91 protein-coding genes, 2 pseudogenes and 2 riboswitches (1 of these 95 cut by a window edge) are annotated in these 115343 nt (G+C 33.3%); of the genes and pseudogenes, 68 read left to right on the top strand and 25 right to left on the bottom strand.

The genetic code is table 11. The annotated features are described in order from the left end of the window. Positions 1 to 444: 444 nt before the first annotated feature. From ABEY15_RS00810 to ABEY15_RS00835, 6 genes are all read left to right on the top strand, one after another. Positions 445 to 2097 carry a S53 family peptidase gene (locus ABEY15_RS00810; protein WP_429888227.1) on the top strand — a complete coding sequence of 551 codons (1653 nt, stop codon included), beginning with the start codon at positions 445 to 447 and terminating at the stop codon, positions 2095 to 2097. A 483-nt stretch (positions 2098 to 2580) separates the two neighbouring features. Continuing rightward, complete coding sequence (locus ABEY15_RS00815) at positions 2581 to 3306, top strand: GntR family transcriptional regulator (protein ID WP_429887799.1); 726 nt, start codon at positions 2581 to 2583, stop codon at positions 3304 to 3306. Further along, positions 3306 to 4850, top strand: coding sequence for a gluconokinase (gntK, locus tag ABEY15_RS00820; RefSeq protein WP_429887801.1), 1545 nt, complete (start codon positions 3306 to 3308; stop codon positions 4848 to 4850). Before ABEY15_RS00815 ends, gntK begins: the two co-directional genes overlap by 1 nt. 19 nt (positions 4851 to 4869) lie before the next feature. Next, complete coding sequence (locus ABEY15_RS00825) at positions 4870 to 6216, top strand: GntP family permease (RefSeq protein ID WP_429887803.1); 1347 nt, start codon at positions 4870 to 4872, stop codon at positions 6214 to 6216. A gap of 521 nt (positions 6217 to 6737) precedes the next feature. Then, a complete protein-coding gene (locus ABEY15_RS00830) occupies positions 6738 to 7166 on the top strand; it encodes a MarR family winged helix-turn-helix transcriptional regulator (RefSeq protein WP_429887804.1) in 429 nt (142 codons plus the stop codon). 144 nt (positions 7167 to 7310) lie between these two features. Next, positions 7311 to 8672: an MATE family efflux transporter gene (locus tag ABEY15_RS00835; protein WP_429888229.1), complete on the top strand. Its 1362-nt coding sequence runs from the start codon at positions 7311 to 7313 to the stop codon at positions 8670 to 8672. Between the two features lie 180 nt (positions 8673 to 8852). On the opposite strand, the gene ABEY15_RS00840 is transcribed toward ABEY15_RS00835, so the two are convergent. Further along, on the bottom strand, positions 8853 to 9635 hold the full coding sequence (locus ABEY15_RS00840) for a TrmB family transcriptional regulator (protein WP_429887805.1): 783 nt from the start codon (positions 9633 to 9635) through the stop codon (positions 8853 to 8855). Positions 9636 to 9745: 110 nt separating this feature from the next. Here ABEY15_RS00840 and ABEY15_RS00845 point away from each other — a divergent pair, with 110 nt between their 5' ends. The 6 genes from ABEY15_RS00845 to abc-f all read left to right on the top strand — a co-directional run bounded on the left by ABEY15_RS00845 (position 9746) and on the right by abc-f (position 19901). Beyond that, complete coding sequence (locus tag ABEY15_RS00845; protein WP_429888231.1) at positions 9746 to 10507, top strand: TSUP family transporter; 762 nt, start codon at positions 9746 to 9748, stop codon at positions 10505 to 10507. 865 nt (positions 10508 to 11372) lie between these two features. Next, complete coding sequence (gene brnQ / locus ABEY15_RS00850) at positions 11373 to 12728, top strand: branched-chain amino acid transport system II carrier protein (protein ID WP_429887806.1); 1356 nt, start codon at positions 11373 to 11375, stop codon at positions 12726 to 12728. A 129-nt stretch (positions 12729 to 12857) separates the two neighbouring features. Then, the gene (locus ABEY15_RS00855) at positions 12858 to 14246 is read left to right on the top strand and encodes an amino acid permease (RefSeq protein WP_429887807.1); all 1389 of its coding nucleotides are present in this window, start codon (positions 12858 to 12860) and stop codon (positions 14244 to 14246) included. Between the two features lie 256 nt (positions 14247 to 14502). Further along, positions 14503 to 14701, top strand: a riboswitch (cobalamin riboswitch). Positions 14702 to 14848: 147 nt separating this feature from the next. Beyond that, positions 14849 to 17137, top strand: a complete 2289-nt coding sequence (gene metE, locus ABEY15_RS00860) for a 5-methyltetrahydropteroyltriglutamate--homocysteine S-methyltransferase (RefSeq protein ID WP_429887808.1) — start codon at positions 14849 to 14851, stop codon at positions 17135 to 17137. A gap of 16 nt (positions 17138 to 17153) precedes the next feature. Continuing rightward, positions 17154 to 17648 (top strand): acyl-CoA thioesterase, encoded by a 495-nt coding sequence (locus tag ABEY15_RS00865; protein WP_429887810.1) that lies wholly within the window; start codon positions 17154 to 17156, stop codon positions 17646 to 17648. A gap of 420 nt (positions 17649 to 18068) precedes the next feature. After that, positions 18069 to 19901 (top strand): ribosomal protection-like ABC-F family protein, encoded by a 1833-nt coding sequence (gene abc-f, locus ABEY15_RS00870; protein ID WP_429887812.1) that lies wholly within the window; start codon positions 18069 to 18071, stop codon positions 19899 to 19901. Positions 19902 to 20015: 114 nt separating this feature from the next. Here the strand turns inward: abc-f and ABEY15_RS00875 are convergent, their stop codons facing one another. Beyond that, the gene (locus ABEY15_RS00875; RefSeq protein WP_097978678.1) at positions 20016 to 20834 is read right to left on the bottom strand and encodes a YitT family protein; all 819 of its coding nucleotides are present in this window, start codon (positions 20832 to 20834) and stop codon (positions 20016 to 20018) included. A 165-nt stretch (positions 20835 to 20999) separates the two neighbouring features. On the opposite strand from ABEY15_RS00875, the gene adh reads away from it, so the two are divergent. Together adh and ABEY15_RS00885 are read left to right on the top strand one after the other, a co-directional pair. Further along, complete coding sequence (gene adh, locus ABEY15_RS00880) at positions 21000 to 22517, top strand: aldehyde dehydrogenase (RefSeq protein ID WP_429887814.1); 1518 nt, start codon at positions 21000 to 21002, stop codon at positions 22515 to 22517. Positions 22518 to 22666: 149 nt separating this feature from the next. Further along, positions 22667 to 22939, top strand: a complete 273-nt coding sequence (locus ABEY15_RS00885) for a hypothetical protein (RefSeq protein WP_429887816.1) — start codon at positions 22667 to 22669, stop codon at positions 22937 to 22939. A gap of 197 nt (positions 22940 to 23136) precedes the next feature. On the opposite strand, the gene ABEY15_RS00890 is transcribed toward ABEY15_RS00885, so the two are convergent. Beyond that, complete coding sequence (locus tag ABEY15_RS00890; protein ID WP_429887818.1) at positions 23137 to 23511, bottom strand: FAS1-like dehydratase domain-containing protein; 375 nt, start codon at positions 23509 to 23511, stop codon at positions 23137 to 23139. Between the two features lie 139 nt (positions 23512 to 23650). After that, the gene (locus tag ABEY15_RS00895; RefSeq protein WP_429887820.1) at positions 23651 to 23977 is read right to left on the bottom strand and encodes a YnfA family protein; all 327 of its coding nucleotides are present in this window, start codon (positions 23975 to 23977) and stop codon (positions 23651 to 23653) included. 216 nt (positions 23978 to 24193) lie between these two features. Between ABEY15_RS00895 and ABEY15_RS00900 the strand changes: the two genes are divergently transcribed. Next, a complete protein-coding gene (locus tag ABEY15_RS00900) occupies positions 24194 to 25588 on the top strand; it encodes a PQQ-dependent sugar dehydrogenase (RefSeq protein ID WP_429887822.1) in 1395 nt (464 codons plus the stop codon). A 233-nt stretch (positions 25589 to 25821) separates the two neighbouring features. Here the strand turns inward: ABEY15_RS00900 and ABEY15_RS00905 are convergent, their stop codons facing one another. Next, positions 25822 to 26223 carry a VOC family protein gene (locus tag ABEY15_RS00905; protein ID WP_429887824.1) on the bottom strand — a complete coding sequence of 134 codons (402 nt, stop codon included), beginning with the start codon at positions 26221 to 26223 and terminating at the stop codon, positions 25822 to 25824. Between the two features lie 268 nt (positions 26224 to 26491). On the opposite strand from ABEY15_RS00905, the gene ABEY15_RS00910 reads away from it, so the two are divergent. Further along, positions 26492 to 26944 carry an NUDIX hydrolase gene (locus tag ABEY15_RS00910; RefSeq protein WP_429887825.1) on the top strand — a complete coding sequence of 151 codons (453 nt, stop codon included), beginning with the start codon at positions 26492 to 26494 and terminating at the stop codon, positions 26942 to 26944. A gap of 163 nt (positions 26945 to 27107) precedes the next feature. Here the strand turns inward: ABEY15_RS00910 and ABEY15_RS00915 are convergent, their stop codons facing one another. Both ABEY15_RS00915 and ABEY15_RS00920 read right to left on the bottom strand, forming a co-directional pair. Then, on the bottom strand, positions 27108 to 27233 hold the full coding sequence (locus ABEY15_RS00915; RefSeq protein ID WP_098428711.1) for a GapA-binding peptide SR1P: 126 nt from the start codon (positions 27231 to 27233) through the stop codon (positions 27108 to 27110). A gap of 317 nt (positions 27234 to 27550) precedes the next feature. After that, complete coding sequence (locus ABEY15_RS00920; RefSeq protein ID WP_429887826.1) at positions 27551 to 28591, bottom strand: glycoside hydrolase family 5 protein; 1041 nt, start codon at positions 28589 to 28591, stop codon at positions 27551 to 27553. Positions 28592 to 28795: 204 nt separating this feature from the next. Between ABEY15_RS00920 and ABEY15_RS00925 the strand changes: the two genes are divergently transcribed. Further along, a complete protein-coding gene (locus ABEY15_RS00925) occupies positions 28796 to 29194 on the top strand; it encodes a hypothetical protein (protein ID WP_429887827.1) in 399 nt (132 codons plus the stop codon). A 231-nt stretch (positions 29195 to 29425) separates the two neighbouring features. Here ABEY15_RS00925 and ABEY15_RS00930 read toward each other — a convergent pair whose 3' ends face one another. Continuing rightward, positions 29426 to 30622: an FAD-dependent monooxygenase gene (locus ABEY15_RS00930; protein WP_429887828.1), complete on the bottom strand. Its 1197-nt coding sequence runs from the start codon at positions 30620 to 30622 to the stop codon at positions 29426 to 29428. Between the two features lie 297 nt (positions 30623 to 30919). Between ABEY15_RS00930 and ABEY15_RS00935 the strand changes: the two genes are divergently transcribed. Both ABEY15_RS00935 and ABEY15_RS00940 read left to right on the top strand, forming a co-directional pair. After that, positions 30920 to 31318: an RDD family protein gene (locus tag ABEY15_RS00935; RefSeq protein WP_429887829.1), complete on the top strand. Its 399-nt coding sequence runs from the start codon at positions 30920 to 30922 to the stop codon at positions 31316 to 31318. A 172-nt stretch (positions 31319 to 31490) separates the two neighbouring features. Then, positions 31491 to 31958, top strand: coding sequence for a UPF0158 family protein (locus tag ABEY15_RS00940; RefSeq protein ID WP_429887831.1), 468 nt, complete (start codon positions 31491 to 31493; stop codon positions 31956 to 31958). A 114-nt stretch (positions 31959 to 32072) separates the two neighbouring features. Here ABEY15_RS00940 and ABEY15_RS00945 read toward each other — a convergent pair whose 3' ends face one another. After that, positions 32073 to 32630, bottom strand: a complete 558-nt coding sequence (locus ABEY15_RS00945) for a hypothetical protein (protein ID WP_429887833.1) — start codon at positions 32628 to 32630, stop codon at positions 32073 to 32075. 167 nt (positions 32631 to 32797) lie between these two features. Between ABEY15_RS00945 and ABEY15_RS00950 the strand changes: the two genes are divergently transcribed. Then, on the top strand, positions 32798 to 33835 hold the full coding sequence (locus ABEY15_RS00950; protein WP_429887834.1) for a M42 family metallopeptidase: 1038 nt from the start codon (positions 32798 to 32800) through the stop codon (positions 33833 to 33835). Positions 33836 to 33876: 41 nt separating this feature from the next. Here the strand turns inward: ABEY15_RS00950 and ABEY15_RS00955 are convergent, their stop codons facing one another. Beyond that, positions 33877 to 34770 carry a L,D-transpeptidase family protein gene (locus ABEY15_RS00955; RefSeq protein ID WP_429887836.1) on the bottom strand — a complete coding sequence of 298 codons (894 nt, stop codon included), beginning with the start codon at positions 34768 to 34770 and terminating at the stop codon, positions 33877 to 33879. Positions 34771 to 35195: 425 nt separating this feature from the next. On the opposite strand from ABEY15_RS00955, the gene ABEY15_RS00960 reads away from it, so the two are divergent. The 7 genes from ABEY15_RS00960 (at position 35196) to ABEY15_RS00990 (ending at position 46824) form a co-directional block, all read left to right on the top strand. Beyond that, positions 35196 to 36824, top strand: coding sequence for a glycoside hydrolase family 13 protein (locus ABEY15_RS00960; protein WP_429887837.1), 1629 nt, complete (start codon positions 35196 to 35198; stop codon positions 36822 to 36824). Between the two features lie 382 nt (positions 36825 to 37206). Then, the gene (locus ABEY15_RS00965; RefSeq protein ID WP_429887838.1) at positions 37207 to 38943 is read left to right on the top strand and encodes an ABC transporter ATP-binding protein; all 1737 of its coding nucleotides are present in this window, start codon (positions 37207 to 37209) and stop codon (positions 38941 to 38943) included. After that, a complete protein-coding gene (locus ABEY15_RS00970) occupies positions 38943 to 40730 on the top strand; it encodes an ABC transporter ATP-binding protein (protein ID WP_429887839.1) in 1788 nt (595 codons plus the stop codon). Before ABEY15_RS00965 ends, ABEY15_RS00970 begins: the two co-directional genes overlap by 1 nt. A gap of 562 nt (positions 40731 to 41292) precedes the next feature. Continuing rightward, complete coding sequence (locus tag ABEY15_RS00975; RefSeq protein WP_429887840.1) at positions 41293 to 41820, top strand: YcxB family protein; 528 nt, start codon at positions 41293 to 41295, stop codon at positions 41818 to 41820. A 124-nt stretch (positions 41821 to 41944) separates the two neighbouring features. Beyond that, positions 41945 to 44218, top strand: a complete 2274-nt coding sequence (locus ABEY15_RS00980; RefSeq protein WP_429887841.1) for an ATP-dependent DNA helicase — start codon at positions 41945 to 41947, stop codon at positions 44216 to 44218. 79 nt (positions 44219 to 44297) lie between these two features. Continuing rightward, positions 44298 to 44401: riboswitch (SAM riboswitch) on the top strand. Between the two features lie 81 nt (positions 44402 to 44482). After that, positions 44483 to 45652 (top strand): trans-sulfuration enzyme family protein, encoded by a 1170-nt coding sequence (locus ABEY15_RS00985; protein ID WP_429887843.1) that lies wholly within the window; start codon positions 44483 to 44485, stop codon positions 45650 to 45652. A gap of 5 nt (positions 45653 to 45657) precedes the next feature. Continuing rightward, on the top strand, positions 45658 to 46824 hold the full coding sequence (locus ABEY15_RS00990) for a trans-sulfuration enzyme family protein (RefSeq protein ID WP_429887844.1): 1167 nt from the start codon (positions 45658 to 45660) through the stop codon (positions 46822 to 46824). A gap of 179 nt (positions 46825 to 47003) precedes the next feature. On the opposite strand, the gene ABEY15_RS00995 is transcribed toward ABEY15_RS00990, so the two are convergent. Then, complete coding sequence (locus tag ABEY15_RS00995) at positions 47004 to 47426, bottom strand: hypothetical protein (protein WP_429887846.1); 423 nt, start codon at positions 47424 to 47426, stop codon at positions 47004 to 47006. A gap of 386 nt (positions 47427 to 47812) precedes the next feature. Between ABEY15_RS00995 and ABEY15_RS01000 the strand changes: the two genes are divergently transcribed. From ABEY15_RS01000 to ABEY15_RS01025, 6 genes are all read left to right on the top strand, one after another. Next, on the top strand, positions 47813 to 49267 hold the full coding sequence (locus ABEY15_RS01000; RefSeq protein WP_429887847.1) for an NAD(P)/FAD-dependent oxidoreductase: 1455 nt from the start codon (positions 47813 to 47815) through the stop codon (positions 49265 to 49267). A 157-nt stretch (positions 49268 to 49424) separates the two neighbouring features. Further along, positions 49425 to 50198 carry a class I SAM-dependent methyltransferase gene (locus tag ABEY15_RS01005; protein ID WP_429888233.1) on the top strand — a complete coding sequence of 258 codons (774 nt, stop codon included), beginning with the start codon at positions 49425 to 49427 and terminating at the stop codon, positions 50196 to 50198. 133 nt (positions 50199 to 50331) lie between these two features. Then, on the top strand, positions 50332 to 50874 hold the full coding sequence (locus ABEY15_RS01010; RefSeq protein ID WP_429887848.1) for a sugar O-acetyltransferase: 543 nt from the start codon (positions 50332 to 50334) through the stop codon (positions 50872 to 50874). A 43-nt stretch (positions 50875 to 50917) separates the two neighbouring features. After that, a complete protein-coding gene (locus tag ABEY15_RS01015; RefSeq protein ID WP_429887849.1) occupies positions 50918 to 51454 on the top strand; it encodes a cysteine hydrolase family protein in 537 nt (178 codons plus the stop codon). A gap of 100 nt (positions 51455 to 51554) precedes the next feature. Further along, complete coding sequence (locus ABEY15_RS01020; protein ID WP_429887851.1) at positions 51555 to 52025, top strand: hypothetical protein; 471 nt, start codon at positions 51555 to 51557, stop codon at positions 52023 to 52025. Positions 52026 to 52156: 131 nt separating this feature from the next. After that, on the top strand, positions 52157 to 52579 hold the full coding sequence (locus ABEY15_RS01025) for a VOC family protein (RefSeq protein WP_429887852.1): 423 nt from the start codon (positions 52157 to 52159) through the stop codon (positions 52577 to 52579). Between the two features lie 144 nt (positions 52580 to 52723). Here the strand turns inward: ABEY15_RS01025 and ABEY15_RS01030 are convergent, their stop codons facing one another. Both ABEY15_RS01030 and ABEY15_RS01035 read right to left on the bottom strand, forming a co-directional pair. Beyond that, on the bottom strand, positions 52724 to 53407 hold the full coding sequence (locus tag ABEY15_RS01030; protein ID WP_429887854.1) for a DUF554 domain-containing protein: 684 nt from the start codon (positions 53405 to 53407) through the stop codon (positions 52724 to 52726). Positions 53408 to 53471: 64 nt separating this feature from the next. Beyond that, a complete protein-coding gene (locus tag ABEY15_RS01035) occupies positions 53472 to 54305 on the bottom strand; it encodes a MerR family transcriptional regulator (protein WP_429887856.1) in 834 nt (277 codons plus the stop codon). A gap of 282 nt (positions 54306 to 54587) precedes the next feature. On the opposite strand from ABEY15_RS01035, the gene ABEY15_RS01040 reads away from it, so the two are divergent. From ABEY15_RS01040 to ABEY15_RS01095, 12 genes and pseudogenes are all read left to right on the top strand, one after another. Further along, complete coding sequence (locus ABEY15_RS01040; RefSeq protein ID WP_429887857.1) at positions 54588 to 55136, top strand: histidine phosphatase family protein; 549 nt, start codon at positions 54588 to 54590, stop codon at positions 55134 to 55136. 247 nt (positions 55137 to 55383) lie between these two features. Beyond that, positions 55384 to 56001: a VanZ family protein gene (locus ABEY15_RS01045; RefSeq protein WP_429887858.1), complete on the top strand. Its 618-nt coding sequence runs from the start codon at positions 55384 to 55386 to the stop codon at positions 55999 to 56001. A gap of 164 nt (positions 56002 to 56165) precedes the next feature. Continuing rightward, positions 56166 to 56582 carry a tetratricopeptide repeat protein gene (locus ABEY15_RS01050; protein ID WP_429887860.1) on the top strand — a complete coding sequence of 139 codons (417 nt, stop codon included), beginning with the start codon at positions 56166 to 56168 and terminating at the stop codon, positions 56580 to 56582. 12 nt (positions 56583 to 56594) lie between these two features. Continuing rightward, entirely contained in the window at positions 56595 to 57014 is a 420-nt protein-coding gene (locus ABEY15_RS01055) for a hypothetical protein (RefSeq protein WP_429887862.1), read from the top strand. A 455-nt stretch (positions 57015 to 57469) separates the two neighbouring features. After that, complete coding sequence (locus ABEY15_RS01060; RefSeq protein ID WP_429887863.1) at positions 57470 to 57922, top strand: hypothetical protein; 453 nt, start codon at positions 57470 to 57472, stop codon at positions 57920 to 57922. 218 nt (positions 57923 to 58140) lie between these two features. After that, positions 58141 to 58722, top strand: a complete 582-nt coding sequence (locus ABEY15_RS01065; RefSeq protein WP_429887864.1) for a hypothetical protein — start codon at positions 58141 to 58143, stop codon at positions 58720 to 58722. A 308-nt stretch (positions 58723 to 59030) separates the two neighbouring features. Then, the gene (locus ABEY15_RS01070; protein ID WP_429887865.1) at positions 59031 to 59390 is read left to right on the top strand and encodes a hypothetical protein; all 360 of its coding nucleotides are present in this window, start codon (positions 59031 to 59033) and stop codon (positions 59388 to 59390) included. 277 nt (positions 59391 to 59667) lie between these two features. Next, positions 59668 to 60278 (top strand): annotated as a pseudogene (locus ABEY15_RS01075) (formylglycine-generating enzyme family protein). 693 nt (positions 60279 to 60971) lie between these two features. Continuing rightward, positions 60972 to 61475, top strand: coding sequence for a HEAT repeat domain-containing protein (locus tag ABEY15_RS01080; protein WP_429887866.1), 504 nt, complete (start codon positions 60972 to 60974; stop codon positions 61473 to 61475). A 126-nt stretch (positions 61476 to 61601) separates the two neighbouring features. Further along, on the top strand, positions 61602 to 63191 hold the full coding sequence (locus tag ABEY15_RS01085; protein WP_429887867.1) for a hypothetical protein: 1590 nt from the start codon (positions 61602 to 61604) through the stop codon (positions 63189 to 63191). A gap of 227 nt (positions 63192 to 63418) precedes the next feature. After that, positions 63419 to 64030, top strand: a complete 612-nt coding sequence (locus ABEY15_RS01090; protein ID WP_429887868.1) for a DUF4304 domain-containing protein — start codon at positions 63419 to 63421, stop codon at positions 64028 to 64030. An 86-nt stretch (positions 64031 to 64116) separates the two neighbouring features. Next, positions 64117 to 64962 (top strand): TetR family transcriptional regulator, encoded by an 846-nt coding sequence (locus tag ABEY15_RS01095; RefSeq protein ID WP_429887870.1) that lies wholly within the window; start codon positions 64117 to 64119, stop codon positions 64960 to 64962. 160 nt (positions 64963 to 65122) lie between these two features. On the opposite strand, the gene ABEY15_RS01100 is transcribed toward ABEY15_RS01095, so the two are convergent. Further along, positions 65123 to 65887, bottom strand: coding sequence for a DUF695 domain-containing protein (locus ABEY15_RS01100; RefSeq protein WP_429887871.1), 765 nt, complete (start codon positions 65885 to 65887; stop codon positions 65123 to 65125). 28 nt (positions 65888 to 65915) lie between these two features. Continuing rightward, entirely contained in the window at positions 65916 to 66797 is an 882-nt protein-coding gene (locus tag ABEY15_RS01105) for a 5'-3' exonuclease (protein WP_429887872.1), read from the bottom strand. A gap of 238 nt (positions 66798 to 67035) precedes the next feature. Between ABEY15_RS01105 and ilvA the strand changes: the two genes are divergently transcribed. The 8 genes from ilvA (at position 67036) to ABEY15_RS01145 (ending at position 76555) form a co-directional block, all read left to right on the top strand. Beyond that, a complete protein-coding gene (ilvA, locus tag ABEY15_RS01110) occupies positions 67036 to 68295 on the top strand; it encodes a threonine ammonia-lyase IlvA (protein ID WP_429887873.1) in 1260 nt (419 codons plus the stop codon). 338 nt (positions 68296 to 68633) lie between these two features. Beyond that, positions 68634 to 68897 (top strand): ArsR/SmtB family transcription factor, encoded by a 264-nt coding sequence (locus tag ABEY15_RS01115; protein ID WP_429887875.1) that lies wholly within the window; start codon positions 68634 to 68636, stop codon positions 68895 to 68897. Positions 68898 to 68970: 73 nt separating this feature from the next. Further along, positions 68971 to 70071 (top strand): alkene reductase, encoded by a 1101-nt coding sequence (locus tag ABEY15_RS01120; protein ID WP_429887876.1) that lies wholly within the window; start codon positions 68971 to 68973, stop codon positions 70069 to 70071. A gap of 112 nt (positions 70072 to 70183) precedes the next feature. Next, positions 70184 to 71374: an MFS transporter gene (locus tag ABEY15_RS01125; protein ID WP_429887878.1), complete on the top strand. Its 1191-nt coding sequence runs from the start codon at positions 70184 to 70186 to the stop codon at positions 71372 to 71374. A 448-nt stretch (positions 71375 to 71822) separates the two neighbouring features. Beyond that, on the top strand, positions 71823 to 73016 hold the full coding sequence (locus ABEY15_RS01130; protein ID WP_429887879.1) for a glycine C-acetyltransferase: 1194 nt from the start codon (positions 71823 to 71825) through the stop codon (positions 73014 to 73016). A 48-nt stretch (positions 73017 to 73064) separates the two neighbouring features. Then, on the top strand, positions 73065 to 74027 hold the full coding sequence (locus tag ABEY15_RS01135) for an L-threonine 3-dehydrogenase (RefSeq protein ID WP_429887880.1): 963 nt from the start codon (positions 73065 to 73067) through the stop codon (positions 74025 to 74027). Positions 74028 to 74179: 152 nt separating this feature from the next. Beyond that, positions 74180 to 75187: a bifunctional threonine ammonia-lyase/L-serine ammonia-lyase TdcB gene (gene tdcB / locus ABEY15_RS01140; protein ID WP_429887882.1), complete on the top strand. Its 1008-nt coding sequence runs from the start codon at positions 74180 to 74182 to the stop codon at positions 75185 to 75187. A 51-nt stretch (positions 75188 to 75238) separates the two neighbouring features. Continuing rightward, a complete protein-coding gene (locus tag ABEY15_RS01145; protein WP_429888235.1) occupies positions 75239 to 76555 on the top strand; it encodes an APC family permease in 1317 nt (438 codons plus the stop codon). Between the two features lie 82 nt (positions 76556 to 76637). On the opposite strand, the gene ABEY15_RS01150 is transcribed toward ABEY15_RS01145, so the two are convergent. The 3 genes from ABEY15_RS01150 to ABEY15_RS01160 form a co-directional block, all read right to left on the bottom strand. Further along, positions 76638 to 77741: a HupE/UreJ family protein gene (locus ABEY15_RS01150; RefSeq protein ID WP_429887884.1), complete on the bottom strand. Its 1104-nt coding sequence runs from the start codon at positions 77739 to 77741 to the stop codon at positions 76638 to 76640. Positions 77742 to 78384: 643 nt separating this feature from the next. Next, positions 78385 to 81426, bottom strand: a complete 3042-nt coding sequence (locus tag ABEY15_RS01155) for a LamG-like jellyroll fold domain-containing protein (RefSeq protein WP_429887885.1) — start codon at positions 81424 to 81426, stop codon at positions 78385 to 78387. 1140 nt (positions 81427 to 82566) lie between these two features. Next, complete coding sequence (locus tag ABEY15_RS01160; RefSeq protein WP_429887887.1) at positions 82567 to 84414, bottom strand: dihydroorotate dehydrogenase; 1848 nt, start codon at positions 84412 to 84414, stop codon at positions 82567 to 82569. 199 nt (positions 84415 to 84613) lie between these two features. Between ABEY15_RS01160 and miaA the strand changes: the two genes are divergently transcribed. The 3 genes from miaA (at position 84614) to ABEY15_RS01175 (ending at position 86556) form a co-directional block, all read left to right on the top strand. Next, complete coding sequence (gene miaA, locus ABEY15_RS01165; RefSeq protein ID WP_429888237.1) at positions 84614 to 85576, top strand: tRNA (adenosine(37)-N6)-dimethylallyltransferase MiaA; 963 nt, start codon at positions 84614 to 84616, stop codon at positions 85574 to 85576. A gap of 23 nt (positions 85577 to 85599) precedes the next feature. Beyond that, positions 85600 to 85821 (top strand): RNA chaperone Hfq, encoded by a 222-nt coding sequence (hfq, locus tag ABEY15_RS01170; protein WP_056470298.1) that lies wholly within the window; start codon positions 85600 to 85602, stop codon positions 85819 to 85821. A 108-nt stretch (positions 85822 to 85929) separates the two neighbouring features. Beyond that, positions 85930 to 86556 carry an FMN-binding negative transcriptional regulator gene (locus tag ABEY15_RS01175; protein ID WP_429887889.1) on the top strand — a complete coding sequence of 209 codons (627 nt, stop codon included), beginning with the start codon at positions 85930 to 85932 and terminating at the stop codon, positions 86554 to 86556. Between the two features lie 55 nt (positions 86557 to 86611). On the opposite strand, the gene ABEY15_RS01180 is transcribed toward ABEY15_RS01175, so the two are convergent. Further along, positions 86612 to 87592 carry a tyrosine-type recombinase/integrase gene (locus tag ABEY15_RS01180; protein WP_429887891.1) on the bottom strand — a complete coding sequence of 327 codons (981 nt, stop codon included), beginning with the start codon at positions 87590 to 87592 and terminating at the stop codon, positions 86612 to 86614. A gap of 258 nt (positions 87593 to 87850) precedes the next feature. Here ABEY15_RS01180 and spoVK point away from each other — a divergent pair, with 258 nt between their 5' ends. Beyond that, on the top strand, positions 87851 to 88798 hold the full coding sequence (gene spoVK, locus ABEY15_RS01185; RefSeq protein WP_429887893.1) for a stage V sporulation protein K: 948 nt from the start codon (positions 87851 to 87853) through the stop codon (positions 88796 to 88798). 8 nt (positions 88799 to 88806) lie between these two features. Here spoVK and ABEY15_RS01190 read toward each other — a convergent pair whose 3' ends face one another. The 5 genes and pseudogenes from ABEY15_RS01190 to ABEY15_RS01210 form a co-directional block, all read right to left on the bottom strand. Beyond that, on the bottom strand, positions 88807 to 89763 hold the full coding sequence (locus ABEY15_RS01190) for a magnesium transporter CorA family protein (RefSeq protein ID WP_429887894.1): 957 nt from the start codon (positions 89761 to 89763) through the stop codon (positions 88807 to 88809). 929 nt (positions 89764 to 90692) lie between these two features. After that, on the bottom strand, positions 90693 to 91844 hold the full coding sequence (locus ABEY15_RS01195) for a spore germination protein (RefSeq protein ID WP_429887895.1): 1152 nt from the start codon (positions 91842 to 91844) through the stop codon (positions 90693 to 90695). Positions 91845 to 92406: 562 nt separating this feature from the next. After that, complete coding sequence (locus ABEY15_RS01200; protein ID WP_429887896.1) at positions 92407 to 92604, bottom strand: hypothetical protein; 198 nt, start codon at positions 92602 to 92604, stop codon at positions 92407 to 92409. A 93-nt stretch (positions 92605 to 92697) separates the two neighbouring features. Beyond that, positions 92698 to 92922: pseudogene (locus ABEY15_RS01205) on the bottom strand (glycoside hydrolase family 3 N-terminal domain-containing protein); the annotation flags it as partial. 128 nt (positions 92923 to 93050) lie between these two features. After that, positions 93051 to 93374 (bottom strand): hypothetical protein, encoded by a 324-nt coding sequence (locus ABEY15_RS01210; RefSeq protein WP_429887897.1) that lies wholly within the window; start codon positions 93372 to 93374, stop codon positions 93051 to 93053. Positions 93375 to 94324: 950 nt separating this feature from the next. Between ABEY15_RS01210 and licT the strand changes: the two genes are divergently transcribed. From licT to ABEY15_RS01230, 4 genes are all read left to right on the top strand, one after another. Beyond that, positions 94325 to 95158: a BglG family transcription antiterminator LicT gene (licT, locus tag ABEY15_RS01215; protein ID WP_429887899.1), complete on the top strand. Its 834-nt coding sequence runs from the start codon at positions 94325 to 94327 to the stop codon at positions 95156 to 95158. 564 nt (positions 95159 to 95722) lie between these two features. Further along, the gene (locus ABEY15_RS01220) at positions 95723 to 97567 is read left to right on the top strand and encodes a beta-glucoside-specific PTS transporter subunit IIABC (protein WP_429887901.1); all 1845 of its coding nucleotides are present in this window, start codon (positions 95723 to 95725) and stop codon (positions 97565 to 97567) included. Positions 97568 to 97642: 75 nt separating this feature from the next. Beyond that, complete coding sequence (locus ABEY15_RS01225) at positions 97643 to 99085, top strand: glycoside hydrolase family 1 protein (RefSeq protein ID WP_429887902.1); 1443 nt, start codon at positions 97643 to 97645, stop codon at positions 99083 to 99085. Positions 99086 to 99472: 387 nt separating this feature from the next. Continuing rightward, a complete protein-coding gene (locus ABEY15_RS01230; protein WP_429887903.1) occupies positions 99473 to 103702 on the top strand; it encodes a S8 family serine peptidase in 4230 nt (1409 codons plus the stop codon). A 331-nt stretch (positions 103703 to 104033) separates the two neighbouring features. Here ABEY15_RS01230 and ABEY15_RS01235 read toward each other — a convergent pair whose 3' ends face one another. Next, positions 104034 to 104918, bottom strand: a complete 885-nt coding sequence (locus ABEY15_RS01235) for a LysR family transcriptional regulator (RefSeq protein ID WP_429887904.1) — start codon at positions 104916 to 104918, stop codon at positions 104034 to 104036. Between the two features lie 359 nt (positions 104919 to 105277). Between ABEY15_RS01235 and ABEY15_RS01240 the strand changes: the two genes are divergently transcribed. The 7 genes from ABEY15_RS01240 to ABEY15_RS01270 form a co-directional block, all read left to right on the top strand. Continuing rightward, positions 105278 to 105529, top strand: coding sequence for a hypothetical protein (locus ABEY15_RS01240; RefSeq protein ID WP_429887906.1), 252 nt, complete (start codon positions 105278 to 105280; stop codon positions 105527 to 105529). A gap of 452 nt (positions 105530 to 105981) precedes the next feature. Then, the gene (locus tag ABEY15_RS01245) at positions 105982 to 110133 is read left to right on the top strand and encodes a S8 family serine peptidase (RefSeq protein ID WP_429887907.1); all 4152 of its coding nucleotides are present in this window, start codon (positions 105982 to 105984) and stop codon (positions 110131 to 110133) included. A gap of 615 nt (positions 110134 to 110748) precedes the next feature. Beyond that, the gene (locus ABEY15_RS01250) at positions 110749 to 111519 is read left to right on the top strand and encodes a 3-hydroxyacyl-CoA dehydrogenase (protein WP_429887908.1); all 771 of its coding nucleotides are present in this window, start codon (positions 110749 to 110751) and stop codon (positions 111517 to 111519) included. Between the two features lie 45 nt (positions 111520 to 111564). Next, complete coding sequence (locus tag ABEY15_RS01255; RefSeq protein WP_429887909.1) at positions 111565 to 112341, top strand: enoyl-CoA hydratase/isomerase family protein; 777 nt, start codon at positions 111565 to 111567, stop codon at positions 112339 to 112341. A 422-nt stretch (positions 112342 to 112763) separates the two neighbouring features. After that, positions 112764 to 113540, top strand: coding sequence for an enoyl-CoA hydratase/isomerase family protein (locus ABEY15_RS01260; RefSeq protein ID WP_429887910.1), 777 nt, complete (start codon positions 112764 to 112766; stop codon positions 113538 to 113540). Between the two features lie 32 nt (positions 113541 to 113572). Further along, positions 113573 to 114742, top strand: coding sequence for a CaiB/BaiF CoA transferase family protein (locus ABEY15_RS01265; RefSeq protein WP_429887911.1), 1170 nt, complete (start codon positions 113573 to 113575; stop codon positions 114740 to 114742). A gap of 27 nt (positions 114743 to 114769) precedes the next feature. After that, a protein-coding gene (locus ABEY15_RS01270) for an enoyl-CoA hydratase/isomerase family protein (protein ID WP_429887913.1) crosses the window boundary here: on the top strand, positions 114770 to 115343 show its 5' portion. Its footprint extends 212 nt past the window's final position; the window shows 574 of its 786 coding nt (coding positions 1–574); it begins with the start codon at positions 114770 to 114772; the stop codon falls past the right edge of the window.

The following is a 115343-nucleotide window of genomic DNA, read 5'->3' on the forward strand; positions in this document are numbered from 1 at the left end:
TCGAAATATATTTCTTACTCATAAGGGATTCATTAGTGAGAAAAAAAGTGAAAAAATTTGAGGTATAGTTGCTAAAAATAACTCTTTTTTTCTTTGTTCTTCAACTATCTGGGAGTTTAGTTGCTTTAAAATTCTTTAAGATTCTTTAGAATTCAATTAAAAAAAATGTATTTTGCAGGAGATTCTGATTTTTACGTCAAACTCAAAAATATATCCCAAATGGAAAGGTGTATTTTTGAAAGAAGGTGATACATAACCGAAAGTCGATAGCCAAAAGGGATGACTGGAAATTTTAATTTCATGGTAGTCGGGTAGCCTCAAATCGTCTTTTGATTTCTAGATTGTTGGTAAGATCTTATTTAGGAACTAAGGAGAGGTGTAAGGATGAAAAAAAGAAACCGAAAATTATTAGTACCGACTGTTGCTTCTTTGTTAACATTATCGATGTATTTCCCTGGAGGCTCAACTTTTGCCGCAGCTTCCAAACATGTACAACTTATTCAGGCAGCTCCAACCGCTGCAAATCACGGCACTTCCATTGGTCACACAAACCGCAACTCCAAAGCTTCTATAACGATTGCCCTTCAGCTACGAAACAGCGATAAACTGGATAATTATATTGCCAGCTTAAAGAACCCTAACTCCATCAACTACCAGAAATACTTAACTCCCGACGAATTTAAAAATCAATATGGACCAACTGATTCAACTGTTGCCAATGTTAAAAGCTATTTGACAAGTCAAGGCTTTAAAGTCGAAAATGTTTCTTCCAATAACGCATTTATTACCTTCAGTGGCACCTTTGGTCAAATGGAGGATACTTTTGGTGTTACCATAAATAACTATAAAAATTCAAATGGCGAAACATATTATGCCAATGAGCAAGCTCCTTCCATTCCGGCTGAATTTTCTGGGGTGATTACGAATGTTGAGGGTCTGAACAATGAACCACATTATACACATTCGAAAATTAGTAGTTCATCTATGCAAGTCTTTCAACAGAATAAAGCGGTGACACCGAAAGTGGGCAGTGGTCCAGCTGGTGGTTATACACCGGGTGAATTAAAAGGTGCTTACGATATTAACCCACTGGCAACTGCTGGATATACTGGATCTGGCCAAACTGTAGCAGTCATGGAGTTGGACGGATATAAAGCAACGAACATTAGTACCTATAACAACTACTATGGTCTAGGGAGCCCTGCACCAACAAATGTATATATTGATGGTTATAGTGGTGCTGCCGGTCAAGGTGCAATCGAAGTTGAACTTGATATTGAGGTAATCAATGCAATTGCGCCAAAAGCACAAGTAATTGTTTACGAAGGGCCAAATAGTGCCCAAGGCTTAATTGATACTTATCAAAAAATTGCCTCTGATAATAAGGCAAAGTCAATTTCTGTTAGCTGGGGAATCGGTGAGCAGCATGAAGCAACTGCGACGATGAATAGCTTACATACCATATTCCAACAATTTGCTGCCCAAGGACAAAGTATTTTTGCTGCTTCTGGAGACAATGGTGCCTACGATTCTGGAGGTAGAACTTTAGAGGTTGATAGTCCTGCAAATGACCCGTATGTGACTGGCGTTGGTGGAACGCACCTGAATTTAAGTGGTACTTCTTACAGTTCAGAATCCGTTTGGAGTAACAAAACAAGCAAATCAGGTGACGGTGGAGGATTATCTAAAGTTTATACTATGCCGTCGTTCCAGTCAGGTCCTGGTGTCCAAAACAGTTATTCGAATGGTAAAAGGGAGGTTCCAGATGTATCGGCAGCTGCGGACCCTAACACCGGATATTCAATCTATACTGGAGGTGCGTGGCATGTAGTCGGTGGAACATCAGCTGCCGCGCCATTATGGGCTGGAATCGCTGCACTCAATAATCAATTTGCACAGGCAAATGGCAAGGGCAACCTTGGTCAAGCAAATCCAACTCTTTATCAAGTCTTTAATACAACTCAAAAATATGCAGCATATCATGATATTACGTCTGGAACAAACTTGTACTATCCGGCTACATCTGGCTATGATATGGCTTCAGGTATTGGGACACCAGATGCGTATAATTTAATTCGCGATATAAATGGGTTTTAAAGTAGTTAATCGGCAGTCTCCAAATATAGGAGGCTGTCGTTTTTGTTCATGTACAAAAACAGTTATTGATAAAACACCACCAACTATATCAAAAGTTGACAAAGTAACTTCAACTCCAACAAAGGTAACTAAAAAAATCGGAAAGCAGCGTTGTTATTTACATATACAGCGGATTTTATTTTCATGTTCTTTTTTTGATTTACAATTCTAATTAGTTAACATAAGCTTTTTCTTGTTCTCTAATTTTTATCCAATTTTTGGAAGTTATAGGAATCCTAAACTCTTAATAGTCACAAATAATTATTAGGAATTCTTAATTGGCAGTAGCGGCGTATTAAACAAACTTATTGTAATAAATTGTACATGATATTCAAAATCTAATACATAGTACTGTAATTTGAAGTAAAAGCGCTTGCATTTTTTAAATTATGTTCTTATAATACTTGTATACAAGTATACTCGTATGGAAATGAAGGTGAACCTATGGCAGAATTAAAGCAATATCTTTATCCGGAAAAATGGCTATCAAAAGCTTCAGCTGGTGATCGTGTAACATATGAATTAAGGATGCAGATAATTTCTGGTCTAATTGAAAGCGGTACCAAGTTATCAGAAAATAAATTGGCTGCCGATTTTAATGTAAGTCGTTCTCCTATTAGAGAGGCATTAAAAACTTTAGCATCTGAAAATCTGATTCGTTTAGAAAGAATGGGTGCAGTTGTCATTGGATTAACTGAAATAGAAATCGAAGAAATATATGATGTGCGATTACTAATTGAAACATTTGTATTTGAGCGGTTGGTAAAATTAGACACTAAAGAATTGGTAATGGAACTGAGTAAAATTCTTGAAATGATGAAAATTGCCATTAAATATCAAGATGCCGATGAGTTTTCATTTCAAGATGTATTATTCCATGAAACGATTATTCGAGCGATTGATCATTCTTACATTTTGATGATTTGGAATAATGCAAAACCAGTTATGGAAGCGTTTATACTTTTATCAATGCGAGTACGGTTTAAGGAAAAATACGAAGACTTTCAGCGAATAGTCGAAAATCATCAATTATATATTGATGCTATTGGTACGAAAAATAGAGACCTTATGATTCAATCTTTGCATCAAAACTTTGATGATGTTCAAGGAAAAGTAGAGGATCTTTGGAGATCTCAACAGATGTTTTCAAAAGGAGTAGAACAAGAATAATGACAAACTATATGTTAGGGTTAGACATCGGTACCACAAGCACAAAAGCCGTTTTATTTACTGAAACAGGTGAAGTCATCCAGCAAGAGAATATCGGATACCCACTCTATACACCTGATATTTCAACAGCTGAACAAGATCCAGAAGAGATCTTTACAGCTTTAGTACAAGCAATTTCTAAAATAATGAAACAACATTCTCAAAAAGAGATATTATTTATTTCTTTTAGTAGTGCAATGCATAGTCTAATTGTCATGGATGAAAATGATCAACCATTAACGCCTTGTATTACATGGGCAGATAATCGAAGTGAGTCTTGGACTCATAAAATTAAAGATGAATTAAATGGTCACGAAATATACAAACGAACAGGAACTCCTATTCATCCAATGTCACCTTTAAGCAAGATTACATGGATTGTAAATGAACGACCAGAGATCGCACAAAAAGCGAAAAAATATATCGGGATTAAAGAATATGTATTTAAAAAATTCTTTGACCAATATGTTGTAGATCATTCGCTTGCTTCAGCCATGGGTATGATGAATCTTAAAACATTAGATTGGGATGAAGAAGCTTTACAGATTGCAGGGATTTCAACTGATCAACTATCTAGACTAGTACCTACTACGGAGATTTTTACAAACTGTAATCCTGATTTGGCTAGACAAATGGGAATTGATCCACAAACTCCATTTGTAATTGGTGCAAGTGATGGCGTACTTTCTAATCTTGGTGTGAATGCGATTCGAAAAGGAGAAATTGCAGTCACAATAGGGACAAGTGGGGCAATTCGAACGATTATTGACAAACCACAAACTGACGAAAAAGGACGAATATTTTGCTACGCATTAACGGAAAAACATTGGGTCATTGGTGGGCCAGTGAACAATGGCGGTATGATTTTTCGCTGGATTCGTGATGAATTTGCGGCTTCAGAAGTTGAAACTGCAAAAAGATTAGGAATTGATCCATATGAAGTATTAACAAAGATTGCCGAAGGAGTAAAACCTGGGGCAGATGGCTTGTTATTCCATCCTTATTTAGCGGGTGAACGTGCACCATTATGGAACCCTGATGTTCGAGGATCCTTTTTCGGCTTAACGATGGCACATAAGAAAGAGCATATGATTCGCTCTGCACTAGAAGGAGTTATATACAACTTATACACTGTATTTTTAGCTCTAATTGAATGTATGGATGGACCAGTATCTAAAATCCAAGCAACTGGTGGGTTCGCAAGATCAAATGTATGGCGTCAGATGATGTCTGATATTTTTGATTTAGATGTAGTCGTACCAGAAAGCTATGAAAGTTCATGTCTTGGTGCTTGTATTTTAGGTCTTTATGCAACAGGAAAAATAGAATCCTTTGAAGTAGTATCTGAAATGGTCGGTAATACTCACAAACATACTCCTAATGAAGATGCAGTAAGAGAATATCGAGAATTATTGCCAATCTTTATTAGCCTATCGAGAGTATTAGAAAAAGATTATACGCGAATTGCTAATTATCAAAGAGGATTGATTAATAAAAATAAATAGATATTCGGAGGGGATTTCCATGCCACTGGTTATAGTAGCAATCGGAATAATAGCATTACTTGTTTTAATTATGAAGTTTAAATTAAATACTTTCCTTTCATTAATTATTGTTTCATTTGGAGTTGCTTTAGCACTTGGAATGAAACCAGACAATATTGGTACAACCATTGAAGCTGGATTAGGTGGAACACTTGGTCATTTAGCATTAATCTTCGGACTTGGTGCAATGCTTGGTAAGTTGATCGCAGATTCTGGTGGCGCACAACGTATTGCGATGACGCTTGTTAACAAATTTGGTGAAAAGAACATTCAATGGGCAGTTGTTGCTGCTTCATTCATTATCGGTGTCGCTCTATTCTTCGAAGTAGGTTTAGTATTATTGATTCCGATTGTATTTGCCATATCAAAACAATTAAAAGTTTCTATTTTATATTTAGGTATTCCAATGGCGGCTGCTTTATCTGTTACACATGGTTTCTTACCGCCACATCCAGGTCCGACTGTAATCGCTGGTGAATATCATGCAAATATAGGTGAAGTATTACTTTACGGATTTATTATTGCGATACCAACTGTTTTTATCGCAGGTCCTTTATTTACTAAGCTTGCTAAAAAGCTAGTACCTGCATCCTTCACAAAAACGGGTAATATTGCATCTTTAGGTGAACAAAAAACATTTAAACTTGAAGAAACTCCTGGTTTTGGAATCAGTGTTTTTACAGCTTTACTTCCTGTTATTTTAATGTCATTTGCAACAATTGTTAATTTACTGCAAAAAACAATTGGATTTGATGATAATAGCCTACTAGTAGCGATTCGCTTTATTGGTAATGCTGGTACTGCAATGGTTATTTCATTATTAGTGGCGATTTATACAATGGGATTGGCTAGAAAAATACCAATTAAAGAAGTTATGAACTCTTGTACAACTGCAATTACACATATTGGGATGATGCTCTTAATCATCGGAGGTGGCGGTGCCTTCAAACAAGTGTTAATTGATGGCGGTGTTGGTGATTACGTAGCCGAGTTATTTAAAGGAACTTCAATGTCACCGATTTTACTTGCTTGGATTATTGCAGCGATCCTACGAATTTCCTTAGGTTCTGCTACTGTTGCAGCTTTAACCACTTCTGGTTTAGTTATTCCAATGTTAGGACATTCTGACGTTAACTTAGCTTTAGTCGTTCTAGCAACTGGAGCTGGTAGTTTAATCGCTTCACACGTTAATGACGCAGGCTTCTGGATGTTTAAAGAATATTTTGGGTTAAGTATGAAAGAAACTTTCTTAACTTGGACATTACTAGAATCAATTATTTCCGTTTGCGGATTGGTCTTTATTCTTTTACTAAGTTTATTCGTATAATGGAAAAAACCAACAGGATGTATTACTTTTCTCTTTCTGTAGGTTAATTAATCATAAAGGGCAGTATCCTCACTATAATACTTAGAAATCCTCTATGTATTATAATAGTGGTTTGCTGCTCTTTATTTTATTATCGTTCAGTCTTTGAGAACTAATCGACATTCAAGAAAGAACGTGACAATTTCAACGTGGTAATCTATTAGGTAATGATACCCTTTACTAATTGAGAGATGTGGTTCTACAAGATTAAAGGTATGAGACTTAGTACATAGTAATGTTTTAGTTAAACAGACCTATATTTAAAGATATAAATAGTAGTTGTTTAATGATTTTGGACTGGCAAAAATACAGGGCAAATGACATGAAAAATCTTTTTGTGAGTTAAAAAACGATTCAATTTGAAATATCACAAATTCCTAAAAGTTTAAAATCTAATTGTTAGAATTCTATCTATTTAATTGACATAGAACTCCTACCGAGTTATATTGGTTTCAGACAGTTAGAATTCTAATTATTCGGAGGTGAACGATTTGATTGATACACCTTATACGAGACTTCTAAGTACCATTATGCATAAGGTACGGGATCAATTGTCGTATCGTACGAAAGAACTTGAAGTAAATCCACAACAAGGTAGGATGATCAGTTATATTGCTGAGCATCAGGATCGAGGATTAATTCAAAAGGATTTAGCAGATGCATTTAATCGAAGAGGTGCAAGTATAACCAGCATGCTTCAAGGACTTGAGAAGAATGGATACATTGGTAGAAAAATCCAAGCTGATAACGAACGTCAGAAACAAATTTTCGTATTAGATAAAGGTAAAGAAATCGTTAATCAGATTGATGATATGTTTTTGGCAATGGAATCACGATTAACAGAGTCATTGACTGAAGAAGAAAAAAATGAATTTTTACGCCTATTGAAAAAAATTGAATCAAACCTTTGAGTGACTACGGCCATTACGGTCGTATCGATAAAATGTTAGAAATCTAAATGTTAGAATTCTAATTGTATCTAAAAAAATTATGTTCTTAAACCAAAATAAAAATGATAAGATTCGGGAGGATGGAATATAATGGAAGAATTTGAAGTGGATCAATCCAATATTTATTATTTAAAAGATGCACCGATACGTAAAGCGTTAGCTCGTTTATGTATTCCAATGATGATTGGGATTTCTGCTGGTACAATATATAACTTAATAAACGTATTTTTTATCGGTTTAGTTCATGATACTGCGATGTTAAGCGCCATTACATTAGGCTTACCGATCTTTACAGTACTAATGGCGATTGGGAATATATTTGGGGTTGGTGCAGGAACTTTTGTTACTCGTCTCTTAGGTGAAGGGAATCTTCAGAGAGGGAAGTCGGTAACTGGCTATGCTTTTTATATGAGCATTATATGTGGATTGATTATTGCAGTACTTGCCTTATTATTTGTTAATCCAATTGTTCATTTGTTAGGAGCGGACGCTACAACATTACTTTATACAAAACAATATACAATCACGCTTTTTATTGGTGGCTTTGCATTTATATTGAACTTTGCATTAGAACAAATTGTGCGTTCTGAAGGTGCAGCAAAAGAATCGATGTATGGGATGTTTATTAGTGTTGTTTTTAGCATTATTTTTGATGTGTTATTCATTTTAGTTTTAAACCTACATGTAATGGGTGCTGCCCTTTCAATGGTTTTAGCAAATATCGCAGCAAGCATATATTACATTTGGTTTTTAGAAAGAAAAAGTGAAACATTAAGAGGTTTCATAAAGCATTGGAAAGTATCAATAACCGATCAATTAGAAATCTATAAAGTCGGTGTTCCAGAGTTATTTAAAATGTCATTTATGATTGTTACAACTTTACTATTAAACAACTACTCCATTAAATACGGTGAGCATGTTGTAGCAAGCTTTGGAATTGCAGTAAGGATTGCACAACTCCCAGAGTTTATAACGATGGGCTTATTTATAGGGGCTATTTCTTTAATTGCTTATAACTTTGGTGGGAAAAATAAACCACGTTTATATGAAACATTAAAAGAGTTAACATTATGGATTGGTGGAATCTCAATTGTATTTGGTGGAATTGTATATATTTTTAAGATTCAAGTACTTGGTTTATTTACAAGCGATTCAGCAGTGCTAAGTATTGGAGCATTAATCTTAACAGCTCAACTTATTTCATCTGTTTTTAACGGATTCACTGGTTTATTCACTAGTATTTTCCAAGCGTCTGGTGAAGGACTTGCAACAGGAATAATGTCAATTACACAAGGTGTTCTTTTCATTCCGGTTGTCATCATCTTGCATCATTTTTATGGATTAAATGGCATAATTTGGTCTTTAACACTTACTGAGGGGATCACGTTCTTTATGGGTGCTATCCTAATGATTCCTTACTTAAGAAAACTTAAGAAATTGCCAGATAGCAGCCTAGCTCATCAATAAACAGTTCTTAATCAAATAAGCATTAAGGTATTGTCAGTATTAAAAATTATAAGATTAAATTCAAGCATTGAAAAAAGTTATTAACCAAATTGTGTGTAACAGACAATAGACTGGAAACAAAGCATAAGTTCATTAAGATCCTTATGCTTTATTTTATTTGTTCGTTGAATTTGCTTATTATTATTCCATGAAAAAGGCTCTTCGCTCAGAAGTAATCCATTGCTCTAAATCGTCTTGGCTACGTCGAACAAGACGATTTACTAGTACATCGTGCCATATATAATCCTCTAATAAGTAAATATGAACTGGATCATTTGTATAAAAAGCAACACTACGCTCCTCAATTGATGGTCCATAAATCATTTCTTTAGAATCAATCGACAAAATAAACCAATGATCCGTAGACTTAGTCTCAGTAAAGGGTGTAATGCGATGACTTTCAATATTTCCTATTGGATTTTCGACGTGTAGTGTAATTCCTTGTATGGTTGCTTTTTCAGTCGCATGAACCAGTTCTTTTTTCAAAACCTCATACATTTCGTCCCACATAGAAATCACAATCCGTTTTTCAGCTTTTTTTATCAGCGTCTCACAATAGTTAATAATCGTTTTATAGTCTTTTAAAGTAATTACACGGTTGTCCACTTTTTCACCAAATGATTCTAGATCTTTTAAAGAGTCACTTATTACAGAATAAGTTGATTGCCACTCTGATTGGGCCTTCTTTAAAAAGATATCTACGGGCAGAGGTGAATATCGTGCCGTATCATTTATTTCCTCTTTCAAGACAATTCCTTTTTCAACAAGATTACCTAACACATCATAAATACGTGCTCTTGGTATACCTGAGTCCTTGCTTACTTGGTAAGCTGTTACAGGACCTTGTTTAACTAGTGATACATAAGATTTAGCTTCGTATTCGTTAAAACCTAATTTTTTGAACTGTTGCACTAGATCTTCCATTTTTTCGCACTCCTATTTTTTGATTATAAAATAAATTTACAATAACTATTTACAGATGGCAATTTGTTAGTTACCATTTCAGTAGTGACTATATGGAAAGGTTGATAGAAATGCATCTAGACTCATCTTTATTAATTATTTTAATTTGTTTTGGATTTTTAGCTTCATTTATTGATTCTGTTGTTGGGGGTGGTGGGTTGATTACACTACCTGCATTATTATTCACTGGACTTAATCCTGCCGCGGCAGTAGCTACCAATAAATTAGCAGCGACAATTGGCTCTCTAACAAGTACATTTATGTTTTATCGTTCTGGTAAACTCGAATTAAAATCAGTGCTTAAATTTTTTCCACTCTCATTTGTTGGCTCGTTATTGGGTGCATACACTGTACATTTGTTAAATCCTGAAATGCTTAAGCCATTAATGTTAATTATGCTCGGAGCAGTAGCAATTTTTACTATTTTCAAGAAAGATTGGGGAAGCATTTCAACACAAAAAAACTTATCCAATTATCAATTCATTATTTTTTTAATGACGATATTTGCCATTGGCTTCTATGATGGGTTCATTGGACCTGGAACAGGCTCATTTTTAATTTTTGCTTTTTTGTTAATTGGTTTTGATTTTTTAAAGTCTGCAGGCAATGCAAAATTTTTAAACTTTAGTAGTAATATTGCTGGATTGTTAATGTTTATGTTTTTAGGACAAGTAAACTACACTTATGGAATAATAATGGGAATTGCACAAATTGCTGGTGCGATTTGTGGATCGAAATTTGCGATAAAAAAGGGAAGCGGTTATGTTCGTGCTTTGTTTATTGCAGTAACCTGTTTATTATTAGTAAAGAATATTTATGATTATATTCAATAACTTTTAAAATACTGTTCTTCCTACAAGGTCACAATATGAAAGTGGATCTTGAAATAACCATTGATTGCTTAAAAAAAGTAGGGAAATAGAACTAGGTATTAAAGGCATACCAGTTTTATCGACAGGGGTACTTGCACAATGTTGAAATATAAAATGGTTAATCGTTATTGAGTGAACCTTATTGATAATATTATTCATTTTTGCATGATTCTAATAATGATTTTAAAGGTTAATATGTTTGAGCAGTTTTAAAAGATCAACAAACTCTAATAATGTTTATACTTGTGAAGTTAAGAATATTTAAGAGCAATTTTTAGAAAACAAGTTCAAATTATTAATACAATGGTCAATCATAATTGACCTATAAACTGATTAAAAAACTGTTACGCTACACTAAGTAAAGGGTATTAAATTAGGTTTTTAGTGTAACCATTGTTTAGATGAAAAAGTTGATTGGAACGAAAGGGATGCTCGACTCCTATGGGATAAGCGGGAAGNNATCCTGTAGTGGAAATCAACATCATTCTACTCCTTTTACGAAAATTTGGTAATAAATAGACACGCTTGTATTTCAACAGCAAAAAAGCAAAGCACCCAAGTTTATCAACTAGGGTGCTTTTTTTGTGACTAATATATCACTTAAATCCAACTTTATTGCACTACAAGCAACAAATCTAAAGAGAATCAATTGAATTGGGTTTTATATATTTGAAAATTTTGTGACAAAATATAATCATGCAAAGAAACAATATCTTATTATAATATAATTTTATTGAATTTGATGAAAATGTGAGGTAAGATTGTTTGGTCTGAAAATTAGTCCAATTATGAACTTTATACAAATTATTAATCGGAGTTGTTGTTTATGTCACCAAGAGTACCTAATACTTTTATAATCATTCTAGGTTTTATGTTATTTGCACTGTTTTTTGGAGCAGGAAATCTAATTTTTCCACCCATACTTGGACAGTTAGCCGGAAAAAACGTATGGATAGCCAATGCAGGCTTTTTAGTTACTGGAGTTGGATTACCATTATTAGGAGTTACAGCTTTTGTTTTTTCAGGTGAAAAAAATTTGCAATCTTTAGCTAGACGTGTACATCCGTTGTTTGGTATTGTATTTACTACGGTTCTTTATCTAGCAATTGGTCCTTTTTTTGCTATCCCTAGATCAGGGAATGTATCGTTTGAAATTGGCGTTAAACCTTTTTTATCAAATGATGCAAGTCCTGGTGCATTAATCATATTTACAATCTTATTTTTCACAGTTACATGCTTGTTATCACTTAATCCTACAAAGATTATTGATGTAGTAGGGAAATTTCTAACTCCTATTAAATTAACGTTTATCGGATTGCTTGTTGTTATCGCTATTGTTCATCCAATTGGGAAATTTCAAGAGCCATTTAAAGGATACACAACAAATGTGTTTTTTAAAGGTTTCCAAGAAGGCTATTTAACAATGGATGCTCTTGTAGCTTTTGTTTTTGGAATTATTATTGTAAACGCAATTAAAGGAAAAGGAGTTACTTCTAAAAAACAGCTTATGATCGTTTGTGGAAAGTCAACAGCAATAGCTGCTTCACTTTTAGCAATAATCTATTCTGCTCTTTCTTATATGGGCGCTTCAAGTGTTGAGAAACTTGGTCGATTAGATAATGGAGCTGAAGTTTTAGCGAAAGTTTCAGATTATTATTTTGGTTCTTATGGGGCAATATTATTAGGTTTAATGATTACAGTTGCGTGTTTGACTACGAGTGTAGGTCTAATCACTGCTTGTTCTACTTTTTTTCATGAATTGTTTCCAGCCATTTCTTACAAAAAAATTGCGATCATTATGACTGTATTTAGTACACTTATAGCAAATATAGGTTTAACACAGCTAATTAAAGTTTCAATCCCTGTATTAATGACACTATATCCTATTGCTATATCCTTAATTTTCTTAACATTCTTACACTATACATTTAAAGGTAGGTCAGAAGTGTATCAAGGCAGTTTGATCTTAACTTTTATTGTCAGTCTTTTTGATGGGTTAAACTCAGCTGGAATACAAATTGAAGTAATTCATCATTTCTTCACTAAGTACCTCCCGTTGTATAGTTTAGGTTTAGGTTGGATATTTCCAGCTATTATTGGTGGTTTTATTGGTTATTTTATTAGTATTTTACGTAAGAAAAATAAGGAGAATATTCCTAGTTCAATTCGAAAGATAAGTTAATTATAGGAAAATAAAGAAGCTTTTTAACTGTAAATATTCTTAATAAGTTAGTAATGGTTTTAGGGGAGAAGTTTTAAAGATTGATTCAAAAAGTGACACTTGTTTCATCAGAAAAGGGGAGGAAATAGAATGGCACAAAAGGAATTGAAAAAAGGATTGAAAGCGCGCCATATTCAGATGATTGCTTTAGGCGGTACAATCGGTGTAGGTTTATTTATGGGTTCGACGAGTACAATTCATTGGACAGGCCCATCAGTAATGCTTGCATATGCAATTTCGGGGATTTTTATTTTCTTCATAATGCGTGCAATGGGGGAAATGCTATACTTAGAGCCAAGTACAGGTTCATTTGCGACATTTGGCCATAAATATATACACCCTTTAGCAGGGTATATGACTGCTTGGAGTAACTGGTTCCAGTGGGTTATTGTTGGGATGTCAGAAATTATAGCAGTTGGGGCATATATGAAGTACTGGTTTCCAGATCTACCTGCTTGGATACCAGGAATTATTGCAATTGTGATTCTAGGTGCAGCTAATTTAATTTCTGTTAAATCATTTGGTGAATTTGAATTTTGGTTTGCAATGATTAAAGTCGTTACAATTTTATTGATGATTGTTGCAGGGTTTGGTCTTATTTTCTTCGGTCTTGGAAACGGAGGAAATGCGATTGGTTTATCTAACCTTTGGAAAAATGGCGGCTTCTTTACTGGTGGTTGGTCAGGTTTCTTCTTTGCACTTTCACTAGTTGTTGGAGCTTATCAAGGCGTTGAATTAATTGGTATTACTGCTGGAGAAGCAGAAAATCCGAAAAAAACATTAAAAGAAGCGATTCAAAGTCTTATTTGGCGTATTTTAATCTTCTATATTGGTGCTATTTTTGTAATTGTAACAGTTTTCCCTTGGGATCAACTAAATTCGATTGGTAGCCCGTTTGTTGTAACTTTTGCCAAATTTGGTATTACAGCTGCAGCTGGAATTATTAACTTTGTAGTAATTACTGCTGCAATGTCTGGTTGTAATAGTGGTATTTATAGTGCTGGACGCATGCTTTATACATTAGGTATAAATGGACAAGCACCAAAATATTTTACAAAAGTCTCAAATAACGGAGTGCCTTTATTCGGTACGATTGGTGTACTAATTGGTTTAATAATTGGCGTTATTTTAAATTTTATTGCACCAAAAAACTTATTCGTGTATGTATACAGTGCAAGTGTACTTCCTGGGATGATCCCGTGGTTTGTCATTTTAATTAGTCATATTCGTTTTAGAAAAGTAAAGGGAGATGAAATAAAAAATCATCCTTTTAAAATGCCTTTTGCACCATTTACTAACTACTTAACATTAGCCTATTTAGTTTTGGTATTAATCGGTATGTGGTTTAATGATGACACACGTATCTCACTTATTGTAGGGATTATTTTCTTGGCAATCCTTGTCATTTGTTTCTATGCCTTTGGTATCGGAAAACGTGAACCACTAGATGCTCAAGCAGATGAAGAAATAGCTAACTAGTACATCACTTAGTTTGATGGTTAGATGTTCATTTGAACATAGCTATACATTAAAAATATAAATTTTATAAACAATCAATGCGTTCGTATGATTAGATCAAACAGTATTTAAACTGGATGAGATTATTATACGAACGCATTTTTTAATTACCTGAATCACTAAATCGACATCCAAAATAAAAAATTTTTTTAAAATAGTACAAAAATAAAAAATAAATATTTTGACTATTTTTGTATTTTATGACAAAATGATGAAAACTAAATAGTAGGGAATAGGTGTAAATGAAGTTCAAAGTTTGAAATCATTTACTTAAAAGGGAAGTTTGGTTTAATTCCAACACGGTCCCGCCACTGTAATAGAGGAGTAAATAAGATGATGCCACTTACTAATATAGGTAAGGCTTTTATTTACAAAGATTCTTAAGTCAGGAGACCTGCCTATTCTAACGACGCTGTTTGACCTACGAGAGATAGGGAGGTGCCTTATGGAAAGAAAGCTTAAGTTTACGTATTCTAATTATTTATGTTTTCCAACTTAAAGGCATTTTTGTCTCTTATGAGATAAAAATGCTTTTTTATTTTAGTTAAAAGGAGAGGGTAAAAGTGGTACACATAAGTAATCTAGGATATCCGAGAATTGGTGAAAATCGTGAATGGAAAAAAACGTTAGAAAGCTTTTGGCAAAAGAAAATTAATCAAGAAGAATTTGAAAAAGAAATGAAATCACTGAGATTAAGTTCAATAAAGAAACAGCACGATTTAGGTGTAGAGCTAGTCCCTGTAAATGATTTTACGTTTTATGATCATGTGTTAGATTTTGCTACTATGTTTGGTTGGATTCCTAGTCGATTTGGTGATCTAAATGAAAGACCAAGTCTAGATACATATTTTGCATTAGCAAGAGGAAGTAAAAACATCGTAGCTTGTGAAATGACGAAATGGTTTAATACAAACTATCATTATATCGTTCCTGAATATCAAAAAGAAAAGCAATCTAGATTATTATTTAATAAGCCATTAGAAGCATACAAAGAGGCATTAATTGAGCTTGGTATAAAAACGAAACCTGTCATTCTAGGAATCTATTCATTTGTACAGTTAGCGAAAGGTTACCAGGAAGAAGAAAAACGAAACATAATAAATAATCTAGTAAACCTTTATATACAAATGCTTAAAGAGCTAGAGAGTGAAGGTGTTGAGTGGGTTCAAATTGATGAACCATGTTTTGTGTTAGAAGAATCAAGCGAAGATATCCGTTTTATGAAAGAAGTTTATGATCAAATCGCAAAAGCTGTACCTACATTATCAATTATGCTTCAAACTTACTTTGAAGCAGTTGAACAATATAGAGAACTAATTTCATTTTCAGTAGCAGGGATTGGTCTTGATTTTGTTCATGGTAAAGATGGAAATTTTCAGTCGATCCTTGAGTACGGATTTCCAAATGACAAGGTACTAGGTGTTGGAATACTTAATGGACGTAATATTTGGAGAAATGATTTAAATGATTCCATTGAATTTTTAAATTCTCTTAAACAAGAAATAAGTCCAAAAGATTGGTGGATTCAACCGTCTTGTAGTTTACTTCACGTACCAGTTACAAAAGTTGAAGAGAATTTATTAAATGATACATTGTTCGAGGCATTATCGTTTGCCGATGAAAAATTAGAAGAGTTAGTGATACTAAAAAGTTTATTAATAAACAAAGCGAGCATGTTTGATAATGAAGTTAAATATGCAAGTAATTGTTTAGTAAATTTAAAACAACTTAGCGAAAAAAATCATTCAACTCGTTATGAATTGGAATCCATTAATGAAGAAGATTTTAAAAGACCAGTACCATTCCAATTAAGATATCCATTACAAAATAAAGTAATGAATTTACCGATTTTACCAACGACTACAATTGGAAGTTTCCCTCAAACGAAGGAAATTAAACAAATAAGACAGCAATGGCGCAAAGGAACAATTGATGATTCAGAATATATGAATCAAATTAAATTGAAAATTAAAGAATGGATTGAAATTCAAGAAAATATTGATATGGATGTATTAGTACATGGTGAGTATGAGCGTACGGATATGGTTGAATATTTTGGTGAGAAACTAGAGGGATTTGCATTTACGAAAAAAGCATGGGTTCAATCTTATGGATCGCGCTGTGTTAAACCGCCAATTATTTTTAGTAAAGTGGAATTTACAAAGCCAATTACTGTAAATGAAACTGAGTATGCACAAAGCTTAACAGCTAAACCAGTCAAAGGGATGTTAACTGGTCCAGTTACAATATTAAATTGGTCGTTTGTTCGTGAGGATCGTACAAGAGAGGAAATAGCAAATGAAATTGCATTAGCTTTACGTAAAGAAGTAAAAGCACTTGAAGCTGCTGGCATTTCAATTATTCAAGTTGATGAACCTGCTATTCGAGAAGGGTTACCTTTGAAGCAAAAAGATTGGGATGAATATTTACATTGGGTAACGAGAGCATTTCGTTTAGCTACATCAAGTGTCCGAAATGAAACGCAAATACATACTCATATGTGTTATAGCAATTTTAGCGATATTATGGACACCATTATTCAATTAGACGCCGATGTAATTTCAATTGAACATGCAAGAAGTCATCAAGAATTTTCTACTTATTTATCTGAGTCCCCATATCCATTTGGAATTGGATTAGGCGTGTATGATATTCATAGTCCGAGGGTACCGTCGGTTGAGGAAATGGAAGAAAATATTATTAGTTCTTTAAAAGTGTGTGATGCAAATAGATTTTGGGTTAATCCAGACTGTGGTTTAAAGACACGTAATGAAACTGAGGTAATAGATGCCTTATCAAATATGGTAAAATCTGCGAAAAAAGTTCGAGAAAAATATTATTCAATTATTTAATGATAGGGTGAAATCGATGAATGGTAGATATGTAAAAGAATCCAGAGTATTTGATAGTAGTAGAATATTTCCAACTGATTTAAATAACCATGGTACATTATTCGGAGGAAAAATGCTTGCCGCAATGGACTTAATTGCCTCCATTTCAGCTACAAAGCATTCAAGAATGGAATGTGTAACCGCATCGATGGATTCAGTAGAATTTTTATGTCCTGTTCGTGAAACTGACTGCATATATTATGAATCGTTCGTGATCTTAACAGGCTCTAGCTCAATGGAAGTATTTGTTCGAGCGACTGCCGAAGACCTACTTTCAGGTGAAAAAAGAGTTGCTGCAACATGTTTTGTAACATTTGTTGCACTAAAAGATGGAAAACCACATAAAGTAGTAGAGGTAATTCCAGAAACTGAGGAAGAAATTAAATTACAGCAATTAGCATTTAAACGATTAGAAAGTCGCCAATTAAGAAAGAAATTGAGTAAGGAATTGGCATTAATTTGGAAAGAATAAAAAGAAAGCATTGAAATCATACTAAAAGTAAGCTAAGATTAAATTAATATTTTTAAGGAGGCATCAAATTTAGACACTATGTACAATATCCGATAACTTTTTAAGCTAACGAATTTTATAGCAAGAAAGTACTCTGCCTGAAATCAGAGAAATTGGATAACTATGTCTATTTATGAGCCTATACTAATATTAAATTAATCCATTGTCTTAAATGCATGGTTTATTTACTATTACGTTTCATTTGAAAAATATTCTAACGTATATATTTTTATATATACACGGCTTATTAAATCACATCCAATTTACACACAGGCAGATACTGCTTGTGTGTTTTTTATTTTCTCTCGTTAAAAAATACTTTCGAAAACAGATTGAATTTTTAAGCAGAGTAATCTTTTAAAATCGGATGGAGTGAAGTATATGTTTATTATAAAAGCATCGAATATAGAAATAGAGTTAAACGGTAAAACAATTTTTAAAAATGGAAACTTAGATATAAAAGAAGGTGAAAGGGTAGCATTAATTGGTGAAAATGGTGTTGGAAAGTCAACATTTATTAATGCCCTTTTAGGTAATATTCCATTGAAAAAAGGAATGCTGCAAATTCACTATTCAAAAGATGAAATTGGATGGCTTTTAACAGATGAAGAGAATCAGGAAGGCTTATCAGCAAGGGAAGTGATCGAATCGTTTGATCATGAGCGATCTTTCATCAAAAAGAATTTAGAAAAGTATTTACTTGATTTGTCAAATGAAGAAAACCTTGCTAAATATAACGAGAGTTTAAGTAAATATTTAGAATTAGATGGCTATGATTGGGAAACAAAAATAGATCAAGTTTTGAAGAAATTTCAATTACCGCAAGAGTTGTGGAATATCCCATTCAGTCATTTAAGTGGTGGACAAAAAACAAAAGTCAAATTAGCAAAAGTAATGATGAAGCAACCAAAGCTATTAATTTTAGATGAACCAACAAATCATTTGGACACTGAGTCAATCCAATGGTTAACGGAATGGTTACAAAACTTTAAAGGTAGTGTACTTTTTATTTCTCATGAACGACAATTCATTGATGATGTTGCGACTGTTACAGTTGAATTAACTGAAAGTGGTACATTTAAGTATAATGGTGGTTATTCAACATACAAAATCCAAAAAGAACATGAGCTAAAAACTCAGCAAGCACAATATGATAAACAAGAAGCGGAAAAGAAAAAGCTTATTGAAACAATTAATCAATATAAACAATGGTTTACAAGCTCGCATAATGCAGCCAGTGAACGTGATCCATTTGCTAAGAAAAAAGCAGCAAAAAACGCATTAAGATTTAAATCAAAAGAAAAGGATTTAGATCGATTAGAAAAAAGAAAAGTAGAAAAACCAAAAGAAGTTAAAACAATTTCAGCGAGCTTTGAAAATGATTCATTTTCAGCAAAACAAATGATTACATTTGAAAAAGTTGATTTTTCATATGAGGAAAAAACGTTATTTAATCAAGTTGATTTTATTTTAAATCGAGAAGATCGATTAGCTGTAATCGGAAAAAATGGTTCTGGAAAATCTACATTTTTAAAATTATTAACAGGATTAATGATTCCTAATAATGGATCTGTAAGACATAATCCTCAATTAAAAATAGGTTATTTTATGCAGGAGCTTGAAGCGTTAAATGAGGATTCAACAATTTTAAATGAAATTTTATCACTTCCAAATATGACTGAAACAGAAGCAAGAACAATTTTAGCATGTTTCCTTTTTAGAAGAGAGGATGTTTACAAAAATATTGCTCAACTAAGTATGGGTGAGAAATGTAGAGTTGCTTTCGTAAAGTTATACTTTTCTGATTCTAATCTACTAGTGCTTGACGAGCCAACAAACTATTTAGATATACACACGAGAGAAAGAATTGAGGAAGCATTAGCTGCATATCCTGGAGCAGTAGTTGTAGTGTCCCATGATCCATATTTACTAAAAAAGGTTTCAAATCGTGTAATTCATATTGAAAATGGAAATCTTTATGAATTCAAAGGATCTTTTGCAGATTGGAACGGAAGACAGAACATCTCAAACGATCAGCAAACTTTATTAAATGAACGAATTAAATTACAACTAGAAATAGCTGCAATGAATGCAGAAGAAAAAGATACGGATGAAGAAAAGAAAGCTCAAATTTCAAAAATCGTCAAGCTACAAAAGGAACTCGATGGAATAAATGAGAGGTTATTGACAGAGAGAAGGGAAAAGAGAGGCTAAGCGCTTAAGAACTTAATACAAAAAGTGTAACGAAAATAAAAAACAAATCACTTAAGTTGGATTACTTATAGTGATTTGTTTTTTAATATTCCGAGTTTTACTTAATAATTTAGTTCAACCAGCCTTTAGTACATCATTTACATCATGTATAACGACAAATGCTTTTGGATCAATTGTGTGAATGATTTTTTTTAGCTCAAATAGTTCTTTATTATTAAGAATAATGTATAAGGACTCTTTTCTTAGGCCAGAGAAATGGCCTTTTGCAGGATAAATCGTTACGCCTCGATTCATTTCATTTGATACGATTTGTGCAATTTCATTTGCTTGATCGGAAATAATCGTAATCGCTTTTTTAGGATTTAATCCTTCCATAATAAAATCCAAAACTTTAATACCGATATAAATAGAAATAACAGTATATAATGTTTTCTCAAAGCCGATTACAAAATAACCACCTAAAACGACAATTAGATCAAATAAAAGTAAAGATTTACTAATACTCCACCCAAAGGATTGATGTACCATTTGAGCAAGAACAGTAGAACCTCCTGTTGTGCCACCCGCACGAAAGACAATTCCTAACCCCAGACCAATTAAAACACCAGCAAAAATAGTGCCTAGTAAAGTTTCGCTTGTAGGTACGCCATAACCGTCGGTAATACGTAAGAAAAATGAAATCGCTACGATGGATATAACTGTATAAATTATTAGTTGTTTCTTTAAATATTTATATCCAATTATTAACAAGGAAGCATTTAAAACAAAATATACGACATCAGGTGACCAGTTAAATAGATAATAAGTAATCATCGTAATGCCGGTAAAGCCACCCTCAGCTAATTTATTCGGTATTGCAAAGAAGTTAACACCGACTGCAAATATAGCTGATCCAACAAGGAGATATAAAATATCTACGAAGTTTTTACGCACAGTTACCCCTCATTTTCTAACAGATTTTTTTCACTTCTATCATTCTACCTAATAATGAGTTCTGAATCAAAAAATTTCTATTAAACAAAATATCTATTATTAGTCATAGTTATAAATACGCATTCATAGGTTTATAAAGAGACAAGCTATTAAGGGGGAATCATTATGGTATTTGCAACACCTGGAAAATCTGGTTCATTAATTACGTTTAAAAATCGTTATGACAATTTTATTGGTGGGGAATGGGTAAGACCAGTAAGAGAACAGTATTTTGGAAATGTATCGCCTGTAACTGGACAAGTCTTTTGTGAGGTGGCTAGATCGACTTCAGAAGATATCGAAAAAGCACTTGATGCAGCACACGGTGCAAAAGGTAAATGGGGGAGAACGTCAGTAACTGAGAGGGCAAATATATTACATAAGATTGCTGATCGTATGGAAGCAAATAAAGAATATCTTGCTGTCGCTGAAACTTGGGAAAACGGTAAACCTGTTCGTGAAACTTTAGCTGCAGATATTCCTTTAGCAATAGATCATTTCCGTTATTTTGCTGGATGTATCAGGTCGCAAGAAGGATCACTCGGTGAACTTGATGGTGATACAGTTGCATATCATTATAAAGAGCCATTAGGAGTTGTCGGACAGATTATTCCATGGAACTTCCCAATATTAATGGCTGTATGGAAGCTTGCACCAGCCCTTGCTGCAGGGAATTGTGTTGTTTTAAAACCTGCTGAGCAAACGCCAACTTCAGTATTAGTTTTAATGGAACTAATTCAAGATTTATTGCCACCTGGAGTTGTTAACGTTGTAAACGGATTTGGACTTGAAGCAGGTAAACCATTAGCTTCAAGTGATCGAATTGCGAAAATTGCATTTACTGGTGAAACTTCTACTGGGCGACTAATTATGGAATATGCTTCAAAGAATTTAATTCCTGTTACATTAGAATTAGGTGGTAAATCTCCTAATATATTCTTTGAAGATGTAGTAGACAATGAAGAATTTTTCGATAAAGCACTTGAAGGCTTTACGATGTTTGCTTTAAATCAGGGAGAAGTATGTACTTGTCCTTCTAGAGTGCTTATTCATGAATCAATTTATGAGGAATTTATGGATAGAGCAGTAAAACGTGTTAAAGCGATTAAACAAGGAAATCCATTGGATCCTCAAACAATGATCGGTTCTCAAGCTTCACACGAGCAATTGAATAAGATTTTATCTTATTTTGAAATTGGAAAGAATGAAGGGGCAGAAGTTTTAGTTGGTGGTAGTCGCAATGTTCTTGATGGAGAATTGAAAGATGGTTTTTATGTAAACCCTACCATTTTTAAAGGGAACAATAAAATGAGAGTATTCCAAGAAGAAATTTTTGGTCCTGTTGTTTCGGTTACCACTTTTAAAACAAAAGAAGAGGCATTGGAAATCGCTAATGATACATTATATGGATTAGGAGCGGGTGTATGGACTCGCGATATGGATACTGCTTATCGATTCGGACGCAATATCGAAGCAGGACGAGTTTGGGTAAACTGCTATCACGCATATCCTGCACATGCAGCATTTGGTGGGTATAAAAATTCAGGAGTAGGTCGTGAAACGCATAAAATGATGTTGGATCACTATCAAAATACAAAGAATTTGCTAGTTAGTTATTCACCGAGTAAACTAGGATTCTTTTAATAACTTTTACACTCCAGTATTCATATACTGGAGTGTTTTTTATTTAAATAGAAAGAATACATTAAAATAATTTTTTTCTAAAATCCATACATAAAAACTAGTAGCTATTTAATATGTTAAATAAAAAGTATAAATTGGAGGGACTAAATATGTTAAATCTAGTAATCTATGTATTTATCATTATAGTACTGTATAGTTTCATTCAATTATATTTAAACCGGAAGTGGAAGTTAATTTATACTACGTATGGTTATCAAAACTATTTTATAATTATTGGTAAATTGAAGAAGAATGGAATTGAGTATAAGACGAAATTACCGATGAATTTTAATGGTAGGAGATTTAATGAGAATACTCAATATGATATATATGTAAAAAAAGATTTAGAACATTTGGCATTACAGTCTTTATATCAAAATTAATACGGGGTCAACTGTTGGATGTTCGCATTCTGAGACTTTGGCCATTGTCAGGTTGGCTGAAATGTGGTCTATGTCTTACCGCCTCTCCTAGAGGAGCCGGGCATCCTTCATTTAGTTGCTAGAAAAGAAGAATGCTAGTTTCCACTACTGTGTACTGGTTTTTATCATTCAAATTAGGACGGTTACGTTTTCCTTGGTTATAATATTACTCCTGCAAAGCTCCCGCTTAATACTTGTTTTTTATTCTGATTAGTACATAAGAAGGATGACATGATCGATATTCTATTCTCTTTTTTTTCAAATTTCTCGATTGTAACTTCACAGGTTATTGTATCTCCTGAGTAAACTGGTCTTAAAAATTCGAAATTTACCGTTCGTGCTAGTACGTTGTGATCTCCACCTATTTTAGTTGGTAAAGTTGCAGTCAACAAACCTTGAATGACAAGTCTTCCTTGTTCATCAGGCGTGATATGATGTTCGCCTGCATCACCAGAAACCTTCGTAAACATTTCAACGTCTTCTACTGTAAAAGTTCGATCAAATGAAATAATATCGCCCACTTGTAATGACAATTTTTTTCCTCCTTATTAATAAAAAATATTAATTCTCTTAATTAAATAGTTCAATTTCTTCTTATACTATCCTTCAAAATCGTTAAAAAAAATCGACTAAATAGTCGATTTGCTGTTTGATATCATTACGCAGGGGGGATTAATTACGAGGTGCCCATAATATGACAGACACACCGATTAAACAAATTGCTGCACCGATCCAATCATATAAATCAGGTGATTTTTTATCAACACCCCAGCCCCATAAGATTGAGAGAACGATAAATACGCCTCCATAGGCAGCATAAACTCTACCAAATGATGGGAAAATTTGGAAGGTTGCAATGATACCGTAAACTGCCAAAATAATCCCTCCGATTAATCCTAAATAAGCAGATTGACCTTCTCTTAGCCATAACCATATAAGGTATCCTCCGCCAATTTCAGCTAAACCGGCTAATAAAAAAATAAATATTGCAGTGATCAATGTTACTTCTTCCTTTCTTTTAAAAGACAAATTGGTGAAAACCTATGTACAGTTATATGCCCCTTATTTTAACAATAAAGACTAAAAGAAACTATCATACTATTTGAATCATTAAGAGTTTTTCATCGTTCTATTCGAAATGAATTTCGGTACTAATAGAACTATTCCCATCATAATTTTATAGAAGAAAATAATATAAAGGAGGTGTATTGTTAGTTGTTAAAAGTTAATTTACGGCCAGTTGTTAGTAAGATTAATTTACCAACCGTTTTGAAAACGACTATTCTTCCAGGTGATTCAGTTGAAAGATTATTTATTGCAACACAGGTAGGAGAGATTTTTTACATAGGAAATGGAGAAATCAGGACTTTTTTAGATATTCGCCCTCGGGTATTAAAATTAGGTGAGTCTGGAGGCTATGATGAACGCGGATTGCTTGGATTAGCATTTCATCCTAATTTTTATCATAACGGGTTGTTTTATCTTCAATATTCAGTAGCTGGTTCAGAGGGGCCAAGTGCTCTTTCTAACCCTTTTAAACCTAATCCATGTGATTCCAAAACATTAAATTTGAAATGGCTAAATAGGGAAACTCAATATAACCATATTGATACAGTTGAAGAATGGGTTCTACAATCAAATGGACAGCCTCAAAAACGACGGACATTATTGAATATCAGAAGACCGTTCTTGAATCATAATGGTCTCAACACCTTAAATTTTTCACCCGAAACAAGTAAACTTGTTTTAACAACAGGAGATGGTGGATCTGGCTATGATCCGTTTAACTTAAGTCAGGATAATTTGGAAATTGCAGGAAAAATAATTGAAATTGATGTAGATAAAAACATAAATGGCAATAATCCTCCTATTGTCACTCGTTTTAATGAACTTCCAACAAGTATTCAAGAAACTCTTACGGTAATAGCTAAAGGGGTTCGTAATATAACAGGTATTTCATATCAAAGATATTATAATCAATATATTAAATATGTTGGACATGTCGGTCAGGATTTGGTCGAGTCACTTTTTTCATTTGTTCATTATAAACCAATTCCCGTTACTCAGTTAATCCATATGAATTCTGAATCTGAGATGGAAGGATTTATTAACTTCGGCTGGAGAGGTTGGGAAGGTGCTTTTCCTACTTCGACAATAAAAGGATGTACCGAAAATCCAGAATTGGATGAAAAAACAATCGCTTATTACGATCAATCAGTGACACTCTCAACGAGCCGTCTTCAACCTTTAACTAGTTATTTTCATAAAGATCCAAGACCGGATAAATTTGAAGGAACTGCACTTACAGGAGTCAAGCCATATATGGGAAATGAAATACCTAGTTTAACTAGTAGCGTTGTGTTTACCGATTTGGTACGAAAAGGATCTCAAGCACAGGTTAAAGGAGTTTTAGCTTATACGAAATTAAGACCAGATGGTAAACAAAGTGATTTCAGTGTAATACAAACAGATTATGACTTTGGATCAAAACCGGCCTATTATGTAGGTTTGGGAACGAATTTAAATCAAACAAAAATCTATTTAGCGGTTTATGGCTCTATGAAAGTGACTGATTTAAACATGGGTACTATTTTTGAAATTGTACCGTGACATTTAGTTAATTTGTCTTATATGAATATATAAACAACCACGGAGGTAATTATACTCCAGTGGTTGCTTTATTAAGCGGACAATTGATGTTTTTCATATGAATAGAGACTTGCTTAAAAATAAAGACAGTTTGCCATTGTTAAGTGTTTTTGTTATTTATTGAGATAAAAATGTATAAATACAAGACCCTATAAGACCTTGGGAAGGAGCTTGTATCTATAGTTAATCATTACTTAGAGTTTTGAATTTTTTTTACCATTTCGATCGTCAAGGCAAGAAACTTCAATCAATAAATTATTAAACGTTGTGAAATAAAAGCCATAACTATTACCTCTCATAGTATAAGGTTCCTTGTCTATTTGGATGCCCCCAGCTATTAAACGTTCATACTGTTGATCGACTTCACTTGGCGTTTCCACTAAAAAACCTACATGAAAAGCTTCAGGGTATTTAATTTCCATTTGCCTCTTAAATGCCTTTGGATCACTTAACACGAGAATAAATCCATGCTCATCACTTAACACTACAAGAGCTTTTCCTTTTTGTTCTAAAAATTTAAAATCAAAAAAAGTTTCAAAGAATTGTCTAGCCTCTGATAAATCATCAACACATAAATTTAAATGATTCAACCTCATTCACTTTTCTCCTTTTAACAAAGATAGATTGATCTAAATCTTCTCTTGTTGTTTAAAGTTAAAACAACTAGACTATATATATGTAATTTAATTGGTAAAATATTCCTTTTATTAATCGTGATTGGCTGGTTATAGGTTATAAAGAGAACAATTATGATTTAAGACTTGCAGCTAGTTTTTTTTGGTAAATGTTGGTTCAGTGGAATAAAATGGAATTGTTTGATAAAGTTGAATTAAACATAATCATAGGATATTGGGGAGAAAATCAATGGGATATATTATGGATTTAAGAAAAGTTGTAGGTAGTCGACCTATCTTAATGGCAGGTGCAAATGTTATTCTACTAGATTCACAAAAGAGAGTATTATTGCAATTAAGAAAAGATAATAAGACTTGGGGATTACCTGGTGGATCATTAGAGTTGGGAGAAAATTTAGAAGAAGTGGCTAAAAGAGAATTGAAGGAAGAAACTGGTCTAACAGCATTAAACCTTGAGTTTTTTAACATTTTTTCTGGAAAAGAATTTTATTATAAGTATCCCCATGGAGATGAGGTATATAATGTAATTACGACTTATATTTGTACTGAATATACAGGGCAATTTGAGAAAGAAGAAAGCGAAGTGCTCGAGTTAGGCTTTTTTAGTTTTGATGAACTTCCATCAAAAATAAATCCACCCGAACTTCCTATTATAAATACGTTTAAGGATTCCAACTATTGAACTTAGAATGTGGAAGTTAGACCATATAAAGATAAAAAAGGATCTTTTTGAGATCCTTTTTTCATTTTTAATAATATATTAATTGATATTTTGTTAAACCTTTAAAAATTAAGTATTTTTTTAATAAGGTCTAATTTACAATATTAGCTTTTTTTGTTCTATGTTATTTTGCAGTTGAAGTTGCTGCTTCGTTTTTGCAGTTTTCGCAAGTTGAATAGATTTTCACAACTTTTTTATACTCCGCGTACTCAATAGTTTCTTCGCATTCTTTACAGATTAAAATTTGCATTAGAAACACCTCCTAAACCCACTATAACACGTTCAAATCACTATTTCTCCAGGGACTTTACCCACCCTGTGGACGTGAGTTGTCCCGGTTGAAAAAACGCTGATATAGCAAGGGTTTCAAGCAGAAATGGACATAAAAAAATTTTTTCCCGGTTTAAAAAAAACGAAAAATAGAACTGTGTGATTAAGTTTCTGGTATCAATTTCTTCCATGAGAAACTAATAACAATTTTTATACTATTGATTTTCTTAAAAAAGACACTTTAATTGAAAATGACCTCCCGACAAGCGTAAAGAGGTCATCTTCATTCGAGCGATTTTAGTGAATAGGCATCCCCCAGGATTCTTGCAATTTTTCAAGACCAGATTGATTTGTTACCTTAAGATTGATTTGTTTGTTAGTGACTTTTTTCTCCATCAAACTATAAGAATCCCCATCTCTCAAGCCCGGCCAATAAACACTTCCAGCACCAATCGTATTAATTTTTTTGCTCATTGCTCGAACATAGTTAATATCATTTTTACTCTTTTTTACCGAATAATCCAAACCGCTTTTCATTGGTGCCCCCCATTCGGTAATAATGGCACGATCGGAGTATTTTCCAATTTCGATCGTTAATATATTAGACCATCCGGTTTCTGTGAGAGAATTAATATGTACATATCCTGCATAAAACGCATAGCAGTGTACAGCAAGCATAGCTCCGTCAAGTCGTTTGTCATCACCTAGGGGATTTATATAAAGAGCTGCCAGTCCGATTCCATCAAGAATCACATTTTTCTTCGGAACATTGAAACTTGTTAGCCAATCATGATAGAGATTACGTAAATCTTTAGTATTATAGCCGTAGGGCTCATTAATAGGTTCAAAATAACAGTTGGGGTTGTTTCCGTATTTTTTGATAACTGTTCTCCACATACTAAAATATTTTTCGAGATCTTCAGGTTTTCCATTTTTCGGAGGCCAATAGCAAAAAATCACTTTGCCCCTCTCTAAAGCAGCATCAATGGCCCCTGTATAAGTAGTCCAAAAATTTGCGACTGTAGCTTCATTAATGGGAAGTCTGACTGTGTTAGCACCAGTCTTGTCGAACATCTGCCCGATAATTTGTCCGCCAATAACTTTGGCAGAATCGTATGTATCATTTTTGCTCAGTCCACTTACATAAATCACTCCATCAACAAAATTGTCGCGCTCATCCGCCCAATTCACACCCCTTATTCCAGCTGACAGTGATGAAGTAGGTTTATTAACGTGGATTTTAACAAGGTTTAAAAAAGCAAAAGAAGAGGCAATCATTAAAATAATGGAACCTAAAATGCCTATTACTATAAAGATTACTCTTTTTACTATTTTCAAAATTTCCCCCCTCATTTAATTAATCTCTGTAAAATTTATTTTTAGAACTTTAATATTATTCTATGATTTACTGAAAAAGTATTAATAAAGTAATAGATTTCCAAAGGTTCACGGTACAAAAAAGAAAGTTTGCAATAAGGAATGTTATAATTTAATGAAATGGAAATGTTAAAAAGTTCTAATTTTAATCAATAGGGGGTAGGAATGAAAAAAATCTTAGTAGTAATAGCCATTTTAATAACAGGGATCGTAGGGATAATAGGTTATTTTCTTTTTCAAAGTGGATTTGATATTAAAATAAAAAATCAAACAAATAGAGATGTAACGGGAATATATTTGACCTATGATCATTTTAAAACCGATATAAAGATACCTACAATTGCTTCACATAAGGACTATAAACTAAACATAAATCCCTCAAAGGATGTTGGTGAGAGTACAATGGAGCTACAGTATAAAGACAATAAAGGTAAATTACATACAGAATCAGTTATTGGGTATTTTGAAGGTGGTTATTCTGGAAATATATTAATTACGATAAAATCTGTTGATGAAGATGGAAAACTTAAATTTAAAATTAAGGAAGATATTTCTTTATATTAAATTGTTTTTCATATTAAAATCTCTTTGTTCAACAAGTTTCATAGAATGTTGCAGTAAAGGGCAGTTAAGTTGAATAAGTTTATGCTTAAATGTTTATCTAAATTAGCATAAACATTTTTATTTAAAGTTAGATTTTTATAATATTCATTAAAAGAAGCGACGCTCAGAATTTACTCTGAGCGTTGTTTGGTTCTATTGTACTAGGCTTATGATTTAGATCCATAAAATAGTTTAATAATCTTTCAGTTCAATTTCGTTGGCAGCTTTAGCGATCATTTTCGTAATCATTTTAAACATGCCATTCATTAAGATGGGAAAACGTAACATTGCATTACGTAATAAAATTTTGAAGTTTGATTTTTCAATCATTCCTCCCGCAGTTAGTAGCCCTATTTTTTGGTTTTTTTCAACAAATTTTCTCATTTCTTTTTCATAGGAAACAAAGGACTTGTTGTAATCACCGTTAGCAGCTTTCAGCTCTCCTGCAAGTACATATGCTCCGACAAGGGCCAGGCTAGTACCTTGACCTGAAAGGGGTGACGGGCAATAAGCCGCATCACCTACTAAAGCAATTCGGCCGTCTGACCAGGTCGGCATGTGAATTTGACAAATTTCATCAAAATAAAAATCTGAAGCTTTTATCAATTTATTGAGCAAGTTCGGTGTTTCCCAACCATTAAGTTCTTCAAAAGCATTTTTAATAAGATTTTTTTGTTCTTCCGTATTATAACGGTCGTACTTTAGTGGCTCGGATTGGAACACTAACATGCCCTTTGCTTCCTTTTTATCATTTGCGCTATACATTCCAACAGTTTTACCCGGAACGGTATAAAGCATTTGAGAGTGGTCGAGGTTAAGATAATTTTCGAATTCGAAAATTGAGATATAACAACCGAGAGTACGTTTAAACTGATCTTCGTCGCCAAATTTCAACGTACGCACATTGGAATGGATTCCATCAGCGCCTATTATTAGATCAAATGTATCTTGTTTCCCATTAGTATATTGAACTTCTACCCCTGAAATTGATTCATGTATAGAGGTAATTGAATCGCCCCAAATATATGTAACTTTATCCTTGGTCAAATCGAACAAAATATTACTAAGGTTCTCACGCATAATTTCTATATCCATGCCTTGCTGATTGCCTATACTTGCTTCACTAATTTTACCTTTAATTTTACCTTTATCATTCACGAAGTAAACTCCAGTCATATGTGTATCTAATGAACGAACATCATCAAGAATACCCATTCGTTCAAGCACAGAAATTGCAGCACCACGGATATCAACAGCGTATCCCCCTTGGCGTAAAGAAGGAGCCCGTTCTACTACAGTCACCTCGAAACCATAGCGATGAAGCCAGTAAGCAAGTGTTGGCCCTGCAATGCTCGCTCCGGAAATTAGAACACGCATTGGTTGCTTCATAATTAGTTAATCACTCCTAATCTAAAAAAATTTAAACAACATAACAACAATATATTCACTGTTTTTTTACTTATGTACTTTCGTGAAATTTCAACAATAATCTAGGGATAAATGGCTGAATGTTTATCTAAATTTGAAGGCTTATTATTGAACAAACGGTCAGTTAAGTTTCATAAGGATTGTTTAAATTTCATTGAAAAAAGGCAAATTACCCCAAGTTACAGAATATGACTACATAGGTATAATAATTTTAATATTAAATACCGATTTCATAGTAATTTTTAGGGGGAGTCAATATTGGAATTTAAATATGCAGGATTTTGGATAAGATTATGCGCATATATAATTGATTTTTGTATCATTATTTTATTAGGTTTCATTCTAAGTCCGTTGCTACTCAGTTTCTTTACTAACACAAATATTACATATAACCTACTTATTGATCTCATCGGTATTATTTACTTAATGCTTTTGCCAGCTACAACATTGCAGGGGACAATTGGAAAGGTTACTGTTGGTATTAAAGTAATCAATAAAGATGGAAGTAAGTTATCTGTAGTTGATGCAATTAGCCGTTGGTTAGCTCAAGTTGTTTCCAGTTTCATTTTGTTTATTGGTTATCTAATGATTGCTTTTTCAAATAGGAAAACAGCATTACATGATAAATTAGCCAATACTTATGTCGTGTATAAATAATAATATTAATTGATTAACTTATGTCATCTAATTGGAGCTTTTTACAGTTCCAATTTTCTTTTAGTGAATTTTTTAAAGAAGGAAAGTACATTCATTAATAGAACTATCAAGTATAATAATCTGAGTAACACAATCGACTTGACTAATATAAAAAATAAGAAGGTGATTCTTTATGACAAATAAAGCAAAGATAAAAGATATTATTGAAGAAATGGAAATGCAAATTGATGGTTATCGTTCATTTATTAAGATAAGAACTGGAGAAGTTTTTTCGGTTGCTGAAGATGATCTTATTGATGCAGAAGATGAAAAACCTATGGATGATTTACAAGATTGGCAGTTAGAAAATTTAGAAATCGCAAATGAAATTGTGGAAAATTTTGAGGACTATAAAGAATTACCTTCAAAATATGAAATTGATGAGTATAAAATGATTAAAGACTTTTGTTTAACAGTTAAAGATGAGAAAATACAAAACATATTACTTATAACTATCGAGGGAAAAGGCGCATTTAGAAGATTTAAAGATGCAGTTATAGAGTTAAATATTGATATGGATTGGTATAGTTATCGTGACAGACGCTATAAAGATTTAGCGATCGCATGGTGTCAAAATAATGATATCGAGTACATAGATTAGAAATTTAAGTTATGAGAGATTTGTGATTGTTGATATCCAGGTAGCTTAAGCCAAATCAAAATGAATCCCTTCAAATTTCGCTGAAGGGATTTTTAACGTTTTCTATGTAAATAGTTATTTGAGCAGAGCCAATCTTCTAAAAATAATTAAAGTAATTTCAGCCCAGAACCAGCAATAAAGGAAAGAAAATAATAAAATAATTAGAACAGTATTGATTGAAAAAGAATCAGAAAATCCCGGACCTAAGACTGGAAAGTGGAAAAGAAATAATAGACTCATAATACCTAACATTAAAAGAGTCGCACCAGTCGTAATGATTGATAATCTCTTTTTAAAAAAGTGAAAAGCCAAGCCTAAGCCAAGTCCCAATAATCCTGTTGTAAAAGGAAAGACAATCAGTTCAGTTGGCTGTAAAATGAATAACAACATAATTGTTAGAAAATAGGATTTTACTCCATCAGTAATGGAAAACATGGAACATAATAGAATAGGTGCAGTGGCGAGTGGACTTAAAAATAGTCCTATACCTGGTAATAGGCCACCTGCAGCTTGAAAAAGTGCAGCAATACAAGCAAAAATAGAAGCTAAAATAAATTTCTTGGTTTTATTTTGTTTAGTGAATTTTAGTTGAAATAATTGGATCTCCTCAGTAATCGGTTTGAAAAAATACACATTTTCACCTCATTTAATATACGATATACATCATTTATATGAGAAATTAATAGTAATACGCCAAACATGTTAAGGCGGTATTATGAATTATTGATATCAAACACAAATAAATGTATGATAAATACGTTGAGAATTACATGAAAATTTCAAAATTGAAGGGGAAAGCTATGAATATGAAAATTGACAAAGAATATGTGCTACAAACCGCTAAACAATTACTAGAGTTTAATAGCCCAAGTGGTTTTTGCTTTGAAATTATGGAGTTAATTCAGTCTTGGACAAATAGTTTAGGATATGATTTTGAAACGACTAATAAAGGTTGTGGCGTGATCACAATTCCTGGTAAAAGCAATGAGCAAGTAATCGGATTGTCAGCACATGTTGATACATTAGGGGCAATGGTTCGATCAATTACAAGTAAAGGTACTTTAAAATTTACAATTATTGGTGGACCAATCGTACCAACTCTTGATAGTGAATATTGTCAAATTAGAACGCGTGAAGGAAAAATATTTACAGGTACATTTTTATCTACAAGTCCATCAATTCACGTATTCGAAGATAGTAAATCAAAAAAACGTGACCCAGAAAACATGGAAGTTCGTATTGATGAATGCGTTAAGTCAAAAGAGGATGTATTAAATCTTGGAATTAGCCCAGGAGACTTTATTTTCTTCGACCCGAAAACGACAATTACTGAAAGCGGATTTATTAAATCAAGATTTATTGATGATAAAGCAAGTGTGGCATGCTTAATTGGCTTACTTGAATTATTTAAAAGGGAAAAAATTGTACCTACATATACTACAAAATTATTTATTTCAACGTATGAAGAAGTTGGACATGGCTCTTCTTATATCCCATCTGATATTACAGAATTAATTTCAGTTGATATGGGCTGTATTGGAGATGATTTAAGCTGTACTGAATACGATGTTTCGATTTGTGCAAAAGACTCTGGTGGACCATATGATTATAATATGACAACTGATTTAGTAAACTTAGCAAAAGAAAATGAGCTTAGCTATGCAGTCGATATTTATCCGATGTACGGTTCTGATACAGTTGCTGCCTTACGAGGAGGACAAGATATTCGTGGCGCGTTAATTGGACCAGGGGTTCATGCTTCTCATGGTATGGAAAGAACGCATTACAGTGCGATGGAAAATACGATGAAATTATTGTACTTATATTTAACAAAGTAATAATTTAAAAAGCTGTTGGAAATACCAACAGCTTTTTTAGTTTAATAATTTAATTTTTGAACCCCATTTAATTGACTATCAAATCGGTCCTCACCATTCGTTTTTATATTTATCTTTAATGTAAATGTATAATAATAAGCCGAGACTGACTCACGTTTTTTTTCTTGGAGTTTGTCTAATAATAATTTTTTTGTACCTGCACCAACAACTCCATCATTAGTTAATCCATTATCTTGTTGAAATGCTCTTACTGCCTGATCTGTGCCTTTGGCAAAGTATCCATCGACCCCGTTTGTAGAGTAACCTAATTTTGTTAATGTATCCTGCAGCCATTCAACCTCTGAACCTACACTTCCAAGTTGTAAACTAGTAGGAATATCTGTTGGTTTTGTTACAACTACAGTTCCTGAATCATCATCAAATAAATGATTTGCAACGGCGATGTCTTGGAACGATTGGTTAGATGAAGTGATTAAAACAGTAGCACCTTTTTGAACACGATCAAATAACCATTCTACTTCTTCATCATACATTCGTACACAGCCGTGACTAGCATAAGTTCCAATAGAACTTGGATTATTATTTCCGTGGATTGCATAGGTTGTACCCCATGTCCCTCTAGCATTTAAACCTAACCACCTATTACCAAGCGGATTCCTCGGATCACCACCAGGAATATTCTCTTTATAATAAGGACGATTAACAATTTTAACGACGATTTTGAACTTGCCTTCAGGAGTTAGATCCTGACTCTTACCAGTTGCAACTTTAAAAACTTTGACCAATTTACCATTCTCATAAAAAGCTAATCTATTAATCGACTTATTAATAATGATAAATTGTGAAACAGGTTTTGTTTCTGCGTAAGACTGAACAAAAGAAGTGCTCAAAAATAAAAGAAGTACTAAGAAAAAAAGAAACCAGCGCCTAAACAAAATTCTCCCCCCAACAAAATTTAAAAAATATATAGCTTTATATATTATGAAAGGATTGCTTGTCCTATCTAATAAAAATTTCAAATTAGGAAAAAAATAGATTAATTGGAAAACTGGAAAAGGTTTAAAAATGGATCGTTAATTCTTTCACATTAAGAATATAAATCTATGATGAAAAATGTAAATGTTTGCATTAATGACTATTCTTGTTAAAATAGAAAATGTAAGCGGTTAAATAGGGGATATAAATAATTATTTTAAAAAACTATGGCACTTTTACTGCAAATAAATGCACACGGTTGCACGGTTCTAGCAAAAGGATATGAATGATTTGAAATTTCACGTACCAAATTTATGTATTTAGAAGAAATCACAATTAATTTTTTAGTTTTTAAGATTTATACATAATCTAGGAGGCAATTTAAATGGAGAAAAAATGGTGGCATAATAGTGTAGTTTATCAAATATATCCTAGAAGTTTTATGGATAGTAACGGTGATGGAATCGGTGATTTAAAAGGAATAATTGAAAAGCTTGATTATTTAAAGCTTTTAGGAATAGATGTTATTTGGTTGAGTCCTGTATATAAATCTCCTAATGACGATAATGGTTACGATATTAGTGATTATTGTGACATTATGGCAGAGTTCGGTACGATGAAAGATATGGATGAATTAATTTCTGAAGCGAATAATCGAGGGATTAAAATCGTAATGGATTTAGTTGTAAACCATACATCTGATGAGCATGCGTGGTTCATTGAATCTCGAAAGAGCAAAGATAATCCATATAGAGACTATTATGTTTGGAGGGATCCTGTGAATGGAAGTGAACCAAATGATCTTCCTTCTGTATTCAGTGGCAGTGCATGGGAATATGATGAACAAACTGGACAATACTTTTTGCATTTATTTAGTAAAAGGCAGCCAGATTTAAATTGGGAGAATCCAAAAGTCCACGAAGAAGTATATAATATGATGAACTTTTGGCTTGATAAAGGAATTGGCGGATTCCGAATGGATGTAATTGATTTAATTGGGAAGATTCCTGATCAAGAGATTACAGCAAATGGTCCTAAGCTGCATGAATATTTGCAAGAGATGAATAAAAAGAGTTTTGGAAATCACGATGTACTAACTGTTGGTGAAACTTGGGGAGCAACTCCAGAAATTGCAAAGCTTTATTCGGATCCTGCTCGAAATGAATTAAGTATGATTTTTCAATTTGAGCATATCGGCCTTGATCAACAAGAAGGTAAAGAAAAATGGGATTTAAAGCCGTTAAATTTGTTAGAGCTAAAAAAAGTTTTTAATAAGTGGCAAACTCAGCTTGATGGTAAGGCTTGGAATAGCTTGTTCTGGAACAATCATGATTTACCACGAATTGTTTCTAGATGGGGTAATGATAAAGAATATCGTATTGAAAGTGCGAAAATGCTTGCTACAATCCTTCACTTAATGCAAGGAACGCCTTATATTTATCAAGGTGAAGAAATTGGAATGACAAATATTCGATTTGAAAGCATTGATGAATATGACGATATTGAAACGAAAAATATGTATAATGACCGTATTTCAAAAGGTTACAAGCACGAAGACATAATGGAATCGATTTATACAAAAGGTAGAGACAATGCACGTACTCCAATGCAATGGAATGGAGAAAAGCATGGAGGTTTTACAAAAGGAAACCCTTGGTTAACAGTAAATCCGAATTTTACTAAAATAAATGTTGAACAATCGATAAACGATCCAGATTCAATTTTTCATCATTATCGCAAGTTAATCCAATTACGAAAAGAAAATCCTGCAATTGTTTATGGTTCTTTTGAAATGCTTGCTGAAAAGGATGAAAAAGTATTTGCATATGAAAGACAGTATAATGGTGAAAAATTCCTAGTTGTAGCTAATTTTACAAATGAGGAATCAAAATTTAGTCATAGTAATAGCTATGATGAAGTAAGTATAATTTTAAGTAATTATAAAGATTCAAGTTTAACGGGTGTGAAGTGTAGCTTAAGACCGTATGAAGCAATTGTTTGTAAAATTAAATAATTAAATTTATTAAAAATAGTTTGACATTTTAAAGTCCACTCGTATATGATAAGAATATCAAATAAGAAGGAGGTAGGGTAACATGATGATTGTAAGAAAATTAAACTTTGAAGCATCACAAAATTTCATAATGATTATGAACCCTATCTCTACGCAGGACGGACCACGTTGAAATTTAGATTTCAATTGACGATCTAGCCATGGGTTTATATTACCCATGGCTTTTTTGTGCCAAAAATAAACGATTCATTACTGTTTGTTTTTGGGCGAAACGTTTCTTTATGGCCATGGGGTATGGAAAATATTCCCATGGCCTTTTTGTTGTCAAAAAAAGTGGAGGGTTGCGTAGAGTTAGGTTAATTGATACAAGGGAGGTATAAATTTGTCTCGAATTTTAAAATATGTCTTTAGGCATAAGCTTTCATTTATTATTGGTTCAATTTCAATGGTTTTAGTAATAGGTGTGGATCATTTAATTCCTTATTTACAAATGATTCTAATCGATGATGGTATTACGAAAGGAAAAGCATCTGTTGTCCTACCAGTTATTGGAGGTATTATAGGTGTCACAATCATTAAATCAATTTTTGGTTATGTAAAAGAATATTTATATGACTTAGTAAGTTCGAAGGTACATGAGGATATAAAAAATGATATGTTCAAGCATATTCAAAGTTTTGAATTTAAGTATTTTGACTCGATGAATACGGGTGAATTACTTTCGAGAATTAATGAAGATGTGGAAAATATCTGGCAAACAATTGCGTTTGGACTAAGATTGTTTGTTGAAAATATTATTTATTTTACTGTTAGTACAGTTATCTTATTTGTAATTAATTGGAAGCTAGCACTAATCTGTTTAGTAATTATGATCCCAATTGGATATATGGGCACGCGTTTAAATCGCTTACTTAATAAAGGTTACGGTAAAATAAGTGACCATACAGCTGAAATCAATACAACTGCTCAACAAAATATTGCGGGTGTAAGATTGGTTAAAGCATTTGCTAGAGAAAAGCATGAGACTTTGAAATTTTTGAAAATGAATCGTGGCTATTATGATTTAAATATGGCTCAAGCTAAAACAATGCGTAAATATTTTCCTAATATTGAATTTTTAACAAATATCGCGCTTGTAGCAATGATTATTATCGGTGGATATTTTGTTTTACAACAAAGTATGACGCTAGGTGAACTAGTTGCATTTAGTGGATATATTTGGAACTTAATTTGGCCGATGAGAATGCTAGGCTGGTTAACAGATGTACTTTCTAAAAACCAAGCTTCTGCGAAGAAGATTTTTGAAATTTTGGATCGTAAAACAGAAATTGAAAACAAAGAAGGTGCTTATACACCTAATCTTGTTGACGGTTCAGTGGAATATAAAAATGTAAGCTTCAAATACAATGATGAAATTGTCTTAAAAGATATTAATCTATATATTTCAAGTGGTAGTAAAGTAGCGATTATGGGAACGACAGGTGCTGGGAAATCTTCAATTCTTCATCTGATTGGTCGCTCATACGATGTGGCTGAAGGGGAAGTTCTAGTAGATGGCGTTAATGTTAAAGATTTTAATTTAACATCTTTACGTCAAAATATGTCTCTCGTTTCACAGGATACTTTCCTTTTCTCAGATACGATTGAAAATAATATTAAACTAGGAAACCCAGAAGCTACAATGGATGAAATCCGTGAGGCTTGCCGTATTGCTTGTTGTCTAGACTTTATTGAAGATCTAGAAGAAGGTTTCAATACGGAAATAGGTGAACGAGGAATTGGTTTATCTGGCGGCCAAAAACAACGTATATCAATTGCCCGCGCATTACTAAGAAATGCCCCAATCCTAATTTTAGATGATGCAACTTCTGCATTAGATATGGAAACGGAGTATGAATTATTACACAATTTAAATAAACGTTTCTCACATAGTACAACATTTATAATCGCACACCGTATTTCAGCAGTAAAAAATGCCGATGTAATTTTATTTGTTGAAAATGGAGAAATAGTTGAAAAAGGAAATCATAAACAATTACTTGATAAAAAGGGAAGATACTTTGAAGTATACGAAGAACAATTCAAAGATTTTGAAACAGTAGAAAGCGGGGTGGTCTAATGGCACAAAATACGATAAATCGTGATGAAGACCAACTAAATCGTAGTAAAACCGAGCTTATTCTTAGGCTCGGGACTTATTTAAAACCTTATAAATTAAAAACATTTGCCGTTATTTGTTTAATGTTATTTGTAATGGTAATCGGGATATTAAATCCATATTTATTAAAGGTAGCGATCGATACAAATATTAAAAATCATGATGTAAAAGGGCTCATAATGATTGGAGCTGTACTATTAGCACTAAATTTCTTAGCAATGATTGCCTCAAAAGTACGTTGGACGATGATTAGCTCCGTTACAAATAATATTTTAGTAAATATTCGTCATGAGCTTTACACACATATTCAAAAACTATCATTTACGTTTTTTGATAATCGACCAGTAGGAAAAATTTTGGCTCGTGTAATGGGTGATATTAGTGCTCTCCAAAATTTATTCAACCAAAGTATTCAAACGTTAATTCCGGAATTACTAAGCTTAGTTTGCGTTACAGTCGTAATGTTTATCTTAAATGTTAAACTTGCAATCGCATCAGTATCAATTCTTCCATTTTTGGCAATTGCCATGTTTTATATTGAAACACGAGCACGTAAAAGATGGGATGATTACAGAAAGAAACGCTCAAATTTAATTGCGTTTATACATGAAGATTTTTCAGGAATAAAAGTAGTTCAATCCTTTGCGAAAGAAAAAGATAAAGAAAAAGACTTCAAAGAAAAGGTTTCTGAATTAATGGGCTCATTCATGAGAGCAGTAAAAATGAATGACTTCTTCTGGCCATTAGTTGAGCTTTCATGGGGTGTTGGTACTGTAATTGTATTTTATGTTGGATATAAGCTTGTAACTAGTCAAGATATTGAAGTCGGAACATTAATCGCATTTTCAATGTATATTGGCATGTTCTGGCGTCCAATTATGAACTTATCTAACTTTTATAATACATTAATATCAAACTTCTCAGCAGCTGATCGTATTTTTGACATTATGGATATTGATCCAGAAATTATTAGTGAAGAAAATGCACCTCCAATTGAACGAATTAATGGTGAAGTTCAATTTAGAAATGTGACTTTTGGTTATGATGAAAACTCTACAGTCTTAAAAAATGTGAATTTCACAATAAATCCTGGTGAAAAAATTGCATTGGTAGGTGCAACTGGAGCAGGGAAAACGACGATTGTTTCACTTTTAAGTCGATTCTATGATCCTTTAAAAGGTGAAATCTTAGTAGATGGAAACGATATTAAAAAAGTAGATTTAGAATCTTTTAGAAGTCAAATGGGAATTATGCTACAAGATACATTTCTATTCTCAACATCGATTATGGAAAATATTCGATACGGTAAATTAAATGCTACAGATGAAGAAGTAATTGCTGCAGCTAAAGCGGTCCATGCTCATGACTTTATTATTAAAATGGAAAATGGGTATGATACGAATGTAAACGAAAGGGGCTCAAGACTTTCATTAGGTCAAAGACAATTAATCTCTTTTGCTCGTGCTCTACTAGCTGATCCTAGAATTTTGATATTAGATGAAGCTACTTCGAATATCGATACACATACAGAGAAGCTTGTCCAAAATGGAATTGAAAAGCTATTAGAAGGTCGTACTTCATTTGTCATTGCCCACCGTTTATCAACAATTCGTGACTGCGACAAAATTATGGTAATCGGAAACGGAAATGTCGAGGAAAGCGGTACACATGAAGAGTTATTAGCATTAAAAGGACATTATTATAAGCTATACATGGCGCAATATAGCTTCATTAATGATGGAGCATAATTGAACTGTTTTGATTAGATTAGGGCTGTCTCAAAAGTCAGGTTAACTGACACATGAGAGGCCCTTTTTTAATTGGAAAGTTTACTAGTATAAAGTGAGAGGGGGATTATTTGTGTGAATCTAATCGAACTTTTTTAGCTATTTTTGTAGGTTCTTATTAAGTTTTTATTTAAATAGAAGGCATATTTGCAAGTCTTAAATTTGAAAGGATCTGCTTATGACTGTTTTTTAGGAGGTAATACCTTAACTGGTATGGTTACTTTTAAATTTTAATTGCGATTCTTTGGTTTTAATTGCAGTTTTGATAATATTAATTGCAGCTTTTCCAATTTTATTTGCGATTCTAAAAACCTGATTTACATTTAGGACATCCATTTTTATGCCAAAAATCTAAAATTAGAACTTTGAAATTGAATTTTTACGAAGTTTTAATATAAGAATTAATTCTATGAATCTTGAAAAGTCAACTTAACATAAGTAGATGAAATATCTTTATTTTCTGTTTTTTTATAATGTTAAAATATTAGTGATTAAAATATTTTTGCGAAAATGGAGGTCAAGTATGAAACTTAATTATGAAATTAATTTGGATGATTATATTGAATTTAATTTACATCATTTGAAACACTCAAAAGCTGTTCAAAAGTCGTTAATTAATCAACGAATTGCTGTGAGTTTAATCTATTTAGTAATACCATTTTTAATTTCCTTTCTTTTCAAACAACCGCTTTTTGGTTATTTACTTGCCTTTTCGTTAGCAGCCGTTCTTTGGTTCATTTATTTTCCAAAGTATTTCTACCGTTCATCAAAAAACAAAATGATTAAGCATTTAACTGAAAAGAACGATCAATCATTATTCGGTGAACATTCTTTAAAGGTAGATGAGAATGGGATCAAAGAAATTACACAATCAAGTGTTCATGAAATAAAGTGGGATGATATAGTTGAAATAAAAGGAACGAAGAATTATTTTTATATTTACTTTACAAGTATGCAAGCCATTGTAGTGCCACTAGAAGCAATAAAAGATGACATGGAGAGATTATTACAATTTTACAGGAAATATAATATTCAAGTTTTATATTGCTAGTTGAATAGTGTATTCTAGCTTCTAAAAGTTCAAGTTATTTTAGCTTGGACTTTTTTATTGTTACTTTTCATTCTTAATCAAGAAAGAAGAATTATGATAAAATGTAAAAAAAGGGGGTACTCACTTGGAGAATTGTATAAAGGTTTCAGTTCGAACGCTAGTTGAGTATGCTCATACAGCGGGAAGTATCAATGTAACATATAAAAGTTCGGTTTCTTTAATTGAAGGAACAAAGGCACACCAAAAAATCCAAAGAGAATATAGTGAACAGGATGTAAAAGAACGACCTATATCCGGCACCATATCTTTGGATCAATTGGTGTTTCAGATAGAAGGCCGTTGTGACGGATTATTACTGAAGGATGATCAATATATAATAGAAGAAATTAAATCAACAATGAAGGATTTGAATGAAATAAATGAAAATTCATATCCTGTTCATTGGGCTCAAGCAAAAGTTTATGGATATTTTATTTGTGAAGAACTACAGCTTGAAAAGATTACACTTAGACTTACATATATTAATATTTTAACTGAGCAAAAAATAAGCTTCGATCTTTTGTTTACAAAGGATGAATTAACAAAATACTTATACAAAATGCTAGAAATTTATTATCCTTTTGCAAAATGGAAATACGATCATATCGAGTTAAGGAATCAGACAATAAAAGCATTAAATTTTCCCTTTCCTTCTTTCAGAAAAGGACAAAGAAAATTAGCGGGTGCCGTATATCAAACGATTCAGGAAGGTAATAATTTATTTGCTGTTGCACCTACCGGAATAGGAAAAACGGTTTCAACTATTTTTCCAACTGTTAAAAGTATTGGTGAGGATAGTATCAATCGAATGTTTTACTTAACTTCTAAGACGATAACTAGGACTGTTGCTGAAGAAGCATTTAAGCGCATGACAGATCAAGGACTTTGTATAAAGTGTACGACGATTACAGCAAAAGATAAAATCTGTTTTAAAGAAGAGACGATGTGTCAAAAGGATTATTGTGAATTTGCCAATGGTTATTATGACAGAATTAATGATGCTGTTCTTGATATTCTTTCATCGGAAAAAGCGCTAACCAGAGAGAAAATAGAAGAATATGCACGAAAACATACAGTCTGTCCTTTTGAATACTCATTAGATTTATTAAATTCTTCAGATGCTATTATTTGCGATGTAAATTATATTTTTGATCCACGAGTTTCGTTAAAACGATTATTTGATGAACATAAACGAAGTTCAGTTTTATTAATTGATGAAGCACATAATCTTGTTGATCGTTCAAGAGAAATGTATTCTGCGAGTCTATTCAAATCTAAATTTTTAGAGTTGAAAAATAGATATAAAAATTTAAAAGATGAACTTTATGGAATAATAAATGAAATAAATAAGCGTTTTATTGAATTAAGAAAGAAATGGAAGGACGTTGTAAACCCTGTTTCAAAGGAAATAGATGGGGCTTTACTAGAACTTCTACATACATTCAATGAAATCGTAGAAATGAAATTACCGGAAATGGACGAGGACGAAAATAAACAACTTCTACTTGATACTTATTTTGAGTCACTTAACTTCGTCAAAATCGCAGAGTTTTTTGATGAAAATTACGTATGCTACTATGAACTATATAAAAGTGAAGTTCATTTAAAGTTATTTTGCCTTGATCCTTCTAAAGTAGTAAATGACGTAATAAAAAGATTTCGCTCAACAATTTATTTTTCAGCTACTTTAACGCCAATACAATATTTTCAAGATATGCTAGGTGATCAAAGTCGCGATTATACAATTTCAATCGATTCTCCTTTTCATAGAGAACAACTAGAAGTAACAATTGACCCTTTATCAACTCGATACCAAGATCGTGAAAGAAATTTAGAAAGATTAATTGATTCGGTTTATAAAGAAATTACGAAAAGAAAAGGTAATTATTTAGTTTTTTATCCATCATATCAATATTTAATTCAAAGTGTTGATTTATTTAAAGAGAAATACCCTAACATAAAAATAATCGTTCAAGAAAATGGTATGACTGAAATTGAGCGAGAAGAGTTCCTTTTACAATTTGATAGTCTTAATGAGGAAACGTTAGTTGGCTTTGCTGTATTAGGTGGAATATTTTCTGAAGGGATCGATTTAAAGGGTGATCGATTAAATGGTGTCGTTGTAGTTGGTGTAGGGTTGCCGCAGATTTGTTTAGAAAGAAATATTTTAAAGGAGCATTTTAATTCGGTTGGAAAAAATGGGTATTATTATGCATATGTCTTTCCGGGTATGAATAAAGTAATGCAAGCGGGTGGAAGAGTTATTCGATCTGAATCAGATGAAGGGACTTTATTACTAATTGATGATCGATATAGGAGCACACTTTATCAAAGTTTATTACCTGAAGAATGGAAATGAAAAGCCAATAATTAAATAACGAAAAAAAATGATTGATAATTATCAGAGTTTTTAATATACTTATGAATATAATTTAATAATCTTATCAAGAGCGGTGGAGGGACTGGCCCGACGAAACCCGGCAACTCTAGTGAAAACTAGAAAGTGCTAAATCCTGCAGGTGAAAAACCTGGAAGATAAGAGCGATATGTATATTTTGCGGACATAACCACTTCTTATTTTTTAGGAAGTGGTTTTTTATTTGACTAAAATGGGGGATTTATAATGACTAACACAAAAGAGGCTTTAAACACGAATAAAAAATCAATTGAAACAGTAGCTGTTCATGGAAGCAAAGGTTATGATCCATTAACTGGTGCGATTAGTTATCCAATTTATCAATCTGCTACTTTTAAGCATGCAGGACTTCATCAATCGACTGGATATGATTATGCAAGATTACAAAATCCAACTCGAGAAGAAGTCGAAAATACTGTTGCAAAATTAGAAAGTGCAAATTATGGTGTGGCATTTTCAACAGGAAATGCAGCCGTTACTGCAGTATTAAGCTTATTTAAAAAAGGTGACCACCTAATTGTTTCAGATGATTTATACGGTGGTACATATCGTTTATTCGAAGAAATTTATTCACCATATGGACTTGAGCATAATTTTGTTGATACTACTGAAATTGACAATATTCTTGATGCACTTAAACCGAACACAAAAGGAATTTTTATTGAAACACCATCAAATCCAATGATGAAAGTAACTGATTTAAAAAGAGTAGTAGAGATTGCAAAAGAACGAGATATTATTGTGATTGTTGATAATACATTTTTAACACCTTATTTCTTTAGACCAATTGAATTAGGTGCAGATGTTGTTGTTCATAGTGGAACAAAGTATTTAGGTGGCCATAATGATACACTTGCTGGCTTTGTCGTGACTAATTCAGAATATACGAATGAACGAATTCGTTATTATCAAAAATCAACAGGTGCAACATTAGCTCCATTTGACTCTTGGTTAATTTTAAGAGGAATTAAAACATTACATTTACGTATGGAATATAGTCAAAAAAATGCGATTGTACTTGCGAAATTTTTAGAAAATCATCCAAATGTTACTGAAGTGTATTATGTAGGCTTACCAACGCATAAAGGGTATTCAATTATTAAAGAACAAGCAACTGGATTTGGTGCGATGATTTCATTTAAAGTGAAAGATTTAAATTTGGTTGAACAGGTTTTAGGAAGCGTAAAAGTCATTACATTCGCAGAAAGCTTAGGTGGAGTTGAATCATTAATTACGTATCCACATACGCAAACTCATTCAGAAATGCCTGAAGAATTTAAAAGAAAGCTTGGTCTAGATGACCATACACTTCGATTATCTGTTGGTATTGAACATATTGATGATTTATTAAATGACTTAGAAAATGCATTGGGGTGATGAGGATGCAATTTGGAACAAAATTAATTCATAACGGAAATGAAATTGATCAGACAACAGGTGCATTAAGTATACCGATATATCAGACATCAACATTTCATCAATTTGATATAGAGAATTTTGGTAAGTACGACTATGCAAGAAGTGGAAACCCAACAAGAGAAGCGTTAGAAAATACAATTGCAAAGTTAGAAAATGGTGTGCGCGGTTTTGCGTTTTCATCAGGAATGGCTGCAATTTCATCAGTATTGTCTTTGTTCTCATCTGGAGATCATATTGTCATTTGTGAAGATGTTTATGGGGGAACATTTAGAATAGCGACAAAAGTATTAAATCGTTTTGGAATCGATTTTACTTTCGTAGATGCATCTAATCTACAAGAGATTAAAGCAGGAATAAAGCCAAATACAAAAGGACTTTATTTAGAAACACCGTCTAACCCTCTTTTGAAAATTACGGATTTGAGTAGTGCAATCAAAATGGCAAAAGAAAATGACATCCTTGTCATTGTAGATAATAGTTTTTTATCACCATATTTACAAAGGCCATTAGACTTAGGAGCTGATATTGTCGTTCATAGTGCAACAAAATTTATTGCAGGTCATAGCGATGTAATAGGAGGGCTAGCGGTCGTAAATTCAGAAGAACTTGCAAATGATTTATACACAATCCAAAATTCATTCGGAGCAATTTTAGGTCCACAAGACTGTTGGCTAACATTAAGAGGATTAAAGACGTTAAAAGTTCGTATGGATGCATATGAACAAACTGCATCAAAATTAGCAAATTGGCTTTTAGAACAAGAAGAAGTTGAGGATGTTTATTACCCAGGACTAAAAGATCACCCAGGTCACGATGTACATTTTGAGCAAGCTACTGGAGGAGGAGCAGTCCTTTCATTTACACTAAAAACGATTGAACAAACGACAAGTTTCCTACAATCAGTCGAAAACGTTGCAGTTGCAGTTTCTCTTGGTGGAGTTGAGACAATTGTTTCATATCCTGTAAAAATGTCTCATGCTGCAATACCGCTCGATGTTCGTGAAAGATTAGGCGTTAAAGATACATTAATAAGAGTGTCCGTTGGTTTAGAAGATATTGAAGACTTGATTGCAAGCTTTAAAAAAGCATTAAATGCAAGAGTAAGAGAAAAACAAGAAGTGCAGGAATAGGGAAAACGAATAATTTAAAAAGAGAATCTGTCATAGAACATGAACAAATTATAAACTAAAATCCCACAATGGAATATTTGTGGGATTTATTAATTTTATATTTTTTAATTTTGCATTTTTGAAGATGCATACATATGATGTAAATTTTAAGTAGTATAAATGATTTTATATTTACATGATTATGAAATGAATATTTCACCATCGCCAATTTCCTCTTGAATTACCTCAGCTGCACCAATAAGTGCCAAAGCGTTCCCAACTAACTGAATTGAATCAGAAAGCACGATTTTTCTTTGTAATTCAAGTAAATTTTGTTTATCTGAAGTGAACAATTGCTTAGAAACGTAAAAAGCTACAGATAATTGACCGGCTGTACCAATCCACATTCCCGATATAATATCTCTTTTCCCTTGAAAGATTGGATCTTTGTCAATTGAATATAATTTTGATAATGTTATCGTTTCATATAATTGTGCAACTGCCTTTACCCATGATGCAGCAACAATTTGTTTTTCAAGACTTGCTTGTAAACCGTCATCTTCTAAAGTATTTTTTTGATTTTGGTCTTTCCCTTCCTTTTCCTTGATATTTTCTTCTAGCATCTTTTCCATCTCCAATATAAAATATCTGTTATTTATATAACTATTCAACTTGGTGTGATTGTGATTCTATGTAATAGGATATTTTCGTATTTCAATCATTAACTTTTAGTTAAATTAGGATGAAATCAACAAATTGTTAAATTTTAAATAGTCTGATGTAAAATTAATTAATATTCAAGTTTGAATTGTCTAAAATTGGTTAAAAAAAGCTAATTGACAGATGGTGAATGATAATGAAAAGGTTTCACTTTGTTTATAAGCGAATATTTTTCGAAAAAAATACAAAAAATGTTCGTGTTTTTACTTGAAACGCATTCATATTGATGGTATTCTATTTTAGGTTGATCAAATGATATAAATTAAACCTTATTTGGAGGTATATATAGATGTATGATGTTATCGTGGTTGGAGCAGGACCTGCTGGAATATTTACTTGTTATGAATTAACTTTAAAAATGCCTAATGCTAAAGTACTACTTGTTGATAAAGGACATGATATATTCGCAAGACATTGCCCAATTTTACAAAAGAAAATTGAAAAATGTCCGCCAGCTGCAGGTAAAAAAGAATTTTCAGGTTGCTTACCAGCTTGCTCAATTACAAATGGTTTTGGTGGTGCTGGAGCATATTCAGATGGGAAATTTAATATTACTAGCGAATTTGGTGGATGGATGACAGATTACTTATCAGATTCACAAGTAGTTGAATTAATCAAATACGTTGATGAAATTAACTTAGAACATGGTGCAACTGAATCGATTACTGATCCATTAACAGAAGAAGTTAGAGATATTGAACGTCGTGGATACGCAGCTGGACTTAAATTATTACGTGCACAAGTTCGTCATTTAGGAACAGAGCAAAATTTAGAAATTCTAAAAAGCATTTATGAATATTTAAAAACAAAAATTGATATGAAATATAAAACTGAAGTAGAGGATTTATTGACTGAAAAGGTTGAAGGTACTCATATCATAAAGGGAATTAAATTAAAAAAAGGTGAAGAATTACATGCTGAGAAAGTTGTAATTGTACCTGGTCGTGATGGCTCAAAATGGCTAACTGATGTTATGAAAAAACGTCGTTTAAAAATGTCAACGAATCAAGTTGATATTGGTGTTCGTGTTGAGACTTCAAACGTAGTAATGGAAGAGATCAACAAGCACTTATACGAAGGAAAATTCGTTTTTAATACTAGCGTGGGTACAAAAGTCAGAACATTCTGTAGTAATCCATCTGGACACGTAGTAGTTGAAAATCATTCAGGAATTATGACTGCTAATGGTCATGCTTATAAGGATCCTAAATTAGGTAGTCCAAATACAAACTTTGCCTTATTAGTATCGCATCAATTCGCAGAACCATTTGATAAACCAAATGAATATGCGCACGAGGTTTCACGCCTTGCAAACATGCTTTCACACGGTGGAGTAATCGTACAAAAATACGGAGATATTTTAAAAGGTCGCCGTTCAACTGAAAAGCGTATTAAAGAAGGCTTTTTAGAACCAACTTTAAAAGAAGCAGTACCAGGGGATTTAGGATTAGTTTTACCATATAATACAATGAAAAGTTTAATTGAAATGGTAGAAGCATTAAATCATGTGACTCCAGGTATCGCTGCAGAACATACACTTTTCTACGGCGTAGAAGCAAAATTCTATTCAGCACGACCAAAGCTAAATGAACACTTTGAAAGCGAAATCTCTGGATTATATCTAGGTGGAGATGGAGCAGGGGTTACTCGAGGTTTAGCTCAAGCAAGCGCATGTGGCGTATGGATCGCGCGTGATATCATTACAAAAATCGGAAGTAAAGAAAAAGAATTAGTTACTGTTTAATACTTAATTAACAAACCTCTAGTGCATTGGATAGCATTAGAGGTTTGTTTTGTTAGACTAAACATTTAATTAATTATTTTGGTATTTGGCTTAATAAAGAATTAACGAGACTTTTTTGAAGAGGTATAATTTAATTAAAAACTAAAAGGTTTGTGATATCTTGAAATTAAAAACTAAATATAAAACTTGGATTCGTATCTATAAACTGCTTATATTTCTAGTGATTTCACTCAGCTTTCTTTCTATAACAATATTACCTGTTAATACATATGTGCGAGTTCTATCAGGAATTTTAGCGGTGCCATTTCTATATATAACATTTATACTTTCTTATTCTATGTACCAATTCGCATCCTTTGGAGGGAATTATCAGTCTAAAATACATGACTTAATTGTGTCCAAAGTGAGGTGGGATGGAGACGGAACACTTTTAGATATTGGTACGGGCAGCGGTTCGTTGATTATTAAAATCGCAAAGGCTTTTCCTACCTATGTATTAACTGGAATTGACTTTTGGGGGGACAATTGGGAATATTCAAAAGCGCAATGCCAGCAAAATGCAGAAATAGAAGGTGTTTCTCATCAGATTCATTTTCAGAAAGCAAGTGCATCAGAACTCCCTTTTAATGAGAATGAATTTGATGCCATTGTAAGCTGTCTTACTTTCCATGAAGTAAAAGATCGAAGTAATAAAACTGATGTAATAAAAGAGGCATTAAGAGTGTTGAAACCCGGTGGAAACTTCATCTTTTTGGATTTGTTTATGGATGAAAAAATATTTGGAGATGAAAAGCAGCTTTTAAGCGACTTAAAGAATTGTGGTATATCTGAATTAAACAGTTTTAGTCTTGATAAAGAAATGAAATTGCCCAAAATTTTATTGAACAAAAAAGTATTAGGAAATGCGGTAATTTTGATTGGAAGGAAATAAGATTTTAGCAATTTTAAAAGCGTATGAATCAAGAAAAGAAAAATAGTTGAATTTAATTGAATTTGCTTGAGAAAGAAAGTTTAGCAGAATTTAAATCGAAGTGATTTAAAAAATAAAAGTTAGGAGACTTAAAATGGAAGCCAAAGAGAAAATTTATTATAAGCGTGGCACAGAAGAATTAAAAAAGAAAAATATAAATGCACACAAACTTGTTCGAGAGTTTAATAATATAGATGTGGAATCGTTCGAAAGAAAAGAAGAAATATTGAAAGAACTGTTTGGGTCAGTAGGTGTAAATCCAAGTATTGAGCATAATTTTCATTGTGATTTAGGTTATAACATACATGTAGGGGATTATTTCTATGCAGGTTATAATTGTACAATCTTAGATATGGCAGAAGTAAAAATAGGAAATAACTGTATGATTGGTCCGAATGTAGGGATTTATACAGCAGGTCATTCGATAGAGCCTAAGGATCGAAATAAGAGCGGATATGCAATTCCGATCCATATTGGAGATGATGTGTGGATTGGAGGTAGTTGTACTCTTCTACCAGGCATTACGATTGGAAATAGCTCAATTGTAGCTGCAGGTTCTGTAGTTACGAAAGATGTACCTTCTAATACTGTAGTGGCCGGTAACCCTGCGAAAGTTATTAAAAGTATTGAAAATTAGATGAAATTATAAACATAATACAAATATAGATGAGGTAGATATAATGGATAATTGTGCAGATATTTTAATCGTGATCGATTTGCAAAATGGAGTATGTTTCAGCGGTGAGCATTTATTTGAATTGCAAAATTTAATTAATATAGTAAATAAAAGAATCTCATTATATAGAGAATTAAGTAAACCAATTATTTTTGTTCAACATTGTGATGAAGAATTAGTACCTGGAGAAGAACTTTGGGCTATTATTGCTAAGCTAGATGTTCGAGAACAAGATTATTTCATAAATAAAATACATGCAAATTCTTTTTTCAAAACAAACTTAAAAAATCTTTTAGATCAATTAGCAGTACAAAAAATAGAATTTTGCGGCGCCCAAACTGAATACTGTATGGATGCTACAATTAAATTTGCACATGGATTAGGTTATGAAAACTTCATGGTAAAAGGAGCAACCTCTACATTAAATAATCCATTCATGTCTTCAAAAGAGACAATTGATTTTTATGAAAAAATGTGGAACCATAGATTTATAAATTTTATAGAAGATAATCTTAAGATGGATTCTTTAGCAAAAAAATAATTATTCAAATTAAAGAGGCAGATGAGAAATACTCTCTAGGACTATTTAAAAATCTAGTGAATATAATTTAGTAGATTTGAATAGAAGTGGGGGGATATATATGAAAAGAGTTGCATTTTGCATCTTCTGTTTCTTTTTGTTGTTTTTATCTAATGTCTCAACCTCAAGTGCAACATCGCGCTATTTAGATCAAATAGATAAGAATAATCGTAAGGAAGTTAATTATTATGTTAAGAAATCAACATTGATTGTCGAACAAAAAGAATTTAGTTTAACAAATAAGGAAAAAAACACAAACGAAAATGTAGTGGCTATTGCTGCAAAATATGATACTGTAAGAGATCGTTTCTTTAAAACAGCGAATTATGATACGTATTTACTGGATGAAAAAACAGGAGAAATACTAGATCCAGGGAAATTTGTTTCATCGAAAATATATGATGAATTCATAAATCAACATAAAAATGATGGAGAAAATGATTTTAGATGGAAAAATTCATTAATCGTTTTGGCATTAATATTTATTACAATCATAATCATTCCAATTTTTGCTTCAAAATTAAATGAGTAATACGAAGGCTGTTTCGGCAGTCTTTTTATTTTGCTAAATAGATGATTAAATTGATAAAGGAAATATTATTAGGTTGAAATTTAGATTAACTAGTAGTATTTTTATTAGAAAACAAGTTAGGAGATAAGAAAATGATTCAGTCAATCGTTCATATCGCATTAGTCGTAAAAGATTATGATGAGGCTATTGAGTTTTATACGAAGAAACTTCATTTTAATTTAATTGAAGATACATATCAGCCTGAACAAGATAAGAGATGGGTAGTTATAAGTCCACCTGGTTCTTCTGGAACCACAATTCTACTTGCAAAGGCATCGAAACAAGAGCAAGTGCCATTCATTGGCAATCAAGCTGGTGGGCGAGTTTTTCTATTTTTAGGAACGGATGGTTTCTGGAGAGATTATGACGAAATGATTTCAAAAGGAATTGAGTTTGTAAGAGAACCGAAAGTAGAAGATTATGGCACGGTTGCGGTATTTAAAGATTTATACGGAAATTTATGGGACTTAATACAATTCAGTGATAATCATCCACTTGCAAAAAGAATAAAGTAAAAGTTTACTTGATTTTTAAAAATTAATTGAGTAATAACAGTTAAACGCCATTTTTTTGAAGGTGAATACAGAATTTATAAAGTAATTAGAAGAACCTTCATTTTGCTGAAGGTTCCCAATTTTTTTTTATTAATTTCACAAACATTATAAATGGAATAAATGCATAAATAAAAAGACAATAGGAGGAATCATTAATGAGGGTAGAAGATTTAAAGTATTACATTTCTTAATCCCCAATATACTTAGGCCTGACGCTATAATTAATATACCTCCGACGATGGTCACTTCATTTAAAAGATCATTGCTTAAGGAATTCTTCATTAGTATTGCAATTAGATAGATGGAACCTTGCCATGTAAATAAAGCAATTCCAGCAAAAATGATTCCAATCCCAAAAGTAGATGCTAAAACAATCGAAGTAATACCATCCAACGTACCATTTGCAAGGAGGTATGTATAATCTCCTTTTAACGCTGCTTCTACTGGTCCTAAAATCGATAATGTTCCAATACAAAATAATAAAATAGCGGTTGATAACCCTTCAGCCAAATTACCTTTAGAATATTTATTAACTAAACTATTAAATCTTGATTCCAACTTGAGTTTTTGCCCAATTAATCCACCTATGGCTAAACTTACAATAAAAAGCACTGGATATTTGCTGGAAGGCAAATGTTGTACTAGTGAGTTTATCCCTAATCCTAAAGCTACTAATCCCATCGCCTGCATAAGAATTTCATGGTATTCATCTTTTATCCCTTTTTTAAAGATGCTTCCGATCAAGCTCCCGGCTATAATCATCAATGTGTTAAAAATCGTGCCAAACATAATTCTATTTCTCCTTTTTTTAATAGTATATTAATAAAAAATAAACCCTCTAGTAACTAGAGGGTCAAGTAGGATTTTCATTAAGTTTCTCGTAAGGTAATAAAATTTCCGTGACATGCTTTTCTTTATCGTTGGTAAAGCCGTAATCAATAAGTGTGATTTCAAATGAATCGTCTAACAGTTCATAATTGTGTTTTTTCATATACGTCAATAATTTCTTATAAAAACCAACAGCATCAATGTGAGTACCTTTAAATCGAACTCTCAAATAGTCTCTTGATGGAATAAGAATGGAGGTTGGAGGTATGTGATCACCATCTTCAAGTATCATGAAAATACTAGAATATTTATCAAAAACATTATTTTTCAAATTAGAGGCTGAGATCGAGATTCCAATTTTCCCTAAAAAAATTTCCTCATTAATTCCAAAACTGTTCCTTAATTCTGTAATGGGTAATTCAATATCATCGCCTATAACGTAATTATGGCGTAAATATGCCACATGCATTTCGGGAAGTGTTATTTCCATTATTTTATCTAAAGGAGTACTAACAGCATCTTCAATTTGCAATAGGCGGCGTGATATTTTAGTTTCAATAATCTCCAATTCTTTCTTTTTTTGAGCAACTTCATTTTTTTGTTTTTTTAACATTTCAACAAGCGCATTAATTTCTCGATAATTAAAAAAATCTATCATTTCGTTTATTGGTAAATCTAGAGCCCTCAAATATTTTATTGAATTTAACCTTTCAAACTGCTGCGTTGAATAATATCTATAGTTGGTCTTTTTATCGGTAAATTCTGGACATAACAGACCAATCTGATCGTAGTACCTAAGAGTTGCAATTTTGACTTGGAATAATTTTGATACTTCTCCAATTGTAAAATACTCTTTCATTTCTTAAAAACCCCTCTATTTGCCATGAAATTGATATACCTTATTATCAAAAATTCTTTCATTTAAATAACCTCCAATTTTTGATAATAGTAATTTCCTTACCGAATGATTGTTGTAATTTAAATAATACATTCAATTCAGGTCGTCATCAATTAATAAAAAATGTTCATTATGAAAATAAGAAAATTCAATTATCTAAATTAGGATTGTTAATGATAATATAAAAAAATAGAAAGAAAATTTGTATATTCAATCAATTAATGCAAAGTAGGAGCAGATCAAATGGAAAAAGAGATATATATAATTAGACACTGTGAAGCAGAAGGACAGCCATATGAGGCAAATCTAACGGAGCGAGGTTTAATACAAGCTAAGCATTTGAGTAATTTTTTCTCAAAAATTAAAGTTGACCAAATAATTTCAAGTCCTTTTTTACGAGCAATTCAATCAATCGAACCGACTAGTAATGAAATGAAAATAGACATTGTTCTCGATAAGCGACTGTCTGAACGTAAGTTAAGCTCGATTGATTTACCTGACTGGCTTGAAAAATTAAAAGCCACATTTGAAGATATGGAATTGAAATTCGATGGCGGCGAATCAAGTCAAGAAGCTACTAATCGTGCAATAAGCGTAATAGATGAAATCATCAAAAGTGAAAATCAAATTACAATCGTTGTAACTCATGGGAATTTGATGTCTTTAATTTTAAAACAGTTTAACAAAAAATTTGGTTTTGAGAATTGGAAAAGTTTAAGCAATCCTGATATTTATCTTTTGAAGTTTAAGAATAATGAGTTTGATTGTGAACGTTTGTGGCAAGTTGAATAAGAGAGTTGGTACCAAAAAAATATAATTCACCTAAGCTAACAAATTATTAAAATTAAAGGCTCTGTTAAAGACGTTTGTTGAGTTTCTTATGCAACTAAATGGCAGATTAGTTGCATAAGGTTTTTGATTAAAAAGGATTTTTAGTTATAAAAGAGAAAATAATAAATGGGATATTTATCCATTATTTAAAATGATGATTATTACAAACAGAGATTTTTTATTTTTAGTACAGGAAAAGGTGACTGCTTTGAGATTATTAATTGGAGATATAGTGTTTGTTATTTTGTGCTACTTAATTTTGAGAGCAATTATACTTATACTAAAAAAGAAAAACAAAAAGACTATTTTTTGGTTTAAAGAATTAATAGGACTTTTGCTTGTTATATATACATTAATGGTTATTTCAGTGACTATATTCCCTTTATACAATATTCCACATTGGAAACTTCAATTTCCTTACTGGTCTATAAATTACATACCTTTTACCTCGATAATTAGAGATATTAGTGAAGTAGGAATAGCATATAGTGGTGACGTAGTATTTATGATTAAATTGATTGTAAGAAATGTAGGGGGCAATATTTTAATGTTTATGCCTCTGGGATTTCTTCTCCCTGTATTGTGGGAAAATTGCAAAAGGCTTAAAAACATTTTAATGATTGGACTTATTGTTTCCTTCAGTATTGAAAGTTTACAATTTGTAGAATGTCTTTTAGGAGTAAGTTTAGGAAGGAAAATAGACATTGATGATGTTATTTGTAATGTGTTTGGGACTATCTTAGGTTATCTCATCTATAAACTTTTACTTATATTTTTAGGTAAGACAAAAAAAGTATTTAGACGATCTAATCATCTTGATATTTAATTAAAGTAGTTTCTTATTGAACTAACTCATGCGTTAGTTTGATAACATTTTGGAGCTGTGATCGGCTCTTTTTTTATTCAACAAAATGGCAGATTAGTTGAATAAGATTTTTTTGAAAATTACCTATATAATTAAAATATAGCTAGTGTTCAAGAGGAGGACTTATGGAAATTAATGATGAAATCTATGATAAAATAGTTGAACTTTCTGAGGAAGGTGATGCATTATTTGAAGCACAAGATTATGTTGGTGCCATTAAGAAATACAAAAATGCCTTAGATCTAATACCTGACCCTAAATATATGTGGGAAGCTAGTACTTGGGTTCTTACCGCACTTGGGGATGTATATTTTCATCTTGAGGATTATAACGAAGCAAAGAATTATTTTTATGATGCATTTAATTGTCCTGAGGGAATGGGAAATCCATATATACTACTGAGGTTGGGGCAGAACTTATATGAAACCTGTGAAAAAGAAAAGGCAAAGGAATATTTATTGAAAGCCTATATGTTGGAGGGACAGGACATATTTGAAGAGGAAGATCCAAAGTATATAAAGCTAATACAAGAACTATTATAGGGGGAAATAATGTTGAAAAAATCAAATCTTGATCTCGAGAATAGGATATCTTCACTTTTTGACAAGAGTAGCCAGGAGTTCGATTTACGAAACTACAAAGACTCAATAAAATACCTCCAAGAAGCCTGGAATGCTATACCTGAACCTAAAGGTATTTACAAAGATAGTTATCATTGTGCTTTATTCTTAAGTGAAACCTATATCTTAATTAATAATTTTTATGAAGCCAAAAAATGGTCAGAAATAATTTATAACTGTGGTCTAAATAGAATCGATACGGGAGAAAGAGAATTTCTATCAGGAAAAGTAGCATACGAAATTGGAGATAGAAGTGCTGCAACACAGTACTTTAAGATAGCAAATGAAAAATCTGAGGGAAGATGTTTTATTGATGAAGATAAGAAATATGTAGAATTCTTTAAACAAAAGTAATTCACTTTTTTGATAAAGTTGTTGCTTATTATCATCTTTCCTTATTCAACTAACGCATGCTTTAGTTGTATAAGAACTTAGGAGCTGATCTTTAAATTAGCTCCTATTTTTATTTGGCAGTTTATTCAATGAGGAGTAGGAATTTCTTGATAAAAACAGAATATATCATTAAAAGTTGATTAAAAAGTAAGGGGAACAGTTTATGAAAGATTCTATATATAAAATTCTTCATATAGTGTTGTTGATTGGAATTTGTATTTTGCTATATCGTGTTGGAACTGAGCTCGATAAAATTGGTGATACAATATGGCGAAGTAATTTTGAATAAAATATTTTTCTCTTATGCAACTAACGCATGCGTTAGTTAAACATTTGTACTTTTAAATTTAAAACAAAGGACTTTTTACCGATATATAAGAATCATTAAATTACATAAGAAATGGAGAATATTTATAATGTGGAAGAAATTTATAGGTGTATTTCTAAAATACATGTGGCCAGAGATTAAAGAATTGCTACTAAAATACTGGAAAGAAATCTCTGAATTTGTATTGGCAAAAGTTACCGTACTATTTAAAAAATGGTTTGATGACTTGATTCAAGAAAAAGTTGATAAATCAGAAGAGAGTTTAAAAAAGTCTGAAACTGCGACTGATCCAGAGGAAAAGAAAAAGTATCAATACGAGGCTGAATTTTACAAAAGAGAAGCCGAGTCTTTAGCTGAAAAGATAAAAGACTGGGAAGTAAAGTATGAAAAACTGAAGCAGTCAGTAGATAAAGAAGTTAAAGAAAAAACTACACATCTAAAATCAAATGACTTGTTTGAGTCTAACTCAAAAGGTGAATATAAAGAAATTAAACTTGTAAACAATCAAAATATTCTAAGGTTAGAAAATAAGAATGAATAAAAGGATTTTTAAATCTTTATGTAACTAACGCATGCGTTAGTTAAACAAAGATAGGCTACTACGGTAGTCTATTTTTTTATTGCACTAACTTTCTATTTAATTAGATAAAGGGATTTATAACTTTTAATTGAATATATTTATTAACATATTTTGGAAATTAGTCACTATTAAAAAAGAACAGCCACGAGAAGGAAAGTTTATTATTTGGAGTTGATTATATGAAAAAATTCATAATTCTTTTAATTCTATATTTATTGACTAGCACTTCAACATTTATGTTAAAACCACGTGTAACTTTTGCTTGTTCATGCGTAAAAGAACAAACTGTACAAAAGGAATTCTCTCAATCGAAGGCTGTATTCAGTGGTGAAGTAATTGATATTAAAACTACTAAATTTTCAAATCCTAACTATAAAAAAGTTCTTTTTGAAGTTTCCAAAACGTGGAAAGGCATAAGTAGTTCCCAAGTAATTATTAAAACAGGGCAAGGTCATGGTGACTGTGGAATTGACTTCATCAAAGGGCAAAATTATCTTGTTTATGCCAGAGCTTCTAAAATGTATGGAGAAAACTCTCAATCGCTAACAACTACTATATGTGATTCTACAAAAGAGTTTAGCTTAGCACAAAAAGACCTAACAATTCTAGGTGAAGGAAAAAAGCCAATCAAAAATGTAAATTACAAAGAAGAATTTCAAAGAAATATTTTTGATAATCTATTTAATTTTATTTTATTTGGAGGTATTTGTACGATTATTTTAGTTATTATTTTTAGAATACGAATGAAAAAAAGAGCATAGTACATCTAACAATCTCACTTTCAAGAATAGTTCGTTTTTCGTAGTTTGTCCTGAATTTCGACTGTGTTCTTATTAAACTACCATGGGAGTACGATATAAACTTCCATTCACTGTTGTGAATCTGAGGATTCATGGATGGCTAACGCATGCATATATTCAATAAGAAATAAAAAAATCCTTCTTAAAAAAGAAGGATTTTTTTATGCTAGTTTTTTGTTATTAGAATAATCCTTATCATTTTATTAGTAAAAGGGATTATCATTTTTGCACAGAATTTACATATTATGGAAATAAAAAGGAGAGGTTTTATGAAGAAACTACTTTTATCACTTTTAGTTTTAACATTATTTGGATGTTCCAATAAATCGCTTCTTTTTAAAGGGGAAAGCGAACATTGGAAAGGAGAATACTCTGCTGATATAACCAATGATACGAGAGAAGATGGACAATTTATTTTTAAACTAAAGAAAGGTAATAAAGTAAAAAAGAATCTAGAGATTAATATCAATAATGGTCAAACTGTTCGCACAGAAGAATTAAATAACGAAACTACTATTACGATTCCTAATGCCTGCTCTGGTTGTTCTGTTACAAGTATATCCTCACCTATTGAAGTAACGATAAAATGGAATAATCAAGAGGAAACTTTTAAATTAAAGAAAAAATAATCTGGTACTTTTAACACAATGAAATCTGAGACTATTTTAGGCTTCCTTGGTCAATTTTAGTATACAATTCTAATTCAACTAAAGCAGTGCGTTTGTTGTATAACGAATATGCTGATTTGCAGACTTTTTTATTTTACTAACGGATTAATATCTACAAAAAACCCATGTAATTTTTGAATTGATCTCTTAGTTCTTAACGAGGTGATTTTTATTAAATCATGATCATTAGGAGGAAGACAAAGTGTCAAATGAAATTAAGAGTTACATTGACTATCAAATGGTAAAAATTCCAGGGGGAAATATAGAATTAAGAGACGATAGAATAAAAAGTAAATGGAGAACTGAAATAACCATTTCTTCTTGCCCAGTATCCTGTAACTATGGGGATATACAATACTATAACTAATACATCACTTAATACTTTTGTCAGAGATCTAAAACCAGTTGTGAATATTTCTTGGAATGATGCAATTTCTTTTTGTAATCTACTTTCACAGAAAGCAGGACTGAAAGAGTGTTATTCAATAAGTAATGATGGTGAAAACATATTTTGTGATTGGGAATCAGATGGCTATAGACTTCCTACAGAAGCAGAGTGGCAATATGCGTGTAAAGCAGGGACGACGGGTTATAGATACGGTGAACTTGATAAAATTGCCTGGTATAATGAAAATTCTGGAGATAAAATACATGAAGTAGGAAGAAAGGAAGCGAATGCTTGGGGTCTATATGATACGTTAGGAAATGTTTGGGAGTGGTGTTGGGATTTATATGATGGACAGGTCTTGGGCAGAGGTAGCAAGAGGTTGTGGTGCTTCATGTCGTCGTCGTAGCCATCCTTCATTTTGCATAGACGACCTTGGATTCCGTCTTGCACGGTCTTTTTAATTTCCTGAAAGGCTGGGGCCAGTTATTAGTCAATGCTTAAACGTTCTTATGCAACTAAAGCAATGCATTAGTTGAACAACGCGATCGACGATTTGTCGGTCTTTTTTATTGAACAAAATGGCAGTTTAGTTGAACAAGGAATTATAAATTTGAGTATAGAATATTAATATTATGAATGATTTATGACAAATACACCAAGAGGATAATCGCTAAAGTAGGGCTGAAGAATATATTTCTATAGAGGAAGAAGGCTTAAAAAAACCGAGTTAAAGGAGAAAATATATGTTCTTCTTCGATCAAATTTTACCGATAATTAAAAATGCTTTTTTTATCGCCTTGATTTTTTTCATTATATTGAAGATTAGAAAAAAGGATAAAAAAATAAAAAAATTTGAAATAATTAAGATTATCGGGATTTCATTATTTTGCAGTTTAATATACTATATTGCTTGTTTATGTATTGCGATTTTCTTATGGGATTTGGCGTTAAAATCGTAAAGAATTTATTCTATATAAGCAGATTTTTATTCATGAAAAAGTGCTAATTTAACTAATGCATACAATAGTTGAACAACTTGATCGACTTTGTAGTCGATTTTTTTGTTGTACTAAATGGCAGTTTAGTTGAACAAGGAAACCCTAATTCTTTGTAGAAATTTATAGTAAAATTGATTTATTGAAGTGGGTGGAGATATGGATTTAGGAATCATAAGAAAAGTAATTGAGAGTGGTAAAGTAGAGGAAGCAGAAAGAATATTGGAAGAAATCGGAGAAACAAGACAAGAAAATTGTATCCCTCTTCTGATCGAGTATTTAAAAAGTACAGAGAATCATAGAATAAGAAATACAATTGCGATTGCCCTTAGCGATATAGGAAGTGAAAAAGCAATTGAACCACTTATTGAAATGATAAATGACCCTAAAACACTGGGATATCGAGGTTCTTTGTTTTATGCATTGAAAGCATTTGATTGTTCGGCACACATAGAAACGTTAGTTTATCATTTGTTAACTGGTAACTTCGAAGTTCAAGCAAACTCGTTTCAATTGATGGAAGAAAATATCCATTCAGTTATAAATGATGAAGTTTTATTAAAATGTATTTTAAAGGTTAAGGAAGAACTTAATGAACTTGAGCGACAAAAGGAAATACTTTCAGATGCTTTAGAAATGTTAAATTCATTCAAAAAAAATTAATAGATATTAACCAAATTCTTCAACTAACGCATGCAATAGTTGAATAGTTTGATCGGTTCATATTTTTAAAATATGCGTATATTTGAAGGAGTCATTTGTTAAGTTGCAGAGAGGAGGAACAATAGAATGATATGGGGATTTTTTAAAAAGAAACAAACATTTTACCATGCAGACAGATACTCTAGGGAGTATATAGAAAAAATGCTAAAAGTTACAAGTGAGTATGAATTAACAAGAATACCTACTATTTTTTCATTTTTATTAACTAGCTCTGATGATCTGAAAATTAGAACAGCAAAAGTTCTTTATGAATATGTCATTTCGTTAAACATTCTTGAATTATCAAAGCTCGATAACTTGTTTAGAGAAAGAACTTCATTAGATTGGTCATATGATTGGAGAAATGAATCCCCAGAGAATTTATTATTACCGGATATGACTAATGATGAGAAGTTAATAATACTAGGATTATGTAGTTTTCATCCAAATGGATACTTTAGAGAAAAAGCGATCCATTTATTAAATTTGGATGATTCAGGTAAAGAATTGCCTTATTTACTAATTAGATGTAACGACTGGGTTACAGAGGTAAGAGAGACTGCTAAGAAATATGTCAAGATTCGATTAACAAATAAGTATGTAAATCACATCGTAAGTAATCTTCCACTATTCTTTAAGTTAAAGAACACAAAGCGAAATGATAATAGTGTCTTTGAAGATGTAGTCCAGTTGTTATCCCAAAAGGAATCGTTACCTTTTTTGGACGAAGGTACAAAATCAGACTTTACTAAGATTAGATATTTCTGTTATCAAATGATTAGATATTCCAAATTAGTTAATAAAGAAATACTTATAAATTATCTTAAACTAGAAAAAGAACCTCACCCGCGTCTTTTACTCTTTAATGAAATAATAGGTGATATTAGTGTTAATGAATTTAATGACTATTACCCTATTTTGAAGAAGGACAAATTTCCAATGATTCGTGCAAAGGTATTAGAGAAGTATTATTCTTTCTTTCCAGGTGAGAGCGTATTAGAACTTGAAAGTGCACTATTAGATAAAAGCGGTACAATTCGATCGATTGCAAGATTCTTATTAAAAAAGCAAAACATAACTGACTTTGCTCCTTTTTACATTCGTATGATCAATTCAGAACAATTTCTTCGTGGAGCGATATTAGGGTTAGGCGAAGTAGGTAAGAAAGAGCATGTACAGTTGATAATTCCGTTTTTAGGTAATTTTAATGTTTCAATAGTTAAAGCCGCTAACTATGCAATCTCTATTTTAGATGGAGAAAATCAAAAGGAAAGTTTTATGAAATTGCTTGATCATAAACAAGAAGGAGTATCTAATGCTGCTAGGAAGTCATTAACTAAAGTTTACTATAATGATACGAAAGAACAATTATATAATTTGTTTAAAGAAACTAAATACGAACATACAAAATATAATCTAACTCATTTACTATGTTCACTATCTAAATGGGATGCTATTAACTATATTATTGAGTTTTATGTAAATACGGAAGATACTGTAATCTCAAACTTAGGGAGAATAAATTTTGTTAAATGGATAGAAAACTTTAACCGTACTTTTGATTCACCGACTAAGAATCAAATTGAAGCTATTAAGAACACATTAGCTAAGTATGGTAGTAAATTAGAAGAACAAGAACTAAAAGATATTGAATTCTATATAAAAGGGTTTCAATAATTTTGAATATGTTACAAAATCTTTCCATTTATTATCAAATCAGAAATTAATAATTGTTAGAGTTTGGAATGTTTCACTTAGACTAACTCATGCAATAATCGACAACATGATCGGCTGTATAGTCGATTTTTTTTTGAAGTAAATGGCCGTTAGTGCAATAAGACATTAAGGTTTGATAAATTATTATGTATGAATCGTTAAATACGATTCCATTCAAGGAGAAATATATGAGTATGCAGAATGAGTTAAATCATATAGTCAAAGAAACAATTGCACCTTTATTTAAAAAAAATGGATTTAAGAAGAAAGGAAAAAACTTTGCTAAAATATTTCCTGACTTTGCCTGGACTGTTAACATCCAATCTTCTAAATGGAATACAAAAAATGAAGTAGAGTTTTTATTTAATACTGGAATTTATTGCGATAAAGTATATACTACTTTATCTGAAATGAAATCTCCAATATTTCCATTAGAAGTAAACTCGATGTTAAGACTACGAATAAGTGATATAAAAAACATACGTGAAAATTGGTATAAGATATCAGATAAAACGGATATTGAAGAAATAAAAAAGCAGGTGGAAAGTGATATTGTAAATGTTATAATTCCTTATTTTGAACAATATCAAAACATTGAAGATATTATAAATGTTATAGAATTAAAGGAAGAACTGGGGCGGTTTGAACCCCGACATCATTTAACTCTTCTGTATCATTATTACGGTTATCCTGAAAAAGCACAAAAAAGAATGAAAGAAGTATATTTAACATCCAAGTTTGATTCACAAAAAGAGTATATAAAGGAACTTTCCCAAAAAATTGGAATAAACGTGAATTAATAGAATACCTTATTCAACTAATGCATTAGATTGTTCAATTTTAAAGAGATTAGAATCATAGTTTAAACGTGTTTGGAGGAAATTATTTGAATGATTTAATTATAGATACTGTCGCATTTTCAAAAGAAGAATCTAACTTTGATACATACGAAATCATAGATACAGATTGGAAAGATGAATATGGCCTAGTAGTACTTCTTAAGGAAAAAAAGAAGTATACCCTCTTCTTTAATGAAGAAAATTTTCTTTCACTCAATCTTAAGGTAGATTTCCCTATTGTAAGATGGGTAGATAGGGAGACAATTGTTATTGTAGATTCTAGGGAAGAATTAAAAAAGGATAATGTTTTTATTTTAAATATAAATGGTATTATAGTAGATTCCTTTAATTGTGGTGATGGTGTAGAAGATGTCGAAGTAGGCAAGGAAGGAATTTGGATTAGTTATTTTGATGAAGGTGTTTTTGGAAGTGGAATTTCTACAGAGGGTTTAGTGTTATTCAACTTAGAAGGTAAAGTTCTTTTTAGATATCACTCTGATTTGTTTAAAGGTCCGATTATAGATGATTGTTATGCAATTTCTAAAGGGAAGGGATCGTCCATTTGGCTATTTCCATATTCCGAATTTCCATTGTTACAACTATACCCTGAATCAAGAGAAATAAAAACTTATAAAGTCCCTGTAAAATTTCGTGGTTCACATGCTATAAGCATAAGAGGTAAGTATGCATATTTTTATGGTGGCTATGGTTCAAAAGGTACGCTTTATTGTTGGGAAATCGGCAAGAAAAAACATGAAATGATAGGGAAAATCGATGGGATAACCAGAGGATTAGGTAATGGTGAAAGTAATCATTTCATATCTATGTCAGATAAATTAATAAGATTACATAAGATAATAAAAGATGATGAATTCAGTTTTCTTAAACATTGATTTTTAGTTAGTGAAAAGATTGTGAAAGTAAATGGAATCCAACATCAGAAGTTAATTACTTAAATGACTAATTAAAAAGAACACTACTTTAGATATTCAAAAACAGTAGTGTTCTTTATTTATATTTTTTAAAGCATATCTTAAATTTTGAAGTTAATGTTTATTCTTTGATAACAAGAGTTTCCCATCCATCATAATGACCACCGAAATGTTCAGATGCTTCAATTAAGAAATCAGTTAATTCATCAATGCTATCTAGATCAACATGATCTATTCTAGAAATACGTATGGTAAATTCATACTCTTCATCTAAATCTTCATCAATATTTGAATACTTTTCTTCAAAATTAAAACCTTCTTTTGCTATTTCGCTAATAAACTCATTTATTTTTATTTCATCATTAAATAGAATAAAATGTTCGACTTTGCGAGGTAATTTTAATTTGTCACCTGATTTTTGTAATTGCTCAATTAATTCAGCATTGCTTATATGCTGTAGATGGTATTGGTTTGGATATAGAAATTCGAAATAATATTCCCATAGTTCTTCTTCATCCATACCATACACTTCAAATTCGTAATTATTTGCTTCAATAATTTGTTCAGCAACCTCAATTAGCATTTTAGGATCTTGTTCCGAAGTATAATAGACAAGTTCTCTAAAACCATCAGTCGTAACTCTACCAACATTAAGGTAGAGTTTTGGATTAATTCGTTTTTCAATATCCTTATTAACTTTTTCTAAAACTTTTAATTCATGTTTACTAGGAAAACCTCGTTCGTCTGGATTTTTTAATTGTAGTTTTATACAAACAATAGTTGGATAATCTTCAATGTTTACTTCTTCAGTTACTTCCATATCTAATACTACAGTAGCTGGTTTATCATTTATAAAACTAAAATACGCATTCCAATACTCAGACATTTATATTTCTCCTAATAAAATTTGACTTTTATCGCTTCACACGAATTTCTAATTCCTCAAGCGTAAGTGATAATTTATCCTCATCAATATTAATTTTTAAATCCTCAAATGTATATTCAGCAAAATGAGGTATATCAATTGTAATGGCAGAAAGCTCTTTACTAATAAAAGTAGAGTCCTTACCTGCTTCTAATTTCTTTTTGTAGCGATTAAATTTAGAATCAAGATTTTCCATATTCTCGTACAATTCTTCGACAGAGTTGTAAAGTTGAATTAATGGAATAGCCGATTTTTCTCCTACTCCAGGGCAACCAGGTATATTATCACTAGAATCACCTAATAATGCTTTTACATCAACCCATTGTTTTGGATGGATCCCATAATCATTACTGAAGTGCTCAAGGGAGTAAACAATTTCACCAGTTTTTTGAGCAATGATTTGAGAGGTATGCTCGTTAATTAATTGTAGTAAGTCTCGATCATTACTATAAATATAGCATTTATTTTTAACAGAATTAGACCAATTATTTGATAAAGTACCCATTAAATCATCTGCTTCATATGGTGCCATTTCTAGTTGAGCAATACCGATTTCCTCTAATGCTGTTTTTAAAGTGAAATATTGTTCGATAAGTGGTGTTGGTAATTCTCCACGAGTTGCTTTATAAAAATCATATTTATTTCGACGATCAGTTTCTTCACGTTTAACATCCCAAGTAATTGCTAGATGAGTAATGTCATGTTCTTTAATTAAGTTAAAAAGCTTTGGAATAAAAACTCTTAATGCATTTATATAAACGCCATCTTTTGTCTTAGAAAGTTGTTCATCACTTCTCCCATAAGAAGTTGCAAAATAACCTCTACTTAATAAGTTAAAGCCATCAATTAATAATAAAGATTGATTTTCCATTTTATAAATCACCTAATATCTATTTATTTAATATCAAAATGATAGCATATCCTACTGAAAATGATAACTAGTGTATTACTGCCAATTAGAATGAAAGTACGGATTTTAAGCACATTTTATTTCATTCACGTATAATGACATAAAACTTTCGTTGGAAAATTGAATTTTCTGTTTATTTATTAATTAACTTTTACTATAATGGAGTTTATATAAAAAAATGCAAAGGGTAGGTAGTTATATGGAGAAAGTAAAAAGTACTGTTAAGATTGAGGATATTTTAGTTGCCTATAATACGTTAAAAGAAGTTACGATTAAAACACCTTTGCAGATTAGTACAATGCTTAGTGAAAAATATGATTGTAACGTATTTTTAAAGCGAGAGGATTTACAAATTATCCGCTCATTTAAGCTTAGAGGGGCATATTACAAAATTAGCAACTTGTCTTATGAAGAAAGACAAAAAGGGGTTGTATGTGCAAGTGCAGGTAATCATGCTCAAGGCGTAGCATATACATGTAATCATTTGCAAGTGTATGCGAAAATATTTATGCCATCTACAACGCCGAATCAAAAAGTATCTCAAGTGAAATTCTTTGGTGGACCTTTTGTTGAAGTTATATTAATCGGTGACACCTTTGATATTGCTCATCAAAATGCACAAGCTTATTGCAATGAAAATCAAATGACATTTATTCATCCGTTTGATGATCAAGATGTAATTGCAGGGCAAGGTACAGTAGCAGTTGAAATATTAAATGAAATAGACCGTCCAGTAGATTATCTATTCGTAGCAATCGGCGGAGGTGGATTAAGCTCTGGAGTTGGAACATACATAAAAGGAATTAGTCCTTCAACGAAGGTGATTGGAGTAGAGCCGATGGGTGCCGCTTCAATGGCTGAATCGATTGCAAATGGAAGAGTTGTATCTTTACCTTTTATTGAAAAATTTGTTGATGGAGCAGCGGTTGGTCAAGTTGGTTATTTAACATATGAAATCTGTAGAGATGTACTTGACCAGGTTGTCGCTATTCCAGAAGGTGAGATTTGTACAACGATTTTAGAGCTTTATAATAAAAATGCTATCATTGCAGAGCCCGCTGGAGCTATGTCTGTATCAGCTTTAGAATTATTTAAAGATGAAATAAAAGGAAAGAATGTCGTTTGTATCATATCTGGTGGAAATAATGATATTGACCGACTTCAAGAAATAAAAGAAAGGTCTTTAATTCATGAAGGACTAAAACATTATTTCATCATCAACTTCCCACAACGATCTGGCGCATTACGTGAATTTCTTGATAAAGTATTAGGACCAAACGATGACATTACGAGGTTTGAATACACAAAGAAAAACAATAAGGATAATGGGCCAGCACTAGTTGGAATAGAATTGGCCAATAAATCTGATTACAAAGCATTGATTGAGAGAATGAATTGTCATGAAATTCAATTTATGGAAATAAACAATAACCCAACATTGTTTAATCTACTCATTTAGATTTTAAGGGTTTGATCTCATCAAGTAATATAGTGAAAAAACCTACAAGGTAATTAATTCCTTTGTAGGTTTTTTTGATTTCTCGCAAAAAATATAACATATATTTTCTGTAATAGTTTATCAATGAGTAGTGAATGAAAAAAGTGCATATTTCTTCAAAACGGATATTCCTGTTAAAAATCAACACTCTAAATTTGAGTGAACAATTTCTTTATGCGCCTAGCCTAATTATTATTTTTTTTTAATAAATCATGGCACTTGACATCATAAACTACATAAAATACAATGTTTCTAGAAATACTGAAATAAGTATTGGTCATTGAGAGGAGGTTAAAGTGGTGAACGATGATATTGCAGTAAAGGTTTATAAAGCATTAGGAGAAGCTACTCGTTTACAAATAGTTAAAGTACTTGCTAAGCAATCTGAATTAGCTTGTTTAGAGATGAAAAATCAAATAAAAGTATCGGCCAATTCTACATTGACACATCATTTAAAACCATTACTTGATTGCGGCTTGCTAACAGTTCGCAAAGAAGGAACCTTCAGATACTATAGTTTACAACGAGAAGTTTTGGAAAAATACGCACCCGCTTTACTTTAAAATAAAGCGGTATAATTTTAGTTTATATTTCAGTATTTGTAGAAATACCGAATAACCTAAGGGGGAATTGAATATGAGTTTAGTAAGCAAAGATGAAACTAGTTGGGGAAAATTAGAAAATGGTGTAGAAAGTAAACTTTTTGAACCAGTAAAAATAGGTGCTTGGAATTTACGTAGTCGTACTGCAATGGCTCCATTAACAAGAAGTTTTGCAGATGATCAAACAGGCGTAGTTGGAGAAGATATAGTCGAATATTATCGTAAACGAGCTGCAGATGGCGTAGGTTTGATTATCTCTGAAGGAACAGTTATTAGTCCACGTGGAAAAGGTTACCCAGGTATTCCAGGAATATATTCTAAGGATCAAATTAAAGCTTGGAAAAAGGTAACTGATGCTGTTCATAAAGAGGGCGGCACAATGATTTCTCAAATTTGGCATGTAGGACGATTATCTCATCACGAGCTTGCTGGAAATATGCCACCGCAAGCACCATCAGCGATTCCTGCAGAAGGATTAGTTTCTCGTTTTCGTAAGCCATATGATATACCTGAAGAAATGACTACCGAGGATATTAAAGAAGTAATCAATCAATATGCTCAAGCAGCTAAAAACGCCATTGAAGCTGGTTTTGATGGAGTCGAAATTCATGCTGCACATGGATACTTAATCGATCAATTTAATTCAGATGTTACAAACCATCGTACAGATCAATACGGTGGTGATCTACCACAAAGATTAACTTTCATGAAGGAAGTTATAAAAGCTGTTATCGAAGCAATTGGTACTGAAAGAACGATGATTCGATTTTCTGCACATAAAGCTGATATTCCGGGCTATATGTGGGAAGACCCAGATTATGCAATTCGTACATTCATTGAAGCATTCAAAGAAGTTGGTGCAACTTTATTACACCCTTCAATTATGCAATTTGATCGTATACTTGCAGATGGTAAAACGATGCATCAGCTTGTTAGAAAGTACTGGGATGGAATTATAGTTGGAGTGGGAACGTTAAATCCTGAAATGGCAGAAAAAGCTATCATTGAAGGAACAATTGATGTTGCTGCGTTTGGGCGTCCTCTAATTTCGAATCCAGATCTTCTACACCGTTTAAAAAATGGTGAAGCAATTGAAGAATATGATGTTAAAAAGCATCTAAATGTTCTAATCTAAGCTTTAATTTGAATAGATAGTAGGAAGGAAGCTAATCAAGTGGCTTCCTTCTCTAAAGTTTACTATTTCGGTATTTATAGAAATATATAATTATGTTGAAAGGAATTAGTTTATGACAAATAAAGGGAAAATTTATATTTTAGCAATGATCAGTTTTTTAGTAGGAACTTCACAATATGTTATTTCAGGTATCTTAGATAAAATGGCTGATGAATTAGGTATTTCTATTGAAGCTGCAGGGCAACTAATTACGGTGTATTCATTAATCTATGCGATCGGTACACCGATATTAATGGCCGTATTAGCTAAAATGGAACGACGAAAATTATTACTATTTTCTTTAAGTGTATTTATTTTAGGTAATTTATTAGCAGTAATTGCACCTGGTTACGGTTTGTTTATGGTTGCGCGCATTATAATGGCGTTAAGTGCAGGAGTTACTGTTGTAACAGTACTTAGCTTGGCTGCTAAGATTGCTCCAGCAGATAAAAAGGCAAGTTCAATTGCCACTGTTGTCATGGGATTTACTGCTTCACTCATTATAGGAGTACCAATTGGCAGATTTATAGCCGCTGCCTATGATTGGAGACTAGTCTTTCTTGGAGTTGCCATATTCGTTTTAATTTCTTTAGCAATTATCGTTAAAACAATTCCACAAACACATGGTGATCAACCGATTCCATTATTGCAGCAGATTTCATTAATTAAACAACCAAAAATCGCATTAGCTTTATCTATTACTTTTTTCTTAATGAGCGGATATGGAATCGTATTTACTTATTTATCACCTTATCTTATTCAAACTACTAAGATGAGCGATCACGTATTAAGTTTTGCTCTTCTAATACTTGGTATAGCTAGTTTATTTGGTTCTAAATTCGGGGGATTCAGTGCAGACAAGTGGGGAATTACGCTTACTTTAAAACGAGGATTAGTACTTAATATTTTATCGATTTTATTATTATCATTCATTTCAAGTTCAATCAATACAGTGATCATTATCCTTACATTATGGTCATTTTCTGGTTGGTCATCTGGGGCAACTCAACAATTTAACTTAGCTACAATTTCTCCTAAATCATCTGATGTTTTATTAGGTTTAAATCAGTCAATGATGCAATTAGGCTTTGCATTTGGTGCAGCAATAGGAGGGCTTGTAGTCAGTCAATTGTCTATCCGTTCAATTACATGGATGGGTTCAATTCCTGTAGTGGTTTCTTTATTCGTAACAGTTGGATTATCTCGTTATTTAATGAATGAAAAGAAAATCAGACAAGGCGTTGGCACGCAAATAAGAGCCTAAATGGATTAATTTATAATTGAAAAAAAATTTATTACTTAAAAATAATATAACTCCATGGGGCTGTCTAATGTGTCGAGGTAATTGACTAATAGACGCCCCTTTTTAATGTATAAAACCCTTCTTTTAAAGCTTTTTAACCAATAGATGTTTTACTAAAAAAACAAATTGAATAATATTCGAATTATATGAATTTTTATAATAATTTAAATTCAACCCTTTTCGAATAAATTTTGAATAAAAGTATTCCTAATGCATTGTAACCGATTTATAATTGAATTCGGAAAGCCTCAAATAAGTATATTGTAATCAATACATAAAAAATTTTCTTTTACAAAAATGGAAAATAATAAAACGATAATTTTTTATATTTATTTAATAATAAATAATAGATATAAAATGGGGGCTTACTCCTTTTAGATAAATAAACTTAATTTAGGAGCTGGTATTTATGTCAAGCAAGACATTAGAAGCATTTTTAACTCCACAATTAGCTGAGTTAAAAGAGAAAGGGCTCTATAATGAGATTAACTCTTTAGAAGGTTCTAACGAAGCTACTATTCAAATTAGTGGTAAACAATTTATTAATTTATCTTCAAATAACTATCTTGGATTTGCGACTCATCCTCGTTTAAAACAAGCTGCTATTGAAGCGACTGAAAAATATGGAGTTGGTGCAGGAGCGGTACGTACGATTAATGGTACGATGGATATCCACGATCAACTTGAAAAAGCGATTGCTGAATTTAAACATACAGAGGCTGCTATTGCATTCCAATCTGGTTTTAACTGTAATATGGGTGCTATTTCAGCAGTAATGACAAAAAAAGATGCAATTCTATCTGATGAATTAAACCATGCTTCAATTATCGATGGTTGCAGACTTTCTGGGGCAAAAATTATTCGTGTAAAACACCAAGATATGGATGATTTACGTGAAAAAGCAAAAGAAGCTACAACTTGTGGTTTATATGAGAAAGTTATGTACATTGCAGATGGTGTTTTCTCTATGGATGGAGATGTAGCAAATATTCCTGATATCGTAAAAATTGCTGAAGAATTTGGCTTAATTACATATATCGATGATGCTCATGGTTCTGGCGTTATGGGTAAAGGAGCTGGAACAGTTAAGCATTTTGGATTATCAGATAAAATTGATTTCCAAATTGGTACACTTTCTAAAGCAGTTGGAGTTGTAGGTGGATATGTAGCTGGTTCACAACAATTAATCGATTGGTTAAAAGTTCGTGCACGTCCTTTCTTATTCTCTACTTCTTTAACACCAGCAAATGCTGCTGCTTGTATTGAAGCAATTCGTATTATGTCTGAAGAACCAGAAAAAATCGAAAAGCTTTGGGAAAATGGTGATTACTTAAAAGCTGGTTTATCAAAACTTGGATTCAATATCGGTGAGTCTGAAACACCAATTACACCATGTATTATCGGTGACGAAAATCTTACACAACAATTTTCTAAACGTTTATACGAAGAGGGAGTTTATGCGAAGTCAATCGTATTCCCAACAGTACCACTTGGAACTGGTCGTATTCGTAATATGCCAACAGCTGCGCATACTAAAGAAATGCTAGATGAAGTTTTAGCTATTTATGAAAAAGTTGGTCGCGAATTAAACGTTATTAAATAATTTTATATATTAATTTCGATATTTTATTACTATAAGGTGGACTAAGGAATGAAGAAAATATTAATTACTGGTTGTTTTGGACAAATCGGTTCAGAATTAACTATGCGTCTTAGAAATGAATACGGTAATGAAAATGTTGTTGCGACAGATATTCGCCGTCTTGAAGGAAGTCCAATTTTAGAAACTGGTCATTTTGAAATTTTAGACGTAATGGATAAAGAAAAAATGTTAGAAATTGCTAAGAAGTATGAAGTTGATACTTTCATTCATCTAGCTGCTCTTTTATCAGCAGTTGCAGAAGCAAAACCTACATTAGCTTGGGACTTAAATATGGGTGGATTAGTGAATGCTCTTGAAGTAGCGAGAGAATTAAGCTTAAAATTCTTTACTCCAAGTTCAATCGGTGCATTTGGACCAGCAACACCAAAGGATAACACACCACAAGATACAATCCAACGCCCTACTACAATGTATGGAGTTACAAAAGTAGCTGGAGAATTATTATGTGATTATTACTTTGAAAAATTTGGTGTAGATACTCGCGGCGTACGTTTCCCAGGCTTAATCTCTTATGATACAGTGCCAGGTGGAGGTACTACTGATTATGCTGTTGATATTTATTACGAAGCATTAAAAAATAAGAAATATACTTCATTTATTGGTGAAGGAACTTACATGGATATGATGTATATGCCTGATGCAATTGATGCGATTATTAAGTTAATGGAAGCAGATTCATCAAAACTTAAACATCGTAATGCATTTAATATCTCAGCAATGTCATTCGAACCAACTCAAATCGCCGCATCAATTCGTAAATTCATCCCTGAATTTACATTAGATTTCGACATTGACCCTATTCGTCAAGGAATTGCCAATTCATGGCCAAATTCAATTGACAGCTCTGCTGCAAAAGAAGAGTGGGGCTTCGATCCAAAATTTGATTTAGATCGTATGTCTGAAGATATGTTAAATAAATTAGCTGGAAAGTTAAACGTAACTCAAGCTTAATTGAAAAAGAAGGAGACAGTTGTCTCCTTCTTTTTTATTTTCCCTACTGCTTCCTATTTCCTGTGCTTGGTATTTTGTTTAGTACTTTGACACAAACTTATCATGTATCAAGAATGAAAAATTAAAATGTTGATAAAAAAGGAAGTTAGAAGATGAATAATTTAGATCACAAGGGTTTACCATTAACCATTAAAGAGATTAAAACTGCATTTGAACTTTTAGAGGGTAAAGTTCGAAAAACACCATTAGTAAAATCATTTTATTTAACTTCAAAGTCGGACGGAGAAATCTATTTAAAACTTGAAAATATGCAATTAACGGGTTCATTTAAATTTCGAGGTGCATTTAATAAAATTACTCATTTAACTGAGGAAGAAAGAAGTAAAGGAATTATCGCATGTTCAGCTGGTAATCATGCACAAGGTGTCGCTTTATCATCTAAGCTATTACATATTAAGAGTAAAATCATCATGCCTTCAACTGCACCAAAAGCAAAGGTCGAAGCAACAGAAGGCTACGGTTCAAATATCATTTTACACGGTGATACATTTGATGATGCGAAAGACTATTGTGCTAAAGTACGAGACGAAACTGGTGAAACATTCATACATCCTTACGATGATATTTACATAATGGCTGGTCAAGGGACTATCGGTATTGAAATTTTAGATGATCTCTGGGATGTTGATACAATCATTGTTCCAATTGGTGGTGGGGGCCTCATTTCTGGAATTGCAGTCGCTTTGAAATCATTTAACCCTTCAATAGACATTATTGGCGTTCAAGCGGAGAATGTACATGGCATGAAAGCATCAATAGACGCTGGAGAAATAGTGAGTAACTATACTGCTCCTACAATAGCCGATGGTTGTTCTGTTAAGGTTCCAGGGAAATTAACATATGAGATTGTAAAAGAATTAGTAACTGAAATCATTCTTGTAAGTGAGGATGAAATAGAAGTCGCAATGAAGGATTTACTACAGCGAGGTAAAGCAGTTGTGGAGGGTTCAGGAGCCCTAGCGACAGCAGTAATTTTATCAGGTAAAGCTTCAAAATATATAAAAGATAAAAAAGTAGTAGCAATCATATCGGGTGGTAATGTTGACCTAGAGAGAATCTCCAGTGTTTGTGAACACTTCTTTGGAAATGAAGTAAAGTGATCTTTTTAAGAATGGGTGATCCTATTGTCGGAAAATAAACTAAGAAAAGAAATGGGGTTTATTGCAGCTTTAACTACTGTAATTGGTACTGTAATTGGTGGCGGAGTTTTCTTTAAAGCCACAGCTGTATATGGCGCAACTGGATCTGCAAGCTTAGGTTTATTAGCATGGATAATTGGAGGAATCATTACAATTTGTGCTGGTTTATCCGGAGCTGAGCTTGCCGCAGCAATACCAAAAACAGGAGGAATGGTTGCTTATTTAAAGCACACATATGGAGATCTGACTGCCTATTTACTTGGATGGGCACAAACGATTATCTATTTTCCAGCTAATATTGCCGCACTTTCAATCATATTTGGTACGCAAGCAGTTTCCATTTTTGGGGTTCCAGCTAATTCTAATCAATTCACTGTAACGATTATTGCTGTAGTTACTGCAGTTTTTATCACATTATTGAATTTCCTAGGAGCAAAAACTGCTGGTAGTATTCAATCACTTTTTACGTTTTGTAAACTAATACCTTTGGCGATTTTAATCATATTTGGATTATTACATGAAGGAAATGTGACTTTTCAACTTTTTCCGGTTGAGGTAGGAAGTGATCGAAGTTTTTTGCCAGCACTTGGTTCAGCTTTACTTGCTACGATGTTTGCATATGATGGTTGGATCCTCGTAGGAAATATAGCCGGAGAAATGAAAAATCCTAAAAATGATTTGCCAAAAGCTATCGTATTTGGTTTAGCAGCTGTAATGGCGGTCTATCTTTTGATTAACATATCTTTTTTATTTGTATTAACCGCAGTGCAATTAGCTGGTACATCTACACCAGCCACTGAAGTATCGAAAGTTTTATTCGGTAATTTTGGAGGAAAACTCGTCTCAATCGGAATTTTAATTTCAGTATTTGGTACAATTAATGGCTATACAATGACAGGAATGAGGGTCCCATATGTAATGGCTAAAGAACAAAAACTTCCTTTTAGTAGCTGGTTTGGTAAATTATCTAAATCTGGAGTTCCATATAATGCTGGTCTATTTATCCTAATAGTTGCCATATTTATGATGTTTATAGGTGGATTTGACTTATTAACTGACATGTTAGTATTTGTAATTTGGATTTTTTATACATTAACATTTTTTGCGGTTTATATATTACGAAAACGGGAACCAGATCTAAAAAGACCATATAAAGTACCTTTTTTACCATTAGTTCTCTCAATTGCAATAATTGGGGGAATCTTTATCGTTGTAAACACATTAATGACGCAAACTATTTTAGCATTTTGGGGAATTGGTTTAACGTTAATTGGACTTCCTGTTTATTACATGTTACGGAAAAAACACGTTGTAGTCGATGAAGAGTGAAAAAAGGTAGGAATTTCTCCTACCTTTTTGAATGTAACCATACACTAGTTATTAATTTTTATGGGTAACAATGATGGCCGCCTCATTGCAGTCTTTGAATAAACCAATAAAATGCCAGCGCAAAAATAAGGCAAGACATTGAGACCACCATTTTACGATACCATGGGAAACGTCGTAGCAATAGCAAAAAAGGAAGTAAAAGGCATAGGACCATGAGCTGACCAGCTTCCACACCTAAATTAAACGTCAGGAGAGAGCCAAGTTGATTACTCTTTGGAAGTCCAGTTTCAGCCAAGGCTCCGGCAAAACCCATGCCATGAATCAAGCCAAATATGGCTGTCAATAGCCACCGCCATTTTGCCTTTTGAACAAATATGTTTTCTACTGCCACATAACAAATTGTCAGGGCTATCAAAGATTCGACCCAGTATGGAATTGCGTGAATGCGACCTGTTGCCACCAAGAACAGTGTAACGCTGTGTGCGATTGTAAAAGCAGTAACAATCTTCAACGCATCCTTGAATCTAGTTGCGATTAATACTAAGGATAATAAAAATAGCAAATGATCATAACCTGACAAAATGTGTTCGATTCCAAGCTTAAAGTATTTCCACAACACATCGCCAATCTTAGGCTGCGGAAGGTCCTTGAATTGTTCCTTTGTAAGTTCATTAGGAGGATCCTTAGGAAGTTTGATCAGAATATCTCTATTCGTGCTATCAATCATATTCTGCTGAAAATAATCTCCTACATGAACCATGAGTACACTCGTATGAGCAGGGACATCGTCAAACACCAAATCATAATGAAGATTAAATTGTTTGATGTCTTCATCGGCGATAAACCTCATTTGAAATTCCATGCCTCTTCTAACACCCTTTTGCGCCATATTCATCGAAACCAATTCCATCGTTAAGGGCTTTGAATCCACATCTATGCGAAGGCTTTTTTGTAGATAGGATTCTATTTTCTGTGAGGCCGATTCATCATTCACCAGATTATCTAAGTCATTACCGAATTGTGGAAACAAATCTTTTTGTTCAATAAAAAGATCATAGAGAATCTCGTTCCCTTCAATGTTTAAATCCGAGTAACTCATATCTATGGAATGCGCTGAAGTTGTGGTAGTCCCAAAACATAAAAAGAATAGGATGATGAAAATGGACAGAAATGAACGCTGCTTCATAGTGGGACCTCTTTTCATGAAATGTTAGTATTTTAATCTGTAATATTCCAAAGTAATGAGGGGGAGAAAATTGATCTCCCCCAGTTTCATTACTGATCCATCCTAAATTTCGCTAATGTGATGACACCTGCGTGTATACTTTTGGTTTCAAACACTTGAATTGCTCAACTTTTGTGTCAATACATATTGAGAGTCTCGCAGCAATATTCAGCTGCTTCGCTTGAGATTTGCTTCCCGCTTTGAGGCTTCACTTCATTTACAAAGCTGATCAAATCGTTGTCTGCCAATTTTTCCAGCAGACTATCGGTAATACCGGCACGATCGATCCCATTGATATCAGTAAAGCGTGTCACCAATGTCTTTAAAGAATCGATGCTGGCCACCGTCGTAAACTGAACGGTCTTGCTAAGCCGGTTGCTGGCTAATTCGGTAGAGGATACAACAAACGTATGCTTCCCAAGCGGCAACGTATAGAGCGGGATCGCCGTTCGGATTTGGTAAGCATGCGAATCAAGCGTCAGGATTTGCCACACTTGCAGGCGAGGTTACAGTTGGTAACCAGTTCCACGGTGGAAGACAAGCCAAGGGTTGCTGCCGTCTTTGCTGTTTCGTTGGCCAATCCCTACTGTTATGCTCTTAAACGTCACGGTTGAACGACTTGGAATGTCTTGCGATCCACTACCGTATAACCGTCATTGAGCAAAAAGAGTACATCATAAGTGCCAGGGGCCAGTCCATTGTTTAAACTAACTCTTCCAGATCCAGGCGTTAAATAACTCCATTGCAAAGATGCACCGGCACCTGGAGGAACAGCTCCGGTTCTGTAGATGCCGACCCAATCTTTCCCGTTTAACGCTGCCCCAGTATAGGATAGGGTAATAGCTTCCCCTTGGATGTACTGGGATTTGTCTAGTGTTATTGGGCCTGTAGCTACTCCAACTGCTTGAACAGTTACTTTAATGCTTGTTGTCAATGGAACGCTGTTCGGGTTTTCAACTCCGGAAGGCAGGGTTACGATCCCTGGCACCGAGAAGGTCTGCGCCGTCTTGATAGCCGGATCGTAGCTAACGCCGCTTAAATCCCAAGTCACACTTGCGTCCACATTTCCTCCATCGGTTGCAAGAATTACTTCTGTGGGCAATCCGAGAGCTTCAGCTGTATTAGCTGTTCCGTTGTTAGCAGAAACCGATGCAGGCGCAGTGATGCTGTTTAAATTAACTTTTTTAGCCTCAATGTCTATGTCCTGCGACGAACGGTTATACATGGAATCATCGGCGAATACCCTCAGTATATATGGAGTAGTCGGCGACAAACCTGTAAACTTATAATGCCTGTATTCATCAAATGGCTTGTCTAGCGGAAGCGAAAGGCTGTTAAACGATTTTTCAACTTTCCCGTTGAGCTTGTTGATAAGCTGAATATTATATTCCAAAACGCGCACATTGTCATTTGCTTGCTTAATTGTAAAAGCAAGTTCGTTGTTTTTGTAGGAATCGACCGTAATACCTTCTTCAAACTGCGGAGCTATGAGTTCTCTTATATCGCTTCTACTATAGGTAAAGGCCTTTTTGCCTTCACCAACGATTTTTACAGAAGGTATGCCTACATATTCATCTGTGCTTAAATTATATTGTTTGATGATAATTTTTGAACCGTAAACCTCTAAGAAATTCACGATGCGAGGCGTAGTTTTATAGTTGATATACGCACCTTCTAAATATCCGCCGTACGGACCGTCATCAATATAACTTGAATATGAACTCGCACCGCTGTCGAGAAACGTAGCCGAACCTTGATAATGAGAACGTTCGTCCGTCGGGTCGTATTGCGTATGCCCTGACATATAGACTACCTGCGACAAGTCATTGTCGGCAATATACTGACCTACATTATTACTTGCTGCACTGCTCCATCTACCTGACCATACTGTTCCGCTTATAGGGTAGTGAGAAGATACAAATATAGGTTTGGTTGGATCGTAATCTGCTTCTGTTTTAATTTGGTTAAGTAATTCTTTGGTTTTCCCCACTGTATTGTCGTTGTTATAATTTCCGTCAAATCCAACAATATTATATCCTTTTACCTTTACCCTATAGGCACTATTAAAGAAGTTGTTATCGTATGAATTCGTTGATGCGTTCCACGCGCCCGCCGAACCGACAGGAATAAATTTTTCAGCGCCGCCCATATCATGGTTGCCTCGTACCATATAAAGCTTCGTATTGTCAAACAGACCTTCACCTTTCAGTTTATTGTAAATGTCTGTCATATTTTTCATCCACACATATTCATTGGCGTTGTTACCGCCAGTAACGTCGCCAGGAATAAAGAGTACGTCGGCCTGTGGGAATAGCCTCAGTTCTGTTCTGTAATCTTTTTCAATGCGCGCGATTGTTGCGGGATTAGCACTTACTTCCGGGTCGCTGTCCACAATCATATTTAAACCTGCAGGTGTTAGCTTTTTATTACTTTTTTGATAGATGAATATAGCGTTGTTTAGTTCACGTTCGTAATAATTAATGGTTTCCTGTGTATATAAATTTACTTTTTGCGTGGTTGCAACCTTAGTTGCTGTATTTAAAACCTTTTTCAAATAATCAAAATCAGTTTGGCTGTAGTCGATACCGAGGCCGTCCGCTACTATTTTATTTGCTTTTGAAATTGTGTCGTTAAGTGCTTTCGTATTTACTTTATTTACAGCGTAACTATTATAATTAGCTTGAACCATTTCACTGCTAAATGCACCTTTCCAAACATTCAAATCAGCTATATCGAATGAATTTCCGCCATTTTTACCTAGTCCGTCGCTACCTATATTTAATGGGTTCGATGTATCTAAACTTCCTACCCCTAGTGAAGTTTCAGTCATTTTGTAACCATCAATATACAACGATCCGAGCATTTTATCTCTGTCTACAACAAATGTCACGTAACGCCAATTAGAAGCATTAAACGTATCACGCCCAAATTTTACTGATGATGTAGGGAATCCTAAATTCATATTGGCCGAATTGGCTGATGTAAATATAGCCCAACCTTCGTTAGAGCTCTTAGTAAAATCCTTGTTTGATAATATTACCTGATTATTGTTAGTGTCACCCTTATACCAGAAGGATGTTGTAAAACTGTCATTACCAAAATTCAAGCTATGCTTCGTACCAACATAATTCCCGTCACCGCTTTCTAAGTGAAGGGCTTTGGTCCCGGGTAATACACCGTCTACATAACTATAATTTCCTTTCCCTTCCAAATTTTCTTGATTTGCATCGTCCTTTAAATTATGATCGAATTTCATCGATGCAATAAGTGGGTTGGCATTTAATACTGCGTTCGTAGCCAATGAAGTTTTTCTGTCACCATTTGATGGTAAACCAACTACAACGCGCAATTTTTTACCAATATCATTTAACGTTACGGTGTAGCTTTTGGTTGTACCACCAGATTTTACATTAATATATTGATCGCTGATACGTGATTGCTGTACTTGCCATTGAAATGTTAGATTTTTGCCCATTGAACCATGACCCATGGTTACATTGGCAGTGATCGTTTGTCCGTAAACCGGCTGCATATTGTCGATTTTAACGAGTTTGGCACCCGAATCGTTTGCAAGTGCGTCTGTGGTGTTTGATAATATAACGAATATCATCGTTAATACGAGAGAAATAGATAAATATTTTTTCATTACAGAAAACCTCCAGTAATTCTAATTTTCTACGATTACCGCGAATTGTTCTAAATTAGAGACAAACTTTTCTATGAAATTATTACTTTTGACTTTTAAATGAATATCACTTATCTGAAATAGCCGTTTGTCGTCTTGATTAGATGGGAAAATTCGTGTAATAACGGAGGGGGGCCCCCGTTAACATCGAATTTTTTTTGTCCCTCACTTGATGGACAGAATTGTGCAAAATTCGTAAGCTTTGATCTTTTACAACTATCGGTACATGATTCCACCAAATTTAACATTTCAACTCACTGAACATTTTCCGAAAATATTAGGTGAATTCGACGTGGTAAAGCTTTTTACAAAAATTAATAAGCTGTGAAAAATAGTTAAATATCAATAAATTATTACTCCTCCTTTTTCAAATGAACCTTTCTTAAGACTTCTTCTCAAGGCGAAGACAGCCTCAATTTAGAAATTCTGATTTTTTTCAGTGAGATGGTGAAAAATATCACATGGACAATTATATAAGCACTATGTAAATTGAATGTTAATTCTAAATTATCAATTATTAATCAAACCATTTGTGTTAAGTAATACTTAATGATAAAAACTATTAACCTTAAATGTTTTCCTGCAAAAGGTAATCAAATAGAAATACCAAAGTGCTAAAAACTATAGACCCTTCAGTCATCTATCCATAAGCCAGAATTGATTTTCAACATTTAAATAAATGCAAAAAAGTTCAAGAAAAACTACATTCTTGAACTTAAATAGATGAATTTGAAATCATGTCTGCTAGCATTATTTTTCGGTTTCCTATCGATCGTGGATCCTTCTAGATTAAAATAATCTGGATATAATTGATAAAATTAGCCAATAATTATACATCGTAAATATTGAGCATATGTAAAGTAAACTTGAATTTTAAGTTAACCAATTAATCGTATAAAGATATTCTTAATAATGATTTACATTATAGGCACAACCTGAAAAGAAAACTTATGAAAAACCAGATACACCTACCGAATTCGGATTAAAAAAAGAATGTGAATCACATTAGGATGATTGGATAGATGGTAAATGTTATTTCACACGAAAAAGGAGCAACCGATATGGTATGCTCCTTTATTTATTTCCATCTCAAGACAAATTTTAAGAATTACTTATTTCATGAAATGTGTTTTCATTTGAATTAGTCGTTGTAAAATTCAAAAATTTATAAGATGTAATGACTCCAATCAATAAAAACAAACTTGCAATGATTGGCGGTAAAAGATGATAAAAATCAGTGTACCCAATCATAAAATGGACTCCAAACGCAGTTATAAACGCGGGTAAACTCCCGAACAGTAATGTCCACCAAATCCATTTTTGATTTTGTCTGTACCCCCATAATGAAATCATGAGTACTAGTAAGCCAACACTTACTAATCCACCACCAAAACCTGCTCGATCATGTGAAATAACAGGAATCAGGTGCTGATTAAATGCATCTAACTCAGAAGGTGTTATACATAAATAATTTAAATCTGTTTTCACAAAGGTAGTAGTGACACCTACAAATGAAATAATACATCCTCCGAGTATGATCGAAAACCCTAATATAATAAAAAATAATTGACCTATTAAACTAATCTTCCAATCTCTATTATTTGTTAGATTTTCTGATTCTGGACTTCTATTTATGCCTCTAGTTTTAAAAAAACCAATTAAGAATGGTATTAATAAAACTACCCAAAATAAAGCGTGTAACCAATCAAAATACCAATAACCTATAAATAAAAATATCGCTAAAAAACCTACGAACGCACTAGTATCAGATGCTTTCTTTGCCCAATGATAATGATGTTTAATTCCATTTCTGGCTAATGACATGAACAGTATTCCACCTGACATAATCGTCCCAGAAAGTGTCATTCGATCATGTGACATAAAGGGGAGAATTCGATCATTAAACTGTAAAATTACATGTCGTTTAATCGTTAAAAAGTGCTCATCATATGGAAGGACAATGGTAGTTAAACTAATAAATAGAGCAAGTAATCCTCCAATAAACATGAAAAGTCCAAATAAAAAGTACCATATCCATCCGTCACTTAAACTAGTCATCTCTTTTTTACTTCTATACATTATCGCTTCATTAATCCGTTTTGGTAGACCAGGACCACTGAGCACATATCCATGAGATAAAAATACTAATGATGCTCCAGTATCAATTAATTCAATTGCATCAATCGGCTCAACCACTCCGCCTTTTGTAAAAATTGGTTTCTCAAACTGATTTGATTTTAACTTTTGAATAGTATTTATTAAGTTGTTTTTTTGCTCTAGATCAGTAGTAACTGGAAGTTCTTCAATCAATATTGAATGGAATGGATAATTTTCTTGTTTAAGAAGAATATCTATTTCATTTGAATAAATTGATAGACAAATAGGTTTACTAGAAGCCCAATTATTTTTTACTAAATCCATGGCCAAATCAAACTCTAGGATGAATAAATCAACAAAATCTGAAAGCCTTGATTCGATCAGTTTATATTCATCAAAACTCCCAACTATTCTAGCAAAAATGGGAACCTTCTTATGTATTTTAGTAAGTTTATGAACTGTTTGTTCTATGGTTAATACTTTATTTTCCTCTGTTCCGATTAATTGGTTAAGTTTCAAATTAATGAGCGGACTTTTGCTTGTATAAGAGTCGTTGATTGAAATAGGTCCAATTTCAATCACACCAAATCCTAAATTCATAAAAGCGTTTGTGCCAGATAGATAGGGGTCAATCTTAGAGGCCAATCCAATTTGATTTTTAATTTTTAAATTATGAATTACGTTTTCAAGAGAACTGTCAGTATTTAAATGACCGAGAAATTCGATTAGATTTGGACCAAATGGAATAGATGAGATTTTATTCATGCTACTATGAATGAATTCTCTTGAAACTTTAGAAGGAAGCTTTGAGAGCATTGGTTTAAAAATTGTATGATAAGACCAATCAGGCATCGTATTACCTCATTTTTTTTAAGATTACTTATAGTTTACTTTCACAAATATAAAATGAAAACACTTTCTTTTAAAATTGTGAATTGATTCACAAAACATTGGAATTTTTGTATAAATATGGTATAAATAAAAAGAGTTATCTACTTTCAAAAATAGTAAGACAAGTAAGGAAAAGGTTGTATAGAAAGGCGTATATGTGATTACAATGGTAAATATGCAAAAAGTGATAGTCATCGTCGGTCCTACAGCAGTAGGGAAAACAAAGCTAAGTATTGAACTTGCAAAAGCTGTTGATGGAGAAATCATTAATGGTGATGCAACACAGGTTTATAAAGAATTAAATATTGGAGCAGCTAAAATTACAGAAGAAGAAAAGGAAGGAATTCCGCATCATTTAATTGATTTCCTTGATCCAAAAGATTCTTTTACAGTAGCTGATTTTCAAACTTTAGCTAGAGCGAAAATTAAAGAAATAGCTAATCGAGGTAAAATTCCAATTATTGTTGGTGGTACTGGATTATATATCCAAAGTGTATTAACTAAATATGAATTTGCTGAGCAAGAAGGTGATGAGCTTTTAAGAAACCAATTAGAGGGCTTTGCGATGGCCTTTGGGAATAAAGCATTACATGATCAATTAAAAGAAATTGATCCAGAAAGTGCGAAGCAAATACATATGAATAATGTTAGAAGAGTAATCCGTGCAATTGAAGTTTTCAAACTAACGGGACAAAAATTTTCAGAGACCGCATTTAAAAAAGAGCCAGAGTATTTATATGATGCAGAAATAATCGGATTATCGATGGATCGAGAGCTACTATACAATCGAATTAATTTACGAGTTGATCTAATGTTGGAAGAAGGACTAGTAGATGAAGCAAAAATGCTCTACGACAAAGGTATTCGAAATTGTCAATCTGTGCAAGCGATTGGCTATAAAGAGCTTTACGATTATTTTGATGGAATCTTAACGAAAGAAGAAGCAATCGATTTAATTAAACAAAGCTCAAGAAGGTATGCAAAAAGGCAAATGACGTGGTTTAGGAATAAAATGAGCATCCATTGGTTTGATATGGATGGACAGAATTTTGATATAAAAAAACTGGAAATTTTAGCTATACTTGAAGGAAAGGGCTATTTCATCTCGAATAAATATATGTAGAGGTAGAAGAGGAGGAAAAGGACATGAAAACATCAATCAACATTCAAGATCAGTTCTTAAACCAATTACGTAAAGACAATCTAGCGGTTACAGTATTTTTACTTAATGGATTTCAAATCAAAGGTAAAGTAAAAAGCTTTGATAACTTTACGGTATTGTTAGATGTTGAAGGTAAACAACAATTAATATATAAACATGCAATTTCAACGTTTGTACCATCTAAAAATGTACAAATTGAAATGTAAAATAAATTGAAAAAAGAGCATTGATCTTATGGTCAATGTTCTTTTTTAATTATGATAGATAAATTAATAAAGATAATTATATTATGTAAACTAGAGGAGGAGAAACAAATGTATGTTCCAAAAGAATTTAAAGAAACAGATCTAAATCAATTAATAGCCGAAATGAAGAAAAATAGCTTCGGAATATTATTATCAAATAATGACGAAGCAAAAATAGAAGCAACTCATTTACCATTTATCATACAAGAAACAAAAGAGAGTTTATTTATAATTACACATTTAGCTAAGCCAAATCCTCAATGGAGAACGATGAATGGAAAGGAATGTTTAATCATCTTTCCAGGGCCACATGCATATGTTTCTGCTTCATGGTATGAAGAAAAAAATACAGTTTCAACTTGGAACTATACAGCAATCCACGTTTATGGAAAAGTAACAACAATTGAAAATAAAGATGAAATGAGAGAAATCGTTTTAAAAACAACCGAATACTTTGAAAAAGGACAATCAAAACCCTGGAAGTATGGAGATCACACAGATTATGTTGAAAAATTACTTTCGGGAATTGTTTGTTTAAAAATTGAAGTAACAGAGTTAATCGGTAAAAAGAAATTAAGTCAAAATCATTCGATTGAGAGAAGAGAAAAAGTGATTGCAGCTTTGCAAAATGAAGAAAAATATTCTTCCCAAGAAATCGCGGAACTTATGAAAGCAAAACTAAATCCAAGTTCATAAAAAGAAGTTTACTACACTTTAAAAAGAGAGAGTTATGATATAGAAATCATAACTCCTATTTATTTGGGCGTTCATTTTCTTGAAAATATTGAAAGTATCGTTTTAAAGAAACTGAAGTCTTCAATCCAACTAGATGCTGAATATCTTCCACTAATAATCCCTCTTTGATTTTACCTAGAATAAACGTGTTTCTTAAATGTTGTGAGCAAAGTCCTTTTCTAAGCCCAGCTCTTTTAACTTCCAACCTAAGCATTTTTTGAAATGCAATTTCAGTAAGTGCTTTCGGTGAATCTGTATCGTAAACCCAATGGAATGTCATGCGGTTAAAATCAAATGCAACAAAGAGCGGATGAGTTGAATGATAGTGAGGTCTTACGGGCTCTGGTATCGTGACAAAATAATTATATAATAGTACTCGATCTTCTTTTGTAAGAATAATTGTTCTTTTAGTCCCTTCCTTGCTATGGACAATAAGTTCATTTAAAGCGAAGTTAATATCTCTCATTTGTAAATCAATTAATTCCTTTAAAGTTAGTCCATAAAACAGCATAAAACGAATCATAATTTCGTTACGATCCATTAAAAATGATCTAGCTTTTAATTGTTTTTCTGACAAATCTGTTGTGGATTGAACGATTGATAGTAATTTTTTTTCTTCTTCTTCTGAGATAAAATCGTCCTTTGAAAGGGCGCGTGAAGGTCCTGCTAAATAGTTAGTGAATGGGATGATATTTTCGATGGAAGAATTATTAGAATGTAAAAATTTATAAAATTGATTTAGTACGACATATATTCGATGCATCGTTTTCTCATTATATCCACGTTCAGATGTTAAAAAATAGAAATAATCATTAAAATTTTGCACTTGTAATGTACTAAAACTTTCATTAACTTTTTTAAAGTAACGGAAACATTCTTCTAAATCATAGCAATAACGCTTAATAGTAGATTCTTTTCTTCCTTTACTATTTAAGTGAGAGGCAAATTGCAAGATGACATCAGGTAAAGTAGCAATTGTTAAGTTTGGAATCGTCAAATTTATCAACTCTTCTCTTTTTCTCTCATTATATCAAATAAGTTAATAGAATTTAGTAAAATTTAGCAATCTTATCCATTTAAAAGTTAGTCTAGAGAATAAAAGTTTTGAAATTAATTGTTCGTACATATAATAGTAAAAAACTTATTTAGTAAAATACTTTCATAAGCACATAAAACGAACTGTAATGTGATTTCTCGCGGAGTGCTTTCTATAGATACACAAAAAATGTTCGACAGAATAAGAGAGGTGTCATGTTTGGAGCAGCCAATTCGTTTAAAAGATAACGGCCAAATAAATGTTGTACTTAATACAGTGAAAAGGGGAGAGGTTTCTCCAAATCCAATTATCGAAACAGTGAAACATCCTAAACATGAGTTATTAATAGAAATAGAGGATCAGTTAAGGCATTTAATTGGTATGGGAGAAATAAAAAAAATGATTCATGAAATTTATGCTTGGATATTTATTAATAAAAAACGAGAAGAATTAAATTTAAAAGCTGAAAAACAAGTATTGCATATGTTGTTTAAAGGCAATCCAGGAACTGGAAAAACGACTGTTGCAAGGATTATTGGTCAATTATTTTTGAAAATGGGTGTATTGTCAAAAGGCCACCTAATCGAAGCAGAAAGAGCTGATTTAGTCGGAGAATACATTGGACACACTGCTCAAAAAACTAGAGATTTAGTAAAAAAAGCAAATGGTGGGATTCTTTTTATTGATGAGGCTTACTCACTTGGCCGTGGTGGGGAAAAAGATTTCGGAAAAGAAGCGATTGATACACTTGTTAAACATATGGAAGATAAACATGGCGACTTTGTACTGATTTTAGCCGGCTATTCTTCCGAAATGGATTATTTCTTAAGTTTGAATCCTGGACTAAAATCAAGATTTCCTTTCATTTTAGAATTCCAGGATTATTCTGTAAATGAACTTCTAGATATTTCAAAAAAAATGTTTGTTGACCGAGAATATATACTATCTCGGGAAGCGGAATACCGATTAAGAGACTTTATCCAAAAGGCAAAACTTGAAAATCGTGCTCATTTTAGCAATGGGCGTTTTGTCCGTAACATTGTTGAAAAATCGATTAGGACACAAGCAACTAGATTAGTATCTGAGAGCGAATTTAATCGAGAAATATTAATGAGGATCGAAGAAAAAGACTTATTTACTTCAGACAAAATCGATTCGATTAATTGAACGATTAGCTATTTTATCTGGTGTTTTCTACCCCACCAACCTTTAATGTTAAAATAAATTGAAATAATGACCCCGATTAAAATATTGAGGACAATACAATATAAATAACCAAATTTCCATTTTAATTCAGGCATATTTACAAAATTCATGCCATATAACCCTGCAATAAAAGACATTGGTAAGAAAATGGCACTTATGAGTGTTAAAGTTTTCATAATATCATTTGTACGGTCAGATTTTAAGAACATTTGCATTTCTATAATGCCTCCCATACTTTCTTTAAAATTATCTAGGGCATTAATAATACGTTCATAATTCTCTTTCAATTCATTAAAATAAAAACCTGCATCCTGACTTAGGAAAGGAAAATCTGCTTCGACAATTTGGTTAATGACATTAACTTGTGGTTCTACAAGCTGTCTTAAATCTTGAAGTTGAACTTTCCAATTGAAAATTTTCTGATCTAAATCCTTTCGAAATGGATCATTAAATAAGTCTCGTTCAATTTCTTCAATCTCATTTGCAAACCGATCAATAGAGATAAGGAACTTCTCAATAACTTCATGGAAAATTTGATATAAAACATGACCAGTATGGTCTACTTTAATATAATTTTGACTGAATTCCTGAGTTACATATTTGAATAGATCTATTTCATGATCTTCTATATATGAAATAATTAAATTACTGCAAACAAGAATATTTATTTTTGTTGGTTTAAATAACTTAGTTAAAGCATATAGGGAAAGGATTGCCTCGTTTTTAAAAACATTTATTCTTGGCTTATGTTCACTATGGAGAAGTTTCTTTTTTGCTAAAGGATGAATAGTTAAACTTTCAATAATCGTAGTTAATTCATCAAAGGATTTATTACTGAAGTGATACCAAAGAATTTCATCTTTAGTTGGAAGCAAAAATTCATCAATTGTTTCGACTGAATGGTTTGTTATATTATATCTCTTCAAATGAAATTCCTCCTTTAAATAAATTTCTAAAATAGTGTTGGCAAGTATAGGTAAATTATGTAAACAAAAAATAAACACTTTTTTTAGTTGTTGTTTCTTGTTTGCTATTTTTTTTCATTTATCAGATAGTATCATGTAATTTTGTCAGTACTTTATGTTTTTATTGTTGTCTATTTTTTTGATAAATGGAAAACCATAGAGTGTGAGAGTTCAGATGGATTGGATAGAAGTTAAAGAAAGTAAAAATGTTGAAAATCTTTTGGATACATTTGGAGGGTTTCATAATAGTTGCTTAAAAGAATTCCATATGTGGATTGGGAGTTATGTTGATGATAATCTATCATTGGGTATATCAACAGAACTGATAATATTGTAAGATTCCTTTTTCAAAGGCAGTTTCGTATCAATCTGCGATAGAAATATTATTTGAAGGTGTAACTCAATTTCACATCGTTCAAGAACTAAATTTTAATTCTATCACTTATAGAGCAAGGTTAATTTTGTACGATGCTCTGTTTTATTGGACTGACGACGTTAATTTTAAACCCGAAGTTTATTCTCTTGGTGTAATAGTTGGATTTCTGTAAAATTAGGGATTAGAACTGAATCTATAGCAAAATCCAATCCTAATCCCAAACCAAGTGTATGGGTCTATCACTTATCTGAAAAGAATATGGGAGGAGTATTGTTTGGAAATCAGGTTTTATTAATCTGCTTATTCTAAACATGCTAATTCTTAACATTCAATCTGGCGAACAGATATTTTATAAACATTAAACTTATTAGTTAAAAAAATTTATTAGTTGAGTATATTGATAAATTGCATATACATGTAATCGTTCAGTCCGATTTTTATAATATGACAAAAGATTCAACTTCCGATCCAAATAACTTCGCACAACTTAATATAAGATTTTATTTTCAATTCACTATTTTTCCCTGTAAGTATGTTTAGCATTGATAATCTTTTTTAGTTTTCCCCTCCACAATGTATCTTTTAAATCCTGTACTTTCAAAGGAATAATCGGAGATAAATAATGAATACCATATGGCTTTAAGAAGCTTGCCCAACAGAAAAAGATTAATGATAAAATTGCTACTCCCCACCAATCAAAAAAATATCCTGTAAATAGCATAATAGGCTCAAGTGTTTGAATAATAGGTCTTAAACCTTTAAATAGGCTATGTAGACTAGTTAATATACTAAGATTCATTAATACAACTATAAAAGGATTAAGCAAATTTATTTTAACTGACATTTCACCAATTATCATTGTGACAAGTAAAGAAATTAAGATCATATAGGAACTGTAAACAAGAACAGAGTTAACAATCGCCATTCGCATAACTAACATAATAAGTAATATTTGCACAAGAGCGGGAAGAATGTAATCTGCTCCGTTAAATAATTCATAAATTTTTTTATTATCAATCTGATCTAAATGGAATTTTTGTACAACTATAAAAAATGTCGATCCATATATTGTGAACAAAAAGGCTAGGATTTTGAGAATTCTTAAAGTAAATCTTCCTGTTCTTGTGTAGTAATCGTCTTGTTGATGGAAGAACCCCCAAAATACCACAGGAGCAATGACGGCTAAGGGACAGTGATCTGCAATAATTATCACTTTTCCTTGGATTAAATCAGATACGATTACATCAAACCTTTCACTTACTCTAACAGTTGGGAAAAGTCCTGCACTTTTATGTTGTAATTCTTCCCCTATTGTTTCAACATGTAACAAATAATCAATCTCCAAATTGCTCATTTTATTTTGGACTTCCTCAAGCGTTCTAGTGTCAACTCTGTCTTCTAAATAAAAGAGTGAAACCTTATTTTGGATAACACTACCATAATAATAATCAACAATTTTTAATTGAGAATTTTTACACCATTCTTTTATTAGCTTTGTATTAGTTTCAAGGTTTTCAGTTACGCCGTATTCAGCTCCAAAAGGAGATTTTTCGGTGGAGGGTTGCTCTAATGCTCTTTCGGGAATCTTTTCTTCTTCTTGTTTTTTTTGAGCCACCATGACTTCTTGAACGATGGACTGAATAATTTCTTTGTCTTTATTTAGCATAAGCAAACTCCTTTCGTATATAATATTCCCAATTAAAGAATAAAAAAATACCAGTAGGGTGATGAAGTCTACTAGTAAAATACAGTAATGAATAATGAAAATTACATTATTTTAAAAATAAGTTTATCGAACTTTACTGTTATTTACTTAAATAAAAATAACGGTTTTGCGACTTGTGATTTTGTTGAACTAACGCATGCGTTAGCCATCCATGAATCCACAGATTCACAACAGTGAATGGAAGTTTATATCGTACTCCCATGGTAGTTCAATAAGAAGGGCAGCTACGGTAGTCCTTTTTATTATGCTAATTGGGTAATTAGGTTAAAACGGAGTGTTATAATATAAATAAAATAGCTTTTTCTATAGGAGTTTAACTTATGAATACTAAAAATTTAAGAAAATGGCCGTTGTAAAACGATATTAAACAAAAGACAATTGAAGGATTTTGGGAATGCTTTAATAGAATGTAGATGATTTGGAAAATAGTTTTAAGAAGCAAGAAGAACTTATTAAGAAGTTCTGTGAAAATATAGAATAAGGAAAGCTGTAAGCCCCCCTTTTACATAATCTGCCTTAATTGCTTCTTCACTTCTCCATAAGGCTCACTCACAAACACACTTAAATTCCCCTTCTTATCCCACTCTGTTAAAGTAACCTTAGTTCCCTGTGAGTTTGACTCCTTAATGGAAGTAATGTGATTGATGTTTATACAAATCTTCTTTCCACTCATATCAGTTAGCTCAATAAACTGTTTCAATGCTCCACCACCTGACATAGATTTAATTATGTTATGATTTAGTATGTATGTATTTACATTGGAGTATTAAAAAAAGCCTCAGAGCCTGGAGAGCTTCTGAGAGCTTGCCTTTCCTTGACTCTGAATACCTTTGATATGGCTTATCGCCATCTCCGTTGAAAGATAAGGGTCTTCTGAGTAGTATTCAAAATTTCTGCCACAAAGTGGAGAACGCTTAATGTTTACACCAGGTCCAAGAAGAATGGCTCTTCTGCCTGACATTCTTCTCCCAGCTACTCCTGTACTATGAACTAGAGCTCTGTCCCAAGAGCTTGCCACTGCGTGTTTTATTAAATAAAACAAAAGGGAAACTCAAAGATATCGTGTTTCCCTTATAGGGTAAAGAAATGTAAAAATGTAATTGTCCCTTTATTATATAAAGATTTAAATGGGAGTGTTAAAAAAGCCTACCCAAAGTATTCCATCAAATTAAGTTTGTATTTACTTACGTCGATTCCCGTATGCTCCTTAATAACATTAAGAATATTCTTTGTATCATTCTTATCCATCGTTCCATACATTGTTACAATCTGAATTACACGATTATCTCGGTCAATAGCAACAGCGAGAACAATTGGAATTCTACTAGATTGTTCGTGTTTCCTCACAAAAGGTTGTAGTAACCTCTTTAGTTCTCCATCAACTGGTTGATATTGTTGTGGTTCAGCTTGAACTGAACTAATATTAACTCCACTAAATAATATTGCAATTGCTAAAAGTATTTTTTTCATTTTCATCACCTCCAAAGTTAGTTTACCCAGACATATAAAAAAAATGACTGGGATAATCCAGCCAAAAATTTTGCGTGTTTTCGAAAATCAACTATATTTATTAACAGAGCCTTAATAAAAAAATCAGCCTTATTCGGCCGACTCAATCATTCTGGTAGTTCCTTCATTCTCTGTAGATCTTCATTCAGACTATTGAATACACTTTCAATTTGTTTAATGGTGTCTTCATTAATAGACTTACTTTCGAGTTGATCAGTAATAAAACTTTGTATACTGCATAAAGTACTAAACATACTTTGTAGACATTGTTTCCTATTCTGATTAATTATAAGTGTATCCCATGTTAGTTCTTTATTTTCCATAACGGTCGCCTACATTAATTCTCTCGATTTATTCGGTAATGTTCTATTATTATCTGTTCTAATTCTGCTTCCTTTTTAAAATCTCTTTGGAATCCTTCATATCTTGTATGTCCAGTTAACTCATGTAACAAAGAAGCCAAATAACTACATATACCTCGTTCGACTTCATAACTTATTGGGTATTCATTATCACTTCCTATTATCTGGTCATTTTTAAGTACCTTAACCCTGTTTGACAAATCTTCTTTTAAATATGCAACAATATCTTCTTTAAATGTCTCTGTAAAGATTTATTACTTAGTGATGATAAACACCATAGAGGTTGCGTTGATCTACTTTACGTTATATGAGAGATGGAGAAATATATGTAGAGCAAATAGGATACATCATAGGAACTCGATTTGCTTTGACGGCCTGGACGAGGAGCGTGCGATGAATTTGGCAAAGCTGTTTGAAAAAACGCTTTCTATTTTAACCAATAGTTAACGATAGATGAATACTATGTAATTTACACTAGTATTCAGAAAGGATAAAATAAATCTTAGTCTCAGGTTTTTTTTAAAATCTTTCGTAAATAAGGTGATTAAGTTGAAAATCGCAAAGGTAATTAATAATAATGTTATCAGTGTCTTAGACAATCAAAATAAAGAGTTAGTCATCATGGGGGGAGGAATTGCTTATCAAAAAAGGTCCGGAGATTTGGTGGATGAGACGAAGATTGAAAAGATCTTCAAATTGGACAATAAAGATGTCACGGAAAAGTTTAAGACTTTACTATATGATATTCCTTTAGAATACATGGATATTTCAGAAAGAATTATCTCTTACGCAAAAGAAAAGCTTGGAAAAAAGTTAAATGATAGTATTTATGTATCGTTAACTGATCATATAACTTTTGCAATTGAGAGAAGTAAAAAGGGATTATTAATATCTAATCCTTTGCTTTGGGAGATTAAAAGAATTTATAGTGAAGAATTTGCGATTGGTTTAAAGGCAATAAAAAAGATAGAAGAGATTCTTGAGATTACTCTTCCTGAAGATGAAGCCGGCTTTATCGCCATGCATATTGTAAATGCCGAGCTAAATGAAGAAATGCCTAACGTTGTAAATATCACTAAACTAATTCATAATATCTTAAACATTGTTAAATATCATTTTAAAATTGATATTGATGAGGAATCATTAAATTATTTTCGCTTCCTTACCCATGTAAAGTTTTTTGCACAGCGTCTATTTAGTGAGAGTAATTTTAACAGCCATGATGATTATTTATACGATATGGTGAAAGAAAAGTATCAGGAAGCTTTTCAATGTACAAAAAAGATTGAGGGATATGTTGAAATAAACTATAAATATCATTTAACGAAGGAAGAAATGGCCTATTTAACGATTCATATTGAAAGAGTTGTTAATAGAAGTTAGAAATTTTTTCTAGGTATGAAAGCGTTGACAAAAAATGAAAGCGCGTGTTATTATCTATTTAAATTAATATTAATTTAACAGGATTGTTACTGTTCAATCAGGCAAAACCTAAATTGTAATGTCATATTATTAGACGTACAATTTAGGTTTTTTGTTTTAATGGGATCCGGATCCCAAAAAGTATTAAACTAAACAAAATAAACTTAAATAGGGTTGTTACTGTTCAATCAGGCAAAACCTAAATTGTAATGTCGTTTTATGAGACGCACAATTTAGGTTTTTTGTTTTAATGGGATCCCAAAAAGTACTAAATTAAACAAAATAAACTTAAATAGGGTTGTTACTGTTCAATCAGGCAAAACCTAAATTGTAATGTCGTTTTATGAGACGTACAATTTAGGTTTTTTGTTTTAATGGAATCTCAAAAAGTACTAAATTAATCAAAATAAAGTTAAACAGGGTTGTTACTGTTCAATCAGGCAAAACCTGAGTAGTTGGTTTGGACTCTAGTTGTCCATTTCAAATACTCAGGTTATTTTTTTGAAAAAATTAGGAGGGGAATTTATGGACTTCAACAAAACAGCCAAAGGAATTCTTGAACATATTGGCGGAGAAGAAAATATACAATACGTTACTCATTGTATGACTAGATTACGCTTTAATTTGCACGATGAAAGTAAAGCGAATCGTAAAAAAATCGAAAATATACCAGGAGTAATGGGTACTACGATTGGCGGAAATCAATTTCAGGTTATCATCGGAAATGATGTAGCGAACGTGTATAAGGCCCTTTTAGGTAACAGTTCAATCAAAACAGAAGGTTCGCAGAAGAAACCTGCTGAAAAGAAAAAACGACTAGCTTCGATCCTTGATTTTATTGCAGGGGTATTTACACCGATTTTACCAGCAATTGTCGGTGCTGGTATGATCAAAGCACTTTTATCCATGTCAGTTGGATTTGGATGGATAGCGGATAAGAGTCAGCTTTATACGATACTAACATCAATTGGTGATGGAGCGCTCTATTTCCTTCCTGTACTCCTTGCAGTAAGTGCAGCTAAAAAATTAGGTAGCAATATATATGTTGCAATGGGGATTGCACTAGCATTACTACATCCTCAGTTGGTTGGACTGCTAACTTCTGGACACAAAATTTCGTTCCTTGGATTACCAGTGCTGGGGATTCCATACGCATCAACGGTTCTTCCAATTTTATTAGGAATTTGGATAGCATCTTATTTAGAAAAATGGATTGATCGAATCATTCCAAGTATGCTTAAACTACTTGTTGTTCCTGCTCTTACGATTTTAATTAGTGTGCCACTTATTTTAATTGCTGTGGGACCACTTGGAGTTATTATTGGTAGTGTTTTAACTAAAGGACTAACATTCTTATTTGAACAAAATGGAACTATAGCTAGCTTAATTTTAGGCGGAACTTTCTCATTACTAGTTATGACAGGTATGCACTATGCGCTACTTCCAATCGCACTTAATAACTTTGCTACAAAAGGATATGATTTTTTATCTCCACTTGGAATTATGGCGAATATGGGACAGGCCGGCGCAACATTTGCCGTGTTTTTTAAAACGAAAAATAAAAACATGAAATCAACTGCCCTTTCTGCGGGTTTATCTGCTGTAATGGGAATCACGGAACCAGCATTGTATGGTGTTAACATGAGACTGAAAAGACCACTTATTGGAGCACTTATTGGTGGCGGAATCGGTGGTGCCTTTTACGGCATGATGGGTGTAAAAAAATATGTACTAGGTGGTTTGCAAGGTTTACCAGGTATTCCAGCTCTTATTGGGCCAACATTTGTATACGCTTTAATCGGATTCCCAATCGCATTTTTTACAGCTTTCATTGTTACGTATATGATTGGATTCAAAGATGTTGAAGTTGAAGACGATGAGCAAGAGGATGTTTCCGTTAAATCAGTTGCTCCTATAAATGAAGCATTAGTTAGCCCAATAAAAGGTGAAGTTAAACCTTTAAGCGCAGTGAATGATGCTACGTTTTCAGGAGGTATTATGGGAAATGGCTCAGCGATAAGCCCTGAAGAAGGTAAGATTGTGTCACCTGTATCAGGAGAAATTATAACAATCTTTAAAACAAAACATGCCATTGGGATACGTAGTGTAAATGGTGCAGAAATTCTCATCCATGTCGGGATTGATACTGTAAAGTTAGGCGGAAAACACTTTACTGCATATGTTAAAGATGGAGACCGTGTTGAAGTTGGGGATACATTAATAACTTTTGACATTGATGCCATCAAAGCAGAAGGTTATGACCTAATTACACCGGTAGTGATTACAAATACACCGGTTTACAAAACTATCGATTTAGTAGAAGCAGGTAAAGTAGATACAAAAGATAAATTTATGAATTTAACTGTATAAAGTAGCAGATAAGGGGATTTTACTTCCCCTTATTCATTTTGTTTAGACAATAATTAGTAAATGGAGGATATTGCTATGAACTCATTAGAAAATAGATTCCCAGAAGGATTTTTATGGGGAGGTGCGACTGCTGCCAACCAAATAGAAGGTGGTTTCCACGAAGGAAAAAAGGGGTTAAATATTGCGGATGTTCTTCCAGGTGGGAAAGAGCGACTGAAACTAATAATGAACCCAGGATTTAATTTCGAAATTGATAAGAGCAAATACAGCTATCCTAACCATTATGGAATCGATTTTTACCACCGTTACAAAGAAGATATCGCATTATTTGCAGAAATGGGTTTCAAGGCATACCGCATGTCGATTGCTTGGACTCGGATCTTTCCAAATGGTGATGAACTTGTACCAAACGAAGAAGGCTTGGCTTTCTATGACCGTGTATTTGATGAACTGCACAAATATGGAATTGAACCAGTTGTAACGATTTCACATTATGAAATGCCTGTAAATCTAGTAAAAGAATATGGAGGCTGGAGCAATCGCCAAGTTATTACCTTTTTTGAACGATATGTAAATGCTATTTTCAATCGCTATAAGGATAAAGTAAAGTATTGGATGACGTTTAATGAAATCAACAGTGGGATGGCTGTCCCAATCATTGGTTTAGGTTTCTCGGTACAAAATGAAGAAGATCGTTATCAGACAACGTACCAAGCTTTTCATCATCAGTTTGTTGCCAGTAGTATAGCGGTAAAAGCTTGTCATGAAATTATTCCTGGTTCACAGATTGGTTGTATGATCGTTTTTGCACCTACTTACTCATATGATAGTGACCCTGAAAATGTCATGTTAGCGCACCAGAAAGAGCGCCATTTCAATTATTTTTGTGCCGATGTCCAGGTTCGCGGGCATTACCCTGCATTCATTAAGCGATATTTTAAGGAAAATGGAATTGAATTAGAAATTCAGGATGGCGATTTGGAATTAATTAAAGAGCACACTGTAGACTTTATCGGCTTTAGTTATTACATGTCTTGTACGGAGAAAAAAGAAGTAGCAGAAGGAGAAAAAAGGCAAGGTAATATTATTGGTGGAGTGAAAAACCCGTTCCTTAAAGCAAGTGAATGGGGCTGGGAAATCGACCCATTGGGTTTACGAATTTCATTAAACAAACTATATGATCGATACGAAATTCCACTTTTCATTGTTGAAAATGGTTTAGGGGCTAAAGATCAGGTTGAAGAAGATGGATCTATTCAAGATGACTACCGCATTGATTATTTACGTGAGCATATTAAGGCAATGCGAGAGGCCATTGAGGATGGCGTTGAATTGATAGGATATACAAGCTGGGGATGTATTGACTTAGTTAGTGCATCGACAGGAGAAATGTCCAAGCGTTACGGGTTAATCTATGTGGATAAACATGATGACGGTAGCGGTACATTAGAGCGCAAGAAGAAAAAGTCGTTCTTTTGGTATAAAGACGTAATCGCTTCAAATGGAGAACAATTATAGAAGAATTTATTGCCGGTTAGCCAATGTGGCTGCCGGCTATTTTATTATTTATATCCACATACATCTAATTTGTTACCACTTATAACCTGCATATGTGCAGTACTATTGTAGTTTGTTTACCATTTGGGATATTTATTATCTAGTTTGATGTACATTTTAATTTGAATCGACTATATTCGACAATATTTTTCGGATGAATAACCCAATTTCCAATATGATCCTCTTAAAATTAACCAGTAGTTAATGATAGATAACTAATTTGTAATTTACGCTTATATTCAGAAAATATAAAATGAAGTGAAAATTGCGAATGATATTGATAGATTAATAGAATTCCGATTTTTACAAAAACGAAGCATAAAATAGTTATGGATGAGGAGATGAAGTATGAGGAAAGGGAAAATTGGAAAGGTACTTATGGGAACGCTAGCTGCTGGTTTCGTACTGTCACAAGGAGTTCCATATAACGTCCTAGCCCAAAACACCGTTAAAGCCGAAAATGTGGATCAAGTCCTGATGAATTTGTCAGATGAACAAAGAAAAGCTTTGGAGCAATTGGATGCGAAACCTGACTTTACGATTTCTCATGATATTGACACAAATTCGTCTGAATTAGTCAATGTTATTGTGGAATTTTATCAGGCTCCAGCGAAAATCGAAGTAATGAAACAAGCTGCTAAAGGAAAGAAAATTTCAGTATCTGAAGCAGGTGCGAAAGTAGAAGAAGTACATAAAGAGTTTAAACAGCACGTACAGGATATGAAGTCAGAAAAGGAAAAAACGAGCACAGAAGGATATGACGGGAAAGACATAAAGATCACAAGAGAATATAAAAACGCCATCAATGGTGTAGCAATGACTTTACCTGGCACTGCAGTAGAAGACTTACTGCAATCAGGTGAAGTAAAACAAGTTTTCAAGGATTATGAAGTAAAGGTTGAGCCTCCCGCAGATACTAATGCAACTGCACAGCCGAAGATGATTGATAGTATCCCACAAATCGGGGTGGATAAGCTTCATGCGGAGAACATTACAGGGAAAGGCATTAAAGTCGGTGTCATTGACACAGGGATAGACTATAATCACCCAGATTTGCGTGATTCTTATAAAGGTTATCGTGCGCAACCTGGAGTAGACCCTAAGACTGTTGACCCAAATTCTGTAAAAGGTTGGGACTTTATCAATAATGATGCAGATCCAATGGAAACAACTTATGCGGATTGGAAGAAATCCGGACGGTCTGAGTTTTCTTCAGGAAGTGCTTATTACACAGAGCATGGTACACACGTATCCGGGACGATTGCAGCACAGCAGAAAAACGATGTCGATTATGGCGTAAAAGGTGTAGCGCCTGATGTAGATTTATATTCTTATAGAGTACTAGGCCCGTACGGATCTGGATCAACTACCGGGATCATTGCTGGAATTGATAAAGCAATCCGAGATGGGATGGATGTGATTAACCTGTCTTTGGGGGATACGATTAACAATCCTCTTTCTGCGACATCTGTAGCTGTAAACAATGCCATGCTTTCAGGTGTGGTGACAGTAGTGGCTGCAGGCAACAGTGGACCGAACGAAAAGACTTTAGGGTCACCGGCAACCGCTGCACTTGGGATAACAGTTGGGGCAAGTGATGTTTCAATGGCGATTCCTTCATTTAGCGCGAGTGCATCTGGTGAAACATTTGAAGACTTGCAGTTATTAGGCAAAGACTACCCAGACAAAATAGAAACATTAGAAGGGACATCTTCACGAATCGTATTTGCAGGACTTGGAAAGGCCACTGACTTTGATGGTAAGGATCTAAACGGTAAAATTGCTTTAATTCAGCGTGGAGAAATACCTTTCAATGATAAAATCATGAATGCTAAAAAAGCAGGAGCAAAGGCTGTTATCGTCTATAACAATGTTGACGGGCAAATTCCTGCCTACTTAGGAGAGGTAGTTGGTCTTATTCCATCATTCCGTTTATCAAAAGAAGACGGTGAACGCTTAAAAGCACTTGGTGAAGTTAATTTCACTTTTGGAACATTGAGTAATACAAAAACGGAAGGGGATCATTTGGCTGATTTCAGCTCACGTGGCCCAGTAGAGGGAAATGATGATATCAAGCCCGATGTAGTGGCACCAGGTGTAGCCATTCTTTCTACAGTACCAGAATATATTAATGACCCGCAAGACGGTATCAATTATAGTAATGCCTACGAGCGTTTGCAAGGAACATCGATGGCTACTCCTCATGTAACGGGGACAGCCGCATTGATTTTACAACAACATCCTGAATATACGCCTTTTGATGTCAAGGCTGCACTCATGAATACAGCAGATGACTTAAATGGGGATTATTCTGTGAATGAGGTTGGTGCAGGTCGTATCGATGCATATCAAGCTGTTCATGCCGAGACAACCCTCAAAGTTTTAGATAAAACAAACAATATCGTAAACGGCAAGACGGTAGAAATTGATGAGCAAACTGGTTCGATCATGTTCGGTAAATTCTCTAAACTGATTGATAAGCCAGTTGAAGCTAGCAAAAAAGTTGCGATTCAAAACCATAGCAATGAAGAAAAGACTTTTAAGGTTGAAGTAGAGTATCACAGTGAAAGAAAGGGTATCCAAGATGGCCTGAAGAATGGCTTAAAAGTGTCAGCCCCTGCATCCATCACAGTGGCAAGTGGAACAACGCAGGAAATTGAACCCAAAATTTCAGTTCCTGCCAATGCGGCAGCAGGAAGATATGAAGGATACATCCATGTGACGAACACAAACAATCCAGCAGAAACGTATCAAATTCCGTTTGCCATCCGAATTAATGACAGAGGGTTTGAGTCAATGAAAGTGTGGGAGATTGTGAGGAAGACAGGGACGCCAAATCAAATTCATTTCTATCTGAATAGTCCGATGGAAACGATTGATACTGTTGTCAAAGATAAGACAGGGAAACCAATTGGTACTCTTGGCCAGGTTGATGCAAGAAACTTGGTGACAAATATGAGATATATAATCAACACGTCAATGTATATATACCGATTTACGGATGACCCTCAAAACCCAATTGAATCACAATCGACCCCATTAACGGAAGGGCAATACACAATCGAATTGGTTGGACATGACCAATTGAATCAAACATATAAGGTGAATTCTATCTTTGTAGTTGACGATACACCAGCAGAATTGACGTGGGAAGGTGTTCAACATGGTAACATTTATGAGATTGATGATTCCCAATTGACGGAAGAGGATGGTCAACGTGCCTTCTGGGTACACGGTAAGGTATATGACTCAACAATCGATCTCTTAAGAGAGAATGGGCTGAATTACGATCAATCGTCTAAGAATATAGTATGGGGGCTTGAAAACGATGCTATCCTTCCTACTTTTGCGTTACCAGTGAAACCAGACGGTAGTGTAAAATTCGGGGTGACTCCCGAGGAACTGGAAGATTCGATAAGACTTAGGATTTACGCTCTCGATTGGGCACATCGAGAGGATGGGTTTGTAGGACCTATTCGTGATTCCCAACGCCTTACATTTATTAAGAAAGGTAAACCTTATGTAGCAAAAAGCTATAGTAAGGAATTTTTGAAATTAGGTGATAAGTTAACGGTCACGTTAAGCTTGAATAACGTGAAGAAATTTATATCTGGCAAGTCTACCGTAGAATACTGGACAGAGTTTTTTAAATTTTCAAATGTAAAAGTAAATGATGCTTTTCAAAAATATGCAAATGAAAATGGGCTAAACGTTAATGTTGATACACCATCTATAACACCAGGGTATTCAACGAGCAAAGTGGATGTAGGAGCTTCATTAAGCGGAAGTGATTTTAAAGGCCTTGATGGGGACATGCCATTTTTAGATGTAACATTTGAGCTCATTGAAGATGAATCGTACACTAATGTTGATGTCCCTCTTTATGTTCCAAAATTCTCTTACAATCAGGTTGGAGGAACTGAATCCATCGGTCTAAAAGCCTTATTGCAAGGGGATGAATTGAAAATTGTACCGAAGCATTCCAAAGGGTTAGTAAATATACACGGTGAAGCTTTTTATAAAACGAGAGGCAGCATATTCGATGACTTTACTACTGACTATATGAATGTTGGTGCAAAATTTTACGCAAAAGATTCGAATGGGAACGTCTATGATGGAATAATTGAAATGAAAAATGGTTCCGCCGTAATCCATGATCTTCCATTACAGGAAAAGCCATATGATTTCTATGTTGAAATTCCTGGACATCTGACAAGAAAAGTAACAGTACAGCCAGAACAGCTCAGTTATTTCTCTAAGTATTTCAATGAAACAATAGCTAATTATTATCGAATCGCTCCGACCAAACTTGTTGCGGGAGACGTGAACAGCGACAATGTGATTGACTTGCATGATGCGATCATTGTAGCTAAGGAATACGGTAAACAAAATCCTGAAGTAGCCGAAGCAGATATCAACCAAGATGGTATCGTGAATGAGACTGACATTCGTTTTGTTGAGAAAAACTTCTTAACAAAAGGACAAGCTGCAGGAAATGGGCAAAAACCGCAAGAGAAAATTGGACCAAAAACACTTGAGAGTGTCTTAGGTTCTATTGGGCTTGAGCCTAAACAGTAAAGAAATATAGCTAATATCCAGCTAGGAATCACGAATTCAGATTCAATCGGATCGTAACACATAACAGATTAGAACTAAACTAATAAAGACCGGTAACGCTTCATTGCAACGTTGCTGGTCTTTATTACGCTATTAATCTCTTTTAGATCCTGGTATTGATGAAGCAAAATCATGCTAATCAAAAATAAAAGTAGTTGAGCAGGGTAGAATCGTACCTTGCTCATTTTTTTAAGAGTAGTAGATATATCCTTAGTTAATTCCTCCCACTTCTCGAATCTTAGTAATAGTTCTGAGTGGTGGGTAGTTTTTTAGTGGACCATAGGACAATTTATTAATGCCAATAGTCTTGTACAAATTTCAAAATCGTGTGGGCAGGAGGTGTAAGCTTCTTATCATTTGCATAAATATAGCAAATTGGTTTTTCGAGTAGTTCACAATTCTTCAACGGAACGAAAAGGATATCTCCGTTTTGTACATCGACATCATTCGCTAACATTTCTTTAAATGCGAATGTAATTCCGATTCCTTCTTTAATGGCTTTTCGAGTGATTTCTATATTGTTAGTCCGGATTACTACTTGATTCTTAGAAAAATAGGAATTCATTATGGCATTTGTATACTCTCCTATATTTGTAACAAAAGATTCGTTTTGTAAATCCTCCGGTGTTACAAATTCATGGAATGCAAATTGGGAATTCTTCCCGATACAAATACCTGGACTACCTAAAGCTAATTTTTCATATATGATTTCAAATTCATTTTGTAAATCTGTTTTATCTGCCATAAATAAACCAATATCACATTTTCCATTTTTTACATCTTTCAATACTTGAGTTGATTCCTTTTCTTGGATTTCGACGCTAACTTCAGGAAAATCAATTTGAAGTTTTACTAAAGCGTCAAATGCACAATAAGTCAAACCTGGTACACAAGATATCTTTAGCTCGGTTTTAACGAATGCTTGTAATTTCGCTTCTTCCTTAAATTCATCAATTTTTAAAATCACTTCAAATGCTTTTTTGATGACGGCTTTCCCTTGCTGTGTTGGAACCATCCCTTTTTTTGAGCGTCTAAAAATTTGAATACCGAGTTCTTTTTCCAAGTTGGCAATGGATTTACTAATAGCAGGTGGAGAAACATGAAGTTTTTCAGCAGCAGTTGTGATAGAACCTTGTTTTCCAATTTCTGCAATGTAAAGTAGTTGTTCAAAATGCATATAATTCCCCCCACCTCTAATATTAACCAATAGTTAATGATATATAACTATTATGTATTTTACACTAATATTTAGAAAAGATAAAATAAAATAAAAATTAAGAATATTATTATTTGGATAACTAGATGATAAAATTCTGATTTTTGCAAAAGTTAGGCTGAACTGGTTTTTATGAAAAGTAAAATAATGTTTTGTCTTTAAAAAAGGTTGAGGAGATGCAGTATGAAGAAAAAATTTTTTGGTAAAATTCTTTCAGGGGCTCTGATTGCTGGGGTCGTATTTTCACAAGGACAAGTTTATAACGTATTAGATTATAAGATTAAATGATTAAGAGAAGGAAAAGTAATGGTAAAGGAAAAGTGTACTTCAAATTTCCTAAAGTAGTTTATGCAATAGATATTCCAGTTCCAAATACTCCGAAACCAAAGACTACTGACAAAGGTGCAACTTTGGAAAGTATCATAAAGCAATTAGGATTAAATAAAAAAAGACCTAAATTTTATTTAAAGAACTTTAGAGTTTCACCGGTTCAAAATGATCCAAAACCAAAGACTACGGGTGCAACTTTGGAAAGTATCTTAGCATTTTTAGAATTAGATAATTTGGAGTAAAAAAACAGAATAAATAAGTTGGTAACTTCTCCCAATCGTTTGTGGGAGAAGTTTTTTAATTCTATTTCTCTAAAGGAAGGTTAAGAGTGGTGTGTTGAAATTGAACTACTTTTTCCAGGTTGGAAGTAGTTTAACTACTGGCAGGTGGAGAAACACGAAGTTTTTCAGCAGCAGTTGTGATTAACTGTTGTTTTCTAATTTCTGCAATGTGCACTAGTTGTTCAAGTGCATAAAATCCTCTTTTTAAATTAACTGATAGTTAACGATAGATAACTAAAATGTATTTTACACTAATATTCAGAAAAGGTAAAATAAAGTAAATATTGTGAAGATTATTGTCGAATTTATTTAACAATAAAATTCCGATTTTTACGAAAAAAGAGACATAACAGGTTTTGAACGAAAAGTAGAAATAATGTTTTGTCTAGAAAAAAAGGTTAAGGGGATGCAGTATGAAGAGAAAACAGTTTGGTAAAATTCTTTCAGGGGCTCTGGTTGCAGGGGTCGTATTTTCGCAAGGACAAGCTTATAACGTATTAGCTCAAAGTCCTACTGATGTAATTGGGCCTGATAGCCCACAATATAACGCAAGTACAAATGCGAATACCGAAAACATTTTGAATAGCCTAACGCCGGAACAACGTGAAGCTCTTAAGAATTCACAGTCGTTCGATGCAAGAGGTCTTCAATTATCGAAAGATGTAAATCTTGACAGTTCAGACGATGTATCAGTAATTGTAGAGTTTAAAAATAAACCGTCAAAAGTTGCAGTTCTTGAAGCGGCTGTAAAAGGTCAAACTTTAACTGATGCAACAGCGAAAAGCAATGCTGAAGCTGATCATGTAACATTTAAAAATGATTTAGAATCGAAGGCAAAAGGAACTTACAAAATAAACCGCGAATTCAAAAATGCATTAAACGGTGTATCTTTACAAGTTCCGGCAAACAAATTAAAAGAGCTAGTGAAATCAACTGCAGTTAAAGCGATTTATAGCAATGAAACTGTAAAGTTAGATGTGCCTACAACAGAAGCTACTTCAACTGAAGCAAAAGGAAATGGAATGGCAGCAGAACGTTCTTTCCTAAACATCGACAAGCTTCATGAAGAAGGATTCACTGGGAAAGGTATTAAAGTAGCGGTACTTGATACAGGTATTGATTACAACCATCCAGATTTAAAAGCTGCATTCAAAGGCGGATATGATTTCGTTGATAATGATAGTGATCCAATGGAAACAACTTATGATGATTGGGTGAAAGCTGGTAAACCTAATCCAGCGAATAAAGGTGCGGACTTCGTAACAGAGCACGGAACACACGTTTCCGGTACGATTGCAGGTCAAGGAACAGCTAATAACGAGAACGCTACAACCGGTGTTGCTCCAGATGCTGACCTATATGTGTACCGAGTACTTGGTCCAGGCGGTAGTGGCACAATGGAAAATATCGTTGCTGCAATTGATTATTCTGTTGCACAAGGTATGGATGTTATTAATCTATCATTAGGTGCAAACGTAAACTATCCTTATACAGCTGAAGGTATCGCAATTAACAACGCAGTATTAAGCGGAGTAACAGCAGTTGTTGCTGCGGGTAACGCAGGAGATAAAATGTACACTGTAGGAACTCCAGGTAATGCCGCATTTGCATTAACAGTAGGTGCAAGTGATGCTCCAATGACTATTCCTACAATGAAAGGTCATAACGACAGCTTGAATTTTGATATGAAATTATTAGCAAAAGGCTATAATGACAACCTTTCAACATTAATCGGTAAAACATACGACATTGTAAATGTTCCGGGAATCGGTCAATTGACTGACTATAACAACATTAACGTAACTGGCAAAATTGCTCTTGTACAACGTGGAACAAACGGTTTAGATCAGAAAGTTGCAATTGCAAAACAAAAGGGTGCTGTAGCGGTACTAGTTTATAACAACGTTGAAGGATATATGCCACATTACTTAGATGTGGGTGGAGATTTCATTCCTGCATTCAACTTAACAATGGCAGATGGTCTTGCAATTAAACAACAAGTAGCAAGCGGCAAAACAGGATTCACTTTTAGTGATTTAAGTTCATTCACAACGAAAGGTGATGAATTAGCAGCTTTCAGTTCTCGTGGACCTTCTCTATTCACTTATGACATTAAACCTGAAGTTACAGCGCCAGGTGTAGCTGTATTATCAACAGTTCCAGGTTTCATTCATAGCCAAAACGATCCAACTAACTATGAACATGCATATGACCGCATGTCAGGAACATCAATGGCAACTCCATTTACATCAGGTGTTGCAGCATTATTATTACAAGCAAAACCAGATGCGCAACCTGAAGATGTAAAAGCAATCTTAATGAATACAGCAGATCCACTAAAAGGAACATATAGCGTATATGAACAAGGTGCTGGGCGTGTAAATCCTTATGAAGCAATTCATTCTTCAATTGAAATCAAAGTTAAAGACGAAACAGATGTTACTGGAGAATCCGAAGTTATTAAAGAAACGACAGGTGCACTTAGTTTCGGTAGAGAACTTTACACTGGCAAAGATGTTAAAGATTCTCGCACTGTAACGTTTACGAACACTGGCTCTAAAGCTAAAACTTTCGATGTAAGTGTTTCATACCAAGCTAACGTAAGGGGTTCTAAAGACGCAGAGAAAAATGGCGTGACAGTTACGACAGACCAAACTGTCCAAGTACCTGTAAACAGTAATGTGACAAGAAAAGTAGACATTTCAATTCCGGCGTCAGCTGAAAGAGGGTTCTACGAAGGATATGTTGTTTATACAAATCAAGACGATCCATCTGAAACATATCGACTTCCATTCGGAGCAAAATACACTGAAGAAGGATTCGCAAATGTAAGACACTATCAACGCACAGCGACTAGTGATCGAAACAACTTACAGAATCCGTTATTTAGCCCATACTTCTTCACATATTTCACATTAAAATCTCACGTTGACTGGATTGAGATAGTTCTTGCAGATGAAAATGGCAAGAATCTAGGACTAACAGGTTCATTTGATGGTTTTGGTCGTCAGGAAAACGTTGAATATTTGATTAACTCATTTATGGGATACTATAAACCATTTACTAACAAAGAAGAAACGATGATAAGTAACAAAACAGTCCTTGCACCAGAAGGTCATTACAAACTTAAGTTAATTGCTTACTCTGCTACAGGTGCAACATTTATCGATTCACAAGACATTTTCGTTGATAACACGATGCCAGATAAATTTGAACTTAAAGTGGAAGGCGAAAAAGAAGGCAATCCGTTTGTTGAATACAAAGATGGTCAAGATACACTTGCGCTTACTGGCTCAATCCATGATAAAATGGTTGACACTGAAAAAGCGGCTGGCATTGATGCGAACCAAGGTCAAAACCAAATTAAATATGGTTTCAACAGCCCATGGATAAACGGTCAACTTACTTTAGATGAAAATGGAAATGTCAATGATGAAATCGCTATGGTTCCAGGATTAGCAGTATCAAATGTATGGTTTGTCGGTGGTGATCAAGCGACTAACGGGCATGGTACGAAACAATATTACTTCGTAAAGAACACAACACCATATGTTTTCGGTCAGCCAAATGCTAAAACTCGAAATAACGTGGTTACAGCACGTAGTGGAGACGAAATCACAACTACACTTACTGCAAATAATGTGAATAAAGTAAAGAAAGCTGTTTATAGCTTCACAACAAATACAATTGACACAAACATAGTAAGTATTAAATTAAATCCAGCAGCACAAGCTTTAGGCGGGAAGTTAACTACAACTACAACACCATCTGGCACATTTGTTAAATCAGATGTAACCGTGACGTTCGATGAAGGAGTATCAGGTGATGCTTCAATGGTTGATGTAACATACAAAATTGCAGATATTAAAGACCCTGTAGCTGCGTCTAGTTTCTCTAGAGTAACTTCAACGTTTACAAATGTTGATAACGTAGTAACAACACCATTCACTTATATCGCACCAACTCTTATTTTACCAAACTTTATTGCTGTACAAGGATACCATCATTCTGAAGGTTTCTTAAATGCAGCTGGACAATATGATTCTACTAAAGACTATACAAAAATTGGCATGACTATCACTGTTCAAGATAAACAAGGAAAAAAATACCCTACTACAATTAGCAAAATTGGTATGTTCTTCGCAACTGGATTACCAATGACTCATGATGAAATGACACTTATTCAAGATATTCCAGGACATTTCACAACTTACAACCAGTTTAATACGAGTGGTAATCATGCATACAGAACAATGGACGGCATCGATTATGGATTCCCTAAAACATTAGGTGTTGAAACTGTTGATACAGCAATCGGTGGAGATGTAAACAAAGACGATGTAATCGACATTTATGATGCACTTGCAATTCAATCAGCTTGGGGAACAAACAAGCGTGAAGCAGACATTAACTTTGATGGTACTGTCAATGCAAAAGACTTAGCGTTTGTAGAAAAGAACTTCGGAATGCAAAATCCGACAGTTAGTGACGCTCCAAAGCCAAAAACTACTTACAAGGGCACAACTTTGGAAAGTATCTTAACGCAATTAGGATTAAATGATTAAGAGCAAGAAATTCAATTAGGATTAAAGAAAAAGAATAATAGAAGAAAAGCTTACTTAATCTTAAAGCATTTTAGATTACGAGATTCAACAATGAAAAATGCTCTAAAACCAATTAGGATTAGATAATTTAGAGTAGAAAAAGAAATAAAATTATTAAGTTGCCACCTTCTCCCGATCTTTTTTTGGGAGAAGGTTTTTAATTTCTATTAGTCTATTCGTACGAAAGTAATGCCCATTTTGTAGTTGCTTCGGTGTGTAGATGAAAAATAAATAAAGTTAAGATGTTAGTTGAAAATATGAGATGAATTTATTTGTTTCTTTTCAATCCATCTTTAATTAACTTAAAGTTAATAATGGTTGAATAATATGTAATTTACATTAACCAAAGGAAAAAATAAAATGAAGTAAACATACTCTAAATTATACTAGATTTAATTATTTGAATTTTCTGTTCTTTAATCCGTTTATATGAAAAGTAAAATCTTGGATTAATCGCTGCTAATAGTTTGAAAGTAAACTTGATTCTCTTTTGATCTACGAGGGGCAAACTAATGCAACCATCATTGAAAAAAATTAATTTTTTTCAGGTTAATATATTTATAGGGAGTGTAGAAAATGAAATTGAAAAATAGTGTAGTAGTTGTTACAGGAGGTGCATCTGGTCTTGGAGAAGCAACGGTAAGAAAGACGGTCGTAAACGGTGGTAAGGCTCTTATAATCGACTTGAACGATGATAGAGGAAACAATTTAGTAGAGGAGCTTGGATCAGAACATGTTCTTTATGTAAAAACGAACGTGGCAGATGAAGAACAGGTACAATCTGCACTTGATCAAGCGGTAGAAAAATTCGGTAAAATCACAGCAGCCATCAATTGTGCAGGGATTGGACCAGCTCAAAAAACCTATAGTAAAAAAGGTCCCCATACTCTAGAGCATTTTACGAAGGTTATTAATGTAAATTTAGTAGGTACTTTTAATGTAATTCGTTTAGCTGCTGAAAAGATGGCTCAAAACGAACCAAACGAAAATGGCGAAAAAGGCGTAATCGTCAACACGGCTTCTGTTGCTGCTTTTGAAGGACAAATTGGTCAAGCTGCATACAGTGCCTCTAAAGGCGGAATTGTCGGGATGACACTTCCAATTGCTCGTGATCTGGCAAGCTATGGCATCCGCGTTCTAACGATTGCACCAGGCTTATTCAAAACTCCAATCCTTGATGGTGTCACTGAAGAGATATTAAATTCTTTAGGTGCCATGGTCCCATTCCCTAAGCGTTTAGGATGCCCAAGTGAATACGCCCAACTTGTCCAAACCATTATTGAAAATCCAATGTTAAACGGAGAAGTCATTCGTTTAGACGGTGCGATTCGCATGCAGCCAAAATAATAGAATAAAAGACAAATTATTAAATTCTATCAGGGGTGAAATAAGATGACGCTTATTAAAATAGAAAAGCATGACAAAATAGCCATTGTATTTATTGATAATCCGCCAATGAATACATTAAGCACAGCTGTTATTCAAGAATTAGGTGAAGTCTTTGAAAACTTAAACAATGACAGTGATGTATGGGCCGTTATTGTTACCGGGGCAGGGGAAAAAGCATTCATGGCTGGTGGAGACATTAAAGAGTTCCCTGCTAAAATCGGAAATCCAAATTTAATCCCAAGTTTTTTAAATATGCATAAGGTACTAAATAGTATTGATTTCTCTCCAAAGCCTACGATTGCCGTGTTAAATGGGTATGCTCTTGGCGGAGGATGTGAACTTGCTCTAACTTGTGACATTCGTATTGCAGAAGAACAAGCATTAATCGGAGTGCCTGAATGTACGCTTGGTTTATTACCTGGCGGAGGCGGTACGCAACGATTGCCACGACTTATTGGGGAAGCAAAAGCAAAAGAATTAATGTTTACTGGCGACCATATCACCGCAGATGATGCTTTGCAAATTGGTTTAGTGAATAGAGTAGTACCAAGAGGAGAAGGTTTGCAGGCTGGTCTTCAATTGGCAAAAAAAATCTGCAAAAACGCACCCCTTGCAGTAAGAAATATTAAAAGGGCTTTAGATGAAGGCCTTGAATTACCTTTTCAGAAGGCTCTCGAACGAGAAGCAGAATTGTTTCAAGAACTTTTCCTGACAGAGGATGTGAAAGAAGGAGTACAAGCATTCTTGGAAAAAAGACGTCCTCAGTTTGCTGGAAAATAACATCATATTAAATTCAAACTTGAATATTGATCCCGGGACATATGAAATCTAGTAAATTTAGACCATTCATTTTCGTTGGCTAATTTATTATTAACGTAAAAGTAATATGAAAACGCTCGTTTAATCAATTATCTTATATAACAAAGGAGAAGGGCCAAAGCCTTTCTCCTTTTTCATTCAATAAATAGTCATTTTTAGATTTAGGCAACTATGTATATTACGTCTGAAATAAGAGACAAGATATCTCATTGTTCATGCATCTGTCTCGTTCCTAATACAACATTAAAGTAAGAAAATTACAAAAATACACCAATTATTAATGTGATTTATTTTGGCATGATAATTGCTACTTAGATAGGGACACAAAAACAAGATTAAAATCTCAACTTTTATCATTACATTCTTTTAGAGGTGAAATATTAATGAAGCTAATTAAAGTTGAAAAGCATGGGTGTATAGCAATCGTAATGATTGATAATCCGCCAATGAATACATTAAGTTCAGCGGTAATTCAAGAATTAGGCGAAACCTTCACAGCCTTAAACAATGACGATGACGTACTAGCAATTATCATAACAGGTGCTGGGGATAAAGCATTCATGGCTGGAGGTGACATTAAAGGATTCCCTGACAAAATAGGCAACCCTAATTTAATTCCAAGTTTTTTAAAAACACATGAGATGCGAAATAGCATTGATTTCTCTCCCAAACCTACGATTGCCGTTTTAAATGGTTATACACTTGGCGGAGGATGTGAACTTGCCCTAACTTGCGATATCCGTATATCAGAAGAGCATGCGTTAATCGGTGCGCCTGAATCAACACTTGGTTTATTGCCAGGAGGAGGAGGTACACAGCGATTGCCGCGTCTGATTGGTGAAGCAAAGGCAAAGGAGTTAATGTTTACAGGCGAGCATCTTACTGCCAAAGAGGCTTTACGAATCGGTTTAGTCAATAGTGTAGTACCAAGAGGAGAAGGACTACAAGCTGCCCTAAAACTGGCAAAAAAGATCTGCAAAAATGCACCAATAGCCATAAGAAATATTAAAAGAGCGGTAGATGAAGGCCTTGAATTACCATTTCATAAAGCTCTTGAGAGAGAGGCTGAATTGTTTCAAGAGCTTTTCCTTACAGAGGATGTGAAAGAAGGAGTACAAGCATTTTTGGAAAAAAGATGTCCTCATTTTCAAGGAAAATAAAATACAAGTATTAAAAATAGGAGGTAAGTATGATGGGAGCTTTATCAGGAATTCGAGTGCTTGATTTATCTAGACTGCTTCCGGGTCCTTATTGCACATTGCTGCTTGGGGATTTGGGTGCTGAAATAATTAAAGTCGAGGAAAAAGGCAAGGGCGATTATGTCCGTGAATTTAATCCCGGTGCATTTTATGCTATTAATCGAAATAAGAAAAGTATGACATTGGATTTGAAAAAGGAAGCAGGCCGTCAAATATTACTAAATCTTGCAGCCAATTGTGATGTTGTGATTGAGAGCTTTCGTCCAGGTGTAGTGGAGCGATTAGGCTTAGATTATGAATCAATAAAGGAAGTTAACCCAAGTATTGTCTATTGCTCGATTTCTGGGTATGGCCAGGATGGTCCATATCGCCTTGAACCGGCACACGATCTAAACTGCCTTGCGATGGCAGGGGTATTGAGCATCCCAGGTCAACTTGGGTATCCACCAGTGCGCAGTGGACTTCCTGTAGCAGATCTAGCGGCATCAATGTTTGCAGCATTCAGTATTGTCTCTTCAATACTTTATAAGCGAGAAACTGGCAAGGGGCAATATATTGACGTTTCAATGTCTGATTCAGTGTTCTCATGGTCAAGCACGCGGTTTGGCCAATACTTCCTTAATGGTCATCTCCCTGAAACGGATGATGCACATTATTTGCATGCCACAAATGAAGTCTATACGGCAAAAGACGGAAAGCAGTTAACCATTGGTGTAATCGAAGATCACTTCTGGCAAGGATTATGTCACAGTATTGATCGTGTCGATCTCCTTTCTAACCCTGATTATGCCAGTTCCGAATTGAGGTTCAATCACAAGCATGCTTTACGAGCATTATTCCAGGAGACATTTCTATCCCGTACGCGTGATGAGTGGATAGATATACTTAAAGCGAACAAGGTACCAGCTACTCCAGTTAAAAATATTGTTGAAGCATGCGCTGACCCTCAACTGAATGCGAGAAGCATGATTCGTAATCTTTTTGTCCCGCATTTAAACAGAGAAATCCAGCAGGTCGCTTTTCCAGCCAAATTGTCAGAGACACCAGCTGTAATTGAGAATCCACCACCACAAATAGGAGAACACACAATTGAGATCTTGCGTACTATTTTAAATTGCACAGAGGATCAAATTGTTTCCTTGAAGCATTCAGAAGTGTTTTAAATTCAGTAAAAATTAGGAGATGGTGAAATGTCAGACATACTGTTTCAAAAAGAAGGGAGTATTGCCGTCATTACATTAAATCGGCCAGAGGTCATGAACGCCTTTACTCATGAAATGATTACTCAATGGGCAGATGCGCTCGAAGAATACCGTAAAGATGATTCCGTTGATGTGATCGTATTAACCGGGGCAGGTCAGAAAGGTTTTTGTACAGGTGTGGATTTAAAGGATTTGGACATCGGGCAACCTAATGCATTAGTACGGAAGAACGACCTTTGGGAAGGTGTTCATCGTATCGCGCTAACCCTTGAAACGCTAGATAAGCCTATGATTTGTGCAGTCAATGGTACTGCTGTTGGAGCGGGAATGGATATGGCGCTCATGTGTGACATTCGTTTTGCTTCTGAGAATGCACGTTTTTCAGAAGGTTACATAAAGGTTGGACTTGTTCCCGGAGATGGGGGAGCATACTACTTACCAAGAATTGTCGGAATGGCAAAGGCGTTGGAATTGCTTTGGACGGGAGATTTTGTTTATGCACAAGAAGCCAAAGAAATAGGTATAGTCAACCAGGTGTATAAGTCTGAAGAATTGTTACCAA

The sequence above is a fragment of the Gottfriedia acidiceleris genome (assembly GCF_050457485.1).
GTDB classification, from domain to species: Bacteria; Bacillota; Bacilli; order Bacillales; family Bacillaceae_G; genus Gottfriedia; species Gottfriedia acidiceleris_D.

Excerpts from the sequence above, each read along its gene's own strand:
- ABEY15_RS01105 (WP_429887872.1), bottom strand. The coding sequence starts at position 66,797 with ATGGAAAATCAATCTTTATTATTAATTGATGGCTTTAACTTATTAAGT.
- ABEY15_RS00825 (WP_429887803.1), top strand. The coding sequence starts at position 4,870 with ATGCCACTGGTTATAGTAGCAATCGGAATAATAGCATTACTTGTTTTA.
- ABEY15_RS01230 (WP_429887903.1), top strand. The coding sequence starts at position 99,473 with ATGAGGAAAGGGAAAATTGGAAAGGTACTTATGGGAACGCTAGCTGCT.
- ABEY15_RS01030 (WP_429887854.1), bottom strand. The coding sequence starts at position 53,407 with ATGTTTGGCACGATTTTTAACACATTGATGATTATAGCCGGGAGCTTG.
- ABEY15_RS01145 (WP_429888235.1), top strand. The coding sequence starts at position 75,239 with ATGGGGTTTATTGCAGCTTTAACTACTGTAATTGGTACTGTAATTGGT.
- hfq (WP_056470298.1), top strand. The coding sequence starts at position 85,600 with ATGAAAACATCAATCAACATTCAAGATCAGTTCTTAAACCAATTACGT.
- ABEY15_RS00960 (WP_429887837.1), top strand. The coding sequence starts at position 35,196 with ATGGAGAAAAAATGGTGGCATAATAGTGTAGTTTATCAAATATATCCT.
- ABEY15_RS01130 (WP_429887879.1), top strand. The coding sequence starts at position 71,823 with ATGTCAAGCAAGACATTAGAAGCATTTTTAACTCCACAATTAGCTGAG.
- ABEY15_RS01260 (WP_429887910.1), top strand. The coding sequence starts at position 112,764 with ATGAAGCTAATTAAAGTTGAAAAGCATGGGTGTATAGCAATCGTAATG.
- ABEY15_RS01065 (WP_429887864.1), top strand. The coding sequence starts at position 58,141 with ATGAAAAAATTCATAATTCTTTTAATTCTATATTTATTGACTAGCACT.
- gntK (WP_429887801.1), top strand. The coding sequence starts at position 3,306 with ATGACAAACTATATGTTAGGGTTAGACATCGGTACCACAAGCACAAAA.
- ABEY15_RS01120 (WP_429887876.1), top strand. The coding sequence starts at position 68,971 with ATGAGTTTAGTAAGCAAAGATGAAACTAGTTGGGGAAAATTAGAAAAT.
- ABEY15_RS01060 (WP_429887863.1), top strand. The coding sequence starts at position 57,470 with ATGTGGAAGAAATTTATAGGTGTATTTCTAAAATACATGTGGCCAGAG.
- ABEY15_RS01195 (WP_429887895.1), bottom strand. The coding sequence starts at position 91,844 with ATGCTAAATAAAGACAAAGAAATTATTCAGTCCATCGTTCAAGAAGTC.
- ABEY15_RS01135 (WP_429887880.1), top strand. The coding sequence starts at position 73,065 with ATGAAGAAAATATTAATTACTGGTTGTTTTGGACAAATCGGTTCAGAA.
- ilvA (WP_429887873.1), top strand. The coding sequence starts at position 67,036 with ATGGAGAAAGTAAAAAGTACTGTTAAGATTGAGGATATTTTAGTTGCC.
- ABEY15_RS00815 (WP_429887799.1), top strand. The coding sequence starts at position 2,581 with ATGGCAGAATTAAAGCAATATCTTTATCCGGAAAAATGGCTATCAAAA.
- ABEY15_RS01160 (WP_429887887.1), bottom strand. The coding sequence starts at position 84,414 with ATGCCTGATTGGTCTTATCATACAATTTTTAAACCAATGCTCTCAAAG.
- ABEY15_RS00910 (WP_429887825.1), top strand. The coding sequence starts at position 26,492 with ATGGGATATATTATGGATTTAAGAAAAGTTGTAGGTAGTCGACCTATC.
- ABEY15_RS01235 (WP_429887904.1), bottom strand. The coding sequence starts at position 104,918 with ATGCATTTTGAACAACTACTTTACATTGCAGAAATTGGAAAACAAGGT.
- ABEY15_RS01050 (WP_429887860.1), top strand. The coding sequence starts at position 56,166 with ATGGAAATTAATGATGAAATCTATGATAAAATAGTTGAACTTTCTGAG.
- brnQ (WP_429887806.1), top strand. The coding sequence starts at position 11,373 with ATGTCACCAAGAGTACCTAATACTTTTATAATCATTCTAGGTTTTATG.
- adh (WP_429887814.1), top strand. The coding sequence starts at position 21,000 with ATGGTATTTGCAACACCTGGAAAATCTGGTTCATTAATTACGTTTAAA.
- ABEY15_RS01040 (WP_429887857.1), top strand. The coding sequence starts at position 54,588 with ATGGAAAAAGAGATATATATAATTAGACACTGTGAAGCAGAAGGACAG.
- ABEY15_RS00975 (WP_429887840.1), top strand. The coding sequence starts at position 41,293 with ATGAAACTTAATTATGAAATTAATTTGGATGATTATATTGAATTTAAT.
- ABEY15_RS01010 (WP_429887848.1), top strand. The coding sequence starts at position 50,332 with ATGGAAGCCAAAGAGAAAATTTATTATAAGCGTGGCACAGAAGAATTA.
- ABEY15_RS00995 (WP_429887846.1), bottom strand. The coding sequence starts at position 47,426 with ATGCTAGAAGAAAATATCAAGGAAAAGGAAGGGAAAGACCAAAATCAA.
- ABEY15_RS00940 (WP_429887831.1), top strand. The coding sequence starts at position 31,491 with ATGACAAATAAAGCAAAGATAAAAGATATTATTGAAGAAATGGAAATG.
- ABEY15_RS01175 (WP_429887889.1), top strand. The coding sequence starts at position 85,930 with ATGTATGTTCCAAAAGAATTTAAAGAAACAGATCTAAATCAATTAATA.
- ABEY15_RS00990 (WP_429887844.1), top strand. The coding sequence starts at position 45,658 with ATGCAATTTGGAACAAAATTAATTCATAACGGAAATGAAATTGATCAG.
- ABEY15_RS01080 (WP_429887866.1), top strand. The coding sequence starts at position 60,972 with ATGGATTTAGGAATCATAAGAAAAGTAATTGAGAGTGGTAAAGTAGAG.
- ABEY15_RS01125 (WP_429887878.1), top strand. The coding sequence starts at position 70,184 with ATGACAAATAAAGGGAAAATTTATATTTTAGCAATGATCAGTTTTTTA.
- ABEY15_RS01035 (WP_429887856.1), bottom strand. The coding sequence starts at position 54,305 with ATGAAAGAGTATTTTACAATTGGAGAAGTATCAAAATTATTCCAAGTC.
- ABEY15_RS01015 (WP_429887849.1), top strand. The coding sequence starts at position 50,918 with ATGGATAATTGTGCAGATATTTTAATCGTGATCGATTTGCAAAATGGA.
- ABEY15_RS01225 (WP_429887902.1), top strand. The coding sequence starts at position 97,643 with ATGAACTCATTAGAAAATAGATTCCCAGAAGGATTTTTATGGGGAGGT.
- ABEY15_RS00970 (WP_429887839.1), top strand. The coding sequence starts at position 38,943 with ATGGCACAAAATACGATAAATCGTGATGAAGACCAACTAAATCGTAGT.
- ABEY15_RS01155 (WP_429887885.1), bottom strand. The coding sequence starts at position 81,426 with ATGAAAAAATATTTATCTATTTCTCTCGTATTAACGATGATATTCGTT.
- ABEY15_RS00905 (WP_429887824.1), bottom strand. The coding sequence starts at position 26,223 with ATGAGGTTGAATCATTTAAATTTATGTGTTGATGATTTATCAGAGGCT.
- ABEY15_RS00930 (WP_429887828.1), bottom strand. The coding sequence starts at position 30,622 with ATGAAGCAACCAATGCGTGTTCTAATTTCCGGAGCGAGCATTGCAGGG.
- ABEY15_RS01250 (WP_429887908.1), top strand. The coding sequence starts at position 110,749 with ATGAAATTGAAAAATAGTGTAGTAGTTGTTACAGGAGGTGCATCTGGT.
- ABEY15_RS01025 (WP_429887852.1), top strand. The coding sequence starts at position 52,157 with ATGATTCAGTCAATCGTTCATATCGCATTAGTCGTAAAAGATTATGAT.
- ABEY15_RS01000 (WP_429887847.1), top strand. The coding sequence starts at position 47,813 with ATGTATGATGTTATCGTGGTTGGAGCAGGACCTGCTGGAATATTTACT.
- ABEY15_RS00810 (WP_429888227.1), top strand. The coding sequence starts at position 445 with ATGTATTTCCCTGGAGGCTCAACTTTTGCCGCAGCTTCCAAACATGTA.
- ABEY15_RS00915 (WP_098428711.1), bottom strand. The coding sequence starts at position 27,233 with ATGCAAATTTTAATCTGTAAAGAATGCGAAGAAACTATTGAGTACGCG.
- ABEY15_RS01020 (WP_429887851.1), top strand. The coding sequence starts at position 51,555 with ATGAAAAGAGTTGCATTTTGCATCTTCTGTTTCTTTTTGTTGTTTTTA.
- ABEY15_RS01090 (WP_429887868.1), top strand. The coding sequence starts at position 63,419 with ATGAGTATGCAGAATGAGTTAAATCATATAGTCAAAGAAACAATTGCA.
- ABEY15_RS01210 (WP_429887897.1), bottom strand. The coding sequence starts at position 93,374 with ATGAAAAAAATACTTTTAGCAATTGCAATATTATTTAGTGGAGTTAAT.
- ABEY15_RS01245 (WP_429887907.1), top strand. The coding sequence starts at position 105,982 with ATGAAGAGAAAACAGTTTGGTAAAATTCTTTCAGGGGCTCTGGTTGCA.
- ABEY15_RS01085 (WP_429887867.1), top strand. The coding sequence starts at position 61,602 with ATGATATGGGGATTTTTTAAAAAGAAACAAACATTTTACCATGCAGAC.
- ABEY15_RS00865 (WP_429887810.1), top strand. The coding sequence starts at position 17,154 with ATGAATGGTAGATATGTAAAAGAATCCAGAGTATTTGATAGTAGTAGA.
- ABEY15_RS00855 (WP_429887807.1), top strand. The coding sequence starts at position 12,858 with ATGGCACAAAAGGAATTGAAAAAAGGATTGAAAGCGCGCCATATTCAG.
- ABEY15_RS01265 (WP_429887911.1), top strand. The coding sequence starts at position 113,573 with ATGGGAGCTTTATCAGGAATTCGAGTGCTTGATTTATCTAGACTGCTT.
- ABEY15_RS00985 (WP_429887843.1), top strand. The coding sequence starts at position 44,483 with ATGACTAACACAAAAGAGGCTTTAAACACGAATAAAAAATCAATTGAA.
- ABEY15_RS00950 (WP_429887834.1), top strand. The coding sequence starts at position 32,798 with ATGAATATGAAAATTGACAAAGAATATGTGCTACAAACCGCTAAACAA.
- abc-f (WP_429887812.1), top strand. The coding sequence starts at position 18,069 with ATGTTTATTATAAAAGCATCGAATATAGAAATAGAGTTAAACGGTAAA.
- ABEY15_RS00885 (WP_429887816.1), top strand. The coding sequence starts at position 22,667 with ATGTTAAATCTAGTAATCTATGTATTTATCATTATAGTACTGTATAGT.
- ABEY15_RS01100 (WP_429887871.1), bottom strand. The coding sequence starts at position 65,887 with ATGTCTGAGTATTGGAATGCGTATTTTAGTTTTATAAATGATAAACCA.
- ABEY15_RS01255 (WP_429887909.1), top strand. The coding sequence starts at position 111,565 with ATGACGCTTATTAAAATAGAAAAGCATGACAAAATAGCCATTGTATTT.
- ABEY15_RS00840 (WP_429887805.1), bottom strand. The coding sequence starts at position 9,635 with ATGGAAGATCTAGTGCAACAGTTCAAAAAATTAGGTTTTAACGAATAC.
- ABEY15_RS00845 (WP_429888231.1), top strand. The coding sequence starts at position 9,746 with ATGCATCTAGACTCATCTTTATTAATTATTTTAATTTGTTTTGGATTT.
- ABEY15_RS01070 (WP_429887865.1), top strand. The coding sequence starts at position 59,031 with ATGAAGAAACTACTTTTATCACTTTTAGTTTTAACATTATTTGGATGT.
- ABEY15_RS01220 (WP_429887901.1), top strand. The coding sequence starts at position 95,723 with ATGGACTTCAACAAAACAGCCAAAGGAATTCTTGAACATATTGGCGGA.
- ABEY15_RS00925 (WP_429887827.1), top strand. The coding sequence starts at position 28,796 with ATGAAAAAAATCTTAGTAGTAATAGCCATTTTAATAACAGGGATCGTA.
- tdcB (WP_429887882.1), top strand. The coding sequence starts at position 74,180 with ATGAATAATTTAGATCACAAGGGTTTACCATTAACCATTAAAGAGATT.
- ABEY15_RS01150 (WP_429887884.1), bottom strand. The coding sequence starts at position 77,741 with ATGAAGCAGCGTTCATTTCTGTCCATTTTCATCATCCTATTCTTTTTA.